Raw genomic sequence first — 104,559 nt, 5'->3', positions numbered from 1 at the left:
AGCAATGAACGGCTTGCTAGGCACGCGGCACGGCTTCAGCTTCCTCGGCAGCAAGCTGCCTGCGGGATCTTCAGCTCGCGCTGTTCACGCAGGAGTCTTCGTATATTTCTTCCGCTAGTGAGTAGTAAGAACTATGGTTTTTCTCACTTAAAACGAGCACTATGTCCAAGCTGTGAAAAAATGCGAGACTCCTGGGGGAAGAGCAGCTTCCGAAGACCCCACAGCGAACGGGTTTCGTGAGCGAGGAGGCTGAGGTGCTGCCCCCGGAAAGCGAGTATTTTTTCACAGCGTCGGATTAAGCACTCATCGTGAAACGAGTTTTCAAAAGTTATGTCGTAGTTTATGGATATTACGCATTATTTTTTATACTTTCTCTTTTTCTAAAAAAATTCCTTAGTATTATAGTTCTATTATTAATAAGAAAAAGCTGCTAACCCTTTATAGGGTTAGCAGCTTTGATGTGTACTATTCTTTGCTAAAACCGATGTCTTTTCGATAGAAAAAGTCGTCTGTTTGATCAAATCGTTTGAGATAGCGGTAAATTTCTTTTTGTGCTTTTTCTGGACTATCTTGAATAGAACCGACGAGAAGCACTCTACCACCTGTTGAATGAAATCCTCCGCCTTCCGAACTGCCTGTTCCAGCGTGGATCACATACACTTGATCATCTTCTTCAAGCGCTGGCAGCGGGACATTTTTTTGATAAGCGCCTGGATATCCTTGAGATGCGACTACAGTTCCAATCGCATAACCGTCCTTCCAGCTCAATTGTGGATCTTTTCCTGAGGTGACATCCTCTATTACCTGGATTAAATCATTCTCTAATAAAGGCAATACCACTTGCGTTTCTGGGTCGCCAAAACGTGCGTTAAATTCAATGACTTTTGGTCCTGCTTTCGTTTCAATTAGCCCGCCATACAGTACTCCTGTATAGGTACGACCTTCCTGTTTCATACCTTTTGCAGCGGGCTTTAAAATTTTTTCTACCGTGTATTCCACATGCTTCGGATCTAGACCTGGTACTGGGGAGAAGGCACCCATACCGCCAGTATTTGGACCTTCATCATTATCATATGCGCGTTTATGATCACGTGCAGGCACCATAGGATAAACATCTTCCCCATCGACAAATGCAAAAAGGGAGAATTCTCTTCCGTCCAAGAATTCTTCAATCACTACTCGGCTTCCAGCATCACCAAAACGGTTGCCTACTAGCATGCTTTCTACCGCTTCTTCTGCTTCTGCTTCAGTTTGAGCAACCACTACCCCTTTTCCTGCTGCTAAGCCATCAGCTTTAATGACAATTGGTGCACCTTCTTGCTTAATATAAGCTTTGGCTTGATCAATGTCTGTAAAGGTTTGGTATTTTGCCGTCGGGATGTCGTACTTGTGCATAAACTCTTTAGCAAAATCTTTACTTCCTTCAATAATCGCTGCTTCTTCTGTTGGCCCGAACACTTTTAAGCCTTCATTTTGGAATGCATTGACAACACCTTTAGTTAGTGGAACCTCAGGTCCTACAATGGTCCAGTCGATCTCTGCTTCTTTTGCAAATGCTACGAGCTCTTCGATCGCATCGTCCTTGATGTCCACACATGTTGCATCTGCTTCGATACCACCGTTTCCAGGTGCTGCGAAAATTTGCTCGACACGCTTACTATCTTTTAATTTTTGAACAATGATATGCTCACGCCCACCACTTCCAATAACTAAAACCTTCATGATTTCCTCCTTCATATGTAGGTAAGGGTATTTTTTCAACATAATATTTTAAATAGTAAAGGAGCTGTCCAAAAAGTTAGTTCCCTGTACAAGCAACGAAAATATACTCACTTTCCTTGGGCTCGTAAGCTCGTTTCCAAAAGAGTCTCGCATATTCCCGTTGCTGAATCAGTACTAAACTTATGAGACAGCCCTTCTTGCTTTATTAATGCTTAAAGTGGCGCATTTTAGTGAAGACCATTGCAATGCCGTGTTTATTACACTCATCAATTGAGTCTTGGTCACGTTTTGAGCCACCAGGCTGGATGATCGCTTTAATACCTGCTTTTGCGGCATTTTCTACCGTATCTGGCATTGGGAAGAAGGCATCTGATGCTAGTACCGCACCATTTGCATTATCTCCAGCTTGTTCAAATGCAATGCCGGCTGCACCAACACGGTTCATTTGTCCAGCACCTACACCCAACGTTTGATCACCTTTTGCTACCACAATCGCATTAGATTTTACATGCTTCACCACTTTCCAAGAGAAAAGCAATTCTTCGGTTTCCTTTGCATCTGGCTTGCGATCCGTTACTACTTCCAAGTCATTTGCAGTTACACTGCCATTGTCACGGTCTTGCACAAGTAAACCGCCAATAACACTTACCACTTTTTTTGTATCAGTTTCGTCTACTTCCATCGGAGTTTCTAATAGACGAATATTTGGTTTTACAGTTAGAATTTCTAATGCTTTTTCTGAGAAGCTAGGTGCAATCACGATCTCTAAGAAAATATCTTTTAATAAATTCGCCGTTGCTTCATCTACTTCACGATTTAAGGCTACAATACCACCGAAAATAGAAACAGGATCTGCTTCATACGCTTTTTGATAAGCATCCACAACGCTTTCGCCTATTCCAACACCACATGGGTTCATAAGCTTTACTGCAACTGCTGCTGGCTTTTCTGTAAATTCTAGTACGACTTCTAATGCTGCATTAGCATCTTGGATGTTGTTATAAGAAAGCTCTTTTCCGTGCAATTGTTTCGCATTTGCAATAGAAGCACCTTTGACATTTCCTTCTTTATAAAAAGCTGCTTTTTGATGAGGATTTTCTCCATAACGTAAGGATTGTACCTTTTCAAATGTTGGGGTAAACGTTTCTGGGTCTTCTTCCTCTGTAATGTTAACAAAATAGTCCGCAATCATTGCGTCATAGTTTGCTGTATGACGGAACACTTTTGCTGCTAGGTTTTTACGGAATTCAGCAGATCCACCATTATTGTCTAATTCTTCTAAAACTGAGTCATAGTCAGATGGGTCCACAACCACTGTCACATCACGGAAGTTTTTTGATGCAGCACGTAACATAGTTGGGCCGCCAATATCGATATTTTCAATCGCATCCGCTTCTGTCACATCTTCTTTTGCAATGGTTTCTTTAAATGGATAAAGATTGACCACTACAACATCGATTGGCGCAATATCACGCTCTTCTAACTGTGCAATATGTGATTCTTCATCACGTCTTGCTAAAAGTCCTGCATGAATATACGGATGGAGGGTCTTGACACGACCATCTAAAATTTCCTCAAAATTGGTAACAGCAGATACTGGTAATGCCGGAAGTCCTGCTTCTTTTAATTTTTTCAAGGTACCACCTGTAGAGATTAATTCATAACCTAGCTTGTCTAGTCCTTCAGCAAATGGCACTAAATTCGTTTTATCCGATACACTTAGCAACGCGCGTTTTTTCAACATTTATTCTCCTCTCGAAATAATTTGCTGAATTGTTTCAGGGTATAAGCGATGTTCCACTTTTTGAATCGCCTTTTGTAAATCTTCACGAGTCATATCATCTTCTACTTGAACCGCTTCTTGTGCAATAATTTTACCCGTATCCATTCCTTCATCGACATAATGAATGGTGACACCAGATACTTTCACTCCTGCATCAAAGGCTTGTCCTATCGCATCCAGTCCAGGAAAAGCTGGCAATAGAGATGGATGGATGTTGATAATACGTCCTTCGAATGGCTTTAACAATGTGTCGCCAATCAGACGCATATAGCCAGCCAAAATCACCCATTCTATTTCTTTTTCCTGAAGTTTTTCTACGATGTCTGCTTCAAATGCATCCTTGCCGTCATAATTTTTCGGATCAAAAATAAAAGTTGGTGTCTGGTTTTGTTTTGCTTTTTCTACTACCTTTGCATTCGGTTTATCTGAAACCAGCAATGCAACCTCTGCATCTAACACACCGCTTTTGGCTGCTTCGATGACGGCATCATAGTTACTGCCTGTTCCAGAAGCAAAGACAGCTATTTTCGTTTTACTCATTAGAAAATGTCACCCCTGCTTCTTCTGTCACCTCACCGATAATGCTAGCCTTTTCTCCGATATCCTCCAGCAATTGTATAGCCATATCCGCTTCATGAGCTTCTACTACTACCGCCATGCCGACACCCATGTTAAAAACGCCATACATTTCATCTTCTTCAAGACCTGCTTGCTTTTGTAAATAATTAAAAACAGCCGGGATTTCCCATGAGCCTTTTTGAATGTTAACACCAAGCTTTTCAGGGATTGCTCTCGGTAAGTTTTCGTAAAAACCGCCGCCTGTAATATGGCTAATCCCTTTAATCGTGAGATCAAGCTTTAATTGTTGAATCGCCTTTGTATAAATCTTAGTGGGCTCAAGTAATGCTTCTCCTAAAGTCTTTCCTAATTCATCCACTTTCGTATCATAAGAAAGATCTTGATCTTCAATGATTTTTCTCACTAGCGAAAAACCATTAGAATGCACACCGCTTGATGCAATACCAATGATTTTGTCTCCCGCCTGAATCGTTTCTCCAGTGATTAACTGCTGTTTATCCGCAATACCTACGACGAATCCTGCAAGGTCATATTCCTCATCGCCATACATACCAGGCATCTCTGCTGTTTCTCCACCTATTAAAGCAGCATTGCTTTGGACACAGCCTTCACTAATGCCTTTCACGATCTGTTCCATCTTTGCTGGTTCATTTTTACCACAAGCAATGTAATCTAAGAAGAATAAAGGATCAGCACCTTGAGCTACGATATCATTCACACACATTGCTACAAGATCGATACCTACTGTATCATGTTTATCCATCGTAAAGGCAAGTTTTAATTTCGTTCCAACTCCATCTGTTCCCGAAACAAGTACAGGTTCTTCATAAGAAAATTTACTTAAATCAAATAGTCCAGCAAATGCGCCAACGCCACCTATTACTTCTGGACGATTTGTTTTTTTAATATGCTTTTTCATTAAGTCTACTGCTTGGTAGCCTGCATGAACATCGACACCCGCTTTTTTATAAATATCACTCATCGAATTAACTCCTTTTCACGTGCTACGATTAAGAGGTTTTCTTTTATCAGAGTGAACAATCGTCCGTAAAATCCCCACTTCAAGACTTAGAATTATGGAGTGGGGAATAACGGACGCTAGCACCCAGATAAGTTTCTACTCTTTATCGGTCACTTCACCAAAATTAATCTTTATATGCTGGAATTTCTGTATCCGGATATATTTCTGTTGGATAATTTCCAGTAAAACATGCTCGGCAAATACCGTGCTCCTGCGTATCTCTATCACTTACAATCGACTTTTTCAAGCCATCTGGTGTTAAAAAGGCAAGCGTATCAGCACCAATAATTTCTTTCATATCTTCTATCGAATTATTAGATGCGATGAGCTCTGACTTTGTCGAAGTGTCAATTCCATAATAACAAGGATTTTGAATTGGTGGAGAGGCAATACGAACATGCACTTCTGTCGCACCTGCTTCTTTCAACAAACGTACAATTCTACGACTCGTTGTTCCTCGTACTATCGAATCATCCACCATCACGACACGCTTCCCATCTACAATACCGCGTACTGCAGAGAGTTTCATCTTTACCCCTTGCTCACGAAGCTCTTGCGAAGGCTGAATAAAAGTACGGCCTACATAACGGTTTTTAATTAAACCAAGCTCATAGGGTATACCTGTCGCTTCGGAAAACCCAATCGCAGCTGAGATACTGGAGTCTGGCACCCCTGTCACAACATCTGCTTCTACCGGTGATTCTTCCGCTAATTGTTTTCCCATCGTTTTACGACTAGCATGCACATTTAATTCATTTAAATCACTATCTGGTCTTGAGAAATACACATATTCCATAGAGCATAGAGTACGCTGTAATGGTGATGTGAATTGCTTCGTACGGAATCCATCTTCATCAATAACGATTAGTTCTCCAGGCTTCACTTCACGTTCATAAGTGGCCCCGATCAAATCAAATGCGCACGTTTCAGATGCCACAACATACGCATCTCCAAGACGACCTATAGATAATGGACGTAAGCCTCGAGGGTCTAAACCAATAAACAATTGATCCTCTGTTAAAATAGAAAAGGCATAAGCTCCTTTAATCATGCCAAGCGCTGAAGTGATCGCTTCTTCCATTGGCACATTACCGCTTCGTTTTACTAAGTGAGCAATAACCTCTGTATCTGATGTTGTTTGCAAAATACTTCCTTGAGCCTCTAGTTGATTTTTCAAAGCATGAGCGTTGACTAAATTACCATTGTGGGATAGTGCCATACTATTCTTCTGAGAACGGAAGACAAGTGGCTGGACATTTTCATATCCCCCACCACCTTGTGTTGCATAACGAACATGGCCGATTGCAGCGTGCCCCTTCAAACGAGAAACTTCCCCTTCTGAGAAAACATCATTAATAAGGCCTACTCCCTTGTGGACATTCAATTTATCTCCATCTGTTGTTACTATACCTGCGCCTTCTTGCCCGCGATGCTGCAGAGCGTGCAAGCCGTAGTACGTCATTTCGGCTGCTTTTTCATGCCCCCAGATCGCAAATACTCCACATTCTTCATTTATGCCTTTGATTTCAGCAAGCACGGGATAGCTCCTTTCCATAATTGTTGTAATGACTCGATGTCTTCATTAATCACTTGTTCTTGCTCACTATTAACAACTAACTTACTTGTGTTTGTAACAATACCAATTGCTTGAGCATCTTCTACTACTTTTTCAAATGCTTCACGCTTTGCTTCCGGTACAGATACTAAGAAACGAGATTGTGTTTCACTAAATAAAGCTGCTGTTACGTCTCCATTCACTTTAATATCTGCTCCTAAACCTTTGTTAGCAAATAAGCTTTCTGCTACGGCTACTCCTAGGCCACCTTCTGCAAGATCGTGCGCAGAAGAAACAAGACCATCGCGAATTGCTTGTAATAATTGTCCTTGACGGTTTACCTCAACATCTAAGTCCAGGACTGGTGCTTTTCCAAAATATTTGCCTTCTAATACATTTTGCAATTCACTTCCACCAAACTCTGGAGCTGTTTCTCCAATCACATAAATAGTGTCCCCTTCTTGCTGGAACTGTGATGGTGTAATGTGATCAAGAGATTCGTGTAAACCTACCATTCCAACTACAGGGGTTGGGTAAATCGCTTGACCATTGGATTCGTTATACAAAGATACATTTCCACTTATAACCGGTGTGTTTAGCTTTAAGCTGGCTGCACTCATACCTTCTACACTTTTTTCCATTTGCCAGAAGTTTTCTGGTTTGTCTGGATTACCAAAATTCAACCCGTCCGTTAAAGCAAGTGGCTTCGCACCAGAAGATATGATGTTACGCGCTGCTTCTGCTACTGCAATTTGCCCGCCCACTTCTGGGTCTAGATAAATATAACGAGAGTTACAATCGGTTGTCATCGCGATAGCTTTGTCATATCCTCGCACACGTACAACTGCTGCATCAGAACCTGGTGAGAATACAGTATTAGCTTGCACCATTGAATCATATTGATCATATACATATTCTTTACTTGCAATCGTTGGCTGCTGTAATAATTGTTTTAATGTTTCTGTATGGTTGTCTACATTTGGTACGTAATCTGCCATCTTTTGATACTCTTCATAATATGCTGGAACCTTTGATTCTTTATGGAAAATAGGTGCATCTTCCGCTAAGTTATCTACTGGAATATCTGCCACCACTTCTCCTTTATGCAATAAACGGAACATTTTATCTTCTGTTACTTGACCTACCGCTACCGCTTCTAAGTTGTACTTTTTGAAAATATCAATGATTTCTTGTTCTTCGCCTTTTTTCACACATAACAACATACGCTCTTGTGATTCAGAAAGCATCATTTCATATGCTGTCATATTCTGCTCACGCTGAGGAATCAAATCTAGATTCATTTCCATGCCCATTCCAGCTTTACTTGCCATCTCACTCGCTGATGAAGTAAGACCAGCTGCTCCCATGTCTTGAATCCCTACAAGAGCATCAGATTGGATGACTTCTAAACATGCTTCAATCAGCAGTTTTTCCATGAATGGGTCTCCGACTTGCACATTAGAACGTTTGCTTTCGGAGTCTTCAGACAGGTCTTCAGATGCGAAAGTTGCTCCATGGATACCGTCACGTCCTGTCTTAGAGCCAACATACATGATTGTGTTACCTTCACCTGCCGCAATCCCTTTTTGAATATCTTTCGTATCAATTAAACCAACACACATGGCATTGACAAGCGGGTTACCTTCATATGAATCATCAAACTGTACTTCACCGCCAACCGTTGGAACCCCAACACAGTTGCCGTAACCTGAAATACCATGTACAACTTCATCAAATAAATATTTCACACGACCTGTATTTAGGTTACCAAAACGAAGCGAATTTAATGATGCAATCGGACGAGCTCCCATAGAGAAAACGTCACGAATAATTCCACCAACACCAGTCGCAGCACCTTGATAAGGCTCTACCGCTGAAGGGTGATTATGACTTTCTACTTTAAACACGACACCTTGCCCGTCGCCAATATCTACAACTCCTGCCCCTTCACCAGGACCTTGTACAACTTGAGGTCCTTCAGTTGGGAACTTTTTTAGAAGTGGCTTAGACGTTTTGTAGCTACAGTGCTCTGACCACATCACCGAAAAAATACCAATTTCTGTAAAATTCGGGCGACGACCCATAATGTTTTTAATCATGTCATATTCTTTATCCGTTAAACCCATCTCTTGATAAACTTTATCTTTTTCTACCATTTCTGGGGTAATTTCAGGCGCCTGCAACATGTTTTTCCCTCCAGTTTACTAGCATTGATTGGAATAACTTCAACCCATCGTCACTACTTAATAGTGCTTCGACCGCTCGTTCAGGGTGTGGCATCATACCAAGTACATTTCCTTTTTCATTTATAATCCCTGCAATGTCACTTACAGAGCCATTCGGGTTCGTTTTATACGTAAACACAATTTGATTATTTTCCTCCAACTTAGCACGTGTTTCATCATCACAATAATAGTTACCTTCATTGTGAGCAATTGGAATCGACACAATCTCTTCTTGTTCATATTCTGATGTGAATATGGTTTGATTGTTCTCTACCACTAACTCTTCAAAATGGCACATAAATTTTAAGTTTTGATTGCGTAACATCGCACCAGGTAAAAGGCCAGATTCTAACAAAATTTGGAATCCATTACAAACTCCTAAGATTGGCACGCCTTTTTCTGCTTGTTGTTTTAATTGCGTTACAATATCAGAAGTAGAGGCAATCGCTCCAGAGCGCAAATAGTCTCCATAAGAGAATCCTCCGGGAATTAAAATAGCATCATAACCATCTAAATTGGCTTCTTTGTACCAGATTAAATCTGCTTCTTCCCCAAGTGCATCCTTCGCCGCATAGTACATATCACGGTCACAGTTTGAACCAGGGAACACCACTACAGCGAATTTCACTGGGTAACACCTTCCTCCACTGTGTATTCATAATTTTCGATAACTGGATTAGCAAGAAGTTGATTACACATTTCCTCTATTTGCTCTTCCACATTTGCATCATCTTCCATTGTCAGCTCCATAAATTTGCCAACACGTACTTCCTTCACCTTGTTATAACCTAGTGTGTTTAAAGATCCTTGTACAGCCTTTCCTTGTGGATCTAATACACCTTCTTTTAATGTAATATGCACCTTTACTAATTTCATTTTAATGCCTCCAGTCTAGTTAAAATATTTTCATACACAGTCATTAAATCGCCTAAATCTTCACGGAATACGTCTTTATCCATTTTCTCGCCTGTTTCGATATCCCATAAACGGCAAGTATCTGGACTAACTTCGTCAGACAGGACAATGTCACCTGACGCATTACGACCAAATTCGAGCTTAAAATCTACTAATTCAAGGTTTACTTCTTTGAATAAGTTTTGTAATACTTCATTTACTTTTAACGCCATTTCTTTGATTTGCACTAATTCTTCTTCCTTTGCATCTGTCAACAATAGAGCATGAGCATCATTGATTAATGGATCTCCCAGCTCATCCTTTTTGTAGAAAAACTCTACAAGAGATGGGGTGAAGTTTGTTTTTTCTTCTACACCGATTCTTCTAACAATACTTCCTGCTGCCACATTTCGCACTACTACTTCCAAAGGAATGATCGTCGTTTTTTCTACTAGCTGTTCTGTCTCATTTAACGCTTCTTTAAAATGGCTTTTCACACCATTTTGATGCAAGTATTCAAATACTTTTGCAGATATCAGGTTATTGTAACGACCTTTTCCTTTAAACTCTTCTTTCTTTTCGCCATTAAAAGCTGTTGCGTCATTCTTATAGGATAAAACAAGTAAGTTTTCCTCCCCTTCAACGGTGAAAACTTGCTTCGCTTTTCCTTCGTATAAAAGCTTGTCTTTCATCATGGTACCCCCTCTATTAAGATAAGCCGATCTTTTTGAAAATTTGATCCACATTTTTCAAGTGATACGTATAGTCAAAGCAATCATCTAGCTGTTCTTTTGATAAGGTGTTTGTGATGCGTTCTTCCTTCTCAATTAACTCACGGAATGGTGTTGCCGTCTCCCATGCCTTCATCGCATTTGGCTGTACCATATCGTATGCTTCCTCTCGGCTCATGCCTTGGTCAATCAATGATAATAACACTCGTTGTGAGAAAATTACGCCGTACGTACGGTTAATGTTGCGCTTCATGTTTTCAGGGAATACCGTCAAGTTTTTCACAATATTTCCGAAACGATTTAACATGTAATTCACTGCAATCGTCGCATCTGGCAGGATCACACGCTCTGCTGATGAGTGAGAAATATCGCGTTCATGCCATAATGCTACATTCTCATAAGATGTCATCATATATCCGCGAATCACACGTGCCATCCCGGTCATATTCTCAGAACCGATTGGATTACGTTTATGCGGCATCGCAGAAGAACCTTTTTGACCTTTTGCGAAGAATTCTTCTACTTCACGAGTTTCCGTTTTTTGCAATCCGCGAACTTCTGTCGCAAATTTTTCAATAGAGCTAGCAACCAACGCTAATGCAGACATGTACTGCGCATGGCGGTCACGTTGTAATGTTTGGGTTGATACCGGTGCTGGTGTTAAACCTAGCTTTTCACAAACATACTTTTCTACAAACGGATCAATGTTGGCATACGTTCCAACCGCTCCAGAAAGTTTTCCTGTTTCGATTACTTCTGCTGCTCTGTTAAAACGCTCGAGGTTTCGCTTCATTTCTTCATACCATAATGCCATTTTTAACCCAAACGTAGTTGGCTCAGCATGCACACCATGTGTACGGCCCATCATGACTGTGTTTTTATGCTCGATGGCCTTCTCTTTTAAAATTTCAATAAAGTTTTCAATATCACGACGAATTAAATCATTGGCCTGCTTCAATAGGTAAGATAAAGCTGTATCTACAACATCTGTTGAGGTTAAGCCATAGTGTACCCATTTACGCTCTTCGCCTACGGTTTCCGATACCGCTCTAGTAAAGGCAACGACATCATGACGTGTTTCCTGTTCGATTTCAAAGATTCGCTCTACATCAAAAGAAGCTTTTTCTCTTAACTTTTCCACATCTTCTTTTGGAATAATTCCTAATTCACTCCAGGCCTCACATGCTAGCAGTTCTACCTCCAGCCAAGCATCAAAGCGATTTTCATCTGTCCAAATCCTGCCCATCTCTTCTCTTGTATAACGTTCTATCATTTTGTACGTTGCCTCCCTATTTATTTATCTTCTTGTATTAAGTTTTTCTCCACTAAGTCTTGATATACCCTCCATGGGTCATTTTCAATATACGTAACATGTCCCATTTTTCGTAATGGCTTATTTTCTTTTTTGCCATACATGTGTAAGTGTCCTGCCACTACTCTGTAGTCTTCCATCTTCTCTACATATGGCTCGACATCCTTGCCTAGCAAGTTCACCATTACAGCACCGCCGTGAAAGTAAACAGGAGCAAGCGGAATGTTGCATATTGCTCGAATGTGCTGCTCAAATTGAGAAACGCTGCAAGCTTCGATCGTATAATGTCCCGAATTATGCGGTCTTGGAGCCAATTCATTAATTAGTATCTCATCACCGCATACGAACATTTCAATCGCGAATGTTCCAACAACACCGATTGTTTCTGCAATAGCCTTTGCTGCTTCTTTTGCTTTCTCAGCCACTCCATCAGATACTTTTGCTGGCGCTATGGTTGCATGCAAAATGTGTTCACGGTGCTTATTTTCTGCTACTGGAAAATAGGAAATGTTTCCATCTTTCGTTCGTGTAAAGATAATCGAAATTTCCTTATCGAAAGGCACCCATTTTTCCACAATGACACGACCTGCGTTTTCCAGCATTTCAACAGCTGGATCTAAATCATCTGCTGATGTAAGCTTTACTTGTCCTTTGCCGTCGTAACCGCCTCGACAAGTTTTGGCAACAGATGGATAACCTATCTCTTGCGCGGCCTCTTCTAATTCTGATTTTGATTTCACGATAGCAAAAGGAGCTACTGGCTGATCACTATCCACCATCGCCTTTTTCTCTAGCTCACGATCTTGCGTTACTCGTAAAGAATTTGCGCCTTGTGGTAACAGTTGTCGAGCTTCTAAATATTGTGCTGCTTCTAAATCAACGTTTTCAAACTCATAGGTGATGACATCACTTTGTTCCGCAAGCTTTTGTACAGCCTCCATATCATCATAAGCAGCTACAATTTGGTCATCTGCCACTTGCGCTGTAGGACAATTTGGTGTTGGATCTAACACGACTACCGAATAGCCCATATGCTTTGCTGCTGTTGTCATCATACGACCTAACTGTCCTCCGCCAATAATTCCAATTGTTGAGCCGAAAAGTAGTTTATTGTTTTGCAAGATCTTCCCTCATTTCTGTGACTTTTTCTCGCATTTGTTGTTGATAATTTGAAAGGCGCTCTGCGACCTCTTGGTCAAAGCTGCCAATCATCTGTGTTGCTAAAATACCTGCATTTTTTGCACCTGCTTTGCCAATCGCAACTGTTGCTACAGGTACACCACCTGGCATTTGCACAATGGAATAGAGTGAATCTAATCCATTTAACGTTCTCGTTTGTACAGGAACACCGATAACAGGCAATGTCGTTTTAGCTGCTACCATTCCTGGTAAGTGCGCTGCACCTCCTGCACCAGCAATAATGACTTTCAAGCCTCTATCTCTAGCATTTTCTGCATATTCAAACATATCTTCTGGTGTTCTGTGTGCAGAGATCACTTCCTTTTCATAAGCAATACCTAATTCATCTAAAACATCACAAGTATGCTTCATTGTCTCCCAATCAGAAATGCTTCCCATTATCACACCAACTTGTGCCATGAGATAACCCCTCTCTATATAAAATGAAAGTCAATCAGTAGGGCTTCTTTTTCCCCCCACTGATTTTTTAGTTGAACCAATCAGGGTGTTAGCGTCCGTAATCCCTACTTAAATTCTTTGCTTGAACTTTGAAGCGGGGGATAGCGGACGGTTATTTCACCGTGATAAAGAAAAAACTTGGCTTATCGCCAAGTACTGGCGAAAGCCTTAGTTTTCTTATACTATCAACAATAAATTTTTATACTATCTTATAGTATAAAATAAAAAACCTATTCTCTCCCTTGTACAAGAGAAGATGAATAGGTTTTGTCATCCTGTCTATTCACATGAACCTTTTTCATCTATTATTCCTCTTCTACAGGTTATGAGCAATTTCGCGAATCCGATATGTTTACGAACATTCTGCTTAAATCCTTCACCTCGGAATAACAGATTTAAAAGCCATGTAACATCTTCCCTCATAGTCCATCATTTACGGTGATGGGTAGAAACAACTGGGCCTTATTCCCAAAATTATATGAGGTCTTTGCTTTTCAATTGTTAGATTTATTCACTGCATATTTATGATAACAAGGAGCCTTCGCTTCTGTCAATAAAAATCGAACGTTAATATAATCGTCCATATTAACGTTCGTGTTTTGCTAAAACTGCATCAAAGACAATTGTACTCCCTACAGGTTCGACATCACCATTCTTTTCCTTGAAAACCGGCTTTTCTGTTCTTCTCATCGGTTGATATCCTTCTTTCTTGATGCGGTCTAAGCATGCTTCAATCGTTTCGTCATCTTGCAGTTCAAACTTCTTCTTTTTTGGCAGCTTGTTGTTGTTCTTGTTTTTTGACACTTCTTAAAATCTTCCCCCTTTTCACTTGTTTCACCCAGAACCCACCATATATTTGTTTCGGCTCATAGGCAACAATAAAGGCTTTAGGGTCAATCGACTTAATCGTCTCATATAAATGCACTTCATATTTTCTCGGCGTTAAAATTTGCATCGATAACCGGTCACCATCCATTCCATATGCATACCAACTGGTTACCCCATACCCTTTCTCACGCAGCTTTTTCGTAAAAGAAATCTCTGGGTCGGAAGAAATCACATTCACTGTAATATGTCCAAGGGCTAGCTTTTCTTCAATCATGGAACCAATCACTACACCTAGTCCATAACCTAAACCATATGCCACTAAATTCTGTATTTCTCCTAAATTATCTAATACAATCCCTAAACCAAGCGTATAAATGACAATCTCAAAAATACCGATTGCCCCTGCTATATACCTTCTCCCTTTCAACGTTAGGATCACCCTTAATGTGGAAAGCGATACATATATAATGTTAATAACCATTATGATTACAACCATAACCAACGCATTTTCCAGCATATGCGCACCTCCATTGTCACATTGTGATACATGACTAACATATACTATATCGTTATTAAATAACGACACCGTATTTTAGCGAGAATATTTTATCACATTCCATTCACAGTGCATAGGAAAAAAATGATCGATTTTTCTTTCATGTGAGATTGCCATCAGTGGGGGTTCTTCACCGCCCACTGATGGTGAGCACCGTGATAGAACAAGTGCTTTCGTAAGCTAACGTTAGAAGACCTACAGGAGGGATGAAGTTGGATCCATTTCAACATATGCATGATTGGAAAAACAACCTTGATCAATTTTTTGGAGGTGACTTTTGGAATGAATTCGAACATATGATAAAGCCTCCCATTCCTGCGATCAATTTGTATGAGCATGAAAATGAATTGATATGTTATATTAATTTGCCCGGAATTAAGAATAGTAAACAAGTAGAGCTTCTCGTAGATGGTTATTCTCTGGAAATTAAGGGAGAGTTATTTCCCATAAAGCCAGCTGGGAAAGCTGTCAAACAGGAGCTCTTACACGGTGAATTTTCCAGACAGATTGACCTACCATTCCCCGTTCGCTCTGATAAAATATCTGCCACCCTACAGCATGGACTAATGAAAGTACAATTGCACCGTAATATAGAGAAAAACAGAAGAAAAAAACGCATTGAAATAAAAGATGCCGAAGAATAAAGAAACAGGTATAACCCGCCCGGTTCTATCAGCTTTATCTTACATCAACGAACTTGCATCCGAACAAAAATACAACATAGTAAAAATATTAATCCTTAAAAAACGAGCTCTGAATACCGCTACAGAAATACACTTCGCTTTCCGCGGGCTCGCACTGAGCCTTCTCGCTCGTTCCTCACTGCGGGGTCTCAGCGTCTTCGCTGTTCCCGCAGGAGTCTACGTATATTTCTTCCGCTTGTGAGTAGTAAGAAAATGTAATTTTTCTCACTAAAAACGAGTACCCATTCAAGCTGCGGAAAAATACGAGACTCCTGTGGGAAAGGAACAGTCTGAAGACCCCGCAGCGAGCGCTTTTTGCTCGTGAGGAGGCTGAAGCGTTCCCCACGGAAAGCGAGTGTTTTTCCGCAGCGACGATTAAGTACTCATCGTGAAACGAGTTTTCAAAGTTACGTCTTAGTTTATGGATTTTGTGCACTATTTTTATACTTATGGTGTAAAAAAAAGAGCTTTGACATGTGTCAAAGCTCTTTTGATTATTGTAAGAACGCTAGAAAGAGAACAAAGATAACGAACAAGAACCACATGATTGGGTGGATTTCTTTGAAGCGTCCTTTTGCAAGCATGGTGATTGGGTAGAAGATAAATCCTACTGCAATCCCTGTTGCAATACTAAATGATAACGGCATAATAATCACAGTTAAAAATGCTGGGACTGCTATTTCAAATTGATCCCAAGGAATCTCTTTTAAAGAAGAAGCCATTAGCACTCCAACAATAATCAGCGCGGGAGCTGTCACAGATGCCGTTACTACTCCTAATAAAGGTGAAAAGAACAGTGCGAGAATAAATAATCCTGCTGTCACAACAGAAGCAAAACCGGAACGACCACCTGCTCCAACACCTGTAGCTGACTCTACATAAGAAGTAGTAGTAGAAGTACCTAACGTAGCGCCGACCACTGTTGCCGCAGAATCAGAGAATAATGCCTTTCCTGCTTTCGGCAATTTATTATCTTTCAAAAGGCCTGCTTTATTTGCTACGGCTACTAATGTACCTGCTGTATCAAAGAAGTCAACAAATAAGAATGTGAGAATAACAACCAACATCTGTAAAGTGAATACTTCGCCTAAATGCGCAAATGCTGCACCAAAAGTTGGAGCTACACTAGGAACTGGTGAAACTATTTCTGTCGGAACTGGCACTAATTGAAAAATCATGCCGACAATTGCTGTAATCACCATTCCATAAAACACGCCGCCTTTAAATCCAATAGCAATTAAAATAATTGTAACAAATACTCCAAATATCGCCAATAGAGTTGGCCCTGCTGTCAGGTCCCCAAGTGCCACGACGGTTCCTTCTGGATCCGCAACAATAATATCTACATTTTGAAAACCGATAAATGCAATAAACAGCCCAATACCAGCACCTACCGCCATCTTTAAAGACGCAGGAATCGCATTAATCACCATTTGACGAATGCCTGTTAATGTTAAGATAATAAAGATAATACCTGAAACTAGAACTCCCGCTAACGCTGTTTCCCAAGGAATTCCATATCCGAGAACTACTGTGTAAGTAAAAAATGCGTTAAGCCCCATCCCAGGTGCTAAAGCGATCGGATATTTTGCTAAAAGACCCATAATTAATGTACCAATCGCAGCCGATAATGCTGTAGCAACAAATACTGCATCCCTGTCCATCCCAGTACCTTCTGTTGCTAACATAGTTGGGTTAACGAATAGAATGTAAGCCATTGCCAAAAATGTTGTAAGCCCAGCCATTGATTCCGTACGATAATTTGTTCCTAACTGGTCAAACTCAAAAAATTTCTTCAATGTTTTTCCTCCTTATTACTGTGCATAGTTGACATACCGAAACAAACTTAGCTTATCACTAAATTTTTATTGCATTCATGCAAGCAAGATCATGTGATGAACTCTTCGGTGTAGGGATCCTTTCTCGCCAACAAAAAACACCTCTGGCCCAGGCCAAAGGTGTTCTCATACAATTCGGATTCTTCACTATACAAAGCTAGCTACTTACATCCGCATCGTAGTCAAAGCATTTAATGGTGCTTTGGTAGAAACTCTTGGGCCATATTCCCAACATTATACGATCGATGATTTCTATTACGTAGATATCATACTAGTAATTTCTTTGTGAGTCAAGATAAAACCGAATGATAATTGTATCAAATTATTTAACGTTCGTTTTTTATTCCCACTCAATGGTTGCAGGTGGCTTGCTGGTTACATCATAAAGCACACGATTAATGTGGTCTACTTCATTCACCATTCTTGTAGATATTTTTTCCAGTATATCCCATGGAATACGAGCCCAATCAGATGTCATTCCATCAATAGATGTTACAGCACGAATGCCAATCGCATAATCATAGGTTCTCGCATCTCCCATTACCCCAACACTGCGTATGTCTGGTAATACAGTAAAGTATTGCCATATGTCGCGGTCTAAGCCAGCTTTCTTAATTTCTTCACGCAAAATGGCATCTGATTCACGAACAATCTCTACTTTTTCCGGTGTAATTTCGCCAAGTACACGGATTCCAAGGCCTGGACCCGGGAATGGTTGACGCCATACAATCTCATCAGGTACACCTAGCTCTGTACCTAATGCACGTACTTCATCCTTAAACAACGTGTTTAAAGGTTCAATTAATTGAAATTCCATATCTTCTGGTAATCCGCCAACATTATGGTGAGATTTAATCGTCTGTGCTGTTTCCGTACCGCTTTCCACAATATCTGTATAAAGGGTTCCCTGTGCTAAAAAGTCCATGTTTTCTAACTTAGCCGCTTCATCGTCAAACACATAAATGAACTCATTACCAATGATTTTACGTTTTTGCTCAGGATCGGAAACTCCTTTCAGTTTGCTTAGGAACCTTTCTTGAGCATCAACTTTGATAATATTCATTTGAAATTCATCACGGAAAGTGCGCATTACCGCTTCGCCTTCATCTTTACGAAGTAAGCCATGGTCAACGAAAATACAAGTTAATTGATCACCAATCGCTTTATGAATTAGAGCTGCCACAACAGAAGAATCTACCCCGCCGCTTAAGGCACATAATACATTACGATCTCCCACTTGTTCTCTGATTTTATCCACTTCCATATCAATAAAGTTCGCCATTGTCCAATCACCAGAGCACTGACAAACATCGAACACAAACGTTTTTAACAAATCATTTCCGTAAACCGTATTACGTACTTCTGGGTGGAATTGCACGCCATAAAATTGCTTCTCTGGATGACTCATCGCTGCAACTGGTGTTGATTCACTTGTTGCTTCTACGTGAAAGTCTGCAGGTGCTTCTATAATTTTGTCGCTATGACTCATCCAAACGGATTGTTCACTTGGTGTTCCTTTAAAAAGAACAGCACCATCCTTCACATTTATATCTGCTTTTCCATATTCGCGTTGATTGGCTCTTTCTACTTTCCCGTCAAAATGATGAGTCATTAATTGCATACCATAACAAATACCTAAAACAGGAATATCTAAATCAAAAATACGCTCATCACAACGGAAGCTTTCTTCACCATAAACACTATGTGGACCGCCAGAAAGAATAATACCTTTTGGATTAATTTCTTTAATTTCTTCCACTGTTAAACGATGGGAATGCAGCTCACTGTAAACACCGAATTCACGAATTCGTCGGGTAATCAATTGATTATATTGACTTCCAAAGTCCAAAACTAGAACTAATTCATTATTCATTTCCAAATTGTCCCACTCCTTCTTTATGTTCACGACCTTCCTGTTTTTGTCCGATCATGCTTTGCCTTTTGTTTCCATAAAAACACTTGGAAAAAGAAAAGCTGCCTTTCTATCAGGCAGTACTTAGAAAGGCAGAAATCACGGAACAGACCCCCACCTTCATAGTCTGAACATTTATCACGGTGAACAACCGTCCGTAAGCCCCCAATTCAAGACTTAATATAACGGGGATAACGGACGCTAGCACCCTGATAAGCTTCGCTAACCATCAGTAAGGGATGAAGAACCCCCCACTGATGGAAGTCTCACTTTATGGTGTTCAGGTAGAAACATTTGAGCCGTATTCTCAAACATATATGAAGGTCGTTTCTCTTAATTTTATCTCATTCTATCAATCGATGATAGGCTGGTCAAGCAAATATTTGTTTCATTAACTTTTCAAATAATTCACGCAATTCCGTGTCTTGCTTATTTATTTCCCCTTTTCGATAAACATATTCTTCATATAACTTAGTCAATTCAATCATGTCATCATTGGCTAGTTTTTCATCTACTACTTTGGCGTACTGCCTCAATGTTTGACCTTTTTTGCGACCAATCATCCTCTTATCTAATAGCTGCAGTACAAATAAATAAGCTTGCTCGAATTGCATTGGTTGAGAAATTTTTTTCCATTTTTGTAACAAGTACCAATCTTTTATTGTTTGGCGTTTGTAATAAATAACTCCTAGCAATACTAACAGAAGCAGTATAACACCGATAGTCATTAATATAAAAGTATAACTGTACTTGGGTTCTTCATTATCAAAATCAATGCTAGCAAAGGCTTCTTCGTCGTCTCTTTCTTCCAACTCTATCTCTTCTGTTTCATTCTCTACTGTTTCTTCCTCTGTTTCTTCTGGCTCCACCGGATTCGAATCGGTTTGGCTGGTTGTTTCCTGATAAAACTCTGTTTGATTGGTGAAGCCGCTTGTTGGCTCAAATGGGATCCATCCTGTTTCAGGAAAATAAACTTCCACCCATGAATGAGCATTATTATTGGTTATTTCATAAACAAAATAACCATCAGGTATATTCTCTGGTTGGTTTTCTTTTATATCCCCGCCAGTAAAACCTTTCACCCACCTAGCAGGTATGTCTAACGAACGAAGCAAAACAACCATCGAGGTAGAAAAATTATCACAATAACCTACCCTTGTTTCAAATAAAAATTGATCCACATAATCTTCGTTGCCGTCAGGTATTGATACATCTTCAATCTGATAGCTATAACCATTTAAACTAAAATATTGTTCGACTGCTTTTACCTGATCATACCTTGTCTCTTCACCTTCTGTAATTTCTTCAGCTAATTGTGACACACGATCTGGTAAATCTTCCGGCAACTGCAGATAATTTGCTTGAATGTGATCCGGATCTCGCTGACTAATGTTTTGAAGATTATCAATCGAATATGAAGGGGACTCATAAGTAATCGTATATCCATCTATTTGCTGTTGCTGCTCCGAAAGCTCATATTCCATCATACCTGATTGATTATCTTGGAAGAAATGGATTCCATCACGACTACGAATTTCTCTGGCACCATACGGATAGGCAACTTTAGATAATTGACTATTCTCTGAACGCTGTATAAACGTATTTTCAGAAGTGGTTTCCACTGAATCCGAGAACGAACGCCATGAAATATTATGATTGTTGATTGGCTCATATTCCAACTCCGCAGATCGCTCCCAGCCTTTACCTGTATACACATCCTTTGATTCAATTCGCCAATACAAACGATCATTCGCTAGCGCCTCAAACACTGGGCTATCATCCTGTACAAAAGAGCCACCAAGTCGAGAATCGTTTTCCCCATAACCTACCTTTTTTTGAAATTGACTTTCATCCACAAACCCTACATGACCAGCTGTACTTTGAATGAATGGTACAGGATCCGGCCATTGTGGATTTAATTTAGGTGAATAAATCCCCACAATCGTGGCAATACAAACAATGACTATAACAGGGGTCAACCACCTTAGTAAGTTTTCCCACTTTTTATCATTATCCGACATCTGACCTTCTGTGCGTTGTAGGAAATGGCTAATGCCAAGCGCTATAAATGCAATCGCAAACGTGCGAACAATCGCTGTCTTTGCATCATAAACGGTAAAAGTGTCCAATACAGCTAAATAAATGACCGTTAAAGCAATAAATAGAAAATATTTCTGAGCGACAACAAACCAATAATGTAAAAGATAGCTCATCAGCCATAACAAAATTAAAAACAAAAAGCTGCGAAAAAATGGCGTCATTAAATACCATTCATTGCTTAAGATGGTATTCATGTTGAATGCAACTTCACGATATATTTGTTGCATCCATGGTGTTGATAGAAAAGTACTTGTTAAAAATAAGTAATCTAAGATGATAACTAATGAAGTACCTTTCAACAAAAAGCGAATCCAACCATTTGGAACTAAATAAGATAAACCAAAACATAATGCAGTAAAAAGAACAAACAAATAGACGTTTCCTGTATCTGTAATTGCCTCTAAAGGACGTAACCACTCCCAAAACAGGAAAAATCCAGCGATTAATATAAGAGCAGATGTGACAGTAGTATCTTTCCATTTCTGCTGCATGACGGTCTACTTCACCTCCCATTCCTCTCTTTGCAAATCTTCTTCCGTTATAAGTTGAACAGGAATACCTTTCATTTTAAGGTTTTCTATATGGTTTCTATCCCCATTTCTAATTTCTTCTTTAGGACTTATCAAACAAACCTTTACCAATACATTCCGACTATAAAGCTCTATCAAACTATGAATCAATGATTGGTTAAGGGAACAGATGATTAATATAACGACAGACCCTCTTGGAATAAACCCATTAGCAGAAGAAAGTTTACTAGATAGCGGAATAGCTGGCTTCTCTTGACTAATGTTAGCTAAGTAGCTTTGAATTACTGGATATTGAAATTGAATTTGTTGAGGGGAAAAAGAACGCTCGGTCTTTCCCATAGTCTGAAAGGTCAACTGTTGCTTTGTTTTACGTGCCCCATCAATTATCCCCATCGTCCACTCCACAGCTGCTTCAAACACAAGTGGTTGGTTTACATGTTGTTCCTCTACATCGAGCAAAATATACAGCTGTGAATCTTTTTCCTGTTCAAACTCCTTCGTCATTACCGTATTTTTCCTTGCCGTAGTCTTCCAATCTATCCATGAAAAACGGTCACCAGGAGTATATTCACGAACCCCTGAAACCATATTCGTCAACCTCTCATCATGCACCAAAGATGGTAACGTGCCTGCCTCTATACTATAAGCATTTTGCGTCCAACGCATACCTTGAATTGCCGGATATACATATAAAGGGTCATCTCTTAAAAATCTTTCTTCCTTTTCTACAAATCCAAATGGATCACCGATTTTAATAGAAATAGTAGAAAAAGTATGTTTTCCACGTGGTAATTGAGATAATGGAACCGTCACATCTAGTGCTCTGCGAAATCCAAGAAATAACACTTTTTTAAACCTTCGTTTTTGCAAATGGGTGGTTGTGTGTGTTAGATTTCGGAATTTTTGCTTTCCTACATCCTTTTTATGAAGCGTTGCAGGGCAAATTTCTTCAATCTCCACATACAATAATGGAAAGAAGTTCCGTCTTCTTAGTAAAATAGTTAATTCCACCGAACCGCTAGCATAGACATAGGTTTGGGAAAGTTTTCGATCTACATGCCAATGGTGTAAGGGGTAAAATGGAATGAAGATCATGTAAAGAAGAATAGGAGTAATGCTATAAAACAGAAACCAGCTGACAAATCCCCCTTGAAACATAGCAAAAATGAAAAGACCTGCGATAAGTAAGATGAGTTGAAGCATCTTCCATAATTTTATCACAAGTGATTTCATCTATTTAATTCCCTTCGAACAGGTATATCTACTTGTTCTAAGATATCAGCTAATAAGGTTTCCTGGTTCATTCCACTGTACCTTGCCTCTGGCTTTAAAATCATTCGATGTGCTAAGACATACGGAGCTAAAAAGATTACATCATCGGGGATTACGTAATCTCTATCTTGAATAAATGCATATGCCTTTGCCGCCTTCATTAATGCAATCGATCCTCTTGGGCTAACTCCTAGTTGCACATGATCATTTTTGCGAGTTGCCGCTACTAATTGTACAATGTAACGCTTTACAGTTTCATCCATATATATCTGTTGAATCGTCTCTTGCATTTCAATCAATTGATGTCTTTGAATAACTGGCTTAATGTCTTCTATTGGATGCTGTCGATCTGTTCGATTTAACATCTCTAACTCATCCGCTTCACTTGGGTACCCCATACTTAGCTTAATGAGAAAGCGGTCTAATTGTGCTTCCGGTAAAGGATATGTCCCTTCATACTCTACAGGATTTTGTGTAGCCATAACGAAAAATGGTTTCTTTAATGATTTAGTGACTCCATCAACTGTGACATTCATTTCCTCCATCGCCTCTAACAATGCTGATTGCGTCTTTGGTGATGTTCGGTTAATCTCATCTGCTAAAATAACATCGCCAAATATCGGCCCGTCTCTAAATTCAAAAAACATCTCTTTCGGATTATATATCGAAACACCTGTTACATCGGATGGAAGTAAATCAGGTGTAAATTGTATACGTTTAAAAGCACAATCCAATGATTGTGACAATGCACGAACAAGCATTGTTTTTCCTACCCCTGGTACATCTTCTAATAGTACATGTCCATCTGCTAATAGTGCGACTAGACTGAGTGTAGCTTCTTTGTCTTTCCCAATCATCACTTTCTTGACATTGTCTAAAATCTCGGCAACTTGTTTATGATATTCCATAAGCCATTTCCGCCTCCGTCCGTACTGAACTACTTCAACTACAACTATACTATATTCCTGCCCTTTTCGCATACTGATTGATTTTGGTATTTAGTAAAGAAAAGCGCAAGCGTCTTGGTCACCCTAGGGCAATAAGTCGAGCCTCTATGTGGTGCTTTTTTGCCACAAAGAGGCTCGACTTAAGACCTCGAGGGGGTAGGCGCTGGAGCTAGACAGCGAAGCGTAAATTTTTATACTTTCTTAACTTGTAAAGAAAAACTTGGCTTATCTCCAAGTCCTAATGGCGAAAGCCTTAGTTTTACTTATACTTTGTACTTAAAAATTTTTGCTACGTCGAGTAGCTTTGCTGCTAAATTTTATACTTTCTGATAGTGTAAAGAAAAAAGGAGCTGTCTAAAGTTCAGTTCCCTGTTCTCACAACTGGAATCGAAAACTGTGAACTTTATTATAAGACAGCCCTTATCCGATAATTACTCGCTCTGTTGGATAGTGATATTTATCTTTAGATGCGTCTCCTCTAATTAAGAATAAAAACGAGAAAATTCCGATTCGACCAATAAACATTAAACACATAATAAGGGATTTACCAAAAGTAGATAACTCCGGTGTAATCCCCATCGATAACCCCGTCGTACCGAATGCGGATGATACTTCAAAGACAATTTCAATTAAAGAAAAGCTCTCTGTTTTGGCTAACACAATTATGGAGCCTACACAAAGCATAAGACCTGTAGTGATGACAATAAATGAACGCATCATATCTTCGTGATCTATTTCTCTGCCAAATACTTTTACACTAGAATTCCCTTTTGCATAATTAAAAATCGTTAGCAGCATAATAGCAAACGTTGTTGTACGAATCCCGCCCCCTACACTACTTGGGGAAGCACCGATAAACATTAAACCGCTCATCAAAAAAAGTGTAGGTAATGTAAATTCAGAAACATCCATCGTTGATAATCCACCACTTCTTGACGTAACGGATTGGAACAAACTATAAAAAAATGATTCATGCCAGCTTTTATCGGCGAAAAAGGCATTCTTTTCCAGAAAAAATATGAGCACCCAACCTACCATAACTAGCCAAAAGAAAGTCACTGTCGTTATTTTAGTAAATAAGGAAAATTTATGACGGTCATTTATAACACCATACACTCTTCCCCTAAGCACTTCTTGTACTTCAATTAATACAGGAAAACCTATTGCTCCTAAAATGATTAATATCATATTAATAAATTGAACAAAATAATCATTGGCAAATGGTTGTAAAGATGCGCCAGTAATGTCTAAACCACCATTCGTGGTGGCACTAATAGCTCCAAACAACCCGTGTAAAAAAGCCTCACGAAAAGTGTCATAATAACTTAAAAAATGGATCGATAAAACCAATGTTCCTACCATTTCAATAAGTAAAATTAATTTAAATATTTCTAACATTAATCTAACGAGTCCTGCCAATGTTTTACTATTTTGATCCACCATAATTAATTTACGACTTCGAATACCGATTTTTTTTCCTAACATTACCCATATAAATGTACCCATTGTCATAATCCCAATACCACCAAGGTGAAGGATAATGGCAATAGCGATCTGTCCAGCTGGGTTAAAAGTATCTGCTACTGATATAACCGTTAAACCAGTTACACTAATCGAAGTAACGGCAGTAAACATCGCATCAATAAAGGACAGTTCCACTCCCGGATTATGAAAAAGTGGAATACTTACTATGATAGTCGAAAAAATTACCGCTAATAGATAATACGTAACGATATGATGTATAGCGGACCACTGCTTCAGCATTTTTTTCATTATTAATACTATTGCCATATTGAAACTCCTTAGCATAATTTAAGCTAAACGATAGTTTACCACAGATTATTCCAATAATCATCTGCTCATTTATTACGGTGACCAATCGTCTATAAGCCCCCACTTCAAGACTTAAAATAATGAAAGATGGATAAGTGGGGAATGGAGCCCCACTGATGGAGGTCTCTTATTATCATCCAATCATTAATATTTAATTTCCTTCAAACATAAGCCATCCTCATCATAACAAATGTTATTATAGCAGATAAATCTATTTACAAAAGACTATTTCAACAAAATATATTAATAATTTACGGTTGCTGCCGACCATGATAAAATACGATATGTAACTGAAGCAAAAGGAGAAAAGACATGACTTCCAATCAACGTTTACGAAGAGCGATAATGGATCCTAAGTTCACTAGATTTATTACCACTTTAATTATCATAAATGCTATTTTAATCGGACTTGAAACATTTCCATCGATTTATGAACCTTACCATATGGTATTCACTATTATTGACTTTGTTATTCTAGGAATCTTCACATTAGAAGTGATTCTAAAGATTATTGTTCACAAAACTAGCTACTTCCATAATAATTGGAACATTTTTGATTTTGTGATTGTGGCAGGAAGTATTATATTATATAGTACTCCATACGTGAGTGTACTGCGTATTTTCCGTGTACTTCGTATATTCCGAACCATCACAACTGTCCCTACTTTAAGACGGATCGTTTCCGCTTTATTTATGGCGATCCCCACTATTAGCAGTGTTCTATTAATTATGACCATCATCTTTTATGTCTATGCGATATTGGGTACATCCTTTTATGGCGATATTGCCCCAGAGTATTTTGGCAATATTTATTTGAGCTTAATTACCCTTTTTCAAATTTTCACGCTAGAGTCATGGGCAAGCGGCATATTCCGACCTGTCTTTGCAGAGGCAACATGGTCATGGTTGTATTTCATATCCTTTATTGTCATCGCTACTTTTATCATGATTAACCTTATCGTTGGGGAAATCGTAAATAATGCACAAAAAATTAGTGATGAAATAGATGAGGATACAGACGAGATCAAAGAGGACACAAGTGAAATTCACGAGCTAAGAAAAGAGATCCGAGAAATTAAACAAATGTTGCAAGAAAAAAACTCATAATGAAGGAAAAAGACACTCCAACAACACGATAAGTTTAGGAGTGTCTTTCTTCTAAGTAACTTGGTATTTCCCAGTCTACAGGGGATACACCCACTTTTTCCAATAAGTTATTTGCTTTAGAAAATGGCTTACTGCCAAAAAATCCTCTATGTGCAGATAATGGGCTTGGATGCGTGGAACGAATAATAAAATGTTTCGATTGATCAATCAGTGCTTGCTTTTTTTGTGCTGCTGAACCCCATAATATATAGACTACAGGGTCTTGTTTCTGGTTTATGATTTCAATGATATGATCTGTGAACTGCTCCCATCCCTTGCCCCTATGGGAATGCGCTTGTCCCTGTCTCACCGTCAATACATTATTTAACAACAGCACACCTTGTTCTGCCCATTTTACTAGATAACCATGGTCCGGTATGGGACATCCGAGGTCATGATGTAATTCTTTAAATATATTTTTCAAAGACGGCGGCGGGGTTATACCAGGCTTTACAGAAAAACTTAAACCGTGTGCTTGATTAGGTCCATGATAAGGATCTTGTCCAAGAATCACTACCTTCACATTTTGAAAAGACGTATAGTGCAGGGCATTAAAAATATCATACATATTAGGATAAATAGTAAATTGTTGATATTCTTGCTTTAAAAATTCTCTTAATGTTAGATAATAGTCTTTTTCAAACTCTTGTTCCAATAAGTCTCCCCAATCATTGGTTAGAATTTGTTTCGTCATACTCTCACAACCTTTTCCTCATCTCTTAAACTCTTTCTACTATCACAAAACATTATAAATCCTATTCTAACATATATAAAATAAAGAAAACTTGGGCTTAGCCAAGCCTTATGGCGCAGTGCGGTAGCCTAGTTGCCCTTATCTATCTTCCTACAATGGTCTACTACGTCAAGAATTCTTCCCTGCTGTACCATTTATACTTTCTGATACGGTAAAAGAAAAAAATGCGAAGTGAGTCACTTCGCATTCAACGTTTAGCTGTATCTTCATGCGGGAAAATCAATAATAATGGCTAAACAATAGACTCATTCTCTTTGTCTACCCAGCCTTCTGCCCATTCTTGAATACTTATTAAAACTGGTTCTAATGCACGACCTTTATCTGTAAGGACATACTCAATTCTTACAGGAGTTTCATTATATACATGTCGCTTCACAATCCCCTGTTTCTCAAGATCCTTTAGTCTTTCCGAAAGGACACGTCCACTAATACCAATGGCAGATTCTATAGATGAGAACCGTTGGGCACCTTCTAACAACTGAAAAATAATTAAACCGGTCCAACGTTTATTTAATATATTTAACGCTGATTCAAATTTAGGACATATCGTTTTATCAGCCATATACTTTCACCTCTTTGTTCCTAGTATATCAAAAAAATTAACAGAATAAAAACACAAAATTTACTTGACGTAATTAATTATCATTTGTATACTTACTTACATAAAGTAAGTTATTAAAATTTTTGGGAGGAATTTTTCATGGTAAACGTTAAATTAGATAAAGTACACAGTGCTGTCAATTTTGAAGTAAAACATATGATGGTATCCAAAGCAAAAGGGGAATTTCAAGATTTCGATGTAGATTTTAATGGAGATTTCGATAATTTAGAAAATGCGAATGTGAAAGTAACGGTAGACGTTGGATCGATTGAAACAAATAACGAAGACCGTAATGGTCACTTGAAATCTGACGACTTTTTTGATGTAGAAACATATCCAAATATTACGTTCCAAAGTAAATCAGTTAAAAAAGTAAGTGAATCTGAATATGAAGTGACTGGTGATTTAACAATCAAAGGATCAACGAATGAAGAAACGTTTAAAGTAGAATATAACGGTAAAGCAAAAGATCCTATGGCAGGCCACATGGTAGCTGGAGTTGATTTAGAAGGAAAAGTAAACCGTGAAGATTATGGCCTTACATGGAATGCACCACTAGAAACCGGCGGTGTTCTAATCGGCAAAGAAGTAAAACTGACAGCAGGATTTGAATTTATTATTGAAGAATAAAATAATGAGTAGGAGCCTACCTAACCTGGTTGGCTTCTACTCATTAGAATATACTGGTTTTTTGGCAAGTAAAGCCGCCACAACACCTATAATAGGAAAAGATAAAGAAATCAATAAAACTGGCGTATAGCTTTCGAAAAAATCATACCCTACCCCAAAGGGTAATGGACCAAAGGCAGAAGCAACTACCATGACAGTCGTACCTACCCCGTTAATACTTCCAATATATTTACGGCCAAAATAATCTGGCCAAATCACGCTTGTCGCAATTCGGTTAATTCCATTTGTCAGTCCCCATAACACCCCTATCATCATAGCAATTATTACATTAGTTAAGGCAGTCATTAATAATAATAGCGATATTTCCGTGATAAAAATAATCACAAATAAGTAATTTGTTTTTATTTTTTCCGTAATAAAACCAGAAATAAGTGACATTGGGATACCGACTACTGCCGTTAAACTCAATACAGTTGCTGCAATGCTTGGGCTCAAATCATGAAAAGCGAAGATTGAAATAATATGAAAAGTAACTCCTGTATTGACTAAAGCTGGGATGGCCGCACAAATAATGATCATCCAAAAGGCTCTCGTTTTTACTGCTTCTTTTAGCTTCCAATTTACTTCAGCTACCTTTTTCTTTCTATTATTTGTTTTTGCTTCATCCTTGCTTGTATCTGTTAAACCATCTGGTTGCAATCCCATATCTTCTGGTCGATTGCGCACACCAAAAAAAGCAATCGGGACAAAGATGACTAATAAGGCAATCCCCCAAAAACGCCAAGCAAATTGCCAATCCCATGTTTGAATTAACCAGGTATTAATGATTGGTAACGACATCGCACTAGCAAAACTTCCAATAGAAACTAAGCTAACCGCTCTCCCCCTTTTTTCAATAAACCATTGTGCCACCAAAGTGTTTGGTATAAGGACCATGCTCCCTTGACCCAGTAGTCGGATCAAGAAAAAACCTACAACAAACATCCACATCGAAGAAACCATACTATTAAAAAAGCAGGAAAGCGCCAACAAAATACCCACTATTACCAACATCGTACGTTGGCCAAACCGATCAATAAACCGACCAACTAGAATCATTATAAATCCTGCTATTAATGTTGCAGCTGAATATAAACCAGATACCTCGGACCTTGACCAGCCAAAACTAGCAATATACTCATCCACAAAAATTGAATTGGAATAAGTTTGACCAGGCCCTGAGAAAAATACCCCCAATGCTGCTATAAAAACAATAAACCAACCATAATAAAATCTTTGAAAAAACCCTCTCACAAAATGACACCACCTTGTTGTCTCTCTCTTTTTTAAAGCATGAACGACGTTTAGTATTCGGAAACACCACGCCATTTGCTAGCAGCTTGCTTCGTAAGTGCTGCTTTAGTTTACACTGTTTCTCTTTCCACTAATGTAATATCTAACTCTTTATGTTTTATTGGAGATTCTTTTTTTACTTGCGAAAACAGTTTTCGCCCCATCTCCACGATAGGAATTTCAAACGTTGTAATTTTCATCATCTTTGCAATCGGCTGATTGTCAAAACCTACAATCGCTAAGTTTTCTGGGACATGTATACCCTTATCCTGACAAGCTGTTAATATACCTGCAGCCACCACATCACTGGTCACAAGTAATGAAGTTGGAGGTAAGTCCAAATAAGATAATTGATTGACAACCTTTTGTCCGTCTTCCAAATAATAATTTTCATAGAAAACAAATGATTCGTCAAAAGGCAGCTGCTTCTCATGTAAAAAATCTTGATAAGCTTTCGCTCGAAAATAACTATTTGACCCTGATTGACGACCAATACAATACCCTATTCGTTGATGCCCTTTTTCATACAAATATTGAAGCGCCTGATAAAAACCTTCATAATGATCTACATAAACCGATTGCACCTTTTTCCTATCACTTGCATTCTCACATACGATAATATCCCCAAACGACGCATATTCCTCTACCACTTTCCATGCAGAGATTCGAGAGCATATGATCAAGGCATCAATCTGTTTATACTTTAACATTTCTAAAGCCTCTTGTTCTTTCTTTTCATCGTAATTAGTTTGAATAAGCACAAGATGATAATCGTGCTCGATCGCTTCATTTGCTATCCCTTCTAATAACAAGCCAAAATAAGGATGTTTTGCAAATGGTACAACCACTCCAACTAAATTAGACTTTCCTCGACTTAAATGAACAGCATGAATATTTTGTTGATAATTTTGCTCCTTTATCACTTGTAAGACAGCTTCTCTTTTTTCTTCACTGACATAAGGATGATTATTTAGTACCCGAGACACTGTAGTCACTGATACATTTGCCATTTTAGCTATATCCCGAATATTTGCCATGTTCTTCACCCTTTTATTTTGAAATGCACTTGCACTGGAACGCGTTTCTCAACCAACAATAACATGAATCTTGTCTAGTTATGCCTGTGCAGCAGCATCCTTATTTTAGCATTTAGGGGTTTAGATCTGGTAGAAAATGATTCGGAAAAGAATGAAAGGATATAAGGTGAGGATACATTCGATATGTAGAAGAAATATACAGTCAAAATATCACTAGTCAGAATAAATAAAGAAGGACATATTAGCATGCCTCTTATCTAGCAGGCATACTACATTTTTTTATAAAGAGAGACTTCCATCAGTGGGGGTTCTTCCCCACTGATGAATAGTGAAACTTATCAGGGTGTTAGCGCCCATTATCCCCCACTTATACTTCTTTCATTATTCTAAGTCTTCTTGAAGTGGAAGCCTTACGGACGATTGGTCAACGTGATACATTTTTTTCTTGGCGTGTTTTAGCATGGCGACAATTAAGAAACTAACGATCACCAATAGAAGCCATGAGCTAATCTTACTAAAATGAACTATTTGCCATTGCTCAGATTGATTCGGATATTGCCAAGCCCCAAAATAGGTTGCAATATTTTCTGCTATCCAGATAAAAAATCCGATCAAAATAAATGATAGAGATAAAGGCATTCGATAAGTCTGACCATTAACCATGTAATAGACCACCGTTTGACAGAATAATAGAATGGTTGCCACCTTCAATACCCATCGAAAGTCATACATATAATGATGAGTAAAAAAGTTGAAATAAATGGCTGCACTAAGAAAAAACACTAGCCAAGTTGCCGGCCAATGGACTAATTTAATATCCAACCTTCTCCAAGCTTGACACAAATAACTGGCAACACTCGCGTACATAAAACCACTATATAATGGAACGCCAAATATTTTACTCCACGCTTCCTCAGGATAGCTCCACGAACCCATATGTACCTTATATATTTCAAGTGCTAACCCAATGAAATGAAAAACACCAATTACTTTTACTTCATCCCATGTTTCTATTTTTGCATATACCATCAAAAACTGTGTTAGTAAACAAATACATAAAATCAGGTCATAGCGTGAGATAAATGGAACGTCTATTACTTGTGTTAAAGCTAAAGAGGAGAAGATCACCACTGCAAATAAACATGATTTTGCTTGGACGAAACCAAAATAAATTAATTGTTTCATTGGACATGCCCTTGTCTATTCGTCAACAAAAAGCGCATGCTCTATTGTACCTCCAACACATAGCTAATAATTTCTTTTATCTTTCCATCTTTATGCTTATTTAACTTGTATATATCACAAAAGCTGTAATGTTTTTGTTCACCGTCTTTCTTGGTAGCGTGAATCATTCCATTCACAGCTGCTTCTTTTCCATGTGTGATCAAATGTTCTATTTCTAGGTCAAAGTGATCCGTACTATTCATTTCACCTAATGCTTGTTCCAGATTTTCTTTGCCTTTAATGGTATCGATGCCAACCATGCGCCAGACAATATCATCTGTTACACTTTCTAAAATGGTTTCATTATCCTGATACACAAAAGCTTCATTAAAAGCCCGGAAAAAAGCCTGAATATTAGTTTCCATACTTCTCACCCCTCCTTTCCATATTATAACATACATTGGGGTTAGAAACTTTTTCACCCAAGGGTACAAGTGCGACATCTACTCAAGCTTTCTATGGTCGCTTTCGTAGTGTCTTCTTCACTATTCCCCTACGTTCATTTAATGAACATGTTCATAAGTTTATGCGAAAAAATAAATTTATTTTTCAATCTTTTCATAGGACACTTTAATTTCATCTCGCTTCTCTGGTCTTACTACTTGTATGACACTTTTATAAACATAATACAACGTCATTTGCATGGCTTCTTCTTTTGTATAATTCCTACGTTTGTTAAGAATGGTATTCATCATGCCTTTCCAAATTAACAACGTCATATCGGAAATCATTTCAATATCTTCTTCCTCTATGAACTTTTCTTCTACTGCTGGTTGTATAAAAAGGGCACTTCTCTTTGCAAAGCTATGCTCCATAATGATATCTTTCACTTTGTCCGGCAAACCAATTAGATCATTCTGGTAGATATGGTAATAATCTTCTAATAATTCTTCAGGAATCGATCCTAAGTTATCCATAAAAATACTGGAATATATTTTTGGTTGTGCAAAAGAATATTTACAGAAGCACTCCCAGCTATACAACCATTTTTCCACTGTGTTTGTTCCTTTTTCTAAGTAGGATGGAAGTTCCTCTAAGTAATCAGACATGAAGCGCATCGCTGCGAAAAATTTTAAATGGGATAAATCTTTAAAATAATTATAAGCTGTGGAACTAGTAAAACCGGCCTTCTTTGCGATTTTACGAATGGTAACATGATCGATACCATCTTCTTCAATCACTTCTGTCGCTGCATCTAAGAAATATCTCCACATACGTGCTCGTTGAATTTCTTTCCTGCTTTCGCCCATTTATCCACTTCCTCTACTGACTTATTTTATATATAGAATGCCCATGAACCCGTTCTTTTTATGAACGCGTTCATAATATCATGCACTCATGAAAAGCAAACCATCATTCGACAAAAAATGATAGATACAAATGATGAACCTCCTTTAATAAGGTAGTACAAAAAAATCATCGAGCAATCACGTAAGGTGTTACTCGATGATTTTTATATATTATTATGAAAACCAGTTTTTAATTACTTGTAATACTTTGCCCAAAAAATTTGGTTGATTTTCTTCTATTGTATCCGTACCTTCTCTTTTGTCATCCTCTTCTTCATTTACGTCTGTACTAGTTGTCTCCATCTCAAGCGTTGTAACTGGCTTTCCTTCCACTATTTCAATTTGCTCTTCTCCAAATTGGTCATACAACGTTTGCGCATTTTCTTCAGTATATGGGTCTATTCCAATTTCCACTATTGTATTCTTAATATCTACACCCGTATGTGTAATAGTAAAGGCCTCATACTCAAACCCGTTTGAATCTATTTTCTTTTGTTTATCCCGCAACTCTTCTTCTGTATAAGCTACTTCTTTAAACTCTATTTCGGCAGGTCCTTGAATCAACCCTTGCATCTCTTGGGTATGGTGTTCCGCTACTGGCTCAGTAAATAAAAATACCATTACTCCTAAATCTCTCTGTTCTCTATCAATGTACATTCCTGCATACGTTTCACTTAAATGTTCAGAAATATAATCTAAAACACTGTCTCTAGCTTCATGATGGTTTGGGTCGATCCCTTCTTCTTCCCAATCCCTGATCTGTTTCGTTAATCCGTCTGAGTTTGCTTCTGCACTGACACCATGTTCCAAAATAATAAAAATGAGCATCATAAACATAATGAGAAACCCTTTTGACAAATTTTTAATCATACCATTCGCTCCCTCCTACTATAATCTAACCAATTAGACGTCGTCTATCTCAATGAGTTACAAAAGAAAAATCGACAGGGAATAGCTTCCTTGTGATTGTCACGCGATATTCGAGTGTAGTATTCCATCCTTGCTTTAGGAAAGTAATTTTCGATATATCCAGCTAATTAATGTATCTTCCATTTCTTTCGGTTCTTCCTTAGTGAAGGAATGAAGTACAATACACTTAAAACCCTTACTCCCTCACTGTTTGATTATTTCTATCTAGTATTTAGTTCTATTTAGTAGCAACATGAATACAAATAGTACAAGCCATAACGAACGGTGAGGAGTGAAAAGGTTGGGTATATTTTTTAGTTATATGTTCCTTGGATTATCACTAGCAGCACCACTGGGGCCTATCAATGCAGCACAAATCAATCATGGAATCAAGAATGGTTTTTGGCATTCATGGTTAATTGGATTAGGATCTATTTTAGCAGAGTTATTCTTTATATTAGCAGTGTTCTTTGGGGTTGTTCATTTCCTTGAGACACCCTTCATGAAAACATTTCTTTGGTCATTCGGGGCATTTGTTTTGTTATATACTGGTGTGGAAAGCATTGCAAACTCTCAAAAACTCACCATCACAAATGAAAGGCAAAAGGATTCCTTGGTAAAGACATTTACGACAGGTTTTCTTATCACCATAAGTAATCCTCTTTCCATCTTGTTTTGGTTAGGGATTTATGGCTCTGTACTAGCCAATACTATACATAAGTATGATAACGTTCACTTACTTTTGTACGGTGGTGCGATTTTAATCGGGGTGATGGCATGGGACATCAGTATGGCTTGTGTCTCCAGTAGTTTTCGTCATTTTCTTACCGAAAAAACATTGAAAAGAATCTCCGTATTCACAGGCCTGTCCTTAATTGGCTTTGCGATATATTTTGGTTATCAAGCAATTCAATTATTATTTTTTGCTTAAAGATCACATGCAAAAGCTGTTTCTGATAAGAGACAGCTTTTTTATTTTCTACTATCAATAAAACAAGCTGGATTGGACAAATTAAAGGATGATGACATAACACAAAGGGGATTTATTTTCTATGAGTAATACTTCCACATCATCCACTTCTAACAACGCTACCTTAAAATGGTGGCAGCTATCTTTAACAGGTGTTGGATGTACGATCGGTACTGGTTATTTCCTTGCTTCAAGTATAGGAATCGGATTAACAGGGCCTTCGATCGTATTTTCCTTCCTTTTAGCAGCGATTGGTACATACATTGTCTTTCACTTGTTGGCAAAAATGACAGCTGAAGACCCTCAAGAAGGTTCATTTTGTTACTATGCGGAGAAGGCTTATGGTCGTTGGGCAGGATTTAGCTGTGGATGGAACTATTGGTGCTCCAGCATTTTAATTATGGGGAGTCAGTTAATTGCATTAGCGATTTTAACACAGTTATGGTTTCCAAATATCCCTTTGTGGGTATTTGCTTCCATTTATGCCGTTCTTTCCATTTTGGTTGTTCTATTAGGTACGGAAGGATTTGATAAAGTAGAAGACTTTTTGGCGGTTATTAAAACTGCTGCCATTATCATTTTTATTATCTTAGCTATTGCTGCATTATTAGGATGGATTTCAGGAGGCCCTGCCGAAAGTCCAGGCATTCCGACTTCAACGTCACAGCTTTTTGCAGAAGGGTTTACAGGATTTTGGGCATCGTTAATTTATGCCTTTTATGCATTTGGTGGAATTGAAGTAATTGGTTTGATGGCGATTAGACTAAAAAAACGGGAAGAGGCACCAAAAGCAGGGAGAATCATGCTACTGTTATTATCGATTCTTTATGTCGTATCGCTTGGATTAGCCGTAACCATGGTTTCTGTCGATGCATTTAATCCGGATGAAAGTCCGTTTGTGACAGCTTTATCAGATTATCACTTACCGCTTTTTTCACACTTGTTTAATGGCGCAATCATTATAGCTGGCTTTTCCACCATGACCGCTGCACTATATGGTGTAACAATACTGCTTGTTACGTTAGCGAAGGATGGAGATGCTCCTAAAGTATTCAAAAAAAAGATTAAAAAATGGAAAGAGCTCCCTCTTCCGTCTGTATTACTTGCAATAGTCGGGTTAATAGCATCGATTATTACAGCTTTACTCTTACCAGAAAAAATTTACGAATACATTACGACAGCGGCAGGCATTTTACTTTTGTATAATTGGTCATTTATTATCGTTTCTGCTTTATCTGTATTAAAAGAGAAAAGATTATCGGAAAAAATATTTGCGATTCTGGGGTTACTCTTTATCATCGCAGCGATTACAGGGACTTTAATGGAAAAAAGTATTAGGCCTGGCTTTTTTATTAGTATTTTATTTGTCGCTATCATTGGCGGGGTTACCTTATACATGAGGAAAAAATGGCAGCAATTAGATTAAAAAAAAGAGGGGAAGCTTAATCTTTCCCCTCTTTTATGCTCTATTCCCAAGGTTTATCCATATCCAGGAAACTTGCTAGCTCTTGACTCGCTTTCTTTCGTTGCTTTCTCGTCTTCACACGATCCTCAGCTGTCCGATTTAGATACTTTTCTTCCTCTGTATCTGGAATAACATTCGGAACACGGGCAGGTTTTCCATCATCATCTAAAGCAACAAATGTTAGAAAAGCAGTGGCAGCGATAGTTCGCTTTCCTGTAAATAAATTTTCCGCTAAAACTTTTACAAAAACCTCCATGGAACTAGTACCTGTCCATGTCACAAATGATTCTAAACATACGGACTCTTCCTTTTTTATAGGGGCTAAGAAATCAACAGAGTCTGTTGATGCTGTCACAACAGGGCTTCTCGATAACCGCATCGCAGAAATGGATGCAACATCATCAATGTAACTCATTAGCTTTCCACCAAAAAGTGTCCCGTGATTGTTGGTATCTGGTGGAAATACATGGCTGGTTTTAACAGTTAACGTTTCTTTTATCGCAATTTCCTTCATTAAAATCACCTTTTAGTTATTTTATATTTTAGGTTTTACCAAAAAACGAGACTTATCCACTTTTATGTCTTTCCATTATGAGCACCTCTTTTTTTCCTAAAGGAAAGAAGAACTAAACCTAGAAAAATACAAACAACCCCTATTGATGACTGCCATGTCAGTGTTTCTCTTACTACTAAAACACCTAGAACAGATGCTGTGAGTGGTTCGGCTAGAGATAAAGTAACTGCCGTTGCTGCTGATGTTCCAATCAAACCGTTGGAGTAAAATATATAGGCAAGAGCAGTAGCAATCAATCCAAGATGTAATGAAACAACAAGACCGTCAACTTGTAAAAACCATGTGAAATCATAAACGAAATACAGTGGTGATAAAAGAAGAGCCGCTAATGTAAAAACAACAGCAACAGCTTCCTCTGGGGAATGATGCTTCAATATATACTTGTTAGATATCGTAAACATGGCAAATGCTAAACCTGCTCCAAGTGCCATGAATATTCCCTTTGGAGAAATGATGACCTCTTGACTATTCAGAGTCAATAAAAGGCACCCTATAATAGCTAAAATGGTCGCTATCCACCAGGTTTTATGGGGAAACGAACGATTCACAATCCATTCAAGCAAACCAGCTAAGATAGGAGCACTGCCGATTGCTACGACAGTACCTATAGCAACACCTGTTAAAGAGACAGCTGAAAAGAATAACGGATGATAAGCAGCCATAGAGATGATTGCGATAAAAGTGGAAATACGAATCCAATTGTTAAAATGTATCTTACCTTGTATCAACATGATGATCAATAATACGATCCCGCCAATAGCCAGTCGAATTGCTCCAAGGGCAACAGGATGTGCAGTATCAGGAGCAAATGTTTGAGCCGTTCCAGTCGTTCCCCATAATACTGATGCAATGAGTATCAATGCAATAGCTTTGCGACTAGTCATGATCGGCTAACCCCTTTGTCATTAAAAGATAAATACCCATTTTCACTCTATAACAATATGCCAGTTTATAAAACTTTATATAATAGTCAAAAACAAAAAATTACATCATAGTTATTAGGAAGTAATCTATACCATTTCAAAAATGCATTTGAATGGATTCCTTAATATATTGCATTTTTTTGACCTTTTAATTTTATAGTACATAAGCTTGTGAACAGACCAGCAAATAGAATCGTTATAGTTGATAAAAGTAAAGTTTTAGGTGATATGATTATTCCGCCCATCAGTATAATAAAAGCATCCATAATCAAAATAATAATACCAACGTTAATCTTCACCAGGTTGGAGAGAAGCTGTGCTAACAAATCTGTTCCACCAGTACTTGTACCATATCGAAGCATAAGGCCAATTCCTAACCCTATAATGATCCCACCTATAATAGAGCTGATAACAGATGGTAAGTGGAAATTTGCTATAAAAGAATAATGTAATGGTGATAGATAATCAATAGTAAAAGATGAAAACAGCATTCCGTGCAAACTGCTAAAAAAATAGTCCCTTCTATAGACCCAAGCGAGTAAGAAAATTGGTGAACTTAAGATGATTATGACTAAGCCGGGTTGCATACCAGTTATATATTTAATGATTAATCCCAATCCAATCATACCACCGTCTAAAAGCTTAAAAGGAACTAAGAAAAAATTAACACCGATGGATAACAATATACTTCCAACAATGATCGTTATTATTTTTTTATAAAGATACACATCTCTCATCTCCAAAAATTTAGATGGACATGTTTCATTTATATGATACAAAATTTTAATCATGTGCAAAAAAAATAAGACTGACCTCAATGGTCGTCTTACATATTTTGAACGATTCTCAATATATTCTTTGCATGATATGAATTAGATGTAGCTAATTTTTCCTTAAGTATTTCTTTGGTGGATTCATCACATTTTTCTAATATTAGAAATGCTTTGAATTCATTAGAAGTAACCACTTTTCTATAAAGCTTAGAGATACTTCTCTCTTTTATACCCATACTAGGATTTTTAGCCTCCTTTGTTAAGGTATCATTATATACTATTCAGTTAATTTCAAAAGTTGATTCTTTTTTTATCCAACGCAACAAGGGGAAGCCATTCCCTTGTTGCGTTTTTCATTACTCCCTCCACCGATGGAAGTCTTTCTTTAATTAAGATTGTCTACGGCTGCTCTTTCAATGGTGAGACCTTTCTTGTAACGTTCCATGAATTCCTCAAAGCCTTCCACATCTTTCGGATCAGGAGACATAGTCTGAACTGATTGATCTGCAAAGACTTTCTCGTTTAAATACACATCTAAGGATTCGTTATCCTCTTTGTTAATCATATAGGATCCAAGCAACGCAATCCCCCATGCTCCGCCTTCTCCTGCCGTTTCCATAACAGAAACTGGAGCATTAAAAGCAGCAGCCAACATGTTTTGTCCTACACCTTCTGTCTTAAATATACCGCCATGTCCTAGAATTTCATCCAGCTTGACTCCTTCTTCTTTAAGAAGAATGTCCATACCGATTTTCATCGCACCAAACGCTGTAAATAAATGAGTACGCATGAAGTTAGCCAGGTTGAAATTGCTGTCTGATGTACGCACAAACAATGGACGACCTTCTTCAAAGTGAGTCATGTGTTCACCGGAAAGATAGCCGTAAGATAATAGTCCGCCTCCATCTGGATCTCCTTGGACAGCTTGCTTAAATAAAGTTTCAAATAGCTTATTCTTATCAACTTCCACACCAAGGGCTTTTGAAAATTCTTCAAATAACCCTACCCATGCATTCAAGTCTGAAGAACAGTTGTTAGAGTGAGCCATCGCTACCAAATTACCTGTAGGTGTGGTTACAAGGTCTATTTCAGGGTATACCTTGGATAAATCTTTTTCCAGAACAACCATGGCAAATGCAGAAGTACCTGCAGAAACGTTACCTGTACGTTTTGCTACACTGTTGGTTGCGACCATACCTGTTCCTGCATCACCTTCTGGCGGACAAAGTGGAATACCTGCACTCAATTCACCACTAACGTCCAGAAGCTTTGCCCCTTCTTCTGTCAGCGTACCAGCATTTTCACCAGCAACTAATACTTCAGGCAAGATATCTTCCAGTTTCCATGGTAAATTTTTAGACCCAATTAATTCATTAAACTTATCGATCATTTTTTGATTATACTTCTTCGTATTCAAGTCTATCGGAAATACCCCAGATGCCTCACCAACCCCGAGGACCTTTTGCCCTGTCAGTTTCCAATGAACATATCCAGCTAACGTTGTCTGAAAGTTAATATCGGCAATGTGCTCTTCCTGATTCAAAATTGCTTGATACAAGTGAGCAATGCTCCATCTCTGAGGAATATTATAATGAAATAGTTCTGTCAATTCTGTAGAAGCTTGTTCTGTAATATTGTTTCGCCACGTACGGAAAGGAACAAGAAGCTCTTCATCTTTGCCAAAAGCCATATAGCCGTGCATCATAGCACTAAAACCGATTGCTCCTATCGATTGTAAAGTCACTCCATATTGTTGTTTCACATCACCAGCCATCTTTTGATAGCTGTCTTGTATCCCCTTCCAAATTTCTTCAACACTATAAGTCCAAATATTGTTCACATAACTATTTTCCCAATCATGACTGCCAGATGCTATCGGTTCATTATTTTCACCGATAAGAACAGCTTTAATTCTAGTTGATCCAAGTTCAATACCAAGAACTGTATTACCATTCTTAATGGCATTTTTCACATCAAGACTCATGTTATTTGCCTCCAATATTAAGATAATAATTTTAAACTATTTTATATGAAAATAAATAAAGTAAATGGGCTCTTTATATAAGTTAATCCTATTATAAAAGATATATAAAAGGATTACAATAAAAAATGTACGTACAACCTTTATTTTATTTGGTTCTACCAGTTAACAGTAACGTACAAATGATGTATTTTATAAAAATTAAAAGGATTGTACATCGAATATAGTTAATATACCCTTCACTTAACATATAAATAACAACATGGTATGACAGATGAACTATTACATTTGGTTTATTTTTCTATATTAATACATTCTTTACCATTAATTAATATTAATTTAATAATAAGTTGTTAGTTTGAAGCTAGAAAACATCGAAGATATTCTATCAAATCTATTTAAGGAGGTACCATTTGATGAATTCACAAAATAAGAAGAATTTCAATCGTCGAGATTTTCTAAAAGTAGGTGGGATGAGCACAGCGGCAATTACATTGGGGGCAACAGGACTTCTTTCGGTTGGTTCTGCTCAACAAGTATTAGCTAAGTCAGGAAACGGTGGGAATTCAAAGGCAATGTTTAATGGCTATGGACCGTTAGTCAAAGATCCAAACGGGATAATGGATCTTCCAAAAGGGTTTCAGTATCGAATTATTTCAAATGAGGGGGACAAGCTTTCGAGTGGTGGAAGTATACCTGCCAATTTTGATGGAATGGCCTCATTTTCTGGGAAACATCATTCTACCATTCTCGTACGAAACCATGAGTTAGGAGCAAATTCCGTTCATCCAGTAGAAGGGAAAAATCCATACCGAAAAGATGTATGCGGGGGTACAACAGCACTCGTAGTCGGTGCCAATAACGAAGTATTGGATGAGTATGTTACTTCTTCAGGTACGATTCGAAATTGTGCAGGAGGTGGAACTCCATGGGGAACTTGGTTAACTTGTGAAGAAACCCTTGAAGTCGGCCATGGTTATGTATTTGAGGTTGATCCACATAATCCAGAAAATAAGCTTTCGAAAACACCCATAAAAGAAATGGGAGCTTTTTCTCACGAAGCATGTGATGTGGATCCATCTACAGGGATTGTCTATTTGACAGAAGACCAGTGGGGGCAAAGTTTCTTTTATCGTTATATTCCAAATGATCCTCAACCTAAACCAGGTGCATTACAAAAAGGGGGTAAACTGCAAGCCGCAGCCATCGAAGAAAAACCCCATGCAGATATAGATGGATTTAATCCCGGACAAACCTTTGGTCTTGTATGGAAGGATGTGGATCCTGAAAAGGCTAATTTAGACGCTGATGCTAAGGGATGCCTTAAATTTTTCCGACTAGAAGGATCCTACTTTAAAGGTGGCGCATTTTGGTTCAGTGATACTGGAGCTGGTGAAAAAGGTCTTGGGCAAATTTACCGTTATATTCCAGCAACCAATACGTTGGAGTTATTTTATGAAGGTAGAAGCGCTTCTAAAATGCAAAGTCCAGATAATATCTGTATCACTCCATGGGGCGATCTTTGGTTTGTGGAAGATGGAAGTGGACATGACCGAATTGTTGGTATTACACCTGATGGTGAAGTTTATGTGTTCGGAGAAAATGTATTTAACTCGTCTGAGCTTGCTGGACCATGTTTTTCTGCTGATGGCAACACATTTTTCGTTAATGTCCAGAGTCCTGGTATGACATTTGCCATTTGGGGACCATTTGCACGCCGAAATTCAGGTCGCCAACGCCATATGGCACATGCGAGTCCTCCGCAACAGCTTGCTCCTCAAGTTTCTGATAAACTGATGGCATTTGCCGAACGTGAAGGAATTTCCCAGCTTGAAGCAGCTGCCTTACATCGTCACGGTATGCCGATTTTATAAATCAATTTTAATTTCTGTTAACAAGGGGGGTGAAAAAACTTGTTGCAAAATATCGGAATACCGGGCCTGATTCTTGTTCTTGTAATTGCATTGGTCATCTTTGGTCCTTCTAAACTGCCTGAGATTGGCCGTGCGTTTGGTAATACGTTAAAAGAATTCAAAAAATCAACCAATGACCTAATGTCTAGTGATGAAGATAACCAAAACCATGAATCATATAACATTCCTTCACTAGAAAAGAAACAAAACAAGACAGGAAGTTAAAGAAAACTCATCGATTAACGAGCCCTTAGCGAAGTTAGAGGCGTAATTGCTCTTATCTATCTTCCTCATCATGGTGGCTACGTTGAATTTACTTCATCTCTAACAGGTATAAATGCTAATACGGATACGGCAAATCTAGGTGTAAGCTACTACTCTTCAACAGCTTACACCTTTCATTTCAAAAAGGAGTACTTTTCATGGATTATAAAGAAATGCATGTGTTAGAACATTTAGAAGAATTACGTAAACGAATTATTTTGATCCTAATTGGTTTCATCCTATCTTTTTTCCTTTCTTTCCTTTTTATAGATAAAGTCTATCAATATTTAACGAAAGACTTAAACGATAGATTAGCATTACTAGGACCAAGTGATATCCTATGGGTTTACATGATGATGGCTGGAATTGTTGCTCTTGCCACTACGATTCCTATAGCCGCTTATCAATTGTGGAAGTTTGTCCAACCAGCTCTCACAAAAGAAGAACAAAAAGTTACCTTAGCCTTTATCCCTGGTTTATTTTTACTATTCATTGCAGGAATAGCTTTTGGTTATTATATTTTATTTCCCATGGTTCTTTCTTTTGTGCATTCTCTCTCTGGCACGCAGTTCGAAACTTTCTATACGGTGAATAAATATTTTCAATTTATGATAAATATCAGTTTACCTTTTGGTTTCTTGTTTGAAATGCCAGCTGTTGTGATGTATTTAACTAGATTAGGATTGATCAACCCACTTAAATTGATAAAGTTTCGAAAATATTCCTATTTTGTCCTGGTAGTCATTTCTGTCCTGATCACACCACCCGATTTCATCTCAGATATTCTTGTAATCATTCCATTATTCGTTTTATATGAAATGAGCATCTTGTTGAGCAAAGTGATATATAGAAAAAAGGTAAAGGAGCAGACTCACGCTGCTTAATGGGTCTGTCCTTTACTACTTTAAATCCCTTCCTATCCACTTCTCTATAAAGTTCTTTACCAGAAAGGATAATATCGGAAAATAGAAATTTATTATTCTTTTGAAGAAAGTTTATCTCGGTCAACCGCTGTTGGCGGTTGTTCCATCCACCCATGTTCAATCATGATATTAGCACCGTCTTCTACATATAGAGAAACATCCATTAGACATCTTCCATATAATGCCCCAATATCCTTTCTGCCATTAAGAGATGATCCATTTGCATATTCCCTTATTTTCATGGAGAACATGTCCAACTTATGAAGAATCATCAGTTTATCAGAGAATGGTGGAATAATAGATGAAGTAACTAAATGATCTACAAGTGATGGAGACGGTAAATGCTCCTCATTTAGTTTTCTCGAAAACATTTCTATATGCTTTTTATTGATTTTTTTACCCCGTTCTAAGAAATTCCTTACTTTTTTATGTTGTGCTACTTGACTAAATCCAATAATGAGTGCTTTGCTTGTGATGTCGTTGTTAATGTTACCGAATAAATGTGCAATCTCTAATCCGTGAAGTGATCTGACATCGCCTAAATAACCATTCAAGAAGCTTTGTTTGTTAACAAAATCAACTTGCTTTGGATTTGGAATTGCTGGTGCATTCGTTAACATTCCCTTTGATTTTAAAATGTCATTGGTATAGGTTATCAATTTAACAGTTTCACTAAGAGCTTTCACATAAAAATCCCTTATATCTTTTCTAGTTACTAGCGGAATGGCAGCACTATAAATGCTCATTCCTGCTTTCCCTACGTATTGTAAATAATAAAGGTAAAATTCATCCTTGAATAGTCTTGGTGCGTCTAAATTTACATCTTCATTTGTTAATCCTATTGGTATAGGAAAGTTTGCTTGATTAAAAATCTCTGTTATCTCATCTATATAAGTTTTACTCAATCCTAATGCATACTCTAAAACTTCTTGTATATCCGCATCTTCTACATGTCTCAAATAATAACTTAACACACATTTTGCCATGGTATTCCCATTATATGTAACCCAAAGCTTTCCCATTTCTGCTGATGTTAAGCTTGATATATCCGTATCCATTATTAACACATCTCCATTTGTCACATTTTTTATTAGTTTGCTTTAATTTCTATAAAAAATACGTTACCCAAATATTTTAATAAAGTGAAGCTTCCATCAGTTGGGGGTTCTTCATATCCACTGATGGTTAGCGAAAAATAAAAAATAAATCTTCTATTTTGCTTGTTTTGAATTACGGACAAATAGAAACGTCAAAGTCAAGTTTATAATTCGCCTTATTATTTGAGAATAACCGGGCTCTTCTTTATAAAATCAACAAAATGATTCAAACCAACTTTAGTAAAGCGTGTCTTTTTCTTTACCAAATATAAGTCCCTTGTAAGGTAAAAGTCCTTAATTTTCACTTCCCTTAATAAGCTATATTTTAATTCGTTTTTTATCGTTAGTTTGGGCAAAACGCTGATACCTAGCCCAGCTTCTACTGAAGAGAAAGAAGCGAAGATCAATAAGTGTGAACTACAAGTAGCCAGGTACATTTTTACTCGCAGGAGTTTATGTAGGATTATTAGAAGATATTATCGAAGGCAGACTCTTACTAAGAATTCACAGCTAAAAGTATTGAAATATACATCCATGTAACCATGAAGATGAGAAAAAAAGACTTCCCAAAAGTTTTAATCAACTAATGAGAAGCCTATAAATATTCTACACTATGTTAGCATTTTGTTAGCAAAATTCCCAAATATCCTTATATATCAAGGGGTTCGGGGGCTATTACATCATGCCGCCCATCTTTTTTTAGGTTTTTCGGTGTTTTCTCAACTTTTCTTTTTCTGCAAAATCAACAAAATATCATGAAGTAAATATCATTCAAAAGGTGCTATTTTGTTTTTTATTTTCTCTTTCCGTGACATTTCTTGTGACAATTCAAAATGTCACATGGATTAATGATTTACAATTAAGTAAAAATGGTTGTGGTCGTCAAACATTACATTTTGGATTTTTAGCAGGAGATTTCTTTTGTTTGATAGGGATGGTCTTTTGCTCGTTTTTCTTAGAAATCTTCCTGCTTATTTCTTCAGTGTATCCGAATAAACGGAATGAAATACCATCATTTACTTTTTTACAAAACCATGCAATTTGTGCCCAATGAACAAACCAGTTAGACTAGCTACATTTACTAATAAATAAATCACTTTTTCACACATTTTTTTCAAGAAATAGTCATAATTATGGAATACGCATAAGCTGTAGTGTAGCGTAACTCAGACTGCCCGTTATGATTACATAAAAAAGCACCTACAATTTAGTAGGTGCTTACGTATTTAATCTAAATTTTCAACTGCATAATCTGCTTGTTCTTGTGTGAATTGATCTCCATAGTCTGAAGATAATTGATCTCTAATTGCTTCAAGCGACATATCCATAGTTTCTTGGTAATTCCTTGCTGATTTTAAGGCGTTCTCATTCCAATCTGCTTCTATATTATCTATAGCGTATTGCGCCTCTTCATCTGTGAATTGTTCTCCTTGTTCCGAAGTTAATTGATCGTATATACTTGCTTTAGACATATGCATAGTCTCACTGTAATTTTCTGCTGATTTCAATGCATTTTCGTTCCAATCAGCCTCCATATTATCAATTGCATACTGAGCCGCGTCTTCAGGAAATTGATCACCATATTCGGAAGTCAACTGGTCAAAAATCCCTGCTTTTGACATATGCATCGTATCGGAATAGTTTTCTGCTGAATTTAACGCAGATGTGTACTCAGTAGGAACATCGTCTTCAGTATTTGTTTCTTCTTCCTCTTCTTTTGGTTGCTCATCTTCTTGTGGTTGTTCCTCTTCTTTTGGCTTTTCTTGTTCTTCCTCTTCTACTTCTTCGGTTAATGGCTCTTGATCGTTATCACCAGCAAGTTCTTCATCTGTTGTATCCTCTTCACTAAAAACTGCTATAAGAAATATAATACCGGCAACTACACTAGCTATCGAACGTAATACAACCCCATGATGTTTATACTTCCACATTAAAAATATACCTACTGGAGCCAATAAAATTAATGTTACCCATGCAAACCATGCGCTTTGATAAAACTTTTTCTTTTCCTCCATCTAATTTACCCCCTACTTTAAAATCGTATGGTAACAATTTACCAGATTACACCGTTTGTTACAAACACTTAACCTTCTTTTGCCCCACTAAAATTAGCGACCTTCCCCTGCGGTTGATCTTTTTTAACTACATCACCGAGTACATGCTGATGCACAATCGATAATTCATGGATCACACTTGCTAATTCATCCTTTCTCTCCTGGTTATCTAAATCATCTGTCACTTTAATTAACTGATCCATACACTTACTTATTTTCTCTGCGTTTTTGAACATAATAATTCACTCCCCTTTTCAGTTTATTAATCGGCTATTCCTTTTTCCTTTAGATAGTCAATCTCTGCATCTAACACAATTTGAATTACATTAACAGATACATTTGTTTTTTGTTTAATATATTTAATCAAATCTTTTTCATTAACTTCCACATAATTTCCTCCTTAATATATTTGAAATTTAAGCCCATGCTTCACACAAGCATCATGAAGCTTTTTCTTTCTTGTTTCAGATAATGAGTACCAAATCAATGTGGGAGTATAGTGATATTCCTTTTTTATGATTCGGGATAACTCTTTATATTTTTTGATCTTTTCATAATTAGTTTTCATTGTTTGAACATTATCAATCTCCACAAAATAATATCGTCCTGCTCTTTTAAACCTAGCATCAGATATTAACGTATCATCATTAAAGTTGATTGGTCTTTCTTTTTCCCAATCTTTAGGCATACCAAGTTTTATATACAAATCATTGCGCATTAGAGTGTGTTTGATCTTATCACGTTTTAATTTGCTTTGATTGGATCCCACACGCTCTTTACCTCGATTGCTCAAATAATAAATTTTCTTTTCATATCTCACTGTAGATATGAGTTTATCTTTTTCCATTCGATGCAAGATTCGCTGTGCATTCCGATCACCGCCTAGCTTTTCAATAATTTGCAGCTGCTCTCTTGTAGCAAAATTTAATTCATTCAAACGTAACAGTATCTTTTCTTCTCTCTTGATCCTTTTCTCTTGTTGGATCACTTTCCTCAAACCTCCTTAAGCGTTCCCACATTTCTTTATTGTTTATAAAAGGAGTTTGAACAATCTGTTCTTCTGCTGTTTTATAAATCGCACGACCAGGATATTCTAGGCTTTCTGCACCTATTTGATCCAACGCCACTTCCGATTGTTTTATAGTGCTTAATCGAAAAGATACTTTAGCTAATGAATTAGCTTTTATTTGACGATCTAAAATATCGGATGTTGGGTATTGTGTTGAAAATAATAAAGAATACCCAAGCTGACCAGCAACTCTTGCTATATAACTCAAAATTTCTTGGCATTTTTTTGCATGTTCTTTATCCTTATCACTCATGCTTTTATGCGGTACTAATTCTCCAGCTTCGTCAATAATGATGAATTTACGTGTTTTTGCACCTGCCTCTTTTGCATTTTCTGCATTTATTTCTTTAAAATAATTTAAGTCTCTTTTGATATCTGCTTTAACCATGCTTAAAGCATTTTTGGAATCACTAAGATCACCAGCTACTATATTTACTTGTTTTAAATTTCTGTATCGGTGAAAAGCTAAACCACCTTTTAAATCAAGAATGTAAAACTCTACACCATCAGGATTATTTTCAATTAGATGCGTCATTAACATTTTCATAAAAACCGTTTTCCCCCATGTGGTTGCACCAGCAATAGTCATGTGCGGTACTGAAGAAAAATCATGAGTAATCAATCCGTCTAATCCGTAACCTATAGGAACATTCCATTTCGGTAATTCAACAAAAGAATAGTCATACTTTTTTCTTAATGGCTCTTTATAAACTTTAATTTTTAACTTAGTATCCATTTTAAAAACAACAGGTTTATTTAATGTTTTTTCTAATATGAATTCTAGCTTTGGGTTATCAGTTAATCCATACGGTAAGTTATATGCATATACAGTGTAACCCTTTTTTTTATGGGTATAGCAATGCATGGGTAATTTATCTTTTACTCTGAATCCAGTATTCTCAAATGTTTTTTCAATTTTCTTTTTATCAGAAACTGGACCAAATAAAGAACGGTGCAGTAAATAAGAGATTCCAGACCAAACACCTAATTCGAGCAACATCTATATAACCTCCTGTTCCGCAAGGTAACTGTCCAAATATTCTTTTTCTTCAAACATATTACCGTTGATAATGAAAGCTATATTTTGAAAATCATATTCATAAACAATTTTCTTTTCTTTTAATTCTTCTTTAATCCTATCCAACATTCTTCTATTCATTTCATCAAATCTCATTTTAAATTCCTCCTAAATGGAACAACATTGTCTGTATTCGTTGTAACCTCTACCACTTCTTCTTTTTCCTCTTCCTGTTGTTGTGGTTTAATACGATCATGGTAAAAGTCCATTGCGATAAATCCAAAAACCATGCAGACCGCACCGTAAATAGTTATCATTATCTTAACCTCCTCATGTTGTACACGATATCATCTACAGTGATCCACCCTTCTTCTATATCATCCTTTGTTTCTTCATACGATAAACCACGGAAAGCATCACAATCTACATAATCCAAGAAACAATCAATCATGTTTTCTTCTGTCGCTTCTGCATCAAAGTATCCTGCATTATCTAAAGCCTTTCTAATATTCATGGAATTTCACTCTCCTTCCTCAAATTTCATTCTTCATCATCCCATTCATGGATTCCAAATCTAAATGTCGTCCCACAATCACTACAATCGACCGTTTCATTAAATAAATTCATTTCAGCGAATTCTTCAACACTTTCGGGGTCGTTAAAATTAACATTCATCATATGTGAACCACAATTGCTACAAACAATTTCAAAATCAGGATCAAAAGGATCTCCGCATTTTACACACTTTGGTAAATCACTCATTTTATATCTCATCAACACCCCGCCTATTTAGAAAAATCATCCCACAGATCTCTGGATAAATCGTAATAACCAGTTAACTCTTCATCATCGTGAACATCAAAATCAACCATATGGCGGTAAATACTAGCTTTCTGATCTTTATTAGCACTTTTTGATAATTCTCTCAATTCTTCAGATGAATATAAAAACGGTGTATCTTCTAATCTTTCGTATTGAGAATCCTCTCGCTGCTCGCGCTTCGCATTGTTAATTCCACTAAAAACGGATTCCAGAAACCTCATTCCCGGCCCTCCTTTCGTTTCGCATATACAAACGAATATACACACGAATATTCTAGATACGAATCACAAAACGAATATTCCGATGTTGTTATATCAGTATTTAATAAGTAATAAACAAGCTGTAATTTCTTGTGCATATGAAAGAACAAAAATACGATAGCAAATGAAGTGATTGAATTTACTAAATTGTATGGGCGAATAACATAAATGATGCCTGTCTATTAAAGAAAACTTTAATAAAAATACATAAATGATTTATTTTTTAAAAAAGAGGAATTTTAAAGAATGAAATTGAATATTAATAATAAGTTATTTTGAAAAGGAGTTTATGTAGTGAATTGGAATCCGAGAATAGGGGATATAAGAAGAGAGAAAGGACAGAGGCAAAATTACATAGCAAATAAAATTCATGTATCTACTCAATCACTTAGCGCTTGGGAAAGGGGAGAAGCATACCCAAAGGCTAATTATTTGTTTGATTTAGCTGAAGTTTTGGAGTGCAAAGTAGATGATCTTTATGAAAGAGGAGAAAATGAAGAGAAATAAAAAAAGAGCAAAGGTTTTAGACTTTGCTCTAATCACACCTTTCAAAAATACACACCTAATCAATCGCTCCAAATTGATTAAAATGATCTACTTCATGGATCCCTTTTTTAATATCCTCCCAGTGAGATTCTATGTAGTGTTTTAAATCTGACATTTTTTCAGGTATGTTCTTGATCTCATTTTCGTAATAAACAAACGAACGGCCATGTAAATGATCGTATACTTTCACTACAATTCTTCTTGACTCCTTATCTTTCATTGATACTAGACTAAATCGTTTATCAAACTCTCGATTTCTCATCATACACCTCCCTCTTTTTGACTTCGATAATTTTATTCGACATTTACTAATTATTTCCTTGTTAAGATTTCTTTACGTACTTGCGGTTGTTATTTTATCCTCATTTGCATATAATAAGAACAAACGTTCTGTACAGGAGGTTAAAAATGATGAAAGCTAACAAACTTACACATGGATCTAATTTGTTGTGGGAATCGAGTCGGATGATGTTACCTGAGCATAAGGAAGTTATTAATCAACATTTGGAAGCGAAAAAGGATGTAAAGAAACCTATACTGTCTGAGGATCAGCTAGAAGAAATGGAACGAACGATGCAAGAAGCTATGGAGTTTGATAAGAAAGTAGATGTTGTTTTTCATCACAACAAAAGAATGCATACTGTGGAAGGCTTTATTTTGAAAGCTGTAGAAGGTCGAATAGAAGTGGATGCGTCAGATGGGATTGACTTTATTAAGATTAAAAATGTTGTAGATATATCTATACAATAATCCTTACCAACACTTTGCAGGGTCTCCAATATGTAGTGTTGGTAAGGAAATATCAGGGAGGGGCACTCCCTTTCAAAATATTATAGCACATTTGTTATTTAATGGAAAACCCACCACTAATTAGTGATGGGTTTTTCCTAAAAATATTACAACGTACTATGATGCCTCAGTTTTTTCCTCAACCTCAAAATGTTCTTTGATTGTCAAACCAATACAAATACATTTCATATTATCAAAGTTAGAGTTTATTACATTACCTTCTCTAATTTTAATATGTTGAATCTTCTCATGATCTTCAAAGCGTTTTTTTATCTCTTTTAGAAATCCAGTTTTTCTCTCATAACCTAACAAATAAATACTTTTATAACCATTGTTGATACCTTCATTAATTCTAAATATGTATGGATCAATACCTTTGCCATGAAGAGTTTCCATTTTTCCAACTAATATGACTCTCAACTTAAAAAGGTTTGAATCTAAGTTCAATTTAGCAATCTGATCATATTTTTTAGTCGCAATTGCATGTAAAAATTTAATAAGCTTTTCAATTTCATCTTCAACTATTGCCTTTTTTATATTGTTTGGATAAATTCTTTTTCCCATTTTCCATAATTCTGGAATTAAAATCTGTAAAAACATAGCGTTATTATCCAGATCGGTTAGTTCATTATATAATTCTTCAATCTCTGGTTTATCTTTGAATACTTCTTTTAGTATGTCAGTGACAAAAAATTCTAATGAATCTTCATTTTTATCAGTAATAATTCTTCTAGTTACCAAAAGGCTACAACTCTCCATTATTTCTTCAGGAATATATCTTCTAGCAACCGGTAACAAACTTTTATTGACATAGCTTGATGTAGCTAAAGCAAATGTTCTATTTCTATCATCATGATAGTCTAATTTAACCACCACTTTTCCCTCATTCACAAATGCTTCTCTAGTTGTATTTTTTACCCATTTGATTTTTGGATTTGTTGGCAAAATTTCTTCCCCAATTTCTTTGTTTAATTCAGTTGTAACATTAGAAATTTTAAATTCAAATGATCTTGAGACATTTGCTTTTCGAGCCCATTTATAAAAAGTAAATAAAGCAACAAATACTAAACTTATTCTTTTTCCCCAGTCGGGTTTTATAATGAATAACACTACAATAGCACAGAGAATTATATAGAATACTCCCTTGTCTTCTAAGAAATTTAAGAGATTAATCAACTCCTGCATTTTACTTTTCTACCTTTCTATTAAAGGCATCATTACACTTTGATTTATTGCAACAGATTTGAACATCATCATCCATAGGAAATACCGTTTGGATATCACTAACATCCACAATACTATTACAAAAATAACATTTCTTTTCACCATTTTTGATTTCTTCGAGTACGCCTAAAGAATCCAGGAATTCTTCTAACTCTTCACTATATACGGCATTAATTTCTGCTGTTTTCATAGAATAAGCCTCCCTACCTATTCTCAAAGTATCAGATAATAGTTCTTTAATAACTTTTACCATAATTTTTCATCCTTTGTCAACTAATCCTTAACATTATAATCAAATAAAACTAAACTTATTCAAACAAAAAAAGAGCCATGGCTTTCCACACCATGGCCCGAACCTTTGTCGCTTATAGATAAATCGATCGTTTGCATTCACTGAAATTTCACATAACTTTATACCACCAATTGTTTTCGTCTAACCATTTGCAAAACTTCTCGTAATCACCTCCTTTAATCTTAGCGAGTACATGAGGGTTCTTCCCTTCTCCTACAAATTGTACACTTGCTTCTAAGTTATTTTTTCTAAAATAGTTTTCCATTTCATCCACGTTAGATGAAGTTAAACCGCCTGTGCGTATCGTTTGTGGTATTTCTACCGCATATTTTTTAGAGAAGAAGAGACCGCCACCTGCAGCCCATACTCCATTTTCTCCTTCTCCGTATACTTTTAATTTGGTTCCTTCTCTTAACATTTTGCTGTATTTGGAGAGGTTGGGGTGTTCATAAGCATTCACATCTTCTGTAATCTTCACTAAACGTGGATACTTAGAGAATGATCTTACTTTTGGTAAGTTTTTTACGTTGTGTGAAGCTATTTCTTTTTCAGGAATGTACGTCTTATCAAATACATTCTCGATATAGTATCTAGCTACAGCTTCCGCATACTTTTTCCAATCATTGATGATTTTATCGGTGTCTTCTTTGTTATCAGCAAAACCGTATTCCACAATGATTGTTTTAACATGGCCTGTCATTCGGTGCATGAAGTAATAGTCTTTTCCGCTCTTTCCACTTTTAGAAAAGAACCTTCTGTATGATGCACCCTCATTTACTAACGTTTTTAAGATTCCTTCTGCGAGCTTACCGTTTGTAGCAATTGAGTGGATAGTTTCAGCACCATTTGCTTTACCATTAAAAGCGTTAATGTGGTTTGATATGCAATAATTTGCTTGGCTTCTTTTTACACGTAAAGTACGTTCATAAGAATCTAAATACTCATCATTACTACGTGTTAACACCACAGTGATACCATTTCTCTCAAAATGCTTCTTTTGCTCTTTGGATATTTGAAGTACCATCTCTTTTTCTTTAAATTGATCGTTGGAGCCACCGCCATGATCTTTTCCGCCATGTCCAGGGTCAATGCAAATGATTTCTTCTATACTCATCATTTACCACCCTTTTCATAAGATTCATCTTTGAAAATTTCAATCGCACGTTTCAATGGAGTTGGAATTGGCATGCCTATTCTTCCTAGATTCTCGCTAATGCTAATAAATTCATTGACTAAATAATAAAGAATGGTTGCGCTCATTACGCTTAGCTCCCATTCTCCAATAACCAATGACTCGCCAAATTGTTCAAGATAAACTTTATCCAGCATTCCAGCAATAGCCACAATACCAAAGATTAAGACTTTTTTTGTAATTCCGTACAGCCCAACTTTACTTTTAACTTTTCCCTCACGTCCGGCTGCAACCAACCCTGTTATATAGTCAAATGTAATAAAGATAAGCAACGCTATCAGCAATTGTGACCAACCCCCGAACAAATAAGAAAAAATAAAAGCAACTACTGCTGTAGCTGCCTTCGCTTGGTTAATAACCATCTCCATGCATTAGCCTCCTTAATTTTTAGCATAAAAAATAACACCTGGTTAGGTGTCTAAGCGCTCCAATACTTCTTCTAATAAATCTGCAATATCTCGATTGGTTGGATTGTCCTTGCCTTTAACCGCTTCTAGCCTCTTCTTCCTTTCCGACTTCTCCACTTTAAATCCTTTTTTATTACCGTTATTCAGTCTGTTTACGATTGGCCTTTCTTTACGTGGCATGGATCACAACCTCCCCGTTACACATTTGAGGTACATTTGTCTTAATTGTAAAATCTCCTGGCTCTTCACTAGAAAAGGTGATCTCCGCTTGACCGTTCGTTGTGGAGACGGTTTGTTCTTGACCTTCTACTTCGAATATAATATCGCCTTCCCATTCCGTTTGCGGTTCATCTAGGTAATTGTAAATCTCTGCCGTTATTGTTGCTTCGGTTTGCCCGTCGGCTGGAATAGATGTTTGATTGGTTGAGACTTTTGTGTAGTATTCGGGTGTCGCCGCTTTAACAACTGTGCCGTTTTTGGTTATGCGGATTTTGTAAAGTATTCCGTTTTCTTTTTGATATTCAAACATTAAACAATCCCCCCTGCTATTCGATAGTAGAACCTCCTGCTAGTTGTAGAATCAGTTTGTACTTCGAGTTTTATAGAAGATTTAAAAAATATTTCTCTCGGTAATACAACCGCACTCGAATTGGATGGGTCTGTTTCGATAAAAGGATAACTATATTCATTGGCTCTTATTGAGTGTATAGTTCTATTAGTAGGTTGCCTAACATAGCTATAACTGTTGCTGTCCCCTCCATGTATTTCATTTTGATTTATCAACCCAAAAGTATAGTTAATATTGGAAAGAGATGTTTCATAAACAACCTCACCATCTATGGTTATTCGTGCCAAGTTTTCGTTATCGCTTGTATCATTCCATAGCGAAATAGTAGTGATATAACCCTCCCCATTTACCTCGAACACATTTTCATAGGTTAGGGTGTCGTTTACCTCATAAGTATCTTCATGTACAAGCGTCTCGTATTTTCTCCAACCCGTACCACCACTTTTCGGAAAAACGTCAAAACTCATTATTCAATCACCCCGCTTATAGTTACCGTCAGTGCTCCACTTGTTCCTTGTAAACCGCTGAGGAAATCGCTAGCTTCTAATACTTGATTAAATGTTAAATTCGCAACACTGTTTCCAGCTACTTCAACACCCTTCGCAATTCGGTTTGTATCTCCTGCTGAACCTCCGTTAGGCACAATAGATAAATCGAAGGTTGCATCCGTATTGGTTACATTTGCTACCGTCACTTGAAACTTATGAACCTTTGAATGAGTGTTATTTGTTCCGACGGTATACAACGTTTCTTCTGTTGTTCCGGGTTGACCTTGATATAACCGTTCATTAGTAGCCATGTGTTATAACCCTCCCCACATTGAAAATATCTCTAAGTCCGTAGTTATACTGTCCACTTCACTTTTGGTGTACGCTCCTGCTTGCGATGCGGTCACGTTATGTGGGTTCGTATCATCGGACTTATGTGCATCAAATTCATTTTTGTGATCATCAAAATCATCCTGTGTGACAAAACCAGTGTTAGAGATATCTGCTGTGATGCTATCGGCATTTCCTATGACAACCATCGTATCAAACTGATTGTTTACAACTGTCGCTCCACCCTCTGGTGGTAAATAGTCCGTTACGACGGCTGTAGAAAAGGCGTAAAGAATTTCACCAATATCAGGATCTTGAGCAAAGATACCCACTTCCTTTACATAGAATCCTTCATTTACACCCTCATTGGTCATGTTGGAACGAATCAGACACGTACCATCCTCTTCAGCTTGGACAACAGAAATGTTTAAATCTAGTAAAGGGTTAACGAGATCGTTTCGAGTTTCATAGCTATCTCCATCCACTAATTCTCCATCCCCAATTTTCACTTTATTAAAGGTAAGAGTTTCACCAGCTTCGGCTTTAGCTTGTAGACCCCGACCATTGTCCGTTAATTTCATTCCAGTATAATCAGCCAAAATGATTCACCTTCTTTCTATAAAAAATAGCACTCAATAGAGTGCTAAAAATACTTTTTATATAATTCTCTTCTTCTTTCACCGCTTAATGCAGCATATATGCGTGTGGTTTCAATTTTTTGATGGCCTGCCAATGAACTTATGACTTCCATTGGAGCTCCACGATCCATCAAGTGAGTACAGAACGAATGTCTAAATCGATGCGGATAAATGCTAACATCAATGTTTGCTCGTTTTGCGATTCTTTTTACAATATATCTTAGTTGCGCTTTAGATAAACGACGAGGTTTACCGTCGTTTTCTTTAAAAGTGTGATCAGTTGGGAATAAGCATTCCAGATCATCATTACGCTGACCTAAATATTCTTTTAACCAAATATAAGTTTTATTATCAAAAGGGGCTTCCCTTTCTTTATTCCCTTTTCCAATCACTGTTATATATCGCTGTTCAAAGTTGATATCCTTAATATTCATTCCCTGTATCTCACCGATACGACAACCACTGGAATAAAGTAAATTGATTAGCAGCTTTTCTTTAGCACCTTTTGCTGATTCTCTTAATCTCTCGATGTCTTCATCCTTGATGAATTTAGGTACTCTCATTCCCTGCTTTGGTTCTTTTAATTTGGCAGATTCATTTGTTTTTGTAATACCTTCATCATGTGCCCATTTGAAAACGGATCGTATAAACCTTACTCTACAGCCTAACGTTGACTTTTTAAGTCTTTCGGCATGTCTGTTAATGTACTGCTTCAAATGAATGTAATAGATTTCTTGAATATGCCTATCTCCTAAGTCTCTAATCAACAAATTCATTTGTAGCTTGTACGATTTCATAGTATACGGCGAAAATTCCAATTTCTTTTCTTCTTGAAACAGTGACCAAACCTCGGATAGTAACATATTGATCATCCCCTAATATTATTTCGTTACGTTTAACGTTACATTAAATTTATCATGTTACGTTTATCGTGTCAATATGTTATAGTAAAACAAAAAGGAGATGATCACTATTAAAGTTTCAATTAAGTTAAACAAATTACTTTCCGAAAAAAACATTTCACATCGTGAATTTGCTCGCATGACAGGTGTCAGACATCCATCAATAAGTGAGATGTGCAACAATGAAACAAAAAGATTACCTTTAGATAATCTCGCTAAGATTTGTGAAGTGCTGGAGTGTGATATTACAGATGTTCTTCAATTAGAAAAAGACCCTTCTGAATAAAATCAGATTGGGTCTTTTTTTGTGTGATCTGTGGGTAAATAATGATTATATCGCAGCAATAATCTGAAAAACAAATCCTGTTATTATTATAACAAGACCAGTTATAGTTATTTTTCGTTCTTTTTTTCTCAATTCTGGATAACCATTAACCTCATCCCATTCCTGCTCCAAACGTTTTTTGCTTACATCAAGATAAGTAGCAGATAAGATAACCACCCCAACTATATCTAATATAAGACCAAGTACTTGTAGGTCTAAATATGTCATAATGTCACTCTCCGATCCTTGAATTTCTATTAGATTAATATTTTGCAGGATTAGAGATATTTTTGCAACTAGGGACATCTTCTATTTAGTTCCTTGCGATAGAAGCATTTGCCCACATCATGGATTCTTCTAACTTTGTTAAAGCTAGTGATTTTTCTCTACTATCAGGGCAACGTCTGTCTATTATTTGCGCCATATGCTTAAAGTGCTCCCTTAAACCATTATAAACTTTGACTTTCTCTTCACTTGGAGCATGATACTTAAAGTTGTTTTCAATTTGTTGGTTCATTATATTACCGCCCTTTTTAATTATTAACGACATAAAACATACAGGAGTAGAACTCATTAATAAACTTTGTAATTACCTTGAGATCACGCCAGGTGATTTACTTAAACATGAAAAAGAGCAAGCAGATTAATACCTGTTTGCTCTTCAACTCTTTATTCAAATATAAACAATATAACTTGGCTAACTAAAAGTACAGCACCACAAATTATCACTGGAACCCATAATTCCTGATTCACAGAATAACCGATTCCTATAGTCGATATAATATTTAATGAAGCTGAAACGATTTTGGCCCCTATATACTTTTTTCTGGCTGGCTTCGTTTTATTATGATGATTAATATGGTCATTTAACAATTTTTCAACGTCATGATCTATTTGATCTCGTACAACGTCTAAAAGTTGTTCTTTTTCTTCCTCAGTTGCAGTATGATACCTATCTCCAAGCGCTTTTAATAAAATTTTATCCTTTTGTACTTTTATTAGAACCTCTTTTAATTGAGTCATACATATTATAACTCCATTTTTTCTTTGATTTGGTTAACGTACTCGTCTGCTTTTTCATCCATTCTTTCCATTAAGAATTCACTAAGTTCTCTAGCATGTTTGATCGATGAATCCTTATGGCCATTTTCTTGAAGATAAGTTTGTATCTCTTTATCCAGATGTATTTTTGATGTTTGTACTTCTACACTACCCATGTATTTAGCATCTTGTTTTTCATACGGATAGTTAGCCTCACTAGTTAACTCACTTAATGATAGTTGGCAAAACTTTAACCCAGATACTAATTGAATTGGTGTCTTGGATTGATTTGTCATTAAAAATGTTAATCTGCCTTCATACCCAGGATTCATATAACTACTAGGGCTTACAACTAGACCTAGTAATTTTATACTGTACCTCTCAAAAACAATACCCGCAAAATTGTTCGGGATTTTTAAATACTCATATGATTGTACTAGTACTGACTCATTCGGCTGTAAATAAAATGCCTCTTTGCTAATATCAACCTTTTCTAAATTGTCTTGAGAGTATTTTTCACCCATTCGATAGTGGCCTTCTTCTTTAAACTTTTTGATTTGAACATCGAGAGTTAAATCAATTGTTGCCCCTTCGCAATTTTCAGGTACAAACGGATCTACAATTTCATTTTTGTCCATCAATTTTCTGATATCCCTATCACTTAAAAACATTCCCTGATTCCTCCCTATATTTACAATAAGTATAATCTAGTTTGATTTAACTCTCAATATATTCTGTTAAAATTTTTCGGTGTAGACCTCCGTTATTTCCCGTGGTCACTAATCCCTATAAATGTTGATATATAAGGGTTTATACTTACTTTGTATGAGTTCCTTCTACACCACGTTTCTCTCTACCCATTGTACGTTTGCGTAGCCATAATAAAGCCTCTTCTAACTTGGTAATAGCCATTGAATTCTCTCTACAACGAAACTCTGATTGATTAAAATGTTCTAATCTTGAAATAACCATTGCAATTAAATCTTCATTTGCTACACCATTAACGCCATATTCTTTGATTGGACCTTCTTGGAAATGCACCTTTTGCAATAATTCTACATGCTCGCCCACACCATCTTCATCAGGGAATGTTTCTTTAGTTAATACTGAAAAAGTATGTGGTGCATTAAATTTAAAATCTTTTCCATGCCATACCTCGGTATATTTATCTGTTAATAAATCATGCTCTAATTTCTTCATTGTTTTATTCCTCCAATTAAAAAAGCACCCTTATTCAGAGCGCTTCTTTCTAAATTCTTCAATCATTTTTTCTTCTTCAATGAACTCTTTCATTTTGACATTTACCCATGTTGAGAACTTAATTCCTTTTTTGTTTGCGAATTTAAAGAATTCATCCATAACCTGTTCTTCTACCGTAATATTTACTCTTTTTGTTGCCAACAACATCACTCCTTTGGTAATTATTGTCGGCTATTTACTTGTAAATATCAATACACATTTATATACATAAATACTTACTGTAGACATCCGTTAGCTTTAAATTAAATCATAAAATCCTTTTCCGTCATCATTATTTTTAATTGCTTGAATTACATCATCATTATTATCTAAAGCATTTTGAATATCAACATCAAAAAAATCAACAAAATTGTCTACCGGAGTAAAAATTCCATTTCCCCAATCAATGGCATCTTCATTATTAACTACTAAATTAGTTTCTATCCATTCACGACTTGTCATTATCTAACCCCCGCAACATATTTAACAATACTTCTTGATACAGTATCATCATTATTAAAAATAACTAGTACTCTTTCGCCAATAGCGTCATTTCTGAACGAGCCTCTAAAATTCGTTTCATTCATAAGTGATATGTCATCCATTTTAGAACCAGCGCTGGTTCTAGGTTCAACTCTAACCCTCAAAGGAAATGATTCGTTATTTTCTTCTCTAAATCCAATCTCAACTTGTCTATAATCATACGCAGGTTCGATACTTACCGAAGTATAGCTCCCTGCAGGAATAGAGACAGCAGTATTGCCATCATTCACTATCTCAACTTTACTCCCCGTTACTTCAACTTTGTTTGCCTCATCATTATATCTTCCTCGTATGGCATCGAAGAAATTTTTAAGTGAAATATTCGCCATTTTCTACACCTCCAAATCGTAATAACCCTCTGTTGAGGTTGTATCGAAAAGATAATTAATTAAAACATCAGCCCGTGAATAATCCTCCCAGGATGTCGTATCATCTAATTCATACAGTTCGTCTTGTGATGTGGTTTCGTCCCAGTACACGATTATTAAAGGCTTGATGTTTATTCTTTTATATTGGTTATAAAAACCACCGTAATATATTTTTCCATCAAGATCACGCTTGATCATGACTTCTTCAAGCCAAGAACGTTCATTTTTCGTTGTATTAATCAGTCTCACTAATCGATTAAGGTCCGTATCCGTTGTGAAAGTTTCCTCAGTTTGCACTTTGAAATAATATGGATTTCCTCCATATTCAAACCACTCCGTAACTGTCGCGTTATCAAAAATGACAGAAACAATATCCTCCACAGCCCACTTTGTTCCCTTACGCATATGCCACATAACTGACTGATTAACCAAGTTTCTTTTTTCTTGAAGGGGTAAGTCAGACTCATAAAAATCGACATGCAAAAAGTAGGCCAGGTGATCCAATACATCTTCATCAAGTTCATTCACTCTCGGTAGGATTTCAATGTTTTCAACTTCATCAACGAGTGCCAAGAAACCCACGTCAATCGATTCGGCAGCAGCTATAATATCAGAACTATGTCGTAAATTCTCAGGAAGTAAATCTAAAAGTTTCACTTCTTGTATAGTTCGATTACTCATCTTCTAAGCCTCCGTACGTGACTGTCTTCGTATCCACTATGGCCACATCATTTTCTCCAACTGTAGTGAAGGATGGAAGTGTAACTTCTATACGTTTAGCTCCGGCTTGAATCGCTCGAGAATATATCTCTGAAGGGTTCACATCTCGACCGATCTTGTTGCGTTGCCAAATTATATATTCATCAATGGCTGCTTCGATTTCAGTTTTTAATTCGCTCTCTTTATCAGAATTGTCTGAGCGAATATAGTAAGTGACATCAAGATCGTAAGTAATTGTGGTTGGTGCAGTTACTTGTACATCATCGGTCAAAGGACGTTTTTCTTTATCATTAAGATGATCTTTCAATCCGTCTAAAAACGTTTGATCTGGTAGTTCTCCGTCTGTTAACAAAACTCTAATGTCCACCACACCTGCTGATGGAGAAGATATTTTCACGTCTTCCACTTGAGTGCTATACTCCCGTGTAAAATGTTCATAAGCACCTGACGGACCTGCTACTGATAGACCTTCCGGTGCAAGGTGTATACGTTCTCTGAGACTGTCATCATCTTCTTTATCTGCCCCGCCACTACTCGTATTTGTATTTTCAACACTATCAATCCAAGGTAATGGGTCAACAAGAATATTAATTTGACCAGGAGTGAAGCCATTACCAATCACACCTTCTGTAGAACATTCCGTATTAACTTCTGCTTCCATTTCACCGGCCTGTATTACAGTATCTTCTATTACAACAAAATAAAGATCGTTACCAGGACTAACTCTTGTTCCTGATGGAATAGTTTCATCTGTTGACTTCGCATCACTTAGAAAGAATTTAACTTTCGCTTTTGCTTTTGTTGCTTGGAACCTTTTCGTTTTGCTAAAAGCACCTAAATTATCTAAATGTTCATTTCTAGCATATTTTAATAAGTTTTGTTTAGCAGCATCATTCATCAAAACTCGTAACTGGAATTCTCTAAGAGCTTGTGTATATAGAAAAATACGAATCGGATCACCAGGGTACAGTTTCTTACGCTCACCTGTAGATTCAAAATAAGCATTTTCATAATCCCGTATCATATTGTTTAGTATGTTTTCAGCATTGGCTTCTATAAAAGTAACATCAGGTAAATCATTCAAGGTCAATCGCAATCACCACCTTTGGTTGTAAATGACCTGTTTGTTCATCTTGATCAAATAAGACCTCTTGTACCACAGCGCGAGGTTCAAATCTTTTTGTTTTCTCTGTGTATTCAACGATTAATCGACCTTGCGCTATCTGCGTTGGCTGGTCCAAGAATGCCATATTAATTCCAAATTCTCTATCAAATGGTATAGAGCCTTCTGGTGTTGTATATAATATTCTTAAATTTTCATAGATTTCTTGAGCTCCTATAGCGCTAAAATTGATGTTTTGAATCGTTACCTCTTGATAATCAATCATGAGCGCAACACCTCTACATATTCTTCTAATTCGATATCTACGCTTCCGCTCAGTACCTCACCTTTGTTCATGACTACATTCCACATTTGAGAAACAGAACTAATGCGCCATTTATCTATTCCTAGTGCTGCATTACCGATCACTAACGTTTCAACTTCTCCAGAACGTTCTTTTCGTAACCACCTATTCATTTCTTCTCTTGGCCTCACCCCGTGTTGCCCGTTTAAATGAACAGTGAACGATATAGTGTCTAATCCTGGACCGATAAATTCAGATGCAGGCTTTCTGCCAATCACATCGTGCGATGACCAACGAGAAGAGGAATTCCTTTCAAAATCAGAAAACGTTCTAATACGCTCATCGCTGGTTTCAAAAATAATATCTCCAAAAAAGCCTATCATTCCACCTTCACCTTCTCGCTTACTGATGGACTAGGAGAGTTAGGTTTAGAGGTTTGATCATTACCTGCAGCATCGGTCCAACTATAATCATGCGTGTGATTATCCAACCATTGCTTTAATTGATTACCTAAAGGTACACCTTCACTTGCATTTGTACCTAATAAAACTTCATCCGCATTAATGGTTACTCTCCCATTCCGTACTTGTATGTCTACTTGTTCCACATTTACTTTTAATACCTTTTGTTGCTTGTTATATTCTAAATAGGTATCGTCATCTAGTTGTTTTCGATAGATGTTTTTGTCATTTACTGGTGTAGGTGTTACTTCTGAATAAAAGCTACCTAAACAAAAACCTTGTTCCATGCCATTACCTAAAAACAAACACAGTACTGGTTCTTCAACGTTTGGCATATGGTATTCGTGATTTAAAAGGGGTATTTTGGTTGCTACCTCATCTTTATCTGCGAACAAAACATCAATTTTTCCATCGCTAGGATATACATTGTTAACTTGTCCGACACGGATCATATTTTTAGCTAAATTCATTAATACCCCTCCAATACTTTTCGTATTTCAATATCTGTAGTGTAACCATTGCCAATTGAATGTGTTGCTTTTTCTACAAAATACTTACCGTCAAATGCGCCAAATCCTTCTAAATTAATGCAAGTGGCTCCTAATAATTCGATATTGCCGATTACAGTAAGTTCACCCGTTGTTTCTTTCCTGTTTAAACGTCTAAGTGTTTTTTGTGCTAACCTTCTAGCTTCTTGGCCAGTTTTAACACGCTTATTCACTTTATAAATCTTATCTCCATCACTGATACTGTGAAGAAACTCGATCACTTTTCCTTTTTCAGGGTCATAATATTTAACTTCCACCCCATCATAGCTAGTGTTTGTCAAAGAAGTCTTGAAAGAATAAGAACGGACTACATCTCCCCACTCATGATAAGTAGCAATAGATTCACGCTCTTCAAAATCTTTCTCATCGAAAATAACTATTTTTTTATCTGTTACTTTCATCGCTAGACCTTCTTCATTACACAATTCCGATAAGAAAGAAGAGTCATCTGTCTCTGATTGTTCTTTTTTATCATATAAAGGGTTTGATTCACTTAAAAATTGCAATTGAAGGTCAGCTTTATTAGCAATGTCGCTAGCAATCTGCTGTAAAGTTATGTTCTCCCACATTTTACTTCTGCCGACATCAGAAAAATTGCTATTCAACGGAGACGATATAGCATCGAGTGTAAATGATCCTGGTCTACCGTCATAGGAAGGTTCATCAACAAAAAAACGACCACAATTTAAATGTTGTTGATCGTCATTTCTCCGCCAGTTTCTTGTTTTTATCATTGGTAAAACTACATCGCCTTTTTCAGGGAACCAATGTTTTAACCATATCTTTTTTTCATCTTTCATAGATAATCGAACGCTGTCACTATCACCACTTGCATTATCTGTATACTCAAAGTCCAATAGATCTTTTTGTACATCATCTGTTATATCTACACCCTGATACTCTACTTCTACAAAAGATTTTCTAGATTGCAATTAAATCACCGCTTCCAAGGTGGTAGATTGGCGATTGGTGTTGTATCAATTTCAGGAATGGTTAATTCAATTCCTGCATCAAACACTAAAACATCTGCGTATTCTATGTTCGCTTCTATAATTTCCATGGCTAATTTTTCATCATTAAAGTGATCGTATGCGATGGAATCAAATGTATCACCTAAAACCGTTCTGTACGTCATATATCTACCACCTCCCCTAACTCAAAGAAAGTCTTTTTCTTTTCCCGATATATTGTTTTATTATTCTTTCAATTTCTTTTCTGTCATTTCGTAATGCCCTATCAATGGTTTTTTTATCTGCATTGCCTTCTATAATAACGGTAGGATTATAATGAATCGTCATATCTTGATCATCATAATTGGTGTGATTTGTTGTACTGTCTCCGTAATCTGGATCGTCTAACAATCCTTGTAATTTAGACAGTGGTAAGATTGCTTCTTGTTCTGCTCCCTCACCAATCATTGCTAAGGTTGATCCAGTAGTAATACCACCTTCTGCTAGCATTGGTATAGTTGGAATGTTATAGCCAATAGAAGTTATCCCGTTTGGAACACCTGGTATCTTGGAAACCCAATCAGGTACATCTATTTGAAAGCTGTTCACTCCTCGGATCATGGCATTTACAGCCATAATAATGGAGTTTATGACCCCTTTTGTTTTGGATTGAACGCCATCCCATATACCACCGATAAATGACCCTATTTGACCAAACACACTTTTGATACTTGACCATAAATCGCCTGCCTTTTCTTTTACGGTATCCCAGTTTTTATAAAGCAAAACACCTGTAGCGATTAAACCGACAATCAGTGCAACAATCCAAGTGATTGGATTTGCTAACATGGCTCCATTTAAACCTAACATAGATAATCGCGCTGCTGCTGTAGCTACTCGAAATGCCTTCATAAATCCTGTGACAGTTTGTACCACTGACATAGCTATCATCGCAACTTTTAAGCTACCTAATACAATAACAATACCTAATAGAAGTGGTTTGATGGTAGACCAGTTATTTTTGATTAAATTATAAAAATCCATTCCCTTTTCAATAATATTAGCAATAGCATCCACTGCTAATGGAATCCCTACATCTTTCACCCAATTAATATAAGGCTTTGCATTATCGAAAGCAGTCTGAAGCATATTACCGCCATTAGATGCTAATGTTTGGAATCGCTCTATTGTTGGTTGGTTGTCGTCTATTGCATCTTTTATGTTTTGAAAAACATCTGTTCCTGTGTTACCAATCCAACTAAGGATGTCCCCCGCCTTTGATACTGCTCCTGATATTTTTTCTTGTAAAACAGGCATGTTATCTATCCCATAATCTAAGAACTTTTGCAGAATTGGCAGGGCCTTAGATGCTACTGAATTAAACAGACCACCCATCATCTTTTGAGCTTTGTCCATTGTGTCAGCCCATAATACACCAGCATCAACACTATCTTTTCCTATTACATGTCCTAATTCATGGGCTTCATCCCGTAAATCACCAATTGCATCGCCACCGGCTTTAATAGCAGGCATTAATTCTCGTGCAGTTCTAGTACCGAAAATTTCTTCTGCTTTTGCTGCTTGTTGTGTTGCATCATCCATTTCATGTAATGCCTGTACGGTTTCCATAAACACTTCATCTGCATCACGTGTTTTACCGCTAGTATCTTCAGTAGCGATACCTAAATTCTCGATAGCAGCACGATATTTTTCATTCTTTTCGGTATCTCCTAAACGTTGGTTCAACCTTCCTAAACCTTTTTCTAACGTTTCTTGCCTAACTCCAACTTGCCCCATTGCATATTCTAATTCTTGAAAAGCATCAGTGGTAACACCTAGTTTCATCGACGTTTTATCAATTCTGTCTGCGGTGTCAGCAAATTTATTTGCCATTGCTACAGCTGCTCCACCAACAACAGCTCCTGCTGCGGTAAATCCTGCTGCTAATTTAGCACCTGTTTTAATTGTGTTCGTTACGCTTTTACGCATTTTACCCATCTGTTTTTGTGCATTTCCAAATGCTTTTTTTACAGATGGATCCATTTCAGCTCCAAGTTGAAAGGCGATTTCAAAGCTTTTTTTGGCCATTTTTGCTCATCGCCCCTTTCACTTCCTCAGCAACTTCTCCTAATTCAAACAGGTCTAATTCTAAAAAGTGATCTATGCTAGTATAAGTGGATAAAGAAAGACGAACGCATGATTTTCGTAACATGCGTCCGCCTAATTCTTTTCGTATTATATTGCCTTCATATCGAATTAAACCTATGCGTTTAAAAAACCCATCACACGATTTTTGACTTTTAATCCTTCACCTGCAGGTAATTGTTCGAAAAATTCAACAGGATGTCCAGATGCCTTGGAAGCAATGATTAATGAATAACCAGTAGTCATTTCATTCATAATAGCCATTTGTCCAGAAGTGTTAAATTGCTTATCCGCTTCGACTAAATCACGAGTTGATAAGTTTTCTATTCCTGATAAATCCACCTTCTTATATTCTTCCCCTTCAAATTTGTAAGGCTTTTTGAAAGTAATGATTAAATCACTCATGTATTTTTCTCCCTTCTTATATCATGTTTCGGATATTTCCTAAAATATCTTCTCCATCTATAATGTAAACAAAATTTAACTTGTCATATTCTAGTAACGTACGACCATCTAATTCGATTTTCACATACAATATCTCCAAAGAATTAGTGGTTTCTGTCATACCACCTACCGACATGGTTCCAAGGTTTACTCCTTTTGGTTGTCCTCTCAGTGTAATTTTTAACGGCCTTGATTGAGTGCGACCTTCGGACATATCATAACTTTGTTGCGCTGCTCTTAATACTAATGATCTTCCTCTATTTTTTAACAAGGAAAATGACTGATCCGTTATTGTTTTAAAGGGTATTTCTATTGTTTGTGATGCAAAATGACCTGGTGTTGCTGATTCGTATTCTCCAGCAATGCCAGCGCCACTCATCGTTTCCGTCATAGCCTCAAAGTTTGGTAAAGTGACCTCTGAAGTAATACCTACTAATTTATCTGTATCGTCATAGACATTATAATTAATTACTTTTTCAGGAATAGGGTTGGTCATTATTCATCACCTCCAAATGAAATGGTAGGGTCAAATTCTAATACATTTTCAATTTCCTTCGCTGGTGTTAAAAATCCTATTTTTTGAATAAATTGTATTTTCCCATCCATGATTTGACTTGTAGGATTGTCTTGCTCTCTAAATTCAATATGAGCACCAGCAATTTGCCCTCTAGCTTGAAATCCATTTGCACGGATATTCTCGGAATCAACGACACTTTCAATTAATCGATAGCTTGTAGGATCATCCACACGATCAAAATAGTTTAAGATGAAACTGTTACCCCACCAATTAAACATACGACGAATAGCAATGAAGCGATCTTTTGGATCCGGAATAGAATCCATTTCATCATCATACATGGCCGTATTATTTCCCCATACTCTCCAACCTCTCATGCTGACAGCTGTGACAATACCTTTTCCGTTCAAACGATTCCCTTGTACTTGATCTAAAAAGATTTCTTGGTCATTGTCATTAACCATAGCTTCAACAGGTATGCGTTTGTTGGATGGTGATTGATAAGGTACATTTTCATTTTCTGCATCTGTTCGTGAAAGGACAGCAGCCACTACAGAACTATAGTGATATGTTTTTCCGTTAATTTTAGCTTTTGGCCAACATAGAATAGAAGATTTGTCATCATATTGTTTTGTACTTTTATCAGCTATCGCATCATCAATCGTGGACCCTTCCAAGTCCAACACATTTTCTGTTTTAAAACTTCCGTTAATAGATTCAGATTTAGCAACAAGTACTGAACCTACATCTGAATACTGCGAAAATCCAGGAGCAAATAAGATGGTAGGAACTACATCCAATTTAGGGAAAATAGTGATTACTATTTCTATTCCTTTATACGTATTGGTGGATTCATCATAACCTCCAATGACATCTTCATTTGTTACCTGAGATGGGTCAAGTTGATCATAATCTACTTGCAAACTGGATACACTGGATCCAATTGAACCATCGTCTAAAATTGAGATGACCACATAACCGTCATTATCAAAACCTGCTAGATAATCTAAATCTTCCTCATATGTTGTTGCCCCATCAGAACTTTTTACAACAAGAGAATTTAATAATATTCCTTCTTTTTCAACTTTTGCTTCTTGATTGTTAACCTGTACTTCTTCTGCTGTTATATTTTGTATATGGGTGCTTGGGTCTAATACATTAACGAATACAACAGGACCAACTTTAATTTGCTTAAACGATGCATCCATCACTTCGCAAAGTGTATAATCACTCCAATTTTCACTGTAACCTAATTTAGCTTTTGCTTCTTCAAAGTTTCTTGCTAAAACTGGTTCGTTTACTGCTGCATCTATATCTTCTGCAAGATTAATAGGAGCTGTGCCAAATACCACTTGCTGAGAAGCCAATGACTTTATAGGTTGTTCAAAAGTGGTTGGGTTTTCCGTCACATAAATTCCATGTTTGTATGGCATTTATCAATTGCCTCCCTTCGTAATTTCAATCGCTTTTTTGTAAATTTGATTCTCTTTGGATCCTTCAACCTTTACTTGTCGTCTAAATTTCGAAAAATTAGATACTGGAATAAATAAGGCTTTTAAAATGTTATTTTCTTGATAGTTTTTGATATAAGTAGGTAGTTCTCCAGTGAAGACTGAATACTGTTTTAAATCTTTTAAACTTGGACCTGCATAAATTACTGTAGTGCTTTTTTTCTTTTTTCTTGTCATATAAAGCGTTCCACATCCTCTCTTAAGTTTTGTGGATTTGTCCAATATGTCTCCAAACCTGCGAAAAAATAAGGTTCAACATCTTCATCGTGATAACTCCAAGTCATGGAAGAGTCGACCTCAAATTTTTCGTTAATAATAGGATTTCTTCTTAAATCCTCTATGATGCGATTAATAATATTTAATACATCATGATAACCTTGATTGTTATTATCTCGATCGATAACGCCTGCAATAAACTGTACAGTAGTTCTTTGCCCTTCGTCTTCGTTAGGGTTTTCACCATTAGACAAACGAATAATAATACATGGGTAAGGATCATCGTTTCCAGGATTCAAATTCGGATTTTTATTAGGTAAATGTTGCTCGAACACATTTACAGGAACACGTTCATTTTTCATATTTTTAAATCGCATTCCGTCAAATAATTTTTCGAGTTTTTGTCGCAGCGCATCTTGTAACTCGAGAGGAATCATATACTATGCCCTCCCTTTTTCTAAAATTCGTTCTATCTCATGGTCTAATCGTTTATCAAACGTTTCTTGACCTAATTGATTGACTTCCTCTTGGATTCCCTCATCTTCTAACATTTGTGGTACAGAGGGTCCGAATAAACGTTGGATAGGAAGTCTTGAACCTGATGTTCTTTTAAAGGCTTTTATTCCGTTAATGTCGGCAATGAATGCACCCATTGCTTTTTTTACTCCATCTTTTTTAACAGCAATTTTAATGGGGCTTTTACGATTCGGATTTACTGTTTTAGGAGACACTTTAAATTTATCAATTCCAATAGGTCTACCTTTGGAATTAACTTCTGCATATAAATTATTTTTTGTTGCTCTTGCTGGTTTGCTTAAAGTAGAAGCAATATCTCTCGATTTGATGTGATATTCTTTTCTGATTTCTTTTTTTATATTTGAATTAACGTTGGTCATAGCACGATTTAGTGCTTTTGCTATAGCATTTGGAGCCTTCTTGTGAAACTCGCCTAAACGTTTTTGAACATCGGCAACTAATTTTCTATCGATATCAACGCTCACGTTATTCATGAACGATGCACTCCTAATGTGATCGTATAAAGTCCTTCATCCTCTTGGACATTTGTTACATAATAGAGTTCATTATTAAAAACTAGGTTCTGTCTAGGGAATGGAGTAAATGCTAGTTTGTTTTTCTCTACATGAAAAAGGAGCTCGCTATTAGCAAGCCCCTCTGCATCATTAGATAACTTTTTCTTTTCTAAAGTATCACTATCCATGACTACTTCGATTTTATTACCTTCTATATCCACTTCTTCAGCAAATTCATCTGTATTAACAAATGTTTGAAAATCGGATTCCAGGAAATCACGTAACTTCGCCATTATTCTTCATCCTCAGTAAGATCAAGAATCTCTTTGACCTTTTCTTCTTCGATGATCAGATCGATTAAATTCTTTTTGGAAATGTTACCAGCAAAATCAAGTCCCACTTCTTTTGCCACTGTTTTTAAATCGACGTACTCAATAAGATGTAATTCTTCTTCTGCGTTTACTGAATATTCTTCCCCTAAGTTTTCCTCTTGGTTCTCGGTAATCTCTTCTTTTTCAGACACAAAAAAAGCGACTCCTAAATCAATGAGACGTTTGGCATCCTTCTCGGAAATTTCTTCAATTGTTTTTCCAGGTTCAAAGACTATTCCATTATGCCTTACCCGTTCTTTAGTTTGTAAGCTCATATTCTATCCATCTCCCCTTATAGTACTTTGGCTACATACCAGCTATCGACTTCATGAGGGACAGGCAGTGGACGGCTATGAACCTGTAAGAAACGGGCCGCTGGATCTTTTTGAATCCAAGAATCAGGAATACGACTTCCCTCATACGTTGTAAAGTTATTCGTCCTGCTATTTGTCAAAGTAACAGCCCCGTACAACATAGAAGAACGGGCACGAGATGAGCCGACAAACACATTACCAGATGGAACCATTGATTTTTCCGTATCTTCCTCTTCATCATAATACCACTCATCATAACTATAAATATCCAACCCTAAAGCAGTAAGGGTTCCGATGAATGTAACCCCGTTTGGTAAGGTACGAGGGTCAATTTGCCCCATCTGAATACGACGGTTATCTAATAGATTTTGCATAGCCGTGTTGTTCACAAACTCATCGACAACATCAGATGCCATAATCACTGTATCTGGAGTTAGACCAGACTTTTGAATGACTGATAGCCTCCAATTTTTTAAATTCTTATATGGGTCACTATCAGGATCACTCCACAAGTCCGTGCCACTCAATGTTTCACTGTTCGTAAAGTCGAAATCTAACGTGGCATTTACACCTTCACCAACCATATCGACTTTCCCTGTAAATAGGATTTGTGCTGCCATCCACTCTTCTCGACGTGTAATGGACTCATCAAGTTCTGATAAATCTTTTGCAAGCATTTCTGCAGCTCTCTCGTCTGGGCTTTTTGGAGAGTAAATGTGTTCACCGATAGAACGTTTATTAATATCATCACCAGTGATGATTCTTTGCGGCTTTACGGACGCAGGTTTAAATGTTTTCGTAGTAAATCCTTGACGATCCATTACTTTTCCTTCAATACGCGGTGAAACAAATGGCGCCATTTTACGACGGCCTTTATAGTAATCAATGTCCACATGTTCGCTTGTGAATGTATTGACATTTGAGAAAAAAGTATCCTTTAGAAATGTACGAACCGGCATCATCGATTCGATAGCAGGTAACATAATTCGAGTATCATAAGTGTTAATAGCCATCAATTATTCCTCCTTAAGCTTCTTGATTAGTTTTTAAGAAAATACCTATTTCACGTAATGCTGTTTTGTGATCATCAGCAGTATCGGAACCACCAAAAGTTAATGCATCTTCATTGAATTCCCCTGTCAGATATATAGCTCCAGGTGTTGCGGCATCGGTCGCATCTACATCTTCAGAAAGAATAGCAAAGGGTTTTTCTGATCCATCTGTTTGTGCAGAATCAACAGCAACCGCCTCACCACTTGCAGATACAATCCCTAATACAGTTCCACGTGTTAAATTTTCCCCGGATGCTACAGTTACTGAATCTGTCACTACAGGTTGCACACCACCGGCAAAGAGATTATCACGATCAAAAGTATCTAATGTTGGCATTACTTATTACCTCCTCGTTTTTTATTGATAAAGTTTGCGATGGAACTCGCTTTTTCTTCTATTTCTTGTTCCTCTGGCTTTTTATTTTCGGGTGCTTCTGATCCCTGAATATCATCCAACTCTTTTGCTTCTTGTTTGGTTTGATTAAAAATATTTTGTCCTTGTGTTTTTTGCGCTTTTATAATATCCATGGCCACTTTTTCAGCAGTAGCATTCGTTTCAAACTTAGCTTTGTTAATTAGCTCTTCGCTACCTGGAATATCTAAATCTTCAATGGCTTTAATTCGATTATTTTCATCCTTCGTTCCATTTTGATAGCCTTCGTTCTTTACTTGCTCGTAAAGATCTGGATAATCGTTTTTTAATTTTTCTAAATCCATCGGTGCTGATTCCTCCTCATTTGCATAATTTGTGAATTTTTTATGATCTAAAAATTCATTGCGCAGTTTGTCAATCACCGCTTGTGGAAGCATTTGATTAGTGTCTTCGCTTGCTACAAACTTCATCTCGTTATCAAACATAATTTCATCAATGAAGCCTTGTTCTTTTGCTTGTTGTGGTGTGAGCCAAGTTTCTTCATCCATCATCTCTAATAATTCTTTTTCTTCCATACCAGTTTTGATGCGATATGCGCTAGAGATGGTTTGATTCACATTCTTTAAAACTTTTGATTCATGATCCATATCTCTATAGTCGCCCATCGCAATGGAAGATGCGTTATGAATCATCATCTGCGCTGTTGGTGCCATTGCTACTTTATTACCAGCCATAGCTATAACAGATGCTGCACTTGCTGCAATTCCTAAAACTTTAATCTTTACGTTACCTTGATAAGATTTTAATGCAGTATAAATTTCAGACCCTTCAAACACATAACCGCCACCACTATTAATTTCCACCTCAATCTCTTCGTTGTTAGTGGCTTGCTCTAGTTCTTGATTAACTTTCTTGGGGCTAGTAGCTTCCATGTCTAGCCAATCATAAATCCATTGTTGGTTACTCGAGATGATAGGACCTCGAATACTGATTTTTTTCAATTCTCCCACCCCCTTTCAATTAATTTCTTCTTTGTTCTTCATCGTCTTCTTGATCTGGATTATCTGGAACATCCCCTATTTCATTGGATGCAAGTCCGTCTCTTCTACGCATTCTTTCTTCTACCACACGAAGACTATGGTTTCTAAAGTAATCCCCATTACCCATTTCCGTGGTTTCTCGTGTTCTTGTACTAAATCCTTCTTCTACACGTTTTGCCGCAGCATTTACTTCTTTGAGTGGATCCAATTGACCTTGTGAAGGACCATTCCATTCAGCCCTTGTATAAGCTTTTTTGATTAATGGATCATTAAAGAAACCCGGCGCTTCTATGCGACCTTTTGCAACAGCTTCGGATAACCATTCCTCATATATAGGCTGACAAAAGTCATTTGACATCCATGTTCTGCGCATCTTAAACATTTTCCATGCTTCTAATAACGCAGCTCGGCTTGCTGAATAAGATGATGTGAAATGCTTTAATAACAATTCGTACGGTACTTCGATAGCAGAACCGATTTGACGACATACTGATGTAACAAATCCATCAAATGCTTGATTTGGCCGTCCTGGATTCGCCTCTTTAACATCTTCCCCCTCTCCTAATTGGACCATGGCTCCATTTCCAAGTTCGTAGGAGGTTTCGTCATATGAATCCACTTGCTCATCATCCGCATACATTTCACCAAATTGATCTTCGCTTTTATCGTCTGTTTTGATAAAGACCGTGTACATCCCACTTACAACAGCAGCCATTAATTCAGCTTCTGAGTATCTACTCAATTGTTTTAATGATTCAATAACTGGTGCAAGGATTGGTACACCTCGTCTTTGTTCTGGTCTCTCCGATTCCATTAAATGAATAACATTTTGTCTTCCAGTTTGAGCACCAAATTTCCTTACTCTCTTCCATTCATTAGTCGAATAGGAAATGCTGTTAGGATGATGTTGCGCAATGTGATAAGCAACTACTTCACCGCGCTTGTTAATCTCTACACCGTTTACGATTTTATTGTCTTTATCTAAAGTTGGAACCTTACTTGGATTGCAAACACGATCAGATTCAATTATTTGCACGCGTAAATCATATGGCATATTAGGTCGTTCAAAGTAAGGGAGTAACGCAAAAGAATCACCAGACATGAGCCAAGACAAAAAGGCCAATTGTTGCAATTCATAAAAGTTATTCATTCGTTGCGCGTCACAATGTAATGATTCTGCCCAAAGGTTAAATTCACGCTCCACCTTCGTTTCCCAATCGTCTGCTTCTTCTAATGTCATTCCTAGATATTCATAGTCGATTTGTGAATTTAGTTTCAAACCACTACCAATCACATTGGTTCTTATAGTTTTTAATGCACCAGTTGCAAGTGGGGCTCCCATGTATAAATCACGTGAACGCTCACGAAGTTTAGGTATGTTGTACTCCACATCTTCAATCACGGATCCCTGTCTAGTGAGCCATCCCATCATGCTTTTTTTCTGGGTGCTAGCTCCGTGACTTCCATATCCAGCGCCATGACCAATTAAATTCATTTTTTGTTTTGCGTGCATTCGTTTTAACCCACGTTCTGGTGATACCCATGCAATCGCCCGATCTACCCAGTTCAAATCTTACCACCCCCTTACCAGTCTCTTGGTATAGCTCGTCGTACTTTGCGCGCCCCTTTACCTTTTAACCTTGAAACTTCACTTTTCCAGTAACTTATTTGTTTTCGAATTTCGCTTAAATTTGCTCTAGTCAATTGTCTTGTTCCAATTCGATATGATTGACCAGTTGATACCGCTAATTCTGCATCTAACCAAGCTTCCAAATGTTTTTGAGCTCTTTCTAATGTCACCATTCAAAATCACCTCATTAAAAAACATCCACTTTTATAATGGATGTCTATTTCACACCTTTAGACAAGACACGTTTCCGCCTTCTTTTTCTAGCTGGTGCTTTCGTTTTTTCGATTGTATAATCTTTTTCTAAATTTGGATTTAATATTTCTAATGCTGCAGTATTATATACTCGTAAATCTAATGGCTCATTTCTTTCTCTAGTTTTCTTCCAAACTCTATAAGCAACACCTTGTCGATATCTTGTTTCCAATTTTTCTGCGGTTAATCCATCAAAATATTGTTGGTTGTACCCTCTATCCCTAGGGAAATGGCAAAAGTTTGGCCCGGGTTCTTCCACTTGCAAATTGGACATCACTTTAGCTTTACCATCCGAAACTCCGACAGTAATTAATAATGCTTTGCTTGGCTTTACTCTTGAATATCCACTGATTAATGGTACATATTCACCATTGTTTTCACCTTTACCTTTAATGGCATAAATTCTTCGCACTTCTCTTGGTTTAGTAAAATGGTAAACTTCTTGAGTATAGTGTCCACCTGAGTCAACACAAGCACAAGCGATTCCATAATGCGAACCATCTTCTTTGGTCCATGTTCTACTTAAATATTCATCTAGTTCATTCCATATCTTAGGTTGGTTTAAATTGCCGTAAATTACATGATAATCAATCCCCCAAGATTCTTTACCTTCTCCCCAACCTACTACTTCAATTTCAAACCGATCATCTTGTGTGTCAACTGCAGCTGTTAATATTTTTACACCATTCGGTACATCCGCATTATATTTTTCTAATCGTTCATGCAGAGCATCACTTTCAATTTGGTCTCCATCTTCTTCCCATGTTTCACCTAAAGAAGTGTTTGTCCAAACTTTCAAAGCTTCTTTTCCTTTTTTCTTAGATTCTAAAAAGTCACTCACAATTTCTTTCCATTTGCGCCAAGGACTAACAAACTCACTCAAATGAAATCCTCTATATAACCCTTTGTCGTTAGTTGCTATCCACTTTCCTTTTTTGCCTTTCCATTCATACTCGTTGTGCATTGCACCACAATGAATACAAGCATGGGTTACGTCATCTAAATTATCTTTGTTAAATACAATTTGAGCCCATTTTAAAGGTTGATATTCATTACAGGATGGACATGGTAGATTCCACTGTTCTTTTGTGCTTGAATCATATTCTGATTCGATTCGGCTCGCACCTTTAATTGTTGGAGTGGAAACCATTATCTTTTTGCGATTATAGAAATTATTAGTACGTTTTTCTGCAAGAGAAAGTGGATCACCTTCTGTTCCAGCGCTAACCGGAAAGCGATCCACTTCATCTGCTAATAGTATTCGAATTGGTCTTGATGCTAAACCAGAAGGGGCATTTGCACCAACTAACGCAATATAACCACCGGCAAATGTTTTTTGCAATGTGGTGTTACCTCCATCACGTGTTTTTTCATCAGAAACTTTTTTCCTTAAAACAGGAGTATCTCTAATCATTGGCGCTAATCGTTCTTTTGAAAAACTTTTTGCTAATGCTTCAGTTGGTTGCATCAATAAAATTGGTGCTGGGTCAAAATCGATATGATAACCAACAGTATTTAAAATTAATTCTGTTTTTCCTACCTGGGCACTGGCCATAACTACTATTTTTTCAGACTCAGGTTCCAGAACCGCATCTAAGATATCACGTTGATATGGTGCGCGATCCGTACGCCATTGTCCTGGTTCTGCTGATGATTCACTTGATAATTTTCGATAGGCATCAGCCCATTCTGATACTGTTAGATCAGGAGGAGGTGCGAGTATATCTTTTGTAAGATTTTGAAAAAGTGAAAGTGTATCACTTTTTCTTTTTGCTGCCATTATTATTGATCTCCTCTTCCTTGATCTTCTCCATCTCTAACAGTTCTTCCTCACCCTCATCCAAATACATCTTATCTTTACTTTTTTCGTAAAACACGTGTGGATCGTAATCAGATAATTCTTCTAATGCTTCAAACACTGCATCTTTTAAAACATTTTTTATTGCTGGAATTTCACTTTTCCCTAGTATCTGAGGAGCTGTTTTAGATGGCAACCCTAATAGCCTAGCACGAAATGCACCTAGCATATCATTCATAACGAGTTTTACATCTTCAGAACGATGCAATTCGCCACGCATTATTTGTAGTTCTAATTCCGTTTTCTTTCTTCTTGCCCTGGTCCAAAGCGCTTCCTCTTCTGTTTTATCTAAATCACCTTCCGGCTTTTCACGATCAACTACATATTCGATATATGAATTAATCGAAGCTGGAAGATCATATTTTCCATGACCTATACGAACCAATGCATTTTCATTAGCTAATTGCCGAATTCTACGGTCGCCTAAATTAAGGATTTCCGAAATTTCTTTTGTTGTTACAATTTTTATATTTTTGCTAGATTCCTTGCTACTCAAAGGGTTTCACCACCTTTCAAAATTATTTCCCAAGAATTTGAAAGCTGAAACGGAAATGAACTTTTTCGGCAAAAAACTGGAGCTTTTTCGGGCTCGCAAGCACCCGTAAGAATTTTATATTCTCAGAAGGACCCATTTATTTTTAAAAACGTCAAATCCCTTGTGGCTCAAGGGGTGTGACGTTTGTTATATTATGCAAAAAGAGCGCAATACCCATAAAAATGAGTGTTGCGCTCTTAACTAAGGGGGATTATTTATTTTTCCTTATTACCATAATAACACATTAAATTCCCTATGCTTTGCCGTAATTCTGCCTTTTGTCTGCCATTTTTACTAATTCACCTTATCTTATATTGTGTTGAATTCATTTAAAGGCTGAAAGCCTTGATATTACTGCTCTTAATTCAAATACTTTAAATGAGTTACACACTATCTTATTGTGTTGAATTGATAAGTATATGTAATAAAAAAAGCCTATCCTGATATATCGGATAAGCTTAAATCTTAAAGCCTTTCATTGCATTGTCCATTCCATCTTGATTAATACCAATATACTTCTTTGTGATGTTTTGGCTAGAATGATTAAATATTTCTTGCAGCATGGCGATGTCTTTTGTTTGTTTATAAAAATGATAACCAAATGTTTTTCTTAATGTATGTGTACCTATTTCATCCAAACTTACATAATCTGCAGCCTCTCTTAATATTTTGTAAGCCATGCTCCTGCCGATAGGCTTATTAACTCCTTCTCTGCTTTTAAATAAATATTCATAATCTTCTTTTCCTTGGATATATCCTTTTAACTCCCTTCGTAGAGAAGGAGTTATATTAATTCTTTTTTGTTTCTTAGTTTTGGTTTCTCTAATGCTAAAATAAGGCTTTTTTGCATCTGCGACTCTTAAAGGCAAAATATCTGATATCCGTAACCCGCTATTAATACCTACCAGAAACAATATATAGTTTCGTTCATTTTTCCCTTTTAAATAATGTTTAATAGCTCTTATTACTTCTGGATCCCTGATTGGTTGCACAAAATTCATGATGGTCTCACCTCGCTCTTATAAACTTCTACTCTCATAATAAAAGCGAGTTTATAGAACGCTCTAGATTTTATTCGATAATACTTTCTTTCGCTGTATCCCAATTCCTTATATATCTCATAATCATAAATATCATCATCACTTAAATAACGTTTGATGATTACAGCTCGTTCTTGCTCTGATAAACGGTTCACGCAACGTTGCACCCATTTTAAAAACTTATGTCTTTCATTCTCTTGATCTATCCTTTTAACTGCTATATCTTCTGTCTGAGAGTTATTCTGGTTGTTGAAGGTGGGTGGAACAATCGAAAAGGAACTAGTGATGTTCGGTTGCAAATCTATAGGTTCCATTAATAAATACAATTTATATTGATCAAGTAGTGATTCTACTTTATGTTTTGTGGAGTATCGATCAATCTCTGGTAATTTGAAAGTAGTTTGCATAAGAACAACTCCTTTTTTTATTCATTACTTTTGTCTAATTGCTCCGCCTTTAGCTCGTTTATAAGTTGGTCTATTTACGCCCATCAATTCTTTTAATTCTGATTGAGATAATTTTTCCTGCTTCTTATTCCTCTTTTGTTTCGGTTGTTTGCTTTTTTTCACGCTTCAACCTCCTATAAATAAAAAAGGACACTAACAAGAAGCGCCCTAATGCTCTTGTTAATGTCCTCCGTTTCTCGGTCAGACTAGGTATTAAATTAGAATTTCTTAAAGATATCATCATTAAAACTTTTGTTAATTTGTTTAGATGTTTTTTTGAAGATTAATCCGAAGAATCCGAACCATATCGCATAAATTGAAACAGCGATCACTGCAGGTAGGAATACTATCCACCAACTCCAATCAATCATTCCGAAAGCCTTCAATACAACAAATACAATTGTTAATAATTCTAAAAATCCTATCACTCATTCTCCTCCTTTATCGTTTATTCGTATAACTAACCCGATCAGCCGTAATCTTTCCATCTACCCATGTAATCGTGTGCTCTCCATAACCACTAGCAGGCTTGTCTAATACAATCGGTCTACCTTGCTTGATAATGACTACTTTATCCTTTAAATCGGTAACTGGTATCTGTATGTTCTTATCTGCCATGATTAACCTCCTAGTACGCTTTATTACCGTGTCTGTATGATCTTCCTTTATTGCGTTCCATTTTCGTTAATACAGCATCCTCTAAATCAATGTTCCTGGACCCACATAAATCAAAGATTCTAATAAGTATGTCTGCTAATTCTTCCTCAAAATTCTCTTGATCTTTCTTTCTATCTGCTTCTAAAGCTTCTGAAACTTCACTATGAATTAAAGCTAAAATCGTACCTGTTTCCCTTGGCTTATCATGCCATCCTTTTGATTTTGCTATTTGATAAGCTTCATTGCATAATTGATTAATAGATTTTTCCATTATTCCGATTCCTCCAATTCTTTAGTTAATGCGTGTTTTGCAATATACTTAGCATCGCACATTACATCGTCACAACTTTCTCCAGATATCTTGATTAAGGCATTTTGATATCGATTGTTTTGTTGTTCTAAAAAAGATTTTTCAACTTTTAAATTTCTGACTTTCTCATAACGTTTTTCTAATCTTCTTTTAAGTTGTTTTCTTGATTGTTCCAATTCCTCCACACGCTCTGCTTGTTGGATTAATCGTTCATAATCTTCTTTACTCTTAAAACCTACATAATGTCTACCTTTTGGAGTGGTATGTTCGTACTCTTCCAACCTACTCACTCGATCACTCCTTTCCCTTAATTCCCTTTCAACACCTTATAAGCCATCCCTAAAGCGTCACCCATTGCGTATTTCTCTGGTATTTTATATTTGTAATCCGTTAGATTTTCATATTTAGCAAAATGAAATGATCTCCAAATATCAATACTTCCTGTTAGATGCTGTCCCATTAAGTTTTTTGAATAATCCTTTTGAAATGCTTTGTAATCCGGATTTCTAAACATTCCCCATATCTTCAAAATATGGTTTCTGTGTTTCCATGCTGTATACGTTTCGATGACAAGCATTGCTAAAGCATGGTTTTCTTTCATAGATTCATATAATTCCTTTTTAAAATCACTTCTAATTTTGCGATATTTGCGTTTTATGATTTTACTCATACAATCACCCCTCCTTCACTCTTTCAGCGCTCAACAGCATGGTTTCAATCATCTTCAAATCAGGTACATATATCGGCTTGGGAGATGCGTTAATATATTCGTTTTGTACTTTGATTAAGTAAAGTGTGTCCATGTTGGTCACTCCTTTGTTTTTACTCGAAATAAAAACTAATTAGTCTCTTTTATGTTTTCCACAAAAACTTATATACGGTGAATGAGAAGGGCAGTTTTCATCGTTTGGTAAAACTTTAAATTCACTATTTTCGTTATAGTGATCCTCTAAATCTTCACTAACGCATTGCATTGACCTTTCATTGTTAAACATTTCGTGATTCGGACTCCACATATTCCAATAGCACTCTTTTACATTACATTGCATCCATTTCACTCCTTCGCTTTTTACTCGGAATGTGAATTAAATTTCTTGTTTCTCCTTCAACCAATTCTCCAAATCTTCTTGTTTAAATGATCCTGTATAGTAATTTTGTTTTCCGCAGTTAGGACACGTTCTTTGAAGGAACTTTGCAAAATTACCACAACCAGAACATTTATACTCATATTGGACCATCTTTAATTGTTTGATTTCCTCTAGAAGCCATTCGACTTGTTCCAGTTCTAAATTATCCAATGGGTTATCTAAGTTTTCTTTTCCCCATTCTAGCTGGTCTTTGATTGTGCCTATATCCATTTTTAAATCCTCCTTTCACTTAGCATTTTCTGTCTAACCCTCAAAACCACTTGTTACTCGCACACTGAATATCAACACGTAACGCTCGATCTTTGTCGGATAAATAATCATCAATGGTCATCATGATGTATAATCTTTTGCCACATGAATTGCAAGTTGCTTTCTTTTGCTCTTCGAATACATTTTCCGTTCTGCAGCTAGAACATTGATAATGCGTGATCATGTCATCACTTCCTTTTTCCGCTGGAGACGATTTTGCACTGCTTGGCTTGTCCTGCCTTCTAATTCACTTGCTATCTGCTTGTATGTCTTTCCTAATCGCCTTCCTGCTTCTATAATCTGATCCTCTTCTTCTGTCCATCTTCTTTTGTAAAATAAATGGGTGCGTAATTCTAAGGTGTGGTGTTTCTCGGTGAATAGATGATCTGCACATGAAGGACAGTTTGCTTTGCTTTTCATTTTGCAAGGAACAAGAAAGTCTATATCACAATCTTTGCAGTAATACTGGTGGAACTTTTGTCTAGGTATCGTCATCATCCTCTATAAAAATGCCGTAAAGTGCGTTCTCTCTTTCTTCTAATCTTTTTCGTACACTTGGATAACATAGCCATTTCACTTGTTTTACGCTTTTTCCTAGTTTTTCTGCTACTTCTTCTTGCGTCCCCCATATGAAAAATTCATCACCAATGTACATGGCAATATCATTTTGTTTATTCTTGTTTTTGTTTTTGTTTTTCTTGATGTGTTTACTTTTCGGATTCATTGCTGCTTCTTCTAAGGTGTAACCTCTTTTTATCCTCGCTCGAAAAGTGAAATCTTTAATACCGTTCTGTCTCGCTATCTCCTTCCACTTTTCATAATCCATATACACCACCCCTACACAAACACAATGCACTTGTATTTATTTGGCTTTGAGTAGTAAGTCACTATTCGTGTTAAGCACTCACCATCGCTGTTCTTATATTTTTCTTCGACCAGGTATAACTTTGTCATATAATCACCCCAGCTGAATATAATCTAATAATAGATCATGTTTCTTTTGAACCTTTGCTAATGGCTCGCTATTCACTTGCTCTTGCTCCTTTTCTTCTAACTTACGCATGAGTTCTTTTCGTTCTTTAAGTAATTCTTGTACTGTGGCATGAAGTTCATCAGCATGATTTTCAGCTATTTCTTTCTCCTTTTTTAATCTTTGAATGACGGATTGTTCGCTAACCTCTTTCTTAACATTCGTTTTCGGTTTATCTGATTTATCTATGGTGTTGCTACTTCTAATTTTCTTAGCATGGTAATAAACAGTGGATTCATTGACTCCTGTACGCTTAGCAATCTCTGGGCAACTTAAATCATTTTCCTTTAACAAGGTTTTTGCTCGCTCGACATCTCCTTTTGCTTTTGACACAGTTTCCCTCTCCTTTCTTACTCGTTCTATCCCGTGGTTTTCTAAGTACTCCACAAAGTTCGTAAGATTCATTCTCATGGCTTTTGCAATTTTAGTCCTAGTTATTTCTTGATCTAATAGCCAATGAATTTCAGAAAAAGTTAAATCCTCACCTTTTGCTAATAATCGGTTGATACGATCATCTTTGGTTCCGGTTAGTTTACCTCTTAGTTGCTGCAGCTGGGTATCTAGTTCTTTTTTATTGGCTGTTTTATCGTAAATGTCTAATATCGCATCGATCTTTCGGATGATCTCAACTCGATGCAAGTCATCACCCCATGTAATAACCGCGCTTTTTTGTTTGTTCCCAATCTTTTTTCTCAACGATATGCGTTTTCTTGTTAATACTTCCTAGGCATTCAGTAGTTATAACAACTTTCACAAATTCTTTTTCTTCGCCCCAATCAAATGGTTCTTCGCTATGAATCTCTTCAATATAGATTTCTGTTTCATCCAATTGTCCTTCTGACCAAAAAGCACATGGTGGCAACACTCTGCCTTTACACGCTTGATCAAATAAAGCTAAAAAGATTTCTTGCCATACTCTTCTTTCTCGCTTAGCTATCCACTTCATACTTGCACCTTGTTTGTACTGTTCTACGATGCGCTTTAATGTATCTTCCTCAAATGCTGGTTCGTAGTTTTCCAAGCAATACACCCAATTATGTTTTGGATTCAAATGCAACGGTTGGCCTGTTGTTCTCATGTTACGTACTCCTTTAAGTATTCTTCTAGCAATCTATCTGATTCAGCAGCTATCTTTTCTTTTTCTGCTTGGCTTCTTTTTGGTTGCCCTAATTTTCTAGCTTGCTTATGTTCCTCATACCAATCCGGTATGATGTTTGGAGAAGGTCGGGATTCAAATTTAAGCTGTTCTATCTCGCTGTGGTCCATTAATACCACTCCTTGGCCAATTCCCATTGTTCTTTTGTTATCTCCAAATTTACTGGTTCATATTGTTCTAGCCACTGTTCAACATCAAAGTTTATCACCGCATCTGTTCCGTATTGATCTAACATAAAATTTTTATGCGCTTTCGACTCTTCTTTAAGTGCTTCGACATCTTTGTCAGTTGGTTTCGTGAGATCTCCTCTCCAAATCATAAAAGCATTTTCAATTTCGCTAACTGATACATCCAAATCATCATCTGACCAATCCCCGGCATCTGGTCCATTTGATAAAAACCTGTCTTTCTTTGCTTTATTTTTAAATGCTATTACTGGTATTGTGTTCATTCCGTTACCTCCTAAAATCATTCTTCAACATGTTCCATAACCACTTTTAAATAATCCTTGTAATCTAACGGCTCTACTTCATCACCAACTACTTGCGACTTATCTTTAACGCTCCAAAACCATCTATCTCCTAGCCATTGGCTTGCTTTCATATTGTTAGTACCAAATACATCATGTGCTTTGAATGGTGAATACTTATCCTCGAATCCTTCAAGCATTTCCTTGAAAATCTTGTGATATTTCGAACGTTTCTTAAATGTATGAATTCCGTTCTTATCAGGATTTTTAGTCAATTCATCTTTATATGTTTCATAATCCTTTGAATGACCGTAAATACCGAAATGTCCTTCGTGATAAAATGCAAAACCATTGTCAGTCAAATATTTTTCGCTTAGTTCTTTGAAAAACTCCTTACGTTTTTGGTTTCTGAAAACTGTATCTTTATGCCATTGAGAATCTTGTTTAACTTCGAATACTGGTGAATCTAATGTTTCCATCCAACCCCTCCTAAAAACCTTTCCTGCGGTAACTTTCTCCTTCTAGGCGTATTGCTTGAGCATTATCTAGCAACCTATCAACGATTCGATCCCCATTGATCCCTAGCTTCTCTTTTAGAGAGGATTCACTGTAATTAGTCGTAGTGATTAATCCTTTACCTAATCGCATATCAATAACTCGAAATAAAATATCTGATGCCCAAGTTTCTTGTCCGTTTTCGCTTGGTTTTACGTATTCAGAACCTAAATCATCCAGAGCTAGTAAATCTAATTCATCGATAAGTTTCATAATACGTTCTTCCGTTAAATTTGATTGATAGTTGTACGTTCCTTTGATTTTCATTAATAAGTCCGTTGTTTTAATAAACATGGCTTTGTACGGCTTTTCCTTTTGTGTTTTTTTATCAAAATATCGTTTGCTCCGAACGCCTTTCACCATTGCATAAGCTAAGTGGCTTTTTCCTAGCCCTGGTTCTCCACTAAATGCAAGTGTTTTTGTTCCATCAAATTCTTTTACGTACTTTGCAGCTGTCTGTTTTGCCCTTAACTGCGATTCATGTTTTGGTTGATATCCATTAACGGTTACGTTTTTTAAATCGTCTGTAACACGTTCAAAACTTAAAATAAAATTCAATTCTTTAGCTTCTTTGTACTCTTTTGATGTTGGTAAATTAAAGTCTTTGAACACTTGCCTGTCAGAGCAAGGTTTACAGCTCCCTTTTACGCCTACTGGGGTTTGATACAATTTGTAAACATGACCGCATTCCGTGCATTCTTCTTTCCCCACTTCTTCGAACATGCCTAATACTGATTTAATTACCTGCATAGCTTCCCTCCTAAAAAGCATCTTTTTTCGGGTCAAACTGATTAATGTTTAATTTATTTCTAGAATCGAATGTACGTTTCAAATAATTATTCAGTGGATCAGCCTCATCTAAAAATTTACGAATATCTTTATCTCTCATTAGATCAGCTAATGGATACTTGTGAGAAAACCAATGATTATTGCTATTTAAGATATAAGCATAGTTGTCTATCGCCTTTTTTAATTCTTTGAAGCTATAATCTTTTAATCTCCTTTTGATTGCTGTACGCATAGGAGAAGTTAATTTGCGGTGCTTCACGATATTTTTAGAAACATAGTGATCGAACAGATCACGTATAATGTCTTTATTATTATCTTTTTCTTTATCTAATTCTCTTTCTAATTCTTCTTCTGTTTCGTTACTTAACGTTTCAGTAACGTTACTATGATTTTTTTGCTCTATTTTCTTTCGTTCACGATGCTTGGCAACGCGTTTTCTGGTTTGTTCTCTTATCTTGTCTAACCCTTCAATATTTTGATGTTTTTCCCAATTAGTGATAGAAATAAATTGATTTTCATCAATTTCAATCATTCCAAATTGTTGAAAAGTTTTTAGAGCCATTCTGACGGTACCAATCGGCCGATCAAATAAAGTGGACAACATTTCATCTGTATATGGAATATTTTCGGATAGAAAAATGTAACCACTAGCATTAACTTTCCCAGCTTGCGCCAGAAGCTTTACCCAAATAATTAATATCGTATCTGCTTCGGGCATTTTTTCGATAAGTCTTATTTTTTCATCTTCAAACATTTGAGTGCTTAATTTAATCCATTTAACATTACTCATTCGCACCGCCCTCCTTAGCGCTGAAACGTTATTCTTTCTTCTTGATGATTGCTGTCTTGCCTGTTTTCAATCCTCACTAACTCATAACCACGATAATTATTGCTTATATAGCCTGCCACGTAACTTTTGAATAGTTCCCTACTCCCCTCTGCCCAGTGTTGGTAGACATAGGGGATCGGTTCTTTTCTTTCACGAATCAAGATCATCACCGTCTGGAGGATAATAATGCAGTTCGCCTAGACCTGGCATTTTCACCCCTAATTTTTGATCATCTTCATTACGTTTTGCATGCTCTTGCATCATGTATTGAAAAACTGCTGCCACAGCTTCATCTGTCACATCCCCTACCTTCTTGATTTGGTTAGGGTTTTCTTCATTGGTAAAACCAATGTAAATACGGTTCGTTTCTTCGGTTACTCGGATATCTAATTTCATTCCATCACTCCTAAAAATTGAAAGATAATACTTGTCCATCCATAGGCTAACCCTGCTAAGAATAAGGTGAGTAATAAAATGTAGATGTTTTCTTTCCACTTACTCAATATGATCAACCTCCAAAGTAGTGGATATATCGCATTGGAAATCCGTAACATACAGCAGCAATAAATAATATCAGGGCTAAAATGTGGCCATATTCTTTCAAAAAACTCATTTTAATTATTCACCACCTAAAATTTGTGATATAATACCTTCACACAACAAAATCAAAGATGTGGAACCTTAAATTGTGTTCCATTCGATTACTGATTTCCTTTGCGATTTCGTTGCATTCACTGACGCTATCAGCTGTAACGAGAAATGATTTGACGCATCGGAAATCGTTTTTTACTTTCTTGAAAAATACGATTTCATAAATCATATACACCACCTTTATGTAATTTTGATGCAGCTGCATCCTAATGACCACAAACGAGAAAGGAAGGAAGTCATTATGAGTTGGTAATTTTTTAAAATCGCTTGTGACCATTAGGACAAAGCTAGCAATCTAGCTTCATCCGTGATATAATAGAGTCAAATACAATCAATCTCTATCCTGAAGAGCGCCTGGTGCAACAGGTGCTTTTTATATGCTAAAAATACTGATAAGCAAGAATAAGTAAGTTAAAATGCCTGATACAGAAATGAATATTTTAAACGCTCGATCTTGTTTCAATTTGTCTCTTCCTTTCTTTTGCAATCATTTCATCATAGTAAGACTTGGGCTGTGGTGTATAAGTAAATGAACGAGAATATGCACCCAATTGTTTTAATGATCGAAATGCGTTATTCAAGTAACATTCCGCTTTATCCGTTTGACCTTTACTTGCTAATCTCTTCGCTTCCTCAAAACAGTGATTCATACACAACACTTCTTCTTCTACCTTAGTTAATAAAGCTTTTGGGTAATGATCTTCTAACATTGTTTGATTTCCTCCTATTAAGCTATAAATGGTAATGCTAGACTTACGACAGTTGGTAAACTTGTAATCGAATCGCCTATTACATCTGCATTAGCGATAAAGCTAAGTAATAAATCTTGATTGGATGTTTTCTGTGACCAGATCATCGCATCTCTAAGTGTGACGGTGATCTTTCCATTCTCCATTCTTGATATGGTTGAACGGTTCAAACACATCCTTTCAGCCATTTGATCTTGCGTAAAACCTCTTTTCAACCTCATTTTTCTAAGAAGATTCCCCTCAATGTTTTCCAATGCCTACCCTCCTTCCCGTTCCTAATCTGCACGTGCGATACGTGCAAGTTATCTATCTATTTATGTTTTAGATTGTTATACTTAATGTGCGCCCTAATTAAGAAGTGTATGGATAAGGAAAGTCGATCATATTGCGGTTCTCGATATCCTTTTCCAACCATTCGAATAGCTTAGCCGTTACTACTCGTGGATGCCCTAATTCACGAGTTACTGGAAAATCAGATCGGTTAAACAATTCATTACACTTCTTATCTTTGATGTTGGCTACCTCCATGAATTGCTTTCTTGTCATCAATGGAGGTAGCTTATCTATCATTTCTAACTCTTTTCGGATTTCTGGAATGAGTTGCTTTTTGAGTTCAGATACCATTAATTGAATTTCGGTTTGTTCGAATTGGATGGTTGGCATTAAACTGTCACCCCATACTCTTGTATCAACTTTTCTGACAGTTTCACTTGACCTTTACCAGTTATTAAAGTTGTCACACTTTCTACATCACCATGCGTACGAGAAATCATTGTTACGGTAGTGGTGAATAAACCTTGTTCAATGTACTGTTGCTTAGGTTGATTTTTCTCACGGCCAGTTTTAATTAAATATCCATTATCACGTAACCACTTGAACATTTTATTTCGGCCTAATTTGATACCGTGATCGTCATACATCATTTTGGAGAATGAACCAATATTTATAGATGCATTGGAATTAGAAACGGCTTTTCCAAAATTTGTGTATGGTAGTTCTTCTTTTCGTTGTTGTTCAAGTAGTTCATATTCTTTTCGTTCGATAATCCAACGTTCAGCACGTTTGATCGGATCGTCAATCATATAAGATGGCTTTTCTAATTCGTAATATCCATTTTTTCTAATAGAAGGGATTACTTCATGAGTTACCCAACGTTTAAATTGTTTTGCTTCTGGTTTACGGCTACTAAGAACTAAGTTGTATAAACCGAATTCATTAACTGTTCCAATTTTTTGGTATCCGCCATGGGTGTCAATTGAACTTACACCCTTTTCATCACCATCTAATCGGCTTAATGCCATTCTTGAATTTTTAATTTCCAAAATGTCGCACACATCTTTAGCAACAAACTCTGTTTCATCACCATTGTTAATAATTCGCAATTGATGACCATTAAAGATTTTTGTTAATTGATTCATGAGATCAACTCCTTATCTATTTGTTCCTTTTGGGAACTTTTATTTTCAAAAAAAATCACCCAGTCAAACTTAAGAGTCTTAGCGATAGATTTAGCTACTTCGACCGATGGTGTTTTATTTCCTTTTTCTATATGGGTGTAATGACTTCTAGAAATACCGGATAATGTAGCTACCTCAAAATGTGTCAACCTTCTTTGGTTGCGCATTTCTTTTAACCAATTTCTCATGTTGCACCCCCTTTTTGTTCCTTTTAGGAACTTCATCTTGTTTTTAATTATATGTTCTCTAAAGGAACATGTCAACATATAATTTTAAAAAAAACGTACTTTTAAGAACATTTACTGACGTTACTTAAAGAAACATTTATAATGGAAAGGGGAAAAGGAGAGTGTATGAAATGGAAATCTTTCCGGAAAGATTGAAAAGCCTTAGGGAAAACAGGAAAGATGTCGATAAGAAATGGACGCAAAAATATGTTGCGAATAAAATTGGCGTTGCTAGAGAAACGTATACAGGTTATGAAAGAGGTACCAAGTCACCGCCGATGGAAACTGCTAATAGGTTAGCTGATCTTTTTGATGTAACAACAGATTATCTTACGGGAAGAAGTGATGATCCCAATCCTCAAACAGAATCTGATAATCCTAACAGAGCTTTTCACAACTTCGAAGATATTACAGAACAAGAAAAAGAATACTTAGAAGAACAACTTAGAATATTCCGCAAACTAAAAAAAGATAAATAAGAAGCCTTTAAGGCTCTTTTTTATAACTATATAACAAACATACATTCGATTATTGGGGGTCTTCTATGTTTGATTCGTATCAAAAAACTGAACTAGAAATTTGGTTGGAAAATCTATACCTAAAACATGACATTATTTCTCCATCAGATTTAGCAATCGATAATGTGGCAAAAAAGTTAAATATGAACATCGCATATATGGAAGGCGCTAGAGAGGTCGCTTTATGGGATGAAGAGGATGCTATTATCTTTCTGAACCCAAATAAGCCCACGGAAACTATGAGAAAAATTTTTTTCCACGAGCTGTGCCATCCTCTAAGACATCATGGAGATCAAGAAAGATTTGTTGATAGTTTCATTACTCTTCAAGAACGTCAAGCAAACCAATTTGTGTTATATGCAGCTATGCCGTTTTACATGATAAAACAACTAGACTTACCTCAATCCGAACATCATTTAAGTTCATTATTAGCATTCACTTTTCATGTACCATTACGTCTAGCCCAAAAAAGAGTAGATCAGATCAAAAGAAGGATACAACAGGCAAATTTGGATCATGAATTTATAAAGCAACATTCTAATTATAAAAAAAGTTATGACCCATCCAATTGGTCTCATGAAACAAAAGCAATAATGGATCAACTCTATAAACAATTAAAGGGGGCTCAATGATGAATGATATGACTTTATACTATGACTACATAGATAACATGAAAGTTCCTATGTGGTTAGTAGTTGAGAATTTTGAATGGGAAGGTCGCACATTATATTTGCCTATAACCTCTAATTTCAGTACAGGTGATATGGATAACTTTGAAGGAGATGAACTTAGTGTTTCTGTGCTCATTAGTGATTTAATATTAAATTCGACATTAGACGATCATTTTGGAATCAATTTAGAAAACGTTGAGAGTCGAATCAATAATCAGGGATATTCCCAGGAAGACATAACAAAACTCGTTGTTAGAGTTGAAGATGTAAAAGAGGTGTTTTATATGGATAGAGTCAACCTATCTTAAATAATAAAAAGAATAAAGTGCACAGAGTGGTGCGCTTTTTTAGTAGGAGGGATTAAAAATGTATGTTCGAAAAGTAGAAACAAAAAAGGGGAAAGCATGGGAAGCTGTAGGAGAAGGCCCTGCTGATCCCGTAACAGGAAGAAGGAAACAGATTAAGCGAAGAGGTAAAACACAAAAAGAAGCTAAAAAAAGAGTAGAACAAGCCATTCGTTCATTGTCGGAGGATAAGATCGATGAAAGCATAGCCAATCGAGTAACATTTGAAATGGCAGCAAAACATTGGTTAGACGTTTACACCTTAACAGGAGTGAAAAGAAGTACGATTCGAATCCGTGAAAAAGAAGTGAGAATTTTAAATAATCACATGGCTAAAGTTCCAATTGGAAAAATAACACATTCTAGGTATCAACGCTTTATAAATGAGATTTCTCCGGATTATGCAAGAACAACAGTGCAAGGTGTTAATACGACAGCTAGAATGGTATTCAAACAAGCGATAAAAGATAGAGTTATCAAAGAAGATCCTACTATGGATGTTGTTGTACCGAAACGGAGAAAGACTGTTGAAGAAATAGAAAACGATAAGATTGAAAAGAAATACCTAGATCGTGAAGAATTAGAACAGTTTTTAGATGCGGTCAAAGAACATGGTTTAAAATTGGACAAGGAAAGATTCTATTTATTAGCTTTTTCAGGAATGCGATCTGGTGAATTACTTGCTTTGAAGTGGTCTGATATTAATTTTAAGACGAGGGAAATTAGAATCACCAAAACTCTTTACAATGAGAATGGAAAAATGAGCGAATACGAATTAACCCCTCCTAAAACAGAAGGTAGCATAAGAACAATTGTGATGGAACAAGAGATTATGGATATGTTAAAAGCGCATCAAAAGCAACAGGTGAAAAATAAGATGAAATACAGACATGAAATAGAAGAATATCACGATGGTAATTTTGTCTTTTGTCATCCGAATGGTTACCCATTCATTCATAAGAATTTAAATACAAGAATGGAAAGGCTGTTACAATACACCAGTATTACTAAGAACGCTACACCGCACATTTTTAGACATTCGCATATAAGCATGATGACAGAAGCCGGAATTGACATTTCAAGCATTATGAAAAGGGTTGGCCATGAAGATATAAAAACAACAATGAAAATCTATACACACGTCACAGAAAAAATGAAAAAGGACGCTTCCGCAAAAGTAAGAAACATTTACGAAAACGCCCTTTCAGACTTAAATTAAAATTTTTCGTGACATAAATGTGACATTTTCGCTCAATTTCAAGTGATTTTATCACATAAACCCTGTTATACCAGTGTTTCGGGCAGTTCCTTACATCATGCCGCCCATTCCTGGCATGCCGCCCATTGCCCCTGGGTCTGGTGCACCGCCGCCATTTTCTTCTGGAAGGTCAGCTACTACAGCTTCAGTAGTTAGGAACATTGCTGCTACTGATGCTGCGTTTTGAAGTGCAGAACGAGTAACTTTTGTTGGGTCCACAATACCTGCTTCTACCATGTTTACCCATTCGCCTGTTGCAGCATTAAAGCCGACACCTACTTTTTCACCTTTTAAACGTTCTACAATGATAGAACCTTCAAGACCAGCGTTCGTCGCGATTTGACGTACTGGTTCTTCAAGCGCACGAAGTACAATGTTTACACCAGTAGCTTCGTCATCATCTAAGCCTAATTCTTTTACTTTATTGTATACGTTAAGTAGTGCAGTACCACCACCAGATACAATACCTTCTTGAACAGCAGCACGAGTAGAGTTTAATGCGTCTTCGATACGCAGCTTACGTTCTTTCAATTCCGTTTCTGTTGCCGCACCAACTTTTACTACTGCTACACCGCCAGCAAGTTTAGCAAGACGTTCTTGTAATTTTTCTTTATCAAATTCAGAAGTCGTTTCTTCAATTTGACTACGGATTTGTGCCACACGAGCTGAAATTTTTTCAGGGTCACCAGAACCTTCTACAACCGTAGTGTTTTCTTTTGTTACTACTACTTTAGAAGCGCGACCTAGTTGTTCAATGCTAGTGTTTTTAAGATCTAATCCAAGATCTTCTGTAATGACTTCGGCACCAGTAAGTACAGCAATATCTTCTAGCATTGCTTTACGGCGGTCACCAAATCCAGGGGCTTTTACTGCTACTGCATTAAATGTACCGCGCAGCTTGTTTACTACTAATGTAGCAAGTGCTTCCCCTTCTACATCTTCAGAAATAAGTAGAAGTGGTTTACCTTGTTGCACAACTTCTTCAAGTACAGGTAGAACTTCTTGGATGTTATTAATTTTCTTATCAGTAACTAAAATATATGGATCTTCAAGCTCTGCTTCCATCTTATCTTGGTCTGTTACCATATAAGGTGAAGCATAGCCGCGATCGAATTGCATACCTTCTACAACTTCTAATTCTGTATTGAAACCTTTAGATTCTTCGATCGTGATGACACCATCATTACCCACGCGTTCCATTGCTTCTGCGATAAGTTGTCCAACTTCATTATCACCAGAAGAGATGGAAGCTACTTGAGCGATAGAGTCTTTGCTTTCAATTGGTTCAGATACTTTGCGCAGCTCTTCTGTGGCAAGTTCTACAGCTTTTTCAATACCACGGCGTACCCCTACTGGGTTTGCACCAGATGCTACGTTTTTTAAACCTTCTTGAATCATAGCTTGTGCTAATACTGTTGCAGTAGTAGTACCATCACCTGCTACATCGTTCGTTTGAGATGCTACCTCTGAAACTAGTTGAGCACCCATATTTTCAAATTTATCTTCTAATTCAATTTCTTTTGCAATCGTTACCCCATCATTAGTAATAAGTGGAGAGCCGTATTTTTTATCTAATACAACGTTACGACCTTTTGGCCCTAAAGTTACTTTAACAGCGTTGGCTAGAGTATCCACGCCTTGCATCATGGATTGACGAGCTTCTTCACTAAATTTAAGTTCTTTTGCCATCTTCGAAAAACCTCCCTATTTTTGTTTACCGTATGATATTTATCCAAAAGTGTCTTCGAATGACTATTAGCCAATAACAGCTAAGATATCATTTTCACGAAGAATTAAGTATTCTTTACCATCGTAAGTTACTTCTGTACCAGCAAATTTAGAGAAAATAATGTTATTTCCTTCTTTTACTTCAAGTGCTACTTTCTCACCATTGTCTGTTACACGACCTGATCCAACAGCTACAACTTTTCCTTCTTGCGGCTTTTCTTTCGCAGAATCTGGAAGAACAATTCCACTTGCTGTTTTTTCTTCTTGCTCAACAAGTTCAATAATGACACGGTCACCTAATGGTTTTAGCATCTTTTAATAACCTCCTTGGTATCTATCCATCTTTTTCATCTATTTGTTAGCACTCAATCGAAAGGAGTGCTAACACAATTATTATAATAATGAAAACTTATTTTTTTTGCAAGTAATATGTAGTAGATTTTCCAAAAAAATTTTTTGCCTATAGCACACATGATAATATAGACGAACTATTTCAATTTTATTCTAAAGTTGTGTTAAAATACGTATCATGATGAAAAAAGATTAAGGGAGTCGTTGTACTTTGCCGAAAAAATATATTTATCTTATTGTCACCTATTGTTTCATGCAGCTATCAGGTGTCATTGTGGCACCCCTTGTATATTTTACAGAAATTAATGAATTAACAGCACTTGTAGGGTGGACGATTTTTAGTTTTGCCGTTGCCTTAATAGTCTCACTTTATTTACTTCGAGAAGAATGGAAAAGCTTTTTTTCTTTACGAGAAAAGAAGATTGGATCTATTATTTTATGGTCTGTTCTCGGATTTATCTTAGTGTTTATAGGTCAAATTATATCTAGTGTTATTGAGACATTTGTTTTTAATATACCACCAGGTTCAGAAAACACATTGATGCTGACAAAGGTAGCAAGACAAGCCCCAATTTTTATTATTATTATTTCCGTACTAGGTCCCATCTTAGAAGAACTAGTTTTTCGCAAAGCCATTTTCGGTACATTATATAAGAGAATGAATTTCTTTTTTGCAGCCATTATTTCTGGGGTTATGTTTGCTCTCATTCATATGGACTTTAACCATATATTAACCTACACTGTTGTAGGAATGGTTTTTGCTTTCCTATATGTAGAAACGAAACGTATCATTGTACCGATCATCGCACACATGGCCATTAACACATATGCTGTGATTGGGCAGCTTTCTATCGATCCAGAAGAAATTGATAAGATGCTAGATCAATTAGAAAACTTACAGTTAATCATTATTGGGGGCATTTAAGAACATGAAAATTTCACCACTTAGTCATGCATTTTTATACCTCGGATTAGGCATATTATTTACGTATATTGCCATACAATCTGCGGAAGAGACTGTCTTTAATTTCATTACGATGTTGTTAGCTTTTTTCGCAACCATAGATTTCGTTGTAGCTACTCGTTTGTTTAACTTACATTTTCGAATAAAAAAAGCAAACCGAAAAAAGGATAAATAAAGTGCTGTCATCAGAACAGCACTTTACTTATCCTTCGTCATCTAACGGGTAATGCTTCATAAAATAAACAAGCGATTGTAATTCTACTGCTAAATCTATATGATGCACTCTTACATGCTCAGGTACCGTAATCCTTGCAGGTGTAAAATTTAGTATACCGGTTACGCCGCATTCCACTAAACGGTCTGTTATTCCCTGCGCCTCTGTTACGGGTACCGTTAAGATAGCCACAGAGATATTTTCCATCATCTCCTCTAGTTCATCTATATGATGCACTGGAATATTGCCTATAATCTCTCCTACCTTCGCATGATCCGCATCAAACGCCATTTCAATTTTCGTATTATTATTTTTCGTAAAATTATAGTTTAAAAAAGCGGTTCCTAAATTACCAACTCCGATAAGGATAACAGGTGTATTCTCATCTTGATCCAGTGTTTTTCGAAAAAAACCGAGCAAATATTCTACATTATATCCGTAACCCTTTTTCCCTAATGCACCAAAATAGGAGAAGTCACGTCGAATAGTTGCAGAATCAATCTTCATCGCGTCACTTAGCTGCTTTGAAGACACTCGTGCTTTCCCTTGTATATGTAAATTGTTTAAAAAACGATAATAAAGAGGTAACCGCTTAGCTGTTGCTTGAGGTATTTTATGTTGATTTCCCATTACTCATTCCCCTTACTGATATCGTATCATCTATATGTAGCACCTTTCTTTACATTCTAACAGACTTTGTCTAAAATGTCGTGAAATTATTCACTAATTCGATACAGTGATACACTACTTGCAGTTTGTTCCCCATTTAAGATACACTTAAATCATTGAGGTGAACGTACATGATCTATTTACAAGTAAATGATTTAACCAAACGATTTGGTGCTGAATTAATACTTTCTAATATAAAACTAGAAATAAAAGAAAATGATAGAATCGCAATAGTTGGCCGAAACGGTGCTGGTAAATCCACTCTTCTTAATATTATTTCTGGGCAGTTAAGTTATGATGAGGGGGAAATCCATAAGCCAAAGGATGTATCACTTGGCTATTTAGCACAACATACAGGGCTCGATTCCAATGAAACGATTTGGGACGAAATGGAGCATATTTTTACTGACTTACTAAAAGAAGAACAAGCGCTTCGGAAAATGGAAGAGCAAATGGGGGATCCCGACCTGTTAGCCAATCATGATCGATATCAACAACTTCTATCTAGTTATGATCAAAGGCAGGAAGCTTTTAAACAAGCGGGTGGTTATCAATATGAAGCGGATATAAAAGCCGTGTTAACGGGGTTAGATTTTCCCGAAGATACATGGTCTACTTCTATTACAAACTTGAGCGGCGGACAGAAAACTCGATTAGCTTTAGGGAAACTTCTATTAACTAAACCTGATATCCTAATTCTAGACGAGCCAACCAACCACTTAGATATTCAAACATTAACTTGGCTTGAAAATTATCTAAATAACTATCAAGGCGCAGTCGTTATCGTTTCACACGACAGGTATTTCTTAGATAAGACCGTTCATATCGTTTATGAAATCTCCAGACATTCCTCAACGAAATACCATGGTAACTATAGCAAGTATCTAGAGCAAAAAAGCGCGAACTATGAGCGAGACCTTAAGCTTTATGAAAAACAACAGGCTGAAATAAAGCAAATGGAAGATTTTATTCAAAAAAATATTGCCCGTGCATCCACAACCAAGAGAGCTCAAAGCAGAAGAAAACAACTAGAAAAAATGGAAGTAATGGACAGGCCTGTAGGAGAGGAAGGCTCTGCTAAGTTTTCTTTTCAAGTAGAACGACGAAGTGGTAATGATGTGTTAAAAATAAACGGTTTATCTTTTCGCTATCAAACGACAGATCCTCATATTTTTTCAAATGTCCATTTATGGGTACAACGAGGGGACAGCATTGCTTTGGTTGGGCCAAATGGTGTTGGAAAGTCGACATTGCTGAAAACGATCATCGGCCAACTTGACCAGGAAGATGGAACCATTCACTTAGGCGCAAATGTACAAATAGGATACTATGACCAAGAACAAGCACAGTTAAATAGTAAAAAAACCGTGCTAAATGAATTATGGGATGACTACCCTTCTATGAATGAAAAAGATATTCGTACGATCCTAGGGAATTTCCTTTTTAGTGGAGAAGATGTACTTCGCTCTGTATCTGCTTTAAGTGGTGGAGAAAAAGCCAGACTCGCTTTAGCTAAATTAATGATGGAAAAAGCAAACTTCTTGCTTTTAGATGAGCCGACCAACCACTTAGATCTTGATAGTAAAGAGGTATTGGAAAGTGCACTGATTGATTATCCTGGTACGATTCTATTTGTATCACACGACCGTTATTTTATTAACAAACTTGCTACACAAGTGTTAGAGATGCAACCAAATCATACGACCCTTTACTTGGGAGACTATGATTATTATTTGGAGAAAAAACAAGAAGAACGTGAGCTAGCGGAGCTCCAACAAGCAGAAAAAGAGAAGAAACAGCCAATTACTTCGACTAAAACCGACTTTGAGAAGGAAAAAGAACTAAAAAAACAGAATCGTAAAAAGGAACGAAGAATTCAACAAATAGAAGAAGAGATTGAACAATTAGAAGCTAGCATTGAAGAGATTGAAGAAAAGCTATGTGAACCGGAAGTTTTCCAAGATCATGAAAAATCATTAGAATTAACAACAGAAAATAATGAATTGAAAGAACGTTCTGAACAACTTATGGAAGAATGGACAGAACTGCATGAATCATAGATCATTTACGCATTATCTTGTGATAATGCGTTTTTTTGATATTTAGATAAAAATGAATTATTCACAGACTTATCCACTTATAAACGTGCTATTTTATCGGTTTTTTCCCAACTTATACACATTATCCACAATTATACCATTAGTTATCCCCATTTTTGTCATTTATACACATACTGATACATCAATCCCGAACATGAATATCCACAATTTATGTGTGTGTATGTTGATAACTTGTGCATTAGTGGATAAAGAAAAACTTGGCATTTCGCATGTCCTTATGGCGAAAGCCTTAGTTTTACTTATACTTTGTACTTAATAATTCTTGCTACATCGAGTAACTTCCCTGCATTTCCTAAAGTGTAAATAAAGAGCTGACCCAAAGTCAGTCAGCTCCTTTGATAAATATAAAATTTTATTTTCCTCTTGTTGCATACCGTTCTAAACTTAAGCTAGGATTGGCATTTAAATCCCAGTCTGCTCGGTGTCCTTGATGATAAGCTACACTTCCTGCAGCTGCAACCATTGCTGCATTATCTGTACATAACTTTAAAGGGGGAAACATTAATTCCAACTCTTCTTCTTCAAATTTTTCATTCATGGCAACTCTTAGCCCCCGATTGGCAGCCACACCTCCTGCTACAATTACTTGCTTTACCCCATACTTTTTAGCAGCTCTATAAGTTTTCTCCACTAGTACATCGACAACACTTGCTTGGAAGCTAGCTGCTATATCTTTTTCTTTTAAGTTTTCGCCACGTTGTTTTGCATTATGCAATGTGTTGATAACAGAGGATTTCAACCCACTAAAACTAAAATCAAAAGAACCTTCTTCTAGCCATGCTCTCGGAAAGTCTATAGATTCTGTCCCTTCTGCAGATAATTGGTCGATTTTTGGACCTCCTGGATAAGGAAGTTTTAATGTTCTAGCAATTTTATCATAAGCTTCTCCTGCTGCATCATCACGTGTCTCGCCAATGATTTCAAAATTTCCATGCTCTTTCATTAAAATAAGTTCTGTATGGCCTCCAGATACAACCAATGCGAGCACAGGGAAATCAAATTCTTTTACTAAACGATTCGCATAAATATGCCCAGCAATGTGGTGAACACCAATCAATGGTTTACCGTGTGCAAAAGCCAATGCCTTTGCCGTATTAACGCCGACTAACAATGCACCAACAAGTCCTGGGCCTTCTGTTACCGTAACAGCTGCCATTTCTTTCATTGTCAAACCAGCTTGGGCAAATGTCTCTTCTAATACTAAAGTTATATGCTCGACATGATGCCTTGATGCTACTTCGGGCACTACTCCCCCAAACCGCTTATGACTTTCTATTTGAGAGGCAACAACATTTGATACTATTTCTTTACCATCTTTTACTATAGCTGCTGCGGTTTCATCACAGCTTGTTTCAATTCCTAATATATACTCACTCATAAATTCACCCACAATACTAAAGCATCTTCTTGATTATCTGTGTAATAATTTTTCCTAACGCCACCTGGTTGTAAGCCAAATTTTTTGTACATACGCTGAGCGACCAAATTAGACATCCTAACCTCTAAGGATAAATGCTTCACATCATGTGCAACAGCATAGTTTATGACATACTGAAATAGTCCTTCTCCTAAACCTCTCCCCCGATACGCAGGGTGAATGGCAATATTGGTTACTTGTGCTTCATCTAGCACCATCCATGTACCACAAAACCCTACTACTTCTTCATTAACTGTGGTAACAAAGTATTTAGCATATTGGTTTAAGTTCATTTCTTCATAATAAATTTGTTTTGGCCATGGTTTCGGAAAAGATTTTTCATCAATTTGAGACACAGCCTCAATATCATTTTCTGTCATTTTTCGAAAAACTATTTTATCCATTTTGCTTTCTTTCCTGCTCCTTTAACCAATTGGCCTCTGCCTCCACCAATCGAATATAGTTAGGGGTTAAGGCGTGAGTATCTGCTATTTCATAAAAGGTAGCTAAATAAGCAAGTACGCCTGGTCTAGGTATATGTAAAGCCGGACTAGGAAAAATAGCTTGATCTCCCATTGTACGAACAATTGTATCACGATGGTAAGACATGTCTTGGCTTAAAAACATTACAGGTTGTTCTTTTTCTCTCACCTGTTCTAACCAAGTAGAAAGCAATATATTTTGCTCCTTTTCTACTAAGCTAATATGGCCTTCCTTAGCTTGGTACAACCCTGTATAAACTAATCCACGTCTTGCATCAAAAAAAGGACATATGAAATGTGGTTGATGGGAAACATTATGTGCTAAAAGCTCTAAGCTTGATACAGACACAATAGGGATCTGTAAAGTCCACGCCATCGTTTTAGCAGTAGCTAAACCAATCCGAACACCTGTATAGGAACCTGGTCCTTTGGCAACTGCAATACGGTCTAATTCACTTGGCATTATGTTCGTTTCACGCATAATATGATCAATAGATGGCATTAGGCCAACGGAATGATTTCTCTTCATATTAGCAGTGTATTCAGCCTTTAATTCCCCATCTTTCCAGACAGCTACTCCCATTACTTGATTAGATGTATCAATAGCTAAAATATTCATCGGTAAAGCTCCTTACAAATAGATTCAAAATAATCCCCTTTTGGATGAAGATAAATGGTCCTTGAAGCCTCACCCTCCCGCTTTATGACAATATCGAGGCGTTTGCCAGGAAGATATTCTTCAATAAACGAGGCCCACTCTATGACAGTGATACCGTCTCCGTGAAAGTACTCATCGAACCCTATATCTTCCTCACTTCCTTCTAAACGGTATACATCCATATGATATAATGGGATTTCTCCCATATATTCTTTAACAATGGTAAATGTAGGACTATTAATAGTTCTTGTTACACCTAACCCCGCACCTAAGCCTTTTGTAAAAGTCGTTTTACCCGCACCTAAATCGCCTTCTAATGTGATAACATCTCCGGGACGCAATAATAAAGATAACTTCTCAGCAAGCCTTTTGGTTTTATCTTCTGTTTGTGTATAAAATACGTATTCACTCATTCTTTTCACCTCTTAGATGCGTGTAGCCTGACTTTTCTAATGTTGCTATCCGGCTCTTTTTCTCTAACAAAACCATTCCATTTTGCTTTGGTTTATTAAGTACTGTACCAATAGCAGTAAGCATTGTGTCAGTTTGATTGGCTATCTTTTTCAATTGTCCCCACTCATTAGGAGAAACCGTCCCAATCAATTCAAAATCTTCTCCACCGGAAAGAGCCCATTCCATTACTTGATTCTCTTCAAATTGCCTTAAATAAGCATGTACAGGGATATCATTATAGTTTAACTGAAGTGTAAGTTGAGATGCTTCTGCAATTTCATTTGCTTCATTAGCTATCCCATCACTGACATCATTGAACACAATTCGATTAAGTGATTGACAAGCCTTGGCAAAAGAAACACGTGGCACAGGCATTCGATGACGTTCTATAAAATATTGATCCTCTTGAGATATATCCTTTACCCCTTTTAATAACATATGTAAACCACATGCAGAATCTCCTAACGTACCCGTAACAAATACGATATCACCTTCTCGTGCTTGACTACGGTATCGAGCTTTTCCTTTTGGAACATATCCTATCACAGTAATGGTTACCGTTAATTGTTCCCCTGATACAGTATCTCCGCCAATGACATCCATTTGATATTGTTTCGCTAAGCCATCCATTCCTGCATAAATAGCCTGTAACGATTCTTGAGACCAATGATTGGGAATAGTCATGGATACTAGGTAGGAAGATGGAATCCCTCCCATTGCCGCAATATCACTAATATTTGCAGCTAATGCTCGAAAACCAATATGATAAGGTTCTGTAGTTTCTGTGGAAAAATGAATAGACTCGACCATTGTATCTACAGTCGTAATAATATCCTGATATGGTTGTCTAATAATAGCAGCATCATCACCAATGCCTTTTACTACACTAGGTTGTTTATAATAAGCTTGTTTGATTGATTGTATAAAAGCAAATTCATCCATATGTATACCTCATTTTATGGGATTCTTTATTGTACATTTATCATAGCAGATCATCTATAAAATAGAAATAATTAGTGACGTTTTTTAGACATAGAAAAAACCTTAAGTAATATTACTTAAGGTTAACATTTGTTAGTCATAAATGGCGGTCCGGACGGGACTCGAACCCGCGACCTCCTGCGTGACAGGCAGGCATTCTAACCAACTGAACTACCGGACCTTGGTTGCACTCTTTCGAGTACTACGATTATTTTCTAGCATTGAAGTCTATTCGACGTAGTGAGAAAATGTTGGTTGCGGGGGCAAGATTTGAACTTGCGACCTTCGGGTTATGAGCCCGACGAGCTACCAGACTGCTCCACCCCGCGCCGATAAAAATATATTATTATAATAAGTTACACGCTTCACACTACGTATAAAATCCTTAACTCAATGATATTAGATATACTGATAAGCCTGGCAACGTCCTACTCTTGCGGGGGCAAAGCCCCAACTACCATGGGCGCTGGAGAGCTTAACTGCTGTGTTCGGCATGGGAACAGGTGTGACCTCTCCGCTATCGTTACCAGGCTTACAAATGTAAGTCGATCTGTGTTGTTCACAGGACGTGAACGGGCTTAACAGATCTTCCTTTTTATTTAGGATATACCCTAAAAACTAGATAAGAAGAATAGACATCGAAAACGAACGGTTTAAAGCGTTCATCATTATAGTTAAGTCCTCGATCGATTAGTATTCGTCAGCTCCACATGTCA

Annotated in this window: 140 protein-coding genes, 2 tRNA genes, 1 rRNA gene and 3 riboswitches; of the genes, 19 read left to right on the top strand and 124 right to left on the bottom strand. The window is 36.8% G+C overall.

Going from position 1 to position 104,559, the window contains the following annotated elements:
• Positions 1-465: 465 nt before the first annotated feature.
• From purD to GHD00_RS11820, 14 genes are all read right to left on the bottom strand, one after another.
• Entirely contained in the window at positions 466-1,722 is a 1,257-nt protein-coding gene (gene purD / locus GHD00_RS11885; RefSeq protein ID WP_163538382.1) for a phosphoribosylamine--glycine ligase, read from the bottom strand.
• Between the two features lie 205 nt (positions 1,723-1,927).
• On the bottom strand, positions 1,928-3,463 hold the full coding sequence (gene purH, locus GHD00_RS11880) for a bifunctional phosphoribosylaminoimidazolecarboxamide formyltransferase/IMP cyclohydrolase (RefSeq protein WP_163538391.1): 1,536 nt from the start codon (positions 3,461-3,463) through the stop codon (positions 1,928-1,930).
• A gap of 3 nt (positions 3,464-3,466) precedes the next feature.
• Positions 3,467-4,045, bottom strand: coding sequence for a phosphoribosylglycinamide formyltransferase (gene purN, locus GHD00_RS11875; RefSeq protein ID WP_163538381.1), 579 nt, complete (start codon positions 4,043-4,045; stop codon positions 3,467-3,469).
• Entirely contained in the window at positions 4,038-5,066 is a 1,029-nt protein-coding gene (purM, locus tag GHD00_RS11870) for a phosphoribosylformylglycinamidine cyclo-ligase (RefSeq protein ID WP_163538380.1), read from the bottom strand. The genes purN and purM overlap by 8 nt, the downstream gene beginning before the upstream one ends.
• Positions 5,067-5,229: 163 nt before the next feature.
• Positions 5,230-6,642, bottom strand: coding sequence for an amidophosphoribosyltransferase (gene purF, locus GHD00_RS11865; protein ID WP_163538379.1), 1,413 nt, complete (start codon positions 6,640-6,642; stop codon positions 5,230-5,232).
• The gene (gene purL / locus GHD00_RS11860; RefSeq protein ID WP_163538378.1) at positions 6,618-8,846 is read right to left on the bottom strand and encodes a phosphoribosylformylglycinamidine synthase subunit PurL; all 2,229 of its coding nucleotides are present in this window, start codon (positions 8,844-8,846) and stop codon (positions 6,618-6,620) included. The genes purF and purL overlap by 25 nt, the downstream gene beginning before the upstream one ends.
• Positions 8,830-9,513, bottom strand: coding sequence for a phosphoribosylformylglycinamidine synthase subunit PurQ (gene purQ / locus GHD00_RS11855; RefSeq protein ID WP_163538377.1), 684 nt, complete (start codon positions 9,511-9,513; stop codon positions 8,830-8,832). The genes purL and purQ overlap by 17 nt, the downstream gene beginning before the upstream one ends.
• Positions 9,510-9,761, bottom strand: coding sequence for a phosphoribosylformylglycinamidine synthase subunit PurS (gene purS, locus GHD00_RS11850; RefSeq protein WP_163538376.1), 252 nt, complete (start codon positions 9,759-9,761; stop codon positions 9,510-9,512). Before purS ends, purQ begins: the two co-directional genes overlap by 4 nt.
• Complete coding sequence (gene purC / locus GHD00_RS11845) at positions 9,758-10,471, bottom strand: phosphoribosylaminoimidazolesuccinocarboxamide synthase (RefSeq protein ID WP_163538375.1); 714 nt, start codon at positions 10,469-10,471, stop codon at positions 9,758-9,760. The genes purS and purC overlap by 4 nt, the downstream gene beginning before the upstream one ends.
• A gap of 16 nt (positions 10,472-10,487) precedes the next feature.
• Positions 10,488-11,783, bottom strand: a complete 1,296-nt coding sequence (gene purB, locus GHD00_RS11840) for an adenylosuccinate lyase (protein ID WP_163538374.1) — start codon at positions 11,781-11,783, stop codon at positions 10,488-10,490.
• 20 nt (positions 11,784-11,803) lie between these two features.
• The gene (gene purK / locus GHD00_RS11835) at positions 11,804-12,943 is read right to left on the bottom strand and encodes a 5-(carboxyamino)imidazole ribonucleotide synthase (protein WP_163538373.1); all 1,140 of its coding nucleotides are present in this window, start codon (positions 12,941-12,943) and stop codon (positions 11,804-11,806) included.
• Positions 12,930-13,421, bottom strand: coding sequence for a 5-(carboxyamino)imidazole ribonucleotide mutase (purE, locus tag GHD00_RS11830; protein ID WP_163538372.1), 492 nt, complete (start codon positions 13,419-13,421; stop codon positions 12,930-12,932). The genes purK and purE overlap by 14 nt, the downstream gene beginning before the upstream one ends.
• A 441-nt stretch (positions 13,422-13,862) precedes the next feature.
• A riboswitch (purine riboswitch) is annotated at positions 13,863-13,962 on the bottom strand.
• Between the two features lie 83 nt (positions 13,963-14,045).
• Positions 14,046-14,264 (bottom strand): NETI motif-containing protein, encoded by a 219-nt coding sequence (locus tag GHD00_RS11825; RefSeq protein WP_240468679.1) that lies wholly within the window; start codon positions 14,262-14,264, stop codon positions 14,046-14,048.
• Positions 14,215-14,805, bottom strand: a complete 591-nt coding sequence (locus GHD00_RS11820) for a DUF2179 domain-containing protein (RefSeq protein WP_163538371.1) — start codon at positions 14,803-14,805, stop codon at positions 14,215-14,217. The genes GHD00_RS11825 and GHD00_RS11820 overlap by 50 nt, the downstream gene beginning before the upstream one ends.
• A 245-nt stretch (positions 14,806-15,050) precedes the next feature.
• Here GHD00_RS11820 and GHD00_RS11815 point away from each other — a divergent pair, with 245 nt between their 5' ends.
• On the top strand, positions 15,051-15,488 hold the full coding sequence (locus tag GHD00_RS11815; protein ID WP_240468678.1) for an Hsp20/alpha crystallin family protein: 438 nt from the start codon (positions 15,051-15,053) through the stop codon (positions 15,486-15,488).
• 533 nt (positions 15,489-16,021) lie between these two features.
• Here the strand turns inward: GHD00_RS11815 and GHD00_RS11810 are convergent.
• The 6 genes from GHD00_RS11810 to GHD00_RS11785 form a co-directional block, all read right to left on the bottom strand.
• Positions 16,022-17,326: an NCS2 family permease gene (locus tag GHD00_RS11810; RefSeq protein ID WP_163538369.1), complete on the bottom strand. Its 1,305-nt coding sequence runs from the start codon at positions 17,324-17,326 to the stop codon at positions 16,022-16,024.
• A 198-nt stretch (positions 17,327-17,524) separates the two neighbouring features.
• Positions 17,525-17,627, bottom strand: a riboswitch (purine riboswitch).
• A 78-nt stretch (positions 17,628-17,705) separates the two neighbouring features.
• A complete protein-coding gene (gene guaA, locus GHD00_RS11805; protein WP_163538389.1) occupies positions 17,706-19,238 on the bottom strand; it encodes a glutamine-hydrolyzing GMP synthase in 1,533 nt (510 codons plus the stop codon).
• 273 nt (positions 19,239-19,511) lie between these two features.
• A riboswitch (purine riboswitch) is annotated at positions 19,512-19,618 on the bottom strand.
• Between the two features lie 30 nt (positions 19,619-19,648).
• Positions 19,649-21,868, bottom strand: coding sequence for a transglutaminase TgpA family protein (locus tag GHD00_RS11800; protein ID WP_163538368.1), 2,220 nt, complete (start codon positions 21,866-21,868; stop codon positions 19,649-19,651).
• A gap of 6 nt (positions 21,869-21,874) precedes the next feature.
• Entirely contained in the window at positions 21,875-23,140 is a 1,266-nt protein-coding gene (locus tag GHD00_RS11795) for a DUF58 domain-containing protein (RefSeq protein WP_163538367.1), read from the bottom strand.
• Positions 23,137-24,087: an AAA family ATPase gene (locus tag GHD00_RS11790; RefSeq protein ID WP_163538366.1), complete on the bottom strand. Its 951-nt coding sequence runs from the start codon at positions 24,085-24,087 to the stop codon at positions 23,137-23,139. Before GHD00_RS11790 ends, GHD00_RS11795 begins: the two co-directional genes overlap by 4 nt.
• A 459-nt stretch (positions 24,088-24,546) precedes the next feature.
• On the bottom strand, positions 24,547-25,917 hold the full coding sequence (locus GHD00_RS11785; RefSeq protein ID WP_276208277.1) for a TrkH family potassium uptake protein: 1,371 nt from the start codon (positions 25,915-25,917) through the stop codon (positions 24,547-24,549).
• Between the two features lie 354 nt (positions 25,918-26,271).
• On the opposite strand from GHD00_RS11785, the gene GHD00_RS11780 reads away from it, so the two are divergent.
• Positions 26,272-27,066 (top strand): ion transporter, encoded by a 795-nt coding sequence (locus GHD00_RS11780; RefSeq protein ID WP_163538365.1) that lies wholly within the window; start codon positions 26,272-26,274, stop codon positions 27,064-27,066.
• A 34-nt stretch (positions 27,067-27,100) separates the two neighbouring features.
• Here the strand turns inward: GHD00_RS11780 and GHD00_RS11775 are convergent, their stop codons facing one another.
• Positions 27,101-27,799: a uracil-DNA glycosylase gene (locus GHD00_RS11775; protein ID WP_163538364.1), complete on the bottom strand. Its 699-nt coding sequence runs from the start codon at positions 27,797-27,799 to the stop codon at positions 27,101-27,103.
• 292 nt (positions 27,800-28,091) lie between these two features.
• The gene (locus GHD00_RS11770) at positions 28,092-28,421 is read right to left on the bottom strand and encodes a winged helix-turn-helix transcriptional regulator (RefSeq protein WP_163538363.1); all 330 of its coding nucleotides are present in this window, start codon (positions 28,419-28,421) and stop codon (positions 28,092-28,094) included.
• A gap of 138 nt (positions 28,422-28,559) precedes the next feature.
• Here GHD00_RS11770 and GHD00_RS11765 point away from each other — a divergent pair, with 138 nt between their 5' ends.
• Positions 28,560-29,090 carry a YceI family protein gene (locus tag GHD00_RS11765; protein ID WP_163538362.1) on the top strand — a complete coding sequence of 177 codons (531 nt, stop codon included), beginning with the start codon at positions 28,560-28,562 and terminating at the stop codon, positions 29,088-29,090.
• A gap of 36 nt (positions 29,091-29,126) precedes the next feature.
• Here the strand turns inward: GHD00_RS11765 and GHD00_RS11760 are convergent, their stop codons facing one another.
• The 6 genes from GHD00_RS11760 to GHD00_RS11735 form a co-directional block, all read right to left on the bottom strand.
• Positions 29,127-30,383 (bottom strand): MFS transporter, encoded by a 1,257-nt coding sequence (locus tag GHD00_RS11760; protein ID WP_240468677.1) that lies wholly within the window; start codon positions 30,381-30,383, stop codon positions 29,127-29,129.
• A 110-nt stretch (positions 30,384-30,493) separates the two neighbouring features.
• Positions 30,494-31,459, bottom strand: a complete 966-nt coding sequence (locus GHD00_RS11755) for a LacI family DNA-binding transcriptional regulator (RefSeq protein ID WP_163538360.1) — start codon at positions 31,457-31,459, stop codon at positions 30,494-30,496.
• A gap of 381 nt (positions 31,460-31,840) precedes the next feature.
• Complete coding sequence (locus tag GHD00_RS11750; RefSeq protein WP_163538359.1) at positions 31,841-32,644, bottom strand: DUF817 domain-containing protein; 804 nt, start codon at positions 32,642-32,644, stop codon at positions 31,841-31,843.
• Positions 32,645-32,685: 41 nt separating this feature from the next.
• Positions 32,686-33,048 (bottom strand): nuclear transport factor 2 family protein, encoded by a 363-nt coding sequence (locus tag GHD00_RS11745; protein WP_163538358.1) that lies wholly within the window; start codon positions 33,046-33,048, stop codon positions 32,686-32,688.
• A gap of 177 nt (positions 33,049-33,225) precedes the next feature.
• Positions 33,226-33,933: a TetR/AcrR family transcriptional regulator gene (locus tag GHD00_RS11740; protein WP_163538357.1), complete on the bottom strand. Its 708-nt coding sequence runs from the start codon at positions 33,931-33,933 to the stop codon at positions 33,226-33,228.
• A gap of 213 nt (positions 33,934-34,146) precedes the next feature.
• Positions 34,147-34,842, bottom strand: coding sequence for a hypothetical protein (locus GHD00_RS11735; RefSeq protein ID WP_163538356.1), 696 nt, complete (start codon positions 34,840-34,842; stop codon positions 34,147-34,149).
• A gap of 340 nt (positions 34,843-35,182) precedes the next feature.
• Here GHD00_RS11735 and GHD00_RS11730 point away from each other — a divergent pair, with 340 nt between their 5' ends.
• Complete coding sequence (locus GHD00_RS11730) at positions 35,183-35,812, top strand: LysE family transporter (protein WP_163538355.1); 630 nt, start codon at positions 35,183-35,185, stop codon at positions 35,810-35,812.
• Between the two features lie 121 nt (positions 35,813-35,933).
• Positions 35,934-37,277, top strand: a complete 1,344-nt coding sequence (locus tag GHD00_RS11725; protein ID WP_163538354.1) for an amino acid permease — start codon at positions 35,934-35,936, stop codon at positions 37,275-37,277.
• A gap of 40 nt (positions 37,278-37,317) precedes the next feature.
• Here GHD00_RS11725 and GHD00_RS11720 read toward each other — a convergent pair whose 3' ends face one another.
• The 4 genes from GHD00_RS11720 to GHD00_RS11705 form a co-directional block, all read right to left on the bottom strand.
• Positions 37,318-37,830, bottom strand: a complete 513-nt coding sequence (locus GHD00_RS11720) for an acyl-CoA thioesterase (RefSeq protein WP_163538353.1) — start codon at positions 37,828-37,830, stop codon at positions 37,318-37,320.
• A gap of 62 nt (positions 37,831-37,892) precedes the next feature.
• Positions 37,893-38,774 (bottom strand): DMT family transporter, encoded by an 882-nt coding sequence (locus tag GHD00_RS11715; RefSeq protein ID WP_163538352.1) that lies wholly within the window; start codon positions 38,772-38,774, stop codon positions 37,893-37,895.
• A 161-nt stretch (positions 38,775-38,935) separates the two neighbouring features.
• Positions 38,936-39,550 (bottom strand): YitT family protein, encoded by a 615-nt coding sequence (locus GHD00_RS11710; protein WP_205600753.1) that lies wholly within the window; start codon positions 39,548-39,550, stop codon positions 38,936-38,938.
• Positions 39,551-39,971: 421 nt separating this feature from the next.
• Complete coding sequence (locus tag GHD00_RS11705) at positions 39,972-41,570, bottom strand: xylulokinase (RefSeq protein ID WP_163538350.1); 1,599 nt, start codon at positions 41,568-41,570, stop codon at positions 39,972-39,974.
• 413 nt (positions 41,571-41,983) lie between these two features.
• Between GHD00_RS11705 and GHD00_RS11700 the strand changes: the two genes are divergently transcribed.
• The 3 genes from GHD00_RS11700 to tatC all read left to right on the top strand — a co-directional run bounded on the left by GHD00_RS11700 (position 41,984) and on the right by tatC (position 44,628).
• Positions 41,984-43,441, top strand: a complete 1,458-nt coding sequence (locus GHD00_RS11700; protein WP_163538349.1) for an alkaline phosphatase PhoX — start codon at positions 41,984-41,986, stop codon at positions 43,439-43,441.
• Positions 43,442-43,480: 39 nt separating this feature from the next.
• Positions 43,481-43,705 (top strand): twin-arginine translocase TatA/TatE family subunit, encoded by a 225-nt coding sequence (locus GHD00_RS11695; RefSeq protein ID WP_163538348.1) that lies wholly within the window; start codon positions 43,481-43,483, stop codon positions 43,703-43,705.
• A gap of 197 nt (positions 43,706-43,902) precedes the next feature.
• On the top strand, positions 43,903-44,628 hold the full coding sequence (tatC, locus tag GHD00_RS11690; protein WP_163538347.1) for a twin-arginine translocase subunit TatC: 726 nt from the start codon (positions 43,903-43,905) through the stop codon (positions 44,626-44,628).
• A 92-nt stretch (positions 44,629-44,720) separates the two neighbouring features.
• Here tatC and GHD00_RS11685 read toward each other — a convergent pair whose 3' ends face one another.
• The 12 genes from GHD00_RS11685 to GHD00_RS11635 all read right to left on the bottom strand — a co-directional run bounded on the left by GHD00_RS11685 (position 44,721) and on the right by GHD00_RS11635 (position 50,948).
• Entirely contained in the window at positions 44,721-45,725 is a 1,005-nt protein-coding gene (locus tag GHD00_RS11685; protein WP_163538346.1) for a DUF3231 family protein, read from the bottom strand.
• Positions 45,726-45,943: 218 nt separating this feature from the next.
• Positions 45,944-46,201: a LysR substrate-binding domain-containing protein gene (locus GHD00_RS11680; protein WP_163538345.1), complete on the bottom strand. Its 258-nt coding sequence runs from the start codon at positions 46,199-46,201 to the stop codon at positions 45,944-45,946.
• A gap of 789 nt (positions 46,202-46,990) precedes the next feature.
• Positions 46,991-47,779, bottom strand: a complete 789-nt coding sequence (locus tag GHD00_RS11675; protein ID WP_240468676.1) for an Ltp family lipoprotein — start codon at positions 47,777-47,779, stop codon at positions 46,991-46,993.
• A gap of 68 nt (positions 47,780-47,847) precedes the next feature.
• Positions 47,848-48,054 carry a hypothetical protein gene (locus GHD00_RS11670; protein ID WP_163538344.1) on the bottom strand — a complete coding sequence of 69 codons (207 nt, stop codon included), beginning with the start codon at positions 48,052-48,054 and terminating at the stop codon, positions 47,848-47,850.
• A gap of 26 nt (positions 48,055-48,080) precedes the next feature.
• Positions 48,081-48,206, bottom strand: a complete 126-nt coding sequence (locus GHD00_RS21285; RefSeq protein ID WP_276208276.1) for a hypothetical protein — start codon at positions 48,204-48,206, stop codon at positions 48,081-48,083.
• A 12-nt stretch (positions 48,207-48,218) separates the two neighbouring features.
• Positions 48,219-48,806, bottom strand: coding sequence for a replication-relaxation family protein (locus GHD00_RS11665; RefSeq protein ID WP_163538343.1), 588 nt, complete (start codon positions 48,804-48,806; stop codon positions 48,219-48,221).
• The gene (locus GHD00_RS11660; RefSeq protein WP_163538342.1) at positions 48,748-49,887 is read right to left on the bottom strand and encodes an FtsK/SpoIIIE domain-containing protein; all 1,140 of its coding nucleotides are present in this window, start codon (positions 49,885-49,887) and stop codon (positions 48,748-48,750) included. The genes GHD00_RS11665 and GHD00_RS11660 overlap by 59 nt, the downstream gene beginning before the upstream one ends.
• Positions 49,888-50,061 carry a hypothetical protein gene (locus tag GHD00_RS11655; RefSeq protein ID WP_163538341.1) on the bottom strand — a complete coding sequence of 58 codons (174 nt, stop codon included), beginning with the start codon at positions 50,059-50,061 and terminating at the stop codon, positions 49,888-49,890.
• Positions 50,058-50,222: a hypothetical protein gene (locus GHD00_RS11650; protein ID WP_163538340.1), complete on the bottom strand. Its 165-nt coding sequence runs from the start codon at positions 50,220-50,222 to the stop codon at positions 50,058-50,060. The genes GHD00_RS11655 and GHD00_RS11650 overlap by 4 nt, the downstream gene beginning before the upstream one ends.
• Positions 50,222-50,419 (bottom strand): hypothetical protein, encoded by a 198-nt coding sequence (locus GHD00_RS11645; RefSeq protein ID WP_163538339.1) that lies wholly within the window; start codon positions 50,417-50,419, stop codon positions 50,222-50,224. The genes GHD00_RS11650 and GHD00_RS11645 overlap by 1 nt, the downstream gene beginning before the upstream one ends.
• Before the next feature lie 26 nt (positions 50,420-50,445).
• Positions 50,446-50,679, bottom strand: coding sequence for a hydrogenase maturation nickel metallochaperone HypA (locus GHD00_RS11640; RefSeq protein WP_163538338.1), 234 nt, complete (start codon positions 50,677-50,679; stop codon positions 50,446-50,448).
• Positions 50,680-50,690: 11 nt separating this feature from the next.
• A complete protein-coding gene (locus GHD00_RS11635; protein WP_163538337.1) occupies positions 50,691-50,948 on the bottom strand; it encodes a hypothetical protein in 258 nt (85 codons plus the stop codon).
• Between the two features lie 333 nt (positions 50,949-51,281).
• On the opposite strand from GHD00_RS11635, the gene GHD00_RS11630 reads away from it, so the two are divergent.
• Positions 51,282-51,494 (top strand): helix-turn-helix domain-containing protein, encoded by a 213-nt coding sequence (locus tag GHD00_RS11630; RefSeq protein ID WP_163538336.1) that lies wholly within the window; start codon positions 51,282-51,284, stop codon positions 51,492-51,494.
• Positions 51,495-51,549: 55 nt separating this feature from the next.
• Here the strand turns inward: GHD00_RS11630 and GHD00_RS11625 are convergent, their stop codons facing one another.
• On the bottom strand, positions 51,550-51,795 hold the full coding sequence (locus GHD00_RS11625; RefSeq protein ID WP_163538335.1) for a hypothetical protein: 246 nt from the start codon (positions 51,793-51,795) through the stop codon (positions 51,550-51,552).
• A 149-nt stretch (positions 51,796-51,944) separates the two neighbouring features.
• Between GHD00_RS11625 and GHD00_RS11620 the strand changes: the two genes are divergently transcribed.
• Positions 51,945-52,283 (top strand): YolD-like family protein, encoded by a 339-nt coding sequence (locus GHD00_RS11620; protein WP_163538334.1) that lies wholly within the window; start codon positions 51,945-51,947, stop codon positions 52,281-52,283.
• Between the two features lie 156 nt (positions 52,284-52,439).
• On the opposite strand, the gene GHD00_RS11615 is transcribed toward GHD00_RS11620, so the two are convergent.
• The 10 genes from GHD00_RS11615 to GHD00_RS11570 form a co-directional block, all read right to left on the bottom strand.
• Complete coding sequence (locus GHD00_RS11615; protein ID WP_163538333.1) at positions 52,440-53,507, bottom strand: hypothetical protein; 1,068 nt, start codon at positions 53,505-53,507, stop codon at positions 52,440-52,442.
• A 1-nt stretch (position 53,508) separates the two neighbouring features.
• Positions 53,509-53,799, bottom strand: coding sequence for a hypothetical protein (locus GHD00_RS11610; protein ID WP_163538332.1), 291 nt, complete (start codon positions 53,797-53,799; stop codon positions 53,509-53,511).
• Between the two features lie 148 nt (positions 53,800-53,947).
• Positions 53,948-54,952: an N-acetylmuramoyl-L-alanine amidase gene (locus GHD00_RS11605; RefSeq protein WP_163538331.1), complete on the bottom strand. Its 1,005-nt coding sequence runs from the start codon at positions 54,950-54,952 to the stop codon at positions 53,948-53,950.
• On the bottom strand, positions 54,952-55,398 hold the full coding sequence (locus GHD00_RS11600; RefSeq protein ID WP_163538330.1) for a phage holin family protein: 447 nt from the start codon (positions 55,396-55,398) through the stop codon (positions 54,952-54,954). Before GHD00_RS11600 ends, GHD00_RS11605 begins: the two co-directional genes overlap by 1 nt.
• A gap of 42 nt (positions 55,399-55,440) precedes the next feature.
• Positions 55,441-55,617, bottom strand: coding sequence for a hypothetical protein (locus GHD00_RS11595; protein WP_163538329.1), 177 nt, complete (start codon positions 55,615-55,617; stop codon positions 55,441-55,443).
• Complete coding sequence (locus GHD00_RS11590; RefSeq protein ID WP_163538328.1) at positions 55,607-55,966, bottom strand: hypothetical protein; 360 nt, start codon at positions 55,964-55,966, stop codon at positions 55,607-55,609. Before GHD00_RS11590 ends, GHD00_RS11595 begins: the two co-directional genes overlap by 11 nt.
• Positions 55,966-56,472, bottom strand: a complete 507-nt coding sequence (locus GHD00_RS11585; protein ID WP_163538327.1) for a hypothetical protein — start codon at positions 56,470-56,472, stop codon at positions 55,966-55,968. The genes GHD00_RS11590 and GHD00_RS11585 overlap by 1 nt, the downstream gene beginning before the upstream one ends.
• Positions 56,472-56,804 carry a hypothetical protein gene (locus GHD00_RS11580; RefSeq protein WP_163538326.1) on the bottom strand — a complete coding sequence of 111 codons (333 nt, stop codon included), beginning with the start codon at positions 56,802-56,804 and terminating at the stop codon, positions 56,472-56,474. The genes GHD00_RS11585 and GHD00_RS11580 overlap by 1 nt, the downstream gene beginning before the upstream one ends.
• A gap of 3 nt (positions 56,805-56,807) precedes the next feature.
• Positions 56,808-57,422 carry a phage tail protein gene (locus GHD00_RS11575; protein WP_163538325.1) on the bottom strand — a complete coding sequence of 205 codons (615 nt, stop codon included), beginning with the start codon at positions 57,420-57,422 and terminating at the stop codon, positions 56,808-56,810.
• Positions 57,423-57,466: 44 nt separating this feature from the next.
• Positions 57,467-58,324 (bottom strand): tyrosine-type recombinase/integrase, encoded by an 858-nt coding sequence (locus GHD00_RS11570; RefSeq protein ID WP_163538324.1) that lies wholly within the window; start codon positions 58,322-58,324, stop codon positions 57,467-57,469.
• Between the two features lie 100 nt (positions 58,325-58,424).
• Between GHD00_RS11570 and GHD00_RS11565 the strand changes: the two genes are divergently transcribed.
• Entirely contained in the window at positions 58,425-58,649 is a 225-nt protein-coding gene (locus GHD00_RS11565; RefSeq protein ID WP_276208275.1) for a helix-turn-helix domain-containing protein, read from the top strand.
• 45 nt (positions 58,650-58,694) lie between these two features.
• Here GHD00_RS11565 and GHD00_RS11560 read toward each other — a convergent pair whose 3' ends face one another.
• Both GHD00_RS11560 and GHD00_RS11555 read right to left on the bottom strand, forming a co-directional pair.
• On the bottom strand, positions 58,695-58,916 hold the full coding sequence (locus GHD00_RS11560) for a hypothetical protein (protein WP_163538323.1): 222 nt from the start codon (positions 58,914-58,916) through the stop codon (positions 58,695-58,697).
• An 85-nt stretch (positions 58,917-59,001) separates the two neighbouring features.
• Complete coding sequence (locus tag GHD00_RS11555; protein ID WP_163538322.1) at positions 59,002-59,205, bottom strand: Acb2/Tad1 domain-containing protein; 204 nt, start codon at positions 59,203-59,205, stop codon at positions 59,002-59,004.
• Here GHD00_RS11555 and GHD00_RS21470 point away from each other — a divergent pair.
• Positions 59,183-59,335: a helix-turn-helix domain-containing protein gene (locus tag GHD00_RS21470; protein WP_163538321.1), complete on the top strand. Its 153-nt coding sequence runs from the start codon at positions 59,183-59,185 to the stop codon at positions 59,333-59,335. The two genes, GHD00_RS11555 and GHD00_RS21470, sit on opposite strands and share 23 nt — an antisense overlap.
• 22 nt (positions 59,336-59,357) lie before the next feature.
• Here GHD00_RS21470 and GHD00_RS11545 read toward each other — a convergent pair whose 3' ends face one another.
• The 56 genes from GHD00_RS11545 to GHD00_RS11275 form a co-directional block, all read right to left on the bottom strand.
• Positions 59,358-59,711 (bottom strand): hypothetical protein, encoded by a 354-nt coding sequence (locus GHD00_RS11545; protein WP_163538320.1) that lies wholly within the window; start codon positions 59,709-59,711, stop codon positions 59,358-59,360.
• 5 nt (positions 59,712-59,716) lie between these two features.
• Entirely contained in the window at positions 59,717-60,400 is a 684-nt protein-coding gene (gene dcd, locus GHD00_RS11540) for a dCTP deaminase (RefSeq protein WP_163538319.1), read from the bottom strand.
• Positions 60,401-60,545: 145 nt separating this feature from the next.
• The gene (locus GHD00_RS11535) at positions 60,546-60,929 is read right to left on the bottom strand and encodes an Acb2/Tad1 domain-containing protein (RefSeq protein ID WP_163538318.1); all 384 of its coding nucleotides are present in this window, start codon (positions 60,927-60,929) and stop codon (positions 60,546-60,548) included.
• A 30-nt stretch (positions 60,930-60,959) separates the two neighbouring features.
• Entirely contained in the window at positions 60,960-61,130 is a 171-nt protein-coding gene (locus GHD00_RS11530; RefSeq protein WP_163538317.1) for a hypothetical protein, read from the bottom strand.
• Between the two features lie 96 nt (positions 61,131-61,226).
• Positions 61,227-61,430, bottom strand: a complete 204-nt coding sequence (locus GHD00_RS11525) for a hypothetical protein (protein ID WP_163538316.1) — start codon at positions 61,428-61,430, stop codon at positions 61,227-61,229.
• Positions 61,430-61,840, bottom strand: coding sequence for a hypothetical protein (locus tag GHD00_RS11520; protein WP_163538315.1), 411 nt, complete (start codon positions 61,838-61,840; stop codon positions 61,430-61,432). Before GHD00_RS11520 ends, GHD00_RS11525 begins: the two co-directional genes overlap by 1 nt.
• A 3-nt stretch (positions 61,841-61,843) precedes the next feature.
• Positions 61,844-62,560, bottom strand: coding sequence for a phage tail protein I (locus tag GHD00_RS11515; RefSeq protein ID WP_163538314.1), 717 nt, complete (start codon positions 62,558-62,560; stop codon positions 61,844-61,846).
• Positions 62,553-63,689 (bottom strand): baseplate assembly protein, encoded by a 1,137-nt coding sequence (locus tag GHD00_RS11510; protein ID WP_163538313.1) that lies wholly within the window; start codon positions 63,687-63,689, stop codon positions 62,553-62,555. The genes GHD00_RS11515 and GHD00_RS11510 overlap by 8 nt, the downstream gene beginning before the upstream one ends.
• Positions 63,676-63,987, bottom strand: coding sequence for a GPW/gp25 family protein (locus tag GHD00_RS11505; RefSeq protein ID WP_163538312.1), 312 nt, complete (start codon positions 63,985-63,987; stop codon positions 63,676-63,678). Before GHD00_RS11505 ends, GHD00_RS11510 begins: the two co-directional genes overlap by 14 nt.
• Entirely contained in the window at positions 63,984-64,388 is a 405-nt protein-coding gene (locus GHD00_RS11500) for a phage tail protein (protein ID WP_163538311.1), read from the bottom strand. The genes GHD00_RS11505 and GHD00_RS11500 overlap by 4 nt, the downstream gene beginning before the upstream one ends.
• Positions 64,385-64,936, bottom strand: a complete 552-nt coding sequence (locus GHD00_RS11495; RefSeq protein ID WP_163538310.1) for a phage baseplate assembly protein V — start codon at positions 64,934-64,936, stop codon at positions 64,385-64,387. The genes GHD00_RS11500 and GHD00_RS11495 overlap by 4 nt, the downstream gene beginning before the upstream one ends.
• The gene (locus tag GHD00_RS11490; protein ID WP_163538309.1) at positions 64,936-65,946 is read right to left on the bottom strand and encodes a phage late control D family protein; all 1,011 of its coding nucleotides are present in this window, start codon (positions 65,944-65,946) and stop codon (positions 64,936-64,938) included. Before GHD00_RS11490 ends, GHD00_RS11495 begins: the two co-directional genes overlap by 1 nt.
• A gap of 5 nt (positions 65,947-65,951) precedes the next feature.
• On the bottom strand, positions 65,952-66,149 hold the full coding sequence (locus GHD00_RS11485; RefSeq protein WP_163538308.1) for a tail protein X: 198 nt from the start codon (positions 66,147-66,149) through the stop codon (positions 65,952-65,954).
• A 16-nt stretch (positions 66,150-66,165) separates the two neighbouring features.
• Positions 66,166-68,052 carry a phage tail tape measure protein gene (locus GHD00_RS11480; RefSeq protein WP_163538307.1) on the bottom strand — a complete coding sequence of 629 codons (1,887 nt, stop codon included), beginning with the start codon at positions 68,050-68,052 and terminating at the stop codon, positions 66,166-66,168.
• Between the two features lie 174 nt (positions 68,053-68,226).
• Complete coding sequence (locus tag GHD00_RS11475) at positions 68,227-68,514, bottom strand: phage tail assembly protein (protein WP_163538306.1); 288 nt, start codon at positions 68,512-68,514, stop codon at positions 68,227-68,229.
• A gap of 16 nt (positions 68,515-68,530) precedes the next feature.
• Entirely contained in the window at positions 68,531-69,049 is a 519-nt protein-coding gene (locus GHD00_RS11470) for a phage major tail tube protein (protein ID WP_163538305.1), read from the bottom strand.
• On the bottom strand, positions 69,049-70,503 hold the full coding sequence (locus GHD00_RS11465) for a phage tail sheath family protein (protein WP_163538304.1): 1,455 nt from the start codon (positions 70,501-70,503) through the stop codon (positions 69,049-69,051). Before GHD00_RS11465 ends, GHD00_RS11470 begins: the two co-directional genes overlap by 1 nt.
• A gap of 3 nt (positions 70,504-70,506) precedes the next feature.
• Positions 70,507-70,758: a hypothetical protein gene (locus GHD00_RS11460; RefSeq protein WP_163538303.1), complete on the bottom strand. Its 252-nt coding sequence runs from the start codon at positions 70,756-70,758 to the stop codon at positions 70,507-70,509.
• Positions 70,755-71,234, bottom strand: coding sequence for a hypothetical protein (locus tag GHD00_RS11455; RefSeq protein ID WP_163538302.1), 480 nt, complete (start codon positions 71,232-71,234; stop codon positions 70,755-70,757). The genes GHD00_RS11460 and GHD00_RS11455 overlap by 4 nt, the downstream gene beginning before the upstream one ends.
• A gap of 3 nt (positions 71,235-71,237) precedes the next feature.
• Positions 71,238-71,807: a phage tail protein gene (locus GHD00_RS11450; protein WP_163538301.1), complete on the bottom strand. Its 570-nt coding sequence runs from the start codon at positions 71,805-71,807 to the stop codon at positions 71,238-71,240.
• Positions 71,804-72,121 (bottom strand): hypothetical protein, encoded by a 318-nt coding sequence (locus GHD00_RS11445; protein ID WP_163538300.1) that lies wholly within the window; start codon positions 72,119-72,121, stop codon positions 71,804-71,806. The genes GHD00_RS11450 and GHD00_RS11445 overlap by 4 nt, the downstream gene beginning before the upstream one ends.
• Positions 72,121-72,474: a DUF7210 family protein gene (locus GHD00_RS11440; RefSeq protein WP_163538299.1), complete on the bottom strand. Its 354-nt coding sequence runs from the start codon at positions 72,472-72,474 to the stop codon at positions 72,121-72,123. The genes GHD00_RS11445 and GHD00_RS11440 overlap by 1 nt, the downstream gene beginning before the upstream one ends.
• A 17-nt stretch (positions 72,475-72,491) precedes the next feature.
• On the bottom strand, positions 72,492-73,526 hold the full coding sequence (locus GHD00_RS11435) for a major capsid protein (RefSeq protein ID WP_163538298.1): 1,035 nt from the start codon (positions 73,524-73,526) through the stop codon (positions 72,492-72,494).
• Between the two features lie 13 nt (positions 73,527-73,539).
• Positions 73,540-73,902 (bottom strand): head decoration protein, encoded by a 363-nt coding sequence (locus GHD00_RS11430; protein ID WP_163538297.1) that lies wholly within the window; start codon positions 73,900-73,902, stop codon positions 73,540-73,542.
• Complete coding sequence (locus GHD00_RS11425; protein ID WP_240468674.1) at positions 73,902-74,939, bottom strand: head maturation protease, ClpP-related; 1,038 nt, start codon at positions 74,937-74,939, stop codon at positions 73,902-73,904. Before GHD00_RS11425 ends, GHD00_RS11430 begins: the two co-directional genes overlap by 1 nt.
• A 19-nt stretch (positions 74,940-74,958) precedes the next feature.
• Positions 74,959-76,548, bottom strand: a complete 1,590-nt coding sequence (locus tag GHD00_RS11420; protein WP_163538296.1) for a phage portal protein — start codon at positions 76,546-76,548, stop codon at positions 74,959-74,961.
• Positions 76,549-76,562: 14 nt separating this feature from the next.
• Positions 76,563-76,781 (bottom strand): DUF6148 family protein, encoded by a 219-nt coding sequence (locus GHD00_RS11415; RefSeq protein WP_163538295.1) that lies wholly within the window; start codon positions 76,779-76,781, stop codon positions 76,563-76,565.
• Between the two features lie 44 nt (positions 76,782-76,825).
• Positions 76,826-78,640, bottom strand: a complete 1,815-nt coding sequence (locus tag GHD00_RS11410; RefSeq protein WP_163538294.1) for a phage terminase large subunit family protein — start codon at positions 78,638-78,640, stop codon at positions 76,826-76,828.
• Positions 78,618-79,214, bottom strand: a complete 597-nt coding sequence (locus GHD00_RS11405) for a type IV toxin-antitoxin system AbiEi family antitoxin domain-containing protein (protein WP_205600751.1) — start codon at positions 79,212-79,214, stop codon at positions 78,618-78,620. The genes GHD00_RS11410 and GHD00_RS11405 overlap by 23 nt, the downstream gene beginning before the upstream one ends.
• Before the next feature lie 497 nt (positions 79,215-79,711).
• Positions 79,712-80,254: a site-specific integrase gene (locus tag GHD00_RS11400; protein WP_163538293.1), complete on the bottom strand. Its 543-nt coding sequence runs from the start codon at positions 80,252-80,254 to the stop codon at positions 79,712-79,714.
• Positions 80,251-80,700, bottom strand: a complete 450-nt coding sequence (locus GHD00_RS11395) for an ArpU family phage packaging/lysis transcriptional regulator (protein ID WP_163538292.1) — start codon at positions 80,698-80,700, stop codon at positions 80,251-80,253. The genes GHD00_RS11400 and GHD00_RS11395 overlap by 4 nt, the downstream gene beginning before the upstream one ends.
• 24 nt (positions 80,701-80,724) lie before the next feature.
• Complete coding sequence (locus GHD00_RS21115; protein WP_163538291.1) at positions 80,725-80,862, bottom strand: hypothetical protein; 138 nt, start codon at positions 80,860-80,862, stop codon at positions 80,725-80,727.
• Between the two features lie 95 nt (positions 80,863-80,957).
• Positions 80,958-81,167 (bottom strand): hypothetical protein, encoded by a 210-nt coding sequence (locus GHD00_RS11385; protein ID WP_163538255.1) that lies wholly within the window; start codon positions 81,165-81,167, stop codon positions 80,958-80,960.
• 13 nt (positions 81,168-81,180) lie between these two features.
• Positions 81,181-81,357, bottom strand: a complete 177-nt coding sequence (locus GHD00_RS11380) for a DUF3954 domain-containing protein (RefSeq protein WP_163538290.1) — start codon at positions 81,355-81,357, stop codon at positions 81,181-81,183.
• A 10-nt stretch (positions 81,358-81,367) separates the two neighbouring features.
• Positions 81,368-81,667, bottom strand: coding sequence for a MazG nucleotide pyrophosphohydrolase domain-containing protein (locus GHD00_RS11375; RefSeq protein ID WP_163538289.1), 300 nt, complete (start codon positions 81,665-81,667; stop codon positions 81,368-81,370).
• Positions 81,667-81,996, bottom strand: a complete 330-nt coding sequence (locus tag GHD00_RS11370) for a hypothetical protein (RefSeq protein WP_163538288.1) — start codon at positions 81,994-81,996, stop codon at positions 81,667-81,669. The genes GHD00_RS11375 and GHD00_RS11370 overlap by 1 nt, the downstream gene beginning before the upstream one ends.
• 17 nt (positions 81,997-82,013) lie before the next feature.
• Positions 82,014-82,376 (bottom strand): hypothetical protein, encoded by a 363-nt coding sequence (locus tag GHD00_RS11365; RefSeq protein WP_163538287.1) that lies wholly within the window; start codon positions 82,374-82,376, stop codon positions 82,014-82,016.
• A gap of 4 nt (positions 82,377-82,380) precedes the next feature.
• Positions 82,381-82,509 (bottom strand): hypothetical protein, encoded by a 129-nt coding sequence (locus tag GHD00_RS21280; protein WP_276208274.1) that lies wholly within the window; start codon positions 82,507-82,509, stop codon positions 82,381-82,383.
• Positions 82,510-82,548: 39 nt separating this feature from the next.
• Positions 82,549-82,755 carry a hypothetical protein gene (locus GHD00_RS11360; protein WP_163538286.1) on the bottom strand — a complete coding sequence of 69 codons (207 nt, stop codon included), beginning with the start codon at positions 82,753-82,755 and terminating at the stop codon, positions 82,549-82,551.
• A 36-nt stretch (positions 82,756-82,791) separates the two neighbouring features.
• Complete coding sequence (locus tag GHD00_RS11355) at positions 82,792-83,064, bottom strand: FmdB family zinc ribbon protein (RefSeq protein ID WP_163538285.1); 273 nt, start codon at positions 83,062-83,064, stop codon at positions 82,792-82,794.
• 40 nt (positions 83,065-83,104) lie between these two features.
• Positions 83,105-83,287, bottom strand: coding sequence for a hypothetical protein (locus GHD00_RS11350; protein ID WP_163538284.1), 183 nt, complete (start codon positions 83,285-83,287; stop codon positions 83,105-83,107).
• Positions 83,284-83,523, bottom strand: a complete 240-nt coding sequence (locus GHD00_RS11345) for an SANT/Myb-like DNA-binding domain-containing protein (protein WP_205600750.1) — start codon at positions 83,521-83,523, stop codon at positions 83,284-83,286. The genes GHD00_RS11350 and GHD00_RS11345 overlap by 4 nt, the downstream gene beginning before the upstream one ends.
• Positions 83,524-83,584: 61 nt before the next feature.
• A complete protein-coding gene (locus GHD00_RS11340; protein WP_163538254.1) occupies positions 83,585-83,929 on the bottom strand; it encodes a hypothetical protein in 345 nt (114 codons plus the stop codon).
• Between the two features lie 132 nt (positions 83,930-84,061).
• A complete protein-coding gene (locus tag GHD00_RS11335) occupies positions 84,062-84,772 on the bottom strand; it encodes a hypothetical protein (RefSeq protein WP_163538282.1) in 711 nt (236 codons plus the stop codon).
• A gap of 4 nt (positions 84,773-84,776) precedes the next feature.
• Positions 84,777-85,211 (bottom strand): hypothetical protein, encoded by a 435-nt coding sequence (locus GHD00_RS11330; protein WP_163538281.1) that lies wholly within the window; start codon positions 85,209-85,211, stop codon positions 84,777-84,779.
• Complete coding sequence (locus GHD00_RS11325; protein WP_163538280.1) at positions 85,208-85,399, bottom strand: hypothetical protein; 192 nt, start codon at positions 85,397-85,399, stop codon at positions 85,208-85,210. Before GHD00_RS11325 ends, GHD00_RS11330 begins: the two co-directional genes overlap by 4 nt.
• Entirely contained in the window at positions 85,399-85,740 is a 342-nt protein-coding gene (locus GHD00_RS11320) for a hypothetical protein (protein ID WP_163538279.1), read from the bottom strand. The genes GHD00_RS11325 and GHD00_RS11320 overlap by 1 nt, the downstream gene beginning before the upstream one ends.
• A 17-nt stretch (positions 85,741-85,757) precedes the next feature.
• On the bottom strand, positions 85,758-86,237 hold the full coding sequence (locus GHD00_RS11315; protein WP_163538278.1) for a hypothetical protein: 480 nt from the start codon (positions 86,235-86,237) through the stop codon (positions 85,758-85,760).
• A 10-nt stretch (positions 86,238-86,247) separates the two neighbouring features.
• Positions 86,248-87,063, bottom strand: a complete 816-nt coding sequence (locus tag GHD00_RS11310; protein ID WP_163538277.1) for an ATP-binding protein — start codon at positions 87,061-87,063, stop codon at positions 86,248-86,250.
• A gap of 10 nt (positions 87,064-87,073) precedes the next feature.
• Complete coding sequence (locus GHD00_RS11305) at positions 87,074-87,892, bottom strand: phage replisome organizer N-terminal domain-containing protein (RefSeq protein ID WP_163538276.1); 819 nt, start codon at positions 87,890-87,892, stop codon at positions 87,074-87,076.
• A gap of 189 nt (positions 87,893-88,081) precedes the next feature.
• Positions 88,082-88,327 carry a DUF7446 family protein gene (locus GHD00_RS11300; protein ID WP_163538275.1) on the bottom strand — a complete coding sequence of 82 codons (246 nt, stop codon included), beginning with the start codon at positions 88,325-88,327 and terminating at the stop codon, positions 88,082-88,084.
• Positions 88,328-89,022: 695 nt separating this feature from the next.
• Positions 89,023-89,292, bottom strand: coding sequence for a hypothetical protein (locus GHD00_RS11295; RefSeq protein ID WP_163538274.1), 270 nt, complete (start codon positions 89,290-89,292; stop codon positions 89,023-89,025).
• A gap of 17 nt (positions 89,293-89,309) precedes the next feature.
• Positions 89,310-89,585, bottom strand: coding sequence for a helix-turn-helix domain-containing protein (locus tag GHD00_RS11290; RefSeq protein WP_163538273.1), 276 nt, complete (start codon positions 89,583-89,585; stop codon positions 89,310-89,312).
• A 97-nt stretch (positions 89,586-89,682) separates the two neighbouring features.
• Positions 89,683-89,994 carry a hypothetical protein gene (locus tag GHD00_RS11285; RefSeq protein WP_163538272.1) on the bottom strand — a complete coding sequence of 104 codons (312 nt, stop codon included), beginning with the start codon at positions 89,992-89,994 and terminating at the stop codon, positions 89,683-89,685.
• The gene (locus GHD00_RS11280; protein ID WP_163538271.1) at positions 89,994-90,749 is read right to left on the bottom strand and encodes a phage antirepressor KilAC domain-containing protein; all 756 of its coding nucleotides are present in this window, start codon (positions 90,747-90,749) and stop codon (positions 89,994-89,996) included. Before GHD00_RS11280 ends, GHD00_RS11285 begins: the two co-directional genes overlap by 1 nt.
• Positions 90,746-90,976, bottom strand: a complete 231-nt coding sequence (locus GHD00_RS11275; RefSeq protein WP_163538270.1) for a helix-turn-helix transcriptional regulator — start codon at positions 90,974-90,976, stop codon at positions 90,746-90,748. The genes GHD00_RS11280 and GHD00_RS11275 overlap by 4 nt, the downstream gene beginning before the upstream one ends.
• A gap of 170 nt (positions 90,977-91,146) precedes the next feature.
• On the opposite strand from GHD00_RS11275, the gene GHD00_RS11270 reads away from it, so the two are divergent.
• From GHD00_RS11270 to GHD00_RS11255, 4 genes are all read left to right on the top strand, one after another.
• Positions 91,147-91,494 (top strand): helix-turn-helix domain-containing protein, encoded by a 348-nt coding sequence (locus GHD00_RS11270; protein WP_163538383.1) that lies wholly within the window; start codon positions 91,147-91,149, stop codon positions 91,492-91,494.
• Between the two features lie 65 nt (positions 91,495-91,559).
• On the top strand, positions 91,560-92,165 hold the full coding sequence (locus GHD00_RS11265) for an ImmA/IrrE family metallo-endopeptidase (RefSeq protein ID WP_163538269.1): 606 nt from the start codon (positions 91,560-91,562) through the stop codon (positions 92,163-92,165).
• Complete coding sequence (locus tag GHD00_RS11260) at positions 92,165-92,512, top strand: hypothetical protein (protein ID WP_163538268.1); 348 nt, start codon at positions 92,165-92,167, stop codon at positions 92,510-92,512. Before GHD00_RS11265 ends, GHD00_RS11260 begins: the two co-directional genes overlap by 1 nt.
• A gap of 58 nt (positions 92,513-92,570) precedes the next feature.
• On the top strand, positions 92,571-93,767 hold the full coding sequence (locus tag GHD00_RS11255; protein WP_163538267.1) for a tyrosine-type recombinase/integrase: 1,197 nt from the start codon (positions 92,571-92,573) through the stop codon (positions 93,765-93,767).
• Between the two features lie 90 nt (positions 93,768-93,857).
• On the opposite strand, the gene groL is transcribed toward GHD00_RS11255, so the two are convergent.
• Both groL and groES read right to left on the bottom strand, forming a co-directional pair.
• Complete coding sequence (gene groL, locus GHD00_RS11250) at positions 93,858-95,495, bottom strand: chaperonin GroEL (protein ID WP_163538266.1); 1,638 nt, start codon at positions 95,493-95,495, stop codon at positions 93,858-93,860.
• Positions 95,496-95,561: 66 nt separating this feature from the next.
• Positions 95,562-95,846: a co-chaperone GroES gene (groES, locus tag GHD00_RS11245; protein WP_163538265.1), complete on the bottom strand. Its 285-nt coding sequence runs from the start codon at positions 95,844-95,846 to the stop codon at positions 95,562-95,564.
• A 250-nt stretch (positions 95,847-96,096) separates the two neighbouring features.
• Between groES and GHD00_RS11240 the strand changes: the two genes are divergently transcribed.
• Together GHD00_RS11240 and GHD00_RS11235 are read left to right on the top strand one after the other, a co-directional pair.
• Positions 96,097-96,810 (top strand): CPBP family intramembrane glutamic endopeptidase, encoded by a 714-nt coding sequence (locus GHD00_RS11240; protein ID WP_163538264.1) that lies wholly within the window; start codon positions 96,097-96,099, stop codon positions 96,808-96,810.
• A gap of 4 nt (positions 96,811-96,814) precedes the next feature.
• The gene (locus GHD00_RS11235) at positions 96,815-97,024 is read left to right on the top strand and encodes a YdiK family protein (protein WP_163538263.1); all 210 of its coding nucleotides are present in this window, start codon (positions 96,815-96,817) and stop codon (positions 97,022-97,024) included.
• Positions 97,025-97,051: 27 nt separating this feature from the next.
• On the opposite strand, the gene GHD00_RS11230 is transcribed toward GHD00_RS11235, so the two are convergent.
• Positions 97,052-97,693 (bottom strand): redox-sensing transcriptional repressor Rex, encoded by a 642-nt coding sequence (locus tag GHD00_RS11230; RefSeq protein WP_163538262.1) that lies wholly within the window; start codon positions 97,691-97,693, stop codon positions 97,052-97,054.
• A 170-nt stretch (positions 97,694-97,863) separates the two neighbouring features.
• On the opposite strand from GHD00_RS11230, the gene GHD00_RS11225 reads away from it, so the two are divergent.
• Entirely contained in the window at positions 97,864-99,792 is a 1,929-nt protein-coding gene (locus GHD00_RS11225; RefSeq protein WP_163538261.1) for an ABC-F family ATP-binding cassette domain-containing protein, read from the top strand.
• A 412-nt stretch (positions 99,793-100,204) separates the two neighbouring features.
• Here GHD00_RS11225 and tsaD read toward each other — a convergent pair whose 3' ends face one another.
• From tsaD to rrf, 8 genes are all read right to left on the bottom strand, one after another.
• Positions 100,205-101,230: a tRNA (adenosine(37)-N6)-threonylcarbamoyltransferase complex transferase subunit TsaD gene (gene tsaD / locus GHD00_RS11220; RefSeq protein WP_163538260.1), complete on the bottom strand. Its 1,026-nt coding sequence runs from the start codon at positions 101,228-101,230 to the stop codon at positions 100,205-100,207.
• Positions 101,227-101,673, bottom strand: coding sequence for a ribosomal protein S18-alanine N-acetyltransferase (rimI, locus tag GHD00_RS11215; RefSeq protein WP_163538259.1), 447 nt, complete (start codon positions 101,671-101,673; stop codon positions 101,227-101,229). Before rimI ends, tsaD begins: the two co-directional genes overlap by 4 nt.
• Positions 101,666-102,370, bottom strand: a complete 705-nt coding sequence (tsaB, locus tag GHD00_RS11210) for a tRNA (adenosine(37)-N6)-threonylcarbamoyltransferase complex dimerization subunit type 1 TsaB (protein ID WP_163538258.1) — start codon at positions 102,368-102,370, stop codon at positions 101,666-101,668. The genes rimI and tsaB overlap by 8 nt, the downstream gene beginning before the upstream one ends.
• Positions 102,367-102,822, bottom strand: a complete 456-nt coding sequence (gene tsaE, locus GHD00_RS11205) for a tRNA (adenosine(37)-N6)-threonylcarbamoyltransferase complex ATPase subunit type 1 TsaE (RefSeq protein WP_163538257.1) — start codon at positions 102,820-102,822, stop codon at positions 102,367-102,369. Before tsaE ends, tsaB begins: the two co-directional genes overlap by 4 nt.
• A complete protein-coding gene (gene thiL, locus GHD00_RS11200; protein ID WP_163538256.1) occupies positions 102,815-103,804 on the bottom strand; it encodes a thiamine-phosphate kinase in 990 nt (329 codons plus the stop codon). Before thiL ends, tsaE begins: the two co-directional genes overlap by 8 nt.
• A 143-nt stretch (positions 103,805-103,947) precedes the next feature.
• Positions 103,948-104,024 (bottom strand) — tRNA-Asp (locus tag GHD00_RS11195).
• A gap of 71 nt (positions 104,025-104,095) precedes the next feature.
• Positions 104,096-104,172 (bottom strand) — tRNA-Met (locus GHD00_RS11190).
• Positions 104,173-104,258: 86 nt separating this feature from the next.
• Positions 104,259-104,374 (bottom strand): 5S ribosomal RNA (rrf, locus tag GHD00_RS11185).
• Positions 104,375-104,559 lie beyond the last annotated feature (185 nt).

The organism is Gracilibacillus sp. YIM 98692, from assembly GCF_010993965.1.
Classification (GTDB): domain Bacteria; phylum Bacillota; class Bacilli; order Bacillales; family Amphibacillaceae; genus Gracilibacillus.
This window is presented reverse-complemented; position numbering and strand designations above follow the sequence as displayed.

What these genes read in the sequence shown, in the direction of transcription:
- purD (WP_163538382.1), bottom strand. Translation starts at nt 1,722, where the DNA reads ATGAAGGTTTTAGTTATTGGAAGTGGTGGGCGTGAGCATATCATTGTT.
- purN (WP_163538381.1), bottom strand. Translation starts at nt 4,045, where the DNA reads ATGAGTAAAACGAAAATAGCTGTCTTTGCTTCTGGAACAGGCAGTAAC.
- purM (WP_163538380.1), bottom strand. Translation starts at nt 5,066, where the DNA reads ATGAGTGATATTTATAAAAAAGCGGGTGTCGATGTTCATGCAGGCTAC.
- purL (WP_163538378.1), bottom strand. Translation starts at nt 8,846, where the DNA reads ATGTTGCAGGCGCCTGAAATTACCCCAGAAATGGTAGAAAAAGATAAA.
- purS (WP_163538376.1), bottom strand. Translation starts at nt 9,761, where the DNA reads ATGAAATTAGTAAAGGTGCATATTACATTAAAAGAAGGTGTATTAGAT.
- purC (WP_163538375.1), bottom strand. Translation starts at nt 10,471, where the DNA reads ATGAAAGACAAGCTTTTATACGAAGGAAAAGCGAAGCAAGTTTTCACC.
- purB (WP_163538374.1), bottom strand. Translation starts at nt 11,783, where the DNA reads ATGATAGAACGTTATACAAGAGAAGAGATGGGCAGGATTTGGACAGAT.
- purE (WP_163538372.1), bottom strand. Translation starts at nt 13,421, where the DNA reads ATGGCACAAGTTGGTGTGATAATGGGAAGCATTTCTGATTGGGAGACA.
- GHD00_RS11820 (WP_163538371.1), bottom strand. Translation starts at nt 14,805, where the DNA reads ATGCTGGAAAATGCGTTGGTTATGGTTGTAATCATAATGGTTATTAAC.
- GHD00_RS11815 (WP_240468678.1), top strand. Translation starts at nt 15,051, where the DNA reads ATGAAGTTGGATCCATTTCAACATATGCATGATTGGAAAAACAACCTT.
- guaA (WP_163538389.1), bottom strand. Translation starts at nt 19,238, where the DNA reads ATGAATAATGAATTAGTTCTAGTTTTGGACTTTGGAAGTCAATATAAT.
- GHD00_RS11800 (WP_163538368.1), bottom strand. Translation starts at nt 21,868, where the DNA reads ATGCAGCAGAAATGGAAAGATACTACTGTCACATCTGCTCTTATATTA.
- GHD00_RS11795 (WP_163538367.1), bottom strand. Translation starts at nt 23,140, where the DNA reads ATGAAATCACTTGTGATAAAATTATGGAAGATGCTTCAACTCATCTTA.
- GHD00_RS11790 (WP_163538366.1), bottom strand. Translation starts at nt 24,087, where the DNA reads ATGGAATATCATAAACAAGTTGCCGAGATTTTAGACAATGTCAAGAAA.
- GHD00_RS11785 (WP_276208277.1), bottom strand. Translation starts at nt 25,917, where the DNA reads ATGGCAATAGTATTAATAATGAAAAAAATGCTGAAGCAGTGGTCCGCT.
- GHD00_RS11780 (WP_163538365.1), top strand. Translation starts at nt 26,272, where the DNA reads ATGACTTCCAATCAACGTTTACGAAGAGCGATAATGGATCCTAAGTTC.
- GHD00_RS11775 (WP_163538364.1), bottom strand. Translation starts at nt 27,799, where the DNA reads ATGACGAAACAAATTCTAACCAATGATTGGGGAGACTTATTGGAACAA.
- GHD00_RS11770 (WP_163538363.1), bottom strand. Translation starts at nt 28,421, where the DNA reads ATGGCTGATAAAACGATATGTCCTAAATTTGAATCAGCGTTAAATATA.
- GHD00_RS11765 (WP_163538362.1), top strand. Translation starts at nt 28,560, where the DNA reads ATGGTAAACGTTAAATTAGATAAAGTACACAGTGCTGTCAATTTTGAA.
- GHD00_RS11755 (WP_163538360.1), bottom strand. Translation starts at nt 31,459, where the DNA reads ATGGCAAATATTCGGGATATAGCTAAAATGGCAAATGTATCAGTGACT.
- GHD00_RS11750 (WP_163538359.1), bottom strand. Translation starts at nt 32,644, where the DNA reads ATGAAACAATTAATTTATTTTGGTTTCGTCCAAGCAAAATCATGTTTA.
- GHD00_RS11745 (WP_163538358.1), bottom strand. Translation starts at nt 33,048, where the DNA reads ATGGAAACTAATATTCAGGCTTTTTTCCGGGCTTTTAATGAAGCTTTT.
- GHD00_RS11740 (WP_163538357.1), bottom strand. Translation starts at nt 33,933, where the DNA reads ATGGGCGAAAGCAGGAAAGAAATTCAACGAGCACGTATGTGGAGATAT.
- GHD00_RS11735 (WP_163538356.1), bottom strand. Translation starts at nt 34,842, where the DNA reads ATGATTAAAAATTTGTCAAAAGGGTTTCTCATTATGTTTATGATGCTC.
- GHD00_RS11725 (WP_163538354.1), top strand. Translation starts at nt 35,934, where the DNA reads ATGAGTAATACTTCCACATCATCCACTTCTAACAACGCTACCTTAAAA.
- GHD00_RS11720 (WP_163538353.1), bottom strand. Translation starts at nt 37,830, where the DNA reads ATGAAGGAAATTGCGATAAAAGAAACGTTAACTGTTAAAACCAGCCAT.
- GHD00_RS11715 (WP_163538352.1), bottom strand. Translation starts at nt 38,774, where the DNA reads ATGACTAGTCGCAAAGCTATTGCATTGATACTCATTGCATCAGTATTA.
- GHD00_RS11710 (WP_205600753.1), bottom strand. Translation starts at nt 39,550, where the DNA reads ATGAGAGATGTGTATCTTTATAAAAAAATAATAACGATCATTGTTGGA.
- GHD00_RS11705 (WP_163538350.1), bottom strand. Translation starts at nt 41,570, where the DNA reads ATGAGTCTTGATGTGAAAAATGCCATTAAGAATGGTAATACAGTTCTT.
- GHD00_RS11700 (WP_163538349.1), top strand. Translation starts at nt 41,984, where the DNA reads ATGAATTCACAAAATAAGAAGAATTTCAATCGTCGAGATTTTCTAAAA.
- tatC (WP_163538347.1), top strand. Translation starts at nt 43,903, where the DNA reads ATGGATTATAAAGAAATGCATGTGTTAGAACATTTAGAAGAATTACGT.
- GHD00_RS11685 (WP_163538346.1), bottom strand. Translation starts at nt 45,725, where the DNA reads ATGGATACGGATATATCAAGCTTAACATCAGCAGAAATGGGAAAGCTT.
- GHD00_RS11680 (WP_163538345.1), bottom strand. Translation starts at nt 46,201, where the DNA reads ATGTACCTGGCTACTTGTAGTTCACACTTATTGATCTTCGCTTCTTTC.
- GHD00_RS11675 (WP_240468676.1), bottom strand. Translation starts at nt 47,779, where the DNA reads ATGGAGGAAAAGAAAAAGTTTTATCAAAGCGCATGGTTTGCATGGGTA.
- GHD00_RS11670 (WP_163538344.1), bottom strand. Translation starts at nt 48,054, where the DNA reads ATGTTCAAAAACGCAGAGAAAATAAGTAAGTGTATGGATCAGTTAATT.
- GHD00_RS11660 (WP_163538342.1), bottom strand. Translation starts at nt 49,887, where the DNA reads ATGTTGCTCGAATTAGGTGTTTGGTCTGGAATCTCTTATTTACTGCAC.
- GHD00_RS11655 (WP_163538341.1), bottom strand. Translation starts at nt 50,061, where the DNA reads ATGAGATTTGATGAAATGAATAGAAGAATGTTGGATAGGATTAAAGAA.
- GHD00_RS11650 (WP_163538340.1), bottom strand. Translation starts at nt 50,222, where the DNA reads ATGATAACTATTTACGGTGCGGTCTGCATGGTTTTTGGATTTATCGCA.
- GHD00_RS11645 (WP_163538339.1), bottom strand. Translation starts at nt 50,419, where the DNA reads ATGAATATTAGAAAGGCTTTAGATAATGCAGGATACTTTGATGCAGAA.
- GHD00_RS11640 (WP_163538338.1), bottom strand. Translation starts at nt 50,679, where the DNA reads ATGAGATATAAAATGAGTGATTTACCAAAGTGTGTAAAATGCGGAGAT.
- GHD00_RS11635 (WP_163538337.1), bottom strand. Translation starts at nt 50,948, where the DNA reads ATGAGGTTTCTGGAATCCGTTTTTAGTGGAATTAACAATGCGAAGCGC.
- GHD00_RS11625 (WP_163538335.1), bottom strand. Translation starts at nt 51,795, where the DNA reads ATGAGAAATCGAGAGTTTGATAAACGATTTAGTCTAGTATCAATGAAA.
- GHD00_RS11620 (WP_163538334.1), top strand. Translation starts at nt 51,945, where the DNA reads ATGAAAGCTAACAAACTTACACATGGATCTAATTTGTTGTGGGAATCG.
- GHD00_RS11615 (WP_163538333.1), bottom strand. Translation starts at nt 53,507, where the DNA reads ATGCAGGAGTTGATTAATCTCTTAAATTTCTTAGAAGACAAGGGAGTA.
- GHD00_RS11610 (WP_163538332.1), bottom strand. Translation starts at nt 53,799, where the DNA reads ATGGTAAAAGTTATTAAAGAACTATTATCTGATACTTTGAGAATAGGT.
- GHD00_RS11605 (WP_163538331.1), bottom strand. Translation starts at nt 54,952, where the DNA reads ATGAGTATAGAAGAAATCATTTGCATTGACCCTGGACATGGCGGAAAA.
- GHD00_RS11600 (WP_163538330.1), bottom strand. Translation starts at nt 55,398, where the DNA reads ATGGAGATGGTTATTAACCAAGCGAAGGCAGCTACAGCAGTAGTTGCT.
- GHD00_RS11595 (WP_163538329.1), bottom strand. Translation starts at nt 55,617, where the DNA reads ATGCCACGTAAAGAAAGGCCAATCGTAAACAGACTGAATAACGGTAAT.
- GHD00_RS11590 (WP_163538328.1), bottom strand. Translation starts at nt 55,966, where the DNA reads ATGTTTGAATATCAAAAAGAAAACGGAATACTTTACAAAATCCGCATA.
- GHD00_RS11585 (WP_163538327.1), bottom strand. Translation starts at nt 56,472, where the DNA reads ATGAGTTTTGACGTTTTTCCGAAAAGTGGTGGTACGGGTTGGAGAAAA.
- GHD00_RS11580 (WP_163538326.1), bottom strand. Translation starts at nt 56,804, where the DNA reads ATGGCTACTAATGAACGGTTATATCAAGGTCAACCCGGAACAACAGAA.
- GHD00_RS11570 (WP_163538324.1), bottom strand. Translation starts at nt 58,324, where the DNA reads ATGTTACTATCCGAGGTTTGGTCACTGTTTCAAGAAGAAAAGAAATTG.
- GHD00_RS11565 (WP_276208275.1), top strand. Translation starts at nt 58,425, where the DNA reads ATGATCACTATTAAAGTTTCAATTAAGTTAAACAAATTACTTTCCGAA.
- GHD00_RS11560 (WP_163538323.1), bottom strand. Translation starts at nt 58,916, where the DNA reads ATGACATATTTAGACCTACAAGTACTTGGTCTTATATTAGATATAGTT.
- GHD00_RS11555 (WP_163538322.1), bottom strand. Translation starts at nt 59,205, where the DNA reads ATGAACCAACAAATTGAAAACAACTTTAAGTATCATGCTCCAAGTGAA.
- GHD00_RS11545 (WP_163538320.1), bottom strand. Translation starts at nt 59,711, where the DNA reads ATGACTCAATTAAAAGAGGTTCTAATAAAAGTACAAAAGGATAAAATT.
- dcd (WP_163538319.1), bottom strand. Translation starts at nt 60,400, where the DNA reads ATGTTTTTAAGTGATAGGGATATCAGAAAATTGATGGACAAAAATGAA.
- GHD00_RS11535 (WP_163538318.1), bottom strand. Translation starts at nt 60,929, where the DNA reads ATGAAGAAATTAGAGCATGATTTATTAACAGATAAATATACCGAGGTA.
- GHD00_RS11525 (WP_163538316.1), bottom strand. Translation starts at nt 61,430, where the DNA reads ATGACAAGTCGTGAATGGATAGAAACTAATTTAGTAGTTAATAATGAA.
- GHD00_RS11520 (WP_163538315.1), bottom strand. Translation starts at nt 61,840, where the DNA reads ATGGCGAATATTTCACTTAAAAATTTCTTCGATGCCATACGAGGAAGA.
- GHD00_RS11515 (WP_163538314.1), bottom strand. Translation starts at nt 62,560, where the DNA reads ATGAGTAATCGAACTATACAAGAAGTGAAACTTTTAGATTTACTTCCT.
- GHD00_RS11505 (WP_163538312.1), bottom strand. Translation starts at nt 63,987, where the DNA reads ATGATTGATTATCAAGAGGTAACGATTCAAAACATCAATTTTAGCGCT.
- GHD00_RS11500 (WP_163538311.1), bottom strand. Translation starts at nt 64,388, where the DNA reads ATGATAGGCTTTTTTGGAGATATTATTTTTGAAACCAGCGATGAGCGT.
- GHD00_RS11495 (WP_163538310.1), bottom strand. Translation starts at nt 64,936, where the DNA reads ATGAATTTAGCTAAAAATATGATCCGTGTCGGACAAGTTAACAATGTA.
- GHD00_RS11485 (WP_163538308.1), bottom strand. Translation starts at nt 66,149, where the DNA reads ATGACGTACAGAACGGTTTTAGGTGATACATTTGATTCCATCGCATAC.
- GHD00_RS11480 (WP_163538307.1), bottom strand. Translation starts at nt 68,052, where the DNA reads ATGGCCAAAAAAAGCTTTGAAATCGCCTTTCAACTTGGAGCTGAAATG.
- GHD00_RS11475 (WP_163538306.1), bottom strand. Translation starts at nt 68,514, where the DNA reads ATGAGTGATTTAATCATTACTTTCAAAAAGCCTTACAAATTTGAAGGG.
- GHD00_RS11470 (WP_163538305.1), bottom strand. Translation starts at nt 69,049, where the DNA reads ATGACCAACCCTATTCCTGAAAAAGTAATTAATTATAATGTCTATGAC.
- GHD00_RS11465 (WP_163538304.1), bottom strand. Translation starts at nt 70,503, where the DNA reads ATGCCATACAAACATGGAATTTATGTGACGGAAAACCCAACCACTTTT.
- GHD00_RS11460 (WP_163538303.1), bottom strand. Translation starts at nt 70,758, where the DNA reads ATGACAAGAAAAAAGAAAAAAAGCACTACAGTAATTTATGCAGGTCCA.
- GHD00_RS11455 (WP_163538302.1), bottom strand. Translation starts at nt 71,234, where the DNA reads ATGATTCCTCTCGAGTTACAAGATGCGCTGCGACAAAAACTCGAAAAA.
- GHD00_RS11450 (WP_163538301.1), bottom strand. Translation starts at nt 71,807, where the DNA reads ATGAATAACGTGAGCGTTGATATCGATAGAAAATTAGTTGCCGATGTT.
- GHD00_RS11445 (WP_163538300.1), bottom strand. Translation starts at nt 72,121, where the DNA reads ATGGCGAAGTTACGTGATTTCCTGGAATCCGATTTTCAAACATTTGTT.
- GHD00_RS11440 (WP_163538299.1), bottom strand. Translation starts at nt 72,474, where the DNA reads ATGAGCTTACAAACTAAAGAACGGGTAAGGCATAATGGAATAGTCTTT.
- GHD00_RS11435 (WP_163538298.1), bottom strand. Translation starts at nt 73,526, where the DNA reads ATGGCTATTAACACTTATGATACTCGAATTATGTTACCTGCTATCGAA.
- GHD00_RS11430 (WP_163538297.1), bottom strand. Translation starts at nt 73,902, where the DNA reads ATGCCAACATTAGATACTTTTGATCGTGATAATCTCTTTGCCGGTGGT.
- GHD00_RS11415 (WP_163538295.1), bottom strand. Translation starts at nt 76,781, where the DNA reads ATGGTGACATTAGAAAGAGCTCAAAAACATTTGGAAGCTTGGTTAGAT.
- GHD00_RS11410 (WP_163538294.1), bottom strand. Translation starts at nt 78,640, where the DNA reads ATGGCAGCAAAAAGAAAAAGTGATACACTTTCACTTTTTCAAAATCTT.
- GHD00_RS11400 (WP_163538293.1), bottom strand. Translation starts at nt 80,254, where the DNA reads ATGAATTTTGTGCAACCAATCAGGGATCCAGAAGTAATAAGAGCTATT.
- GHD00_RS11395 (WP_163538292.1), bottom strand. Translation starts at nt 80,700, where the DNA reads ATGCAAACTACTTTCAAATTACCAGAGATTGATCGATACTCCACAAAA.
- GHD00_RS11380 (WP_163538290.1), bottom strand. Translation starts at nt 81,357, where the DNA reads ATGGCAGATAAGAACATACAGATACCAGTTACCGATTTAAAGGATAAA.
- GHD00_RS11375 (WP_163538289.1), bottom strand. Translation starts at nt 81,667, where the DNA reads ATGGAAAAATCTATTAATCAATTATGCAATGAAGCTTATCAAATAGCA.
- GHD00_RS11365 (WP_163538287.1), bottom strand. Translation starts at nt 82,376, where the DNA reads ATGAGTAAAATCATAAAACGCAAATATCGCAAAATTAGAAGTGATTTT.
- GHD00_RS21280 (WP_276208274.1), bottom strand. Translation starts at nt 82,509, where the DNA reads ATGGACACACTTTACTTAATCAAAGTACAAAACGAATATATTAACGCA.
- GHD00_RS11360 (WP_163538286.1), bottom strand. Translation starts at nt 82,755, where the DNA reads ATGCAATGTAATGTAAAAGAGTGCTATTGGAATATGTGGAGTCCGAAT.
- GHD00_RS11355 (WP_163538285.1), bottom strand. Translation starts at nt 83,064, where the DNA reads ATGGATATAGGCACAATCAAAGACCAGCTAGAATGGGGAAAAGAAAAC.
- GHD00_RS11350 (WP_163538284.1), bottom strand. Translation starts at nt 83,287, where the DNA reads ATGATCACGCATTATCAATGTTCTAGCTGCAGAACGGAAAATGTATTC.
- GHD00_RS11345 (WP_205600750.1), bottom strand. Translation starts at nt 83,523, where the DNA reads ATGAAAAGCAAAGCAAACTGTCCTTCATGTGCAGATCATCTATTCACC.
- GHD00_RS11340 (WP_163538254.1), bottom strand. Translation starts at nt 83,929, where the DNA reads ATGGATTATGAAAAGTGGAAGGAGATAGCGAGACAGAACGGTATTAAA.
- GHD00_RS11330 (WP_163538281.1), bottom strand. Translation starts at nt 85,211, where the DNA reads ATGAGAACAACAGGCCAACCGTTGCATTTGAATCCAAAACATAATTGG.
- GHD00_RS11325 (WP_163538280.1), bottom strand. Translation starts at nt 85,399, where the DNA reads ATGGACCACAGCGAGATAGAACAGCTTAAATTTGAATCCCGACCTTCT.
- GHD00_RS11320 (WP_163538279.1), bottom strand. Translation starts at nt 85,740, where the DNA reads ATGAACACAATACCAGTAATAGCATTTAAAAATAAAGCAAAGAAAGAC.
- GHD00_RS11315 (WP_163538278.1), bottom strand. Translation starts at nt 86,237, where the DNA reads ATGGAAACATTAGATTCACCAGTATTCGAAGTTAAACAAGATTCTCAA.
- GHD00_RS11310 (WP_163538277.1), bottom strand. Translation starts at nt 87,063, where the DNA reads ATGCAGGTAATTAAATCAGTATTAGGCATGTTCGAAGAAGTGGGGAAA.
- GHD00_RS11305 (WP_163538276.1), bottom strand. Translation starts at nt 87,892, where the DNA reads ATGAGTAATGTTAAATGGATTAAATTAAGCACTCAAATGTTTGAAGAT.
- GHD00_RS11300 (WP_163538275.1), bottom strand. Translation starts at nt 88,327, where the DNA reads ATGAAATTAGATATCCGAGTAACCGAAGAAACGAACCGTATTTACATT.
- GHD00_RS11295 (WP_163538274.1), bottom strand. Translation starts at nt 89,292, where the DNA reads ATGTTAGAAGATCATTACCCAAAAGCTTTATTAACTAAGGTAGAAGAA.
- GHD00_RS11285 (WP_163538272.1), bottom strand. Translation starts at nt 89,994, where the DNA reads ATGCCAACCATCCAATTCGAACAAACCGAAATTCAATTAATGGTATCT.
- GHD00_RS11280 (WP_163538271.1), bottom strand. Translation starts at nt 90,749, where the DNA reads ATGAATCAATTAACAAAAATCTTTAATGGTCATCAATTGCGAATTATT.
- GHD00_RS11275 (WP_163538270.1), bottom strand. Translation starts at nt 90,976, where the DNA reads ATGAGAAATTGGTTAAAAGAAATGCGCAACCAAAGAAGGTTGACACAT.
- GHD00_RS11270 (WP_163538383.1), top strand. Translation starts at nt 91,147, where the DNA reads ATGGAAATCTTTCCGGAAAGATTGAAAAGCCTTAGGGAAAACAGGAAA.
- GHD00_RS11265 (WP_163538269.1), top strand. Translation starts at nt 91,560, where the DNA reads ATGTTTGATTCGTATCAAAAAACTGAACTAGAAATTTGGTTGGAAAAT.
- GHD00_RS11260 (WP_163538268.1), top strand. Translation starts at nt 92,165, where the DNA reads ATGAATGATATGACTTTATACTATGACTACATAGATAACATGAAAGTT.
- GHD00_RS11255 (WP_163538267.1), top strand. Translation starts at nt 92,571, where the DNA reads ATGTATGTTCGAAAAGTAGAAACAAAAAAGGGGAAAGCATGGGAAGCT.
- groL (WP_163538266.1), bottom strand. Translation starts at nt 95,495, where the DNA reads ATGGCAAAAGAACTTAAATTTAGTGAAGAAGCTCGTCAATCCATGATG.
- groES (WP_163538265.1), bottom strand. Translation starts at nt 95,846, where the DNA reads ATGCTAAAACCATTAGGTGACCGTGTCATTATTGAACTTGTTGAGCAA.
- GHD00_RS11235 (WP_163538263.1), top strand. Translation starts at nt 96,815, where the DNA reads ATGAAAATTTCACCACTTAGTCATGCATTTTTATACCTCGGATTAGGC.
- GHD00_RS11230 (WP_163538262.1), bottom strand. Translation starts at nt 97,693, where the DNA reads ATGGGAAATCAACATAAAATACCTCAAGCAACAGCTAAGCGGTTACCT.
- GHD00_RS11225 (WP_163538261.1), top strand. Translation starts at nt 97,864, where the DNA reads ATGATCTATTTACAAGTAAATGATTTAACCAAACGATTTGGTGCTGAA.
- tsaD (WP_163538260.1), bottom strand. Translation starts at nt 101,230, where the DNA reads ATGAGTGAGTATATATTAGGAATTGAAACAAGCTGTGATGAAACCGCA.
- rimI (WP_163538259.1), bottom strand. Translation starts at nt 101,673, where the DNA reads ATGGATAAAATAGTTTTTCGAAAAATGACAGAAAATGATATTGAGGCT.
- tsaB (WP_163538258.1), bottom strand. Translation starts at nt 102,370, where the DNA reads ATGAATATTTTAGCTATTGATACATCTAATCAAGTAATGGGAGTAGCT.
- tsaE (WP_163538257.1), bottom strand. Translation starts at nt 102,822, where the DNA reads ATGAGTGAATACGTATTTTATACACAAACAGAAGATAAAACCAAAAGG.
- thiL (WP_163538256.1), bottom strand. Translation starts at nt 103,804, where the DNA reads ATGGATGAATTTGCTTTTATACAATCAATCAAACAAGCTTATTATAAA.